Origin of the sequence: Paraburkholderia aspalathi, assembly GCF_900116445.1 — a bacterium.
GTDB classification, from domain to species: Bacteria; Pseudomonadota; Gammaproteobacteria; order Burkholderiales; family Burkholderiaceae; genus Paraburkholderia; species Paraburkholderia aspalathi.
The window spans coordinates 1-113,204 of the sequence record NZ_FPBH01000025.1 but is presented as its reverse complement, the minus strand read 5'-3'; the positions used below and the strand labels follow the sequence as shown (position 1 = coordinate 113,204).

The 113,204-nt window shown below is 62.2% G+C and carries 110 protein-coding genes (1 of these 110 running past the window's edge); 56 read left to right on the top strand and 54 right to left on the bottom strand.

Going from position 1 to position 113,204, the window contains the following annotated elements:
* The 10 genes from BM438_RS31365 to hypB all read left to right on the top strand — a co-directional run.
* Positions 1-141 carry the end of a hypothetical protein gene (locus BM438_RS31365; RefSeq protein WP_093642859.1) on the top strand. Its footprint begins 1,308 nt before the window's first position, so 141 of the gene's 1,449 nt are visible here — the last part of the coding sequence; its start codon lies off the left edge, out of view; its stop codon occupies positions 139-141.
* Positions 138-689 carry a hydrogenase maturation protease gene (locus tag BM438_RS31360; RefSeq protein WP_093642856.1) on the top strand — a complete coding sequence of 184 codons (552 nt, stop codon included), beginning with the start codon at positions 138-140 and terminating at the stop codon, positions 687-689. Before BM438_RS31365 ends, BM438_RS31360 begins: the two co-directional genes overlap by 4 nt.
* 73 nt (positions 690-762) lie before the next feature.
* On the top strand, positions 763-864 hold the full coding sequence (locus tag BM438_RS47080; protein ID WP_372341842.1) for a DUF6893 family small protein: 102 nt from the start codon (positions 763-765) through the stop codon (positions 862-864).
* A gap of 24 nt (positions 865-888) precedes the next feature.
* Positions 889-3,300, top strand: coding sequence for a carbamoyltransferase HypF (gene hypF, locus BM438_RS31355; RefSeq protein WP_244179503.1), 2,412 nt, complete (start codon positions 889-891; stop codon positions 3,298-3,300).
* A gap of 90 nt (positions 3,301-3,390) precedes the next feature.
* A complete protein-coding gene (locus BM438_RS31350) occupies positions 3,391-3,708 on the top strand; it encodes a HypC/HybG/HupF family hydrogenase formation chaperone (RefSeq protein ID WP_093642850.1) in 318 nt (105 codons plus the stop codon).
* 30 nt (positions 3,709-3,738) lie between these two features.
* Entirely contained in the window at positions 3,739-4,455 is a 717-nt protein-coding gene (locus BM438_RS31345) for a D-sedoheptulose-7-phosphate isomerase (protein ID WP_093642847.1), read from the top strand.
* Complete coding sequence (gene hypD / locus BM438_RS31340; protein WP_093642844.1) at positions 4,452-5,723, top strand: hydrogenase formation protein HypD; 1,272 nt, start codon at positions 4,452-4,454, stop codon at positions 5,721-5,723. The genes BM438_RS31345 and hypD overlap by 4 nt, the downstream gene beginning before the upstream one ends.
* Positions 5,720-6,811, top strand: a complete 1,092-nt coding sequence (gene hypE, locus BM438_RS31335; protein ID WP_093642840.1) for a hydrogenase expression/formation protein HypE — start codon at positions 5,720-5,722, stop codon at positions 6,809-6,811. The genes hypD and hypE overlap by 4 nt, the downstream gene beginning before the upstream one ends.
* Before the next feature lie 18 nt (positions 6,812-6,829).
* On the top strand, positions 6,830-7,159 hold the full coding sequence (gene hypA, locus BM438_RS31330; RefSeq protein WP_093642837.1) for a hydrogenase maturation nickel metallochaperone HypA: 330 nt from the start codon (positions 6,830-6,832) through the stop codon (positions 7,157-7,159).
* Entirely contained in the window at positions 7,159-8,187 is a 1,029-nt protein-coding gene (gene hypB / locus BM438_RS31325; RefSeq protein ID WP_093642834.1) for a hydrogenase nickel incorporation protein HypB, read from the top strand. Before hypA ends, hypB begins: the two co-directional genes overlap by 1 nt.
* A 1,025-nt stretch (positions 8,188-9,212) precedes the next feature.
* Here hypB and hpaC read toward each other — a convergent pair.
* On the bottom strand, positions 9,213-9,761 hold the full coding sequence (hpaC, locus tag BM438_RS31320) for a 4-hydroxyphenylacetate 3-monooxygenase, reductase component (RefSeq protein ID WP_093642831.1): 549 nt from the start codon (positions 9,759-9,761) through the stop codon (positions 9,213-9,215).
* Between the two features lie 268 nt (positions 9,762-10,029).
* Between hpaC and BM438_RS31315 the strand changes: the two genes are divergently transcribed.
* The gene (locus BM438_RS31315; protein WP_093642828.1) at positions 10,030-10,692 is read left to right on the top strand and encodes a response regulator transcription factor; all 663 of its coding nucleotides are present in this window, start codon (positions 10,030-10,032) and stop codon (positions 10,690-10,692) included.
* Here BM438_RS31315 and BM438_RS31310 read toward each other — a convergent pair.
* The 5 genes from BM438_RS31310 to BM438_RS31290 are packed head-to-tail and all read right to left on the bottom strand — an operon-like array spanning position 10,682 to position 14,715.
* Positions 10,682-11,425 carry an SDR family NAD(P)-dependent oxidoreductase gene (locus tag BM438_RS31310; protein ID WP_093642825.1) on the bottom strand — a complete coding sequence of 248 codons (744 nt, stop codon included), beginning with the start codon at positions 11,423-11,425 and terminating at the stop codon, positions 10,682-10,684. The two genes, BM438_RS31315 and BM438_RS31310, sit on opposite strands and share 11 nt — an antisense overlap.
* A 28-nt stretch (positions 11,426-11,453) precedes the next feature.
* Positions 11,454-12,575 carry an amidase gene (locus tag BM438_RS31305; RefSeq protein WP_093642822.1) on the bottom strand — a complete coding sequence of 374 codons (1,122 nt, stop codon included), beginning with the start codon at positions 12,573-12,575 and terminating at the stop codon, positions 11,454-11,456.
* The gene (locus tag BM438_RS31300; protein WP_093642819.1) at positions 12,572-13,087 is read right to left on the bottom strand and encodes a nuclear transport factor 2 family protein; all 516 of its coding nucleotides are present in this window, start codon (positions 13,085-13,087) and stop codon (positions 12,572-12,574) included. The genes BM438_RS31305 and BM438_RS31300 overlap by 4 nt, the downstream gene beginning before the upstream one ends.
* Before the next feature lie 20 nt (positions 13,088-13,107).
* Complete coding sequence (locus BM438_RS31295) at positions 13,108-13,485, bottom strand: hypothetical protein (RefSeq protein ID WP_054041509.1); 378 nt, start codon at positions 13,483-13,485, stop codon at positions 13,108-13,110.
* A gap of 48 nt (positions 13,486-13,533) precedes the next feature.
* Positions 13,534-14,715, bottom strand: a complete 1,182-nt coding sequence (locus tag BM438_RS31290; protein WP_093642816.1) for an acyl-CoA dehydrogenase family protein — start codon at positions 14,713-14,715, stop codon at positions 13,534-13,536.
* Positions 14,716-14,967: 252 nt separating this feature from the next.
* On the opposite strand from BM438_RS31290, the gene BM438_RS31285 reads away from it, so the two are divergent.
* Positions 14,968-16,458 carry a PAS domain-containing sensor histidine kinase gene (locus BM438_RS31285; protein ID WP_093642813.1) on the top strand — a complete coding sequence of 497 codons (1,491 nt, stop codon included), beginning with the start codon at positions 14,968-14,970 and terminating at the stop codon, positions 16,456-16,458.
* 7 nt (positions 16,459-16,465) lie between these two features.
* Here the strand turns inward: BM438_RS31285 and BM438_RS31280 are convergent, their stop codons facing one another.
* Genes BM438_RS31280 through BM438_RS31265 form a run of 4 tightly spaced genes read right to left on the bottom strand, consistent with a single transcriptional unit; the run spans position 16,466 to position 20,034 of the window.
* Positions 16,466-17,782: an MFS transporter gene (locus tag BM438_RS31280; protein WP_093642810.1), complete on the bottom strand. Its 1,317-nt coding sequence runs from the start codon at positions 17,780-17,782 to the stop codon at positions 16,466-16,468.
* Between the two features lie 38 nt (positions 17,783-17,820).
* On the bottom strand, positions 17,821-18,213 hold the full coding sequence (locus tag BM438_RS31275) for a tautomerase family protein (protein WP_093642807.1): 393 nt from the start codon (positions 18,211-18,213) through the stop codon (positions 17,821-17,823).
* A gap of 40 nt (positions 18,214-18,253) precedes the next feature.
* A complete protein-coding gene (locus BM438_RS31270) occupies positions 18,254-18,754 on the bottom strand; it encodes an aromatic-ring-hydroxylating dioxygenase subunit beta (protein ID WP_093642804.1) in 501 nt (166 codons plus the stop codon).
* Entirely contained in the window at positions 18,751-20,034 is a 1,284-nt protein-coding gene (locus tag BM438_RS31265; RefSeq protein ID WP_093642801.1) for an aromatic ring-hydroxylating oxygenase subunit alpha, read from the bottom strand. Before BM438_RS31265 ends, BM438_RS31270 begins: the two co-directional genes overlap by 4 nt.
* A gap of 104 nt (positions 20,035-20,138) precedes the next feature.
* Here BM438_RS31265 and BM438_RS31260 point away from each other — a divergent pair, with 104 nt between their 5' ends.
* Complete coding sequence (locus BM438_RS31260; RefSeq protein WP_093642798.1) at positions 20,139-21,059, top strand: LysR family transcriptional regulator; 921 nt, start codon at positions 20,139-20,141, stop codon at positions 21,057-21,059.
* Positions 21,060-21,086: 27 nt separating this feature from the next.
* Here the strand turns inward: BM438_RS31260 and BM438_RS31255 are convergent, their stop codons facing one another.
* Both BM438_RS31255 and BM438_RS31250 read right to left on the bottom strand, forming a co-directional pair.
* Positions 21,087-22,577 carry an MmgE/PrpD family protein gene (locus BM438_RS31255; protein ID WP_093642795.1) on the bottom strand — a complete coding sequence of 497 codons (1,491 nt, stop codon included), beginning with the start codon at positions 22,575-22,577 and terminating at the stop codon, positions 21,087-21,089.
* A gap of 97 nt (positions 22,578-22,674) precedes the next feature.
* Positions 22,675-24,159: an MmgE/PrpD family protein gene (locus tag BM438_RS31250; protein WP_208620729.1), complete on the bottom strand. Its 1,485-nt coding sequence runs from the start codon at positions 24,157-24,159 to the stop codon at positions 22,675-22,677.
* A 226-nt stretch (positions 24,160-24,385) separates the two neighbouring features.
* On the opposite strand from BM438_RS31250, the gene BM438_RS31245 reads away from it, so the two are divergent.
* On the top strand, positions 24,386-25,093 hold the full coding sequence (locus tag BM438_RS31245; protein WP_093642792.1) for a GntR family transcriptional regulator: 708 nt from the start codon (positions 24,386-24,388) through the stop codon (positions 25,091-25,093).
* Between the two features lie 32 nt (positions 25,094-25,125).
* Here the strand turns inward: BM438_RS31245 and BM438_RS31240 are convergent, their stop codons facing one another.
* Complete coding sequence (locus tag BM438_RS31240) at positions 25,126-26,043, bottom strand: AraC family transcriptional regulator (protein ID WP_093642789.1); 918 nt, start codon at positions 26,041-26,043, stop codon at positions 25,126-25,128.
* A 203-nt stretch (positions 26,044-26,246) separates the two neighbouring features.
* Between BM438_RS31240 and BM438_RS31235 the strand changes: the two genes are divergently transcribed.
* The gene (locus BM438_RS31235; RefSeq protein ID WP_093642992.1) at positions 26,247-27,089 is read left to right on the top strand and encodes an SDR family oxidoreductase; all 843 of its coding nucleotides are present in this window, start codon (positions 26,247-26,249) and stop codon (positions 27,087-27,089) included.
* Positions 27,090-27,517: 428 nt separating this feature from the next.
* Positions 27,518-28,210, top strand: coding sequence for a CBS domain-containing protein (locus BM438_RS31230; RefSeq protein WP_093642786.1), 693 nt, complete (start codon positions 27,518-27,520; stop codon positions 28,208-28,210).
* A gap of 54 nt (positions 28,211-28,264) precedes the next feature.
* Here BM438_RS31230 and BM438_RS31225 read toward each other — a convergent pair whose 3' ends face one another.
* Entirely contained in the window at positions 28,265-29,152 is an 888-nt protein-coding gene (locus BM438_RS31225) for a LysR family transcriptional regulator (protein ID WP_093642783.1), read from the bottom strand.
* Positions 29,153-29,254: 102 nt separating this feature from the next.
* On the opposite strand from BM438_RS31225, the gene catB2 reads away from it, so the two are divergent.
* The 3 genes from catB2 (at position 29,255) to catC (ending at position 31,804) form a co-directional block, all read left to right on the top strand.
* Positions 29,255-30,412, top strand: a complete 1,158-nt coding sequence (gene catB2, locus BM438_RS31220) for a muconate cycloisomerase CatB2 (RefSeq protein WP_093642779.1) — start codon at positions 29,255-29,257, stop codon at positions 30,410-30,412.
* Between the two features lie 47 nt (positions 30,413-30,459).
* On the top strand, positions 30,460-31,368 hold the full coding sequence (gene catA, locus BM438_RS31215) for a catechol 1,2-dioxygenase (protein WP_093642776.1): 909 nt from the start codon (positions 30,460-30,462) through the stop codon (positions 31,366-31,368).
* A gap of 145 nt (positions 31,369-31,513) precedes the next feature.
* Complete coding sequence (catC, locus tag BM438_RS31210; protein ID WP_093642773.1) at positions 31,514-31,804, top strand: muconolactone Delta-isomerase; 291 nt, start codon at positions 31,514-31,516, stop codon at positions 31,802-31,804.
* A 54-nt stretch (positions 31,805-31,858) separates the two neighbouring features.
* On the opposite strand, the gene BM438_RS31205 is transcribed toward catC, so the two are convergent.
* Positions 31,859-32,836 (bottom strand): PDR/VanB family oxidoreductase, encoded by a 978-nt coding sequence (locus tag BM438_RS31205; RefSeq protein ID WP_093642990.1) that lies wholly within the window; start codon positions 32,834-32,836, stop codon positions 31,859-31,861.
* A gap of 168 nt (positions 32,837-33,004) precedes the next feature.
* Positions 33,005-33,895 (bottom strand): LysR family transcriptional regulator, encoded by an 891-nt coding sequence (locus BM438_RS31200; protein WP_093642769.1) that lies wholly within the window; start codon positions 33,893-33,895, stop codon positions 33,005-33,007.
* A gap of 173 nt (positions 33,896-34,068) precedes the next feature.
* Between BM438_RS31200 and BM438_RS31195 the strand changes: the two genes are divergently transcribed.
* Positions 34,069-34,818 carry a sulfite exporter TauE/SafE family protein gene (locus tag BM438_RS31195; RefSeq protein ID WP_093642765.1) on the top strand — a complete coding sequence of 250 codons (750 nt, stop codon included), beginning with the start codon at positions 34,069-34,071 and terminating at the stop codon, positions 34,816-34,818.
* A 153-nt stretch (positions 34,819-34,971) separates the two neighbouring features.
* On the opposite strand, the gene BM438_RS31190 is transcribed toward BM438_RS31195, so the two are convergent.
* Positions 34,972-35,931, bottom strand: a complete 960-nt coding sequence (locus BM438_RS31190; RefSeq protein WP_093642987.1) for a LysR family transcriptional regulator — start codon at positions 35,929-35,931, stop codon at positions 34,972-34,974.
* Between the two features lie 139 nt (positions 35,932-36,070).
* On the opposite strand from BM438_RS31190, the gene BM438_RS31185 reads away from it, so the two are divergent.
* The 3 genes from BM438_RS31185 to BM438_RS31175 all read left to right on the top strand — a co-directional run bounded on the left by BM438_RS31185 (position 36,071) and on the right by BM438_RS31175 (position 39,494).
* The gene (locus BM438_RS31185) at positions 36,071-37,381 is read left to right on the top strand and encodes an MFS transporter (protein WP_093642762.1); all 1,311 of its coding nucleotides are present in this window, start codon (positions 36,071-36,073) and stop codon (positions 37,379-37,381) included.
* Between the two features lie 79 nt (positions 37,382-37,460).
* Positions 37,461-38,483: a histone deacetylase family protein gene (locus BM438_RS31180; RefSeq protein WP_093642760.1), complete on the top strand. Its 1,023-nt coding sequence runs from the start codon at positions 37,461-37,463 to the stop codon at positions 38,481-38,483.
* 264 nt (positions 38,484-38,747) lie between these two features.
* Positions 38,748-39,494, top strand: coding sequence for a glucose 1-dehydrogenase (locus tag BM438_RS31175; protein WP_093642757.1), 747 nt, complete (start codon positions 38,748-38,750; stop codon positions 39,492-39,494).
* Positions 39,495-39,619: 125 nt separating this feature from the next.
* Here BM438_RS31175 and BM438_RS31170 read toward each other — a convergent pair whose 3' ends face one another.
* Entirely contained in the window at positions 39,620-40,501 is an 882-nt protein-coding gene (locus tag BM438_RS31170) for a LysR substrate-binding domain-containing protein (RefSeq protein WP_093642754.1), read from the bottom strand.
* 118 nt (positions 40,502-40,619) lie between these two features.
* Between BM438_RS31170 and BM438_RS31165 the strand changes: the two genes are divergently transcribed.
* Positions 40,620-41,849 (top strand): 2-aminoethylphosphonate--pyruvate transaminase, encoded by a 1,230-nt coding sequence (locus BM438_RS31165; RefSeq protein WP_093642752.1) that lies wholly within the window; start codon positions 40,620-40,622, stop codon positions 41,847-41,849.
* Between the two features lie 62 nt (positions 41,850-41,911).
* Positions 41,912-42,715 (top strand): phosphonoacetaldehyde hydrolase, encoded by an 804-nt coding sequence (phnX, locus tag BM438_RS31160; protein WP_093642749.1) that lies wholly within the window; start codon positions 41,912-41,914, stop codon positions 42,713-42,715.
* A 49-nt stretch (positions 42,716-42,764) separates the two neighbouring features.
* Here phnX and BM438_RS31155 read toward each other — a convergent pair whose 3' ends face one another.
* The 3 genes from BM438_RS31155 to BM438_RS31145 form a co-directional block, all read right to left on the bottom strand.
* Positions 42,765-43,073, bottom strand: coding sequence for a hypothetical protein (locus tag BM438_RS31155; protein ID WP_143131795.1), 309 nt, complete (start codon positions 43,071-43,073; stop codon positions 42,765-42,767).
* 150 nt (positions 43,074-43,223) lie between these two features.
* Positions 43,224-43,556, bottom strand: a complete 333-nt coding sequence (locus tag BM438_RS31150) for a type II toxin-antitoxin system HicB family antitoxin (protein ID WP_200622173.1) — start codon at positions 43,554-43,556, stop codon at positions 43,224-43,226.
* Positions 43,553-43,807, bottom strand: a complete 255-nt coding sequence (locus BM438_RS31145; protein WP_093642740.1) for a type II toxin-antitoxin system HicA family toxin — start codon at positions 43,805-43,807, stop codon at positions 43,553-43,555. The genes BM438_RS31150 and BM438_RS31145 overlap by 4 nt, the downstream gene beginning before the upstream one ends.
* A gap of 258 nt (positions 43,808-44,065) precedes the next feature.
* Between BM438_RS31145 and BM438_RS31140 the strand changes: the two genes are divergently transcribed.
* Both BM438_RS31140 and BM438_RS31135 read left to right on the top strand, forming a co-directional pair.
* On the top strand, positions 44,066-44,863 hold the full coding sequence (locus BM438_RS31140) for a phosphodiesterase (RefSeq protein ID WP_093642737.1): 798 nt from the start codon (positions 44,066-44,068) through the stop codon (positions 44,861-44,863).
* 182 nt (positions 44,864-45,045) lie between these two features.
* The gene (locus tag BM438_RS31135) at positions 45,046-46,077 is read left to right on the top strand and encodes a diguanylate cyclase (RefSeq protein ID WP_244179502.1); all 1,032 of its coding nucleotides are present in this window, start codon (positions 45,046-45,048) and stop codon (positions 46,075-46,077) included.
* On the opposite strand, the gene BM438_RS31130 is transcribed toward BM438_RS31135, so the two are convergent.
* The 4 genes from BM438_RS31130 to BM438_RS31115 all read right to left on the bottom strand — a co-directional run bounded on the left by BM438_RS31130 (position 46,074) and on the right by BM438_RS31115 (position 52,606).
* On the bottom strand, positions 46,074-48,980 hold the full coding sequence (locus BM438_RS31130; RefSeq protein ID WP_093642731.1) for an Hsp70 family protein: 2,907 nt from the start codon (positions 48,978-48,980) through the stop codon (positions 46,074-46,076). The genes BM438_RS31135 and BM438_RS31130 overlap by 4 nt on opposite strands.
* Positions 48,977-50,827 carry an Hsp70 family protein gene (locus BM438_RS31125; RefSeq protein WP_093642727.1) on the bottom strand — a complete coding sequence of 617 codons (1,851 nt, stop codon included), beginning with the start codon at positions 50,825-50,827 and terminating at the stop codon, positions 48,977-48,979. Before BM438_RS31125 ends, BM438_RS31130 begins: the two co-directional genes overlap by 4 nt.
* Complete coding sequence (locus tag BM438_RS31120) at positions 50,824-51,411, bottom strand: DUF2760 domain-containing protein (RefSeq protein WP_093642724.1); 588 nt, start codon at positions 51,409-51,411, stop codon at positions 50,824-50,826. Before BM438_RS31120 ends, BM438_RS31125 begins: the two co-directional genes overlap by 4 nt.
* A 298-nt stretch (positions 51,412-51,709) precedes the next feature.
* The gene (locus BM438_RS31115) at positions 51,710-52,606 is read right to left on the bottom strand and encodes a LysR family transcriptional regulator (RefSeq protein WP_093642722.1); all 897 of its coding nucleotides are present in this window, start codon (positions 52,604-52,606) and stop codon (positions 51,710-51,712) included.
* Positions 52,607-52,738: 132 nt separating this feature from the next.
* On the opposite strand from BM438_RS31115, the gene BM438_RS31110 reads away from it, so the two are divergent.
* Both BM438_RS31110 and BM438_RS31105 read left to right on the top strand, forming a co-directional pair.
* Positions 52,739-53,398 carry an NADPH-dependent F420 reductase gene (locus tag BM438_RS31110; RefSeq protein WP_093642719.1) on the top strand — a complete coding sequence of 220 codons (660 nt, stop codon included), beginning with the start codon at positions 52,739-52,741 and terminating at the stop codon, positions 53,396-53,398.
* 283 nt (positions 53,399-53,681) lie between these two features.
* Entirely contained in the window at positions 53,682-54,269 is a 588-nt protein-coding gene (locus BM438_RS31105) for an ATP phosphoribosyltransferase regulatory subunit (RefSeq protein ID WP_093642984.1), read from the top strand.
* Positions 54,270-54,353: 84 nt separating this feature from the next.
* Here the strand turns inward: BM438_RS31105 and BM438_RS31100 are convergent, their stop codons facing one another.
* Genes BM438_RS31100 through BM438_RS45030 form a run of 3 tightly spaced genes read right to left on the bottom strand, consistent with a single transcriptional unit; the run spans position 54,354 to position 56,063 of the window.
* The gene (locus BM438_RS31100; RefSeq protein ID WP_093642717.1) at positions 54,354-54,959 is read right to left on the bottom strand and encodes an isochorismatase family protein; all 606 of its coding nucleotides are present in this window, start codon (positions 54,957-54,959) and stop codon (positions 54,354-54,356) included.
* 53 nt (positions 54,960-55,012) lie between these two features.
* On the bottom strand, positions 55,013-55,840 hold the full coding sequence (locus tag BM438_RS31095) for a pirin family protein (protein ID WP_093642714.1): 828 nt from the start codon (positions 55,838-55,840) through the stop codon (positions 55,013-55,015).
* A 10-nt stretch (positions 55,841-55,850) separates the two neighbouring features.
* Positions 55,851-56,063, bottom strand: a complete 213-nt coding sequence (locus BM438_RS45030; protein ID WP_143131794.1) for a hypothetical protein — start codon at positions 56,061-56,063, stop codon at positions 55,851-55,853.
* Here BM438_RS45030 and BM438_RS31085 point away from each other — a divergent pair.
* Positions 56,044-56,922, top strand: a complete 879-nt coding sequence (locus BM438_RS31085; protein WP_093642709.1) for a LysR family transcriptional regulator — start codon at positions 56,044-56,046, stop codon at positions 56,920-56,922. The two genes, BM438_RS45030 and BM438_RS31085, sit on opposite strands and share 20 nt — an antisense overlap.
* Before the next feature lie 40 nt (positions 56,923-56,962).
* On the opposite strand, the gene BM438_RS31080 is transcribed toward BM438_RS31085, so the two are convergent.
* From BM438_RS31080 to BM438_RS31065, 4 genes are read right to left on the bottom strand one after another with little or no spacing between them, the layout of a single operon-like run.
* Complete coding sequence (locus BM438_RS31080) at positions 56,963-58,255, bottom strand: NAD(P)/FAD-dependent oxidoreductase (protein WP_093642706.1); 1,293 nt, start codon at positions 58,253-58,255, stop codon at positions 56,963-56,965.
* The gene (locus BM438_RS31075; protein WP_093642703.1) at positions 58,252-59,001 is read right to left on the bottom strand and encodes an amino acid ABC transporter ATP-binding protein; all 750 of its coding nucleotides are present in this window, start codon (positions 58,999-59,001) and stop codon (positions 58,252-58,254) included. The genes BM438_RS31080 and BM438_RS31075 overlap by 4 nt, the downstream gene beginning before the upstream one ends.
* On the bottom strand, positions 58,998-59,654 hold the full coding sequence (locus tag BM438_RS31070) for an amino acid ABC transporter permease (protein WP_093642700.1): 657 nt from the start codon (positions 59,652-59,654) through the stop codon (positions 58,998-59,000). Before BM438_RS31070 ends, BM438_RS31075 begins: the two co-directional genes overlap by 4 nt.
* Positions 59,655-59,683: 29 nt before the next feature.
* Positions 59,684-60,448, bottom strand: a complete 765-nt coding sequence (locus BM438_RS31065; RefSeq protein ID WP_054041519.1) for a substrate-binding periplasmic protein — start codon at positions 60,446-60,448, stop codon at positions 59,684-59,686.
* A 153-nt stretch (positions 60,449-60,601) separates the two neighbouring features.
* On the opposite strand from BM438_RS31065, the gene BM438_RS31060 reads away from it, so the two are divergent.
* Entirely contained in the window at positions 60,602-61,423 is an 822-nt protein-coding gene (locus tag BM438_RS31060) for an IclR family transcriptional regulator (RefSeq protein ID WP_093642697.1), read from the top strand.
* A 1,216-nt stretch (positions 61,424-62,639) separates the two neighbouring features.
* On the opposite strand, the gene BM438_RS31050 is transcribed toward BM438_RS31060, so the two are convergent.
* From BM438_RS31050 to BM438_RS31035, 4 genes are all read right to left on the bottom strand, one after another.
* Positions 62,640-63,365: an aspartate/glutamate racemase family protein gene (locus BM438_RS31050; protein ID WP_093642981.1), complete on the bottom strand. Its 726-nt coding sequence runs from the start codon at positions 63,363-63,365 to the stop codon at positions 62,640-62,642.
* Between the two features lie 8 nt (positions 63,366-63,373).
* Positions 63,374-64,591: an S-methyl thiohydantoin desulfurase domain-containing protein gene (locus BM438_RS31045; protein WP_093642691.1), complete on the bottom strand. Its 1,218-nt coding sequence runs from the start codon at positions 64,589-64,591 to the stop codon at positions 63,374-63,376.
* Entirely contained in the window at positions 64,581-66,899 is a 2,319-nt protein-coding gene (locus BM438_RS31040) for a sigma-54 interaction domain-containing protein (RefSeq protein WP_093642688.1), read from the bottom strand. The genes BM438_RS31045 and BM438_RS31040 overlap by 11 nt, the downstream gene beginning before the upstream one ends.
* Positions 66,900-67,287: 388 nt before the next feature.
* Entirely contained in the window at positions 67,288-67,980 is a 693-nt protein-coding gene (locus BM438_RS31035) for an NnrU family protein (RefSeq protein ID WP_093642685.1), read from the bottom strand.
* A gap of 172 nt (positions 67,981-68,152) precedes the next feature.
* Between BM438_RS31035 and BM438_RS31030 the strand changes: the two genes are divergently transcribed.
* A complete protein-coding gene (locus tag BM438_RS31030) occupies positions 68,153-68,527 on the top strand; it encodes a VOC family protein (RefSeq protein ID WP_093642683.1) in 375 nt (124 codons plus the stop codon).
* A 79-nt stretch (positions 68,528-68,606) separates the two neighbouring features.
* Here the strand turns inward: BM438_RS31030 and BM438_RS31025 are convergent, their stop codons facing one another.
* The 3 genes from BM438_RS31025 to BM438_RS31015 all read right to left on the bottom strand — a co-directional run bounded on the left by BM438_RS31025 (position 68,607) and on the right by BM438_RS31015 (position 71,101).
* Positions 68,607-69,377 (bottom strand): SDR family oxidoreductase, encoded by a 771-nt coding sequence (locus tag BM438_RS31025; RefSeq protein ID WP_093642680.1) that lies wholly within the window; start codon positions 69,375-69,377, stop codon positions 68,607-68,609.
* Between the two features lie 90 nt (positions 69,378-69,467).
* Positions 69,468-70,322 (bottom strand): alpha/beta fold hydrolase, encoded by an 855-nt coding sequence (locus tag BM438_RS31020; RefSeq protein ID WP_093642677.1) that lies wholly within the window; start codon positions 70,320-70,322, stop codon positions 69,468-69,470.
* 83 nt (positions 70,323-70,405) lie between these two features.
* Entirely contained in the window at positions 70,406-71,101 is a 696-nt protein-coding gene (locus BM438_RS31015) for an alpha/beta hydrolase (RefSeq protein ID WP_093642673.1), read from the bottom strand.
* Positions 71,102-71,278: 177 nt separating this feature from the next.
* On the opposite strand from BM438_RS31015, the gene BM438_RS31010 reads away from it, so the two are divergent.
* The 3 genes from BM438_RS31010 (at position 71,279) to BM438_RS46745 (ending at position 75,074) form a co-directional block, all read left to right on the top strand.
* Complete coding sequence (locus BM438_RS31010; RefSeq protein ID WP_093642670.1) at positions 71,279-71,911, top strand: CGNR zinc finger domain-containing protein; 633 nt, start codon at positions 71,279-71,281, stop codon at positions 71,909-71,911.
* 675 nt (positions 71,912-72,586) lie between these two features.
* Positions 72,587-73,561, top strand: coding sequence for a response regulator (locus BM438_RS31005; protein WP_093642667.1), 975 nt, complete (start codon positions 72,587-72,589; stop codon positions 73,559-73,561).
* A 73-nt stretch (positions 73,562-73,634) separates the two neighbouring features.
* Positions 73,635-75,074, top strand: a complete 1,440-nt coding sequence (locus BM438_RS46745; RefSeq protein WP_093642664.1) for a sensor histidine kinase — start codon at positions 73,635-73,637, stop codon at positions 75,072-75,074.
* An 80-nt stretch (positions 75,075-75,154) separates the two neighbouring features.
* Here the strand turns inward: BM438_RS46745 and BM438_RS30995 are convergent, their stop codons facing one another.
* Positions 75,155-75,652, bottom strand: coding sequence for an acyl-CoA thioesterase (locus BM438_RS30995; protein WP_054041457.1), 498 nt, complete (start codon positions 75,650-75,652; stop codon positions 75,155-75,157).
* 158 nt (positions 75,653-75,810) lie between these two features.
* Positions 75,811-76,698, bottom strand: coding sequence for a LysR substrate-binding domain-containing protein (locus tag BM438_RS30990; RefSeq protein ID WP_093642661.1), 888 nt, complete (start codon positions 76,696-76,698; stop codon positions 75,811-75,813).
* A 320-nt stretch (positions 76,699-77,018) separates the two neighbouring features.
* Between BM438_RS30990 and BM438_RS30985 the strand changes: the two genes are divergently transcribed.
* From BM438_RS30985 to BM438_RS30970, 4 genes are all read left to right on the top strand, one after another.
* Positions 77,019-77,906, top strand: a complete 888-nt coding sequence (locus tag BM438_RS30985) for a polysaccharide deacetylase family protein (RefSeq protein ID WP_093642658.1) — start codon at positions 77,019-77,021, stop codon at positions 77,904-77,906.
* Complete coding sequence (locus BM438_RS30980; RefSeq protein WP_093642655.1) at positions 77,903-78,817, top strand: polysaccharide deacetylase family protein; 915 nt, start codon at positions 77,903-77,905, stop codon at positions 78,815-78,817. Before BM438_RS30985 ends, BM438_RS30980 begins: the two co-directional genes overlap by 4 nt.
* A complete protein-coding gene (locus BM438_RS30975) occupies positions 78,814-80,208 on the top strand; it encodes an MmgE/PrpD family protein (RefSeq protein WP_093642652.1) in 1,395 nt (464 codons plus the stop codon). Before BM438_RS30980 ends, BM438_RS30975 begins: the two co-directional genes overlap by 4 nt.
* A 70-nt stretch (positions 80,209-80,278) precedes the next feature.
* Entirely contained in the window at positions 80,279-81,133 is an 855-nt protein-coding gene (locus BM438_RS30970; protein ID WP_244179501.1) for an ABC transporter substrate-binding protein, read from the top strand.
* A gap of 10 nt (positions 81,134-81,143) precedes the next feature.
* Here BM438_RS30970 and BM438_RS30965 read toward each other — a convergent pair whose 3' ends face one another.
* A complete protein-coding gene (locus tag BM438_RS30965; protein WP_093642647.1) occupies positions 81,144-82,022 on the bottom strand; it encodes a LysR substrate-binding domain-containing protein in 879 nt (292 codons plus the stop codon).
* Between the two features lie 112 nt (positions 82,023-82,134).
* On the opposite strand from BM438_RS30965, the gene argH reads away from it, so the two are divergent.
* Genes argH through BM438_RS30945 form a run of 4 tightly spaced genes read left to right on the top strand, consistent with a single transcriptional unit; the run spans position 82,135 to position 86,167 of the window.
* A complete protein-coding gene (gene argH, locus BM438_RS30960) occupies positions 82,135-83,568 on the top strand; it encodes an argininosuccinate lyase (protein ID WP_208620727.1) in 1,434 nt (477 codons plus the stop codon).
* A gap of 47 nt (positions 83,569-83,615) precedes the next feature.
* Positions 83,616-84,470 carry an amino acid ABC transporter permease gene (locus tag BM438_RS30955; protein WP_093642972.1) on the top strand — a complete coding sequence of 285 codons (855 nt, stop codon included), beginning with the start codon at positions 83,616-83,618 and terminating at the stop codon, positions 84,468-84,470.
* Positions 84,471-84,502: 32 nt separating this feature from the next.
* Positions 84,503-85,267 carry an amino acid ABC transporter ATP-binding protein gene (locus tag BM438_RS30950; protein WP_093642644.1) on the top strand — a complete coding sequence of 255 codons (765 nt, stop codon included), beginning with the start codon at positions 84,503-84,505 and terminating at the stop codon, positions 85,265-85,267.
* Between the two features lie 60 nt (positions 85,268-85,327).
* Positions 85,328-86,167, top strand: a complete 840-nt coding sequence (locus BM438_RS30945) for an ABC transporter substrate-binding protein (protein WP_093642641.1) — start codon at positions 85,328-85,330, stop codon at positions 86,165-86,167.
* Positions 86,168-86,293: 126 nt separating this feature from the next.
* Here BM438_RS30945 and BM438_RS30940 read toward each other — a convergent pair whose 3' ends face one another.
* Positions 86,294-87,214, bottom strand: coding sequence for a LysR family transcriptional regulator (locus BM438_RS30940; protein WP_093642639.1), 921 nt, complete (start codon positions 87,212-87,214; stop codon positions 86,294-86,296).
* Positions 87,215-87,343: 129 nt separating this feature from the next.
* Here BM438_RS30940 and BM438_RS30935 point away from each other — a divergent pair, with 129 nt between their 5' ends.
* From BM438_RS30935 to BM438_RS30920, 4 genes are all read left to right on the top strand, one after another.
* Entirely contained in the window at positions 87,344-88,093 is a 750-nt protein-coding gene (locus BM438_RS30935; RefSeq protein ID WP_093642637.1) for an SDR family NAD(P)-dependent oxidoreductase, read from the top strand.
* A 54-nt stretch (positions 88,094-88,147) separates the two neighbouring features.
* Positions 88,148-88,687, top strand: a complete 540-nt coding sequence (locus BM438_RS30930) for a carboxymuconolactone decarboxylase family protein (protein WP_093642634.1) — start codon at positions 88,148-88,150, stop codon at positions 88,685-88,687.
* A 181-nt stretch (positions 88,688-88,868) separates the two neighbouring features.
* Positions 88,869-89,204 carry a YbjQ family protein gene (locus BM438_RS30925; RefSeq protein WP_093642632.1) on the top strand — a complete coding sequence of 112 codons (336 nt, stop codon included), beginning with the start codon at positions 88,869-88,871 and terminating at the stop codon, positions 89,202-89,204.
* Positions 89,205-89,396: 192 nt separating this feature from the next.
* On the top strand, positions 89,397-90,248 hold the full coding sequence (locus tag BM438_RS30920; protein WP_341865795.1) for a hypothetical protein: 852 nt from the start codon (positions 89,397-89,399) through the stop codon (positions 90,246-90,248).
* On the opposite strand, the gene BM438_RS30915 is transcribed toward BM438_RS30920, so the two are convergent.
* A complete protein-coding gene (locus BM438_RS30915; RefSeq protein WP_093642628.1) occupies positions 90,245-91,159 on the bottom strand; it encodes a LysR substrate-binding domain-containing protein in 915 nt (304 codons plus the stop codon). The genes BM438_RS30920 and BM438_RS30915 overlap by 4 nt on opposite strands.
* A gap of 139 nt (positions 91,160-91,298) precedes the next feature.
* Here BM438_RS30915 and BM438_RS30910 point away from each other — a divergent pair, with 139 nt between their 5' ends.
* The 4 genes from BM438_RS30910 to BM438_RS30895 all read left to right on the top strand — a co-directional run bounded on the left by BM438_RS30910 (position 91,299) and on the right by BM438_RS30895 (position 95,715).
* Positions 91,299-92,621 carry an NAD(P)/FAD-dependent oxidoreductase gene (locus BM438_RS30910; protein WP_093642625.1) on the top strand — a complete coding sequence of 441 codons (1,323 nt, stop codon included), beginning with the start codon at positions 91,299-91,301 and terminating at the stop codon, positions 92,619-92,621.
* Positions 92,622-92,661: 40 nt separating this feature from the next.
* Entirely contained in the window at positions 92,662-93,480 is an 819-nt protein-coding gene (locus BM438_RS30905) for an ABC transporter substrate-binding protein (RefSeq protein ID WP_093642622.1), read from the top strand.
* A gap of 64 nt (positions 93,481-93,544) precedes the next feature.
* Positions 93,545-94,351, top strand: coding sequence for an amino acid ABC transporter permease (locus tag BM438_RS30900; RefSeq protein WP_093642619.1), 807 nt, complete (start codon positions 93,545-93,547; stop codon positions 94,349-94,351).
* A gap of 26 nt (positions 94,352-94,377) precedes the next feature.
* Positions 94,378-95,715 carry an NAD(P)/FAD-dependent oxidoreductase gene (locus tag BM438_RS30895; protein ID WP_093642616.1) on the top strand — a complete coding sequence of 446 codons (1,338 nt, stop codon included), beginning with the start codon at positions 94,378-94,380 and terminating at the stop codon, positions 95,713-95,715.
* A 49-nt stretch (positions 95,716-95,764) separates the two neighbouring features.
* On the opposite strand, the gene BM438_RS30890 is transcribed toward BM438_RS30895, so the two are convergent.
* A complete protein-coding gene (locus BM438_RS30890; protein ID WP_093642613.1) occupies positions 95,765-96,538 on the bottom strand; it encodes a transporter substrate-binding domain-containing protein in 774 nt (257 codons plus the stop codon).
* A 44-nt stretch (positions 96,539-96,582) separates the two neighbouring features.
* Complete coding sequence (locus BM438_RS30885; RefSeq protein WP_054042915.1) at positions 96,583-97,356, bottom strand: sulfite exporter TauE/SafE family protein; 774 nt, start codon at positions 97,354-97,356, stop codon at positions 96,583-96,585.
* Between the two features lie 360 nt (positions 97,357-97,716).
* Between BM438_RS30885 and BM438_RS30880 the strand changes: the two genes are divergently transcribed.
* Together BM438_RS30880 and BM438_RS30875 are read left to right on the top strand one after the other, a co-directional pair.
* Positions 97,717-98,775, top strand: coding sequence for an ABC transporter substrate-binding protein (locus BM438_RS30880; RefSeq protein WP_093642607.1), 1,059 nt, complete (start codon positions 97,717-97,719; stop codon positions 98,773-98,775).
* 83 nt (positions 98,776-98,858) lie between these two features.
* Positions 98,859-100,556, top strand: coding sequence for a GMC family oxidoreductase (locus tag BM438_RS30875; protein ID WP_093642605.1), 1,698 nt, complete (start codon positions 98,859-98,861; stop codon positions 100,554-100,556).
* A gap of 60 nt (positions 100,557-100,616) precedes the next feature.
* Here the strand turns inward: BM438_RS30875 and BM438_RS30870 are convergent, their stop codons facing one another.
* From BM438_RS30870 to BM438_RS30845, 6 genes are all read right to left on the bottom strand, one after another.
* Positions 100,617-102,044, bottom strand: a complete 1,428-nt coding sequence (locus BM438_RS30870) for an aldehyde dehydrogenase family protein (protein ID WP_093642602.1) — start codon at positions 102,042-102,044, stop codon at positions 100,617-100,619.
* Between the two features lie 22 nt (positions 102,045-102,066).
* Complete coding sequence (locus BM438_RS30865; protein ID WP_093642599.1) at positions 102,067-102,861, bottom strand: ABC transporter permease; 795 nt, start codon at positions 102,859-102,861, stop codon at positions 102,067-102,069.
* Entirely contained in the window at positions 102,858-103,724 is an 867-nt protein-coding gene (locus tag BM438_RS30860) for an ABC transporter permease (protein ID WP_244179500.1), read from the bottom strand. Before BM438_RS30860 ends, BM438_RS30865 begins: the two co-directional genes overlap by 4 nt.
* Positions 103,725-103,762: 38 nt before the next feature.
* Positions 103,763-105,100 carry an NAD(P)/FAD-dependent oxidoreductase gene (locus BM438_RS30855; RefSeq protein WP_093642593.1) on the bottom strand — a complete coding sequence of 446 codons (1,338 nt, stop codon included), beginning with the start codon at positions 105,098-105,100 and terminating at the stop codon, positions 103,763-103,765.
* Between the two features lie 4 nt (positions 105,101-105,104).
* Positions 105,105-105,818, bottom strand: a complete 714-nt coding sequence (locus BM438_RS30850; RefSeq protein ID WP_054042905.1) for an HAD-IA family hydrolase — start codon at positions 105,816-105,818, stop codon at positions 105,105-105,107.
* A gap of 78 nt (positions 105,819-105,896) precedes the next feature.
* Positions 105,897-106,973, bottom strand: coding sequence for an ABC transporter ATP-binding protein (locus BM438_RS30845; RefSeq protein ID WP_093642590.1), 1,077 nt, complete (start codon positions 106,971-106,973; stop codon positions 105,897-105,899).
* 101 nt (positions 106,974-107,074) lie between these two features.
* Between BM438_RS30845 and BM438_RS30840 the strand changes: the two genes are divergently transcribed.
* A complete protein-coding gene (locus BM438_RS30840; protein ID WP_093642585.1) occupies positions 107,075-108,088 on the top strand; it encodes a LysR family transcriptional regulator in 1,014 nt (337 codons plus the stop codon).
* A gap of 72 nt (positions 108,089-108,160) precedes the next feature.
* Here BM438_RS30840 and BM438_RS30835 read toward each other — a convergent pair whose 3' ends face one another.
* On the bottom strand, positions 108,161-109,435 hold the full coding sequence (locus BM438_RS30835; protein ID WP_093642582.1) for an MFS transporter: 1,275 nt from the start codon (positions 109,433-109,435) through the stop codon (positions 108,161-108,163).
* A 61-nt stretch (positions 109,436-109,496) separates the two neighbouring features.
* Positions 109,497-110,687, bottom strand: coding sequence for a M20 aminoacylase family protein (locus tag BM438_RS30830; protein ID WP_093642579.1), 1,191 nt, complete (start codon positions 110,685-110,687; stop codon positions 109,497-109,499).
* A gap of 113 nt (positions 110,688-110,800) precedes the next feature.
* On the opposite strand from BM438_RS30830, the gene BM438_RS30825 reads away from it, so the two are divergent.
* Entirely contained in the window at positions 110,801-111,751 is a 951-nt protein-coding gene (locus BM438_RS30825) for a LysR family transcriptional regulator (protein WP_093642576.1), read from the top strand.
* Positions 111,752-111,981: 230 nt separating this feature from the next.
* The gene (locus BM438_RS30820; RefSeq protein WP_093642573.1) at positions 111,982-112,857 is read left to right on the top strand and encodes a VOC family protein; all 876 of its coding nucleotides are present in this window, start codon (positions 111,982-111,984) and stop codon (positions 112,855-112,857) included.
* The last annotated feature ends 347 nt before the right edge of the window (positions 112,858-113,204 follow it).

Below are 113,204 nucleotides of genomic sequence, written 5' to 3'. Positions count from 1 at the left end.
AAAGACTTCGGCCTGCAGCGCATGCCCGGCCATCGCTTCTTCTTCGGCCCGGACGAGATCGAGCCCCTGGTCAGTGGCGCCGGCCCGTCCCGGCCATTCGGCTCGTTCAGTCAACCGAGTCGTAAAGGAGGGCACGCATGAGCGCGATTCTGGTGGCGGGCATCGGCAATGTGTTTCTCGGCGACGATGGTTTCGGCGTCGAAGTGGTGCGCCGTCTGCGGGAGAAACTGGCGGCCGGGGAATTGCCGGCGTTCGCTGACGGCGTGAGCGTGGCGGACTTCGGCATTCGCGGCATCGATCTCTGCTATGCGCTGCTCGACGGCGTGGACAGCGCGATTCTGATCGACACGACACAGCGCGGCTGCGCGCCGGGCACGCTGTATGTGATCGAGCCGTCCGTGGAAAATGCCGCCGGCGATGAGCCGGGCGATCCGTATGCGGCGCCGATTCTGATGTCGCCGCACGAAATGGATCCGGCCAAAGTGCTGCAAACGGTGCGGATGCTGGGCGGTGGCTGCGAGGACATTGTCGTGCTCGGTTGCGAGCCGCAAGACTTCGGGTTCGAGCATGGCGAGGAAGGAAGAATGGGGTTGAGCGGCACGGTGGCGGCGGTCGTCGAGCAGGCGGTCGAACTGGCTGTGACGCTTGTGATGGCAAGGATGGAACGGTTGCCCGCGCGAGCCGCCTGAGCGCTCGGGCTGCGGGCGGCTAAGCGGTGGGCCGTCACGGATACGGTGTGAAATAACTGAAGTGGGAGGCGTCATGAAAGGCTTTCTGAAGTACCTCTTGTTGCCGGCGTTGGTGCTGGGCGTGATGGCGAATATGAAGGACATCAAGCGCTATATCCGTATCCGCAACATGTAGGCGACAACAGTCAGGGAGGTGGCCATGAGCACGCATTCACAGCCTGCAGGACAGTCTTCACCTCCACTCCCGATGGTTCACGGACCGGTCGGTGAGGAAATCCGTGTGCGCGGACTGGTGCAAGGCGTCGGCTTTCGCCCGACCGTATGGCGGCTCGCGCATGCGTGCGGTGTGGTCGGCGACGTGCGCAACGATAGCGACGGCGTGCTGATCCATGCGTGGGGCGATGCGTGGATGCTGCAGCGTTTCATCGAAAGCCTGAGCGTGGAGTGTCCGCCGCTCGCACGCATCGACGCCATCGAGCGGCATCAACTGAGTGAAGCGGCCGAGGCCAGCGATTTCCGTATCCTGGCGAGCGAGACCGGCCATGTGCAGACCGGGATCACGCCTGACGCAGTGATCTGCGCGGACTGTGCCGCCGAGATCGCCGACCCGGCGAATCGCCGTCACCGTTATCCGTTTACGAACTGCACGCATTGCGGACCACGTCTTTCGATCGTCCAGGCCATTCCCTACGATCGCGCCAACACAACCATGGCTGCTTTCGACCTCTGTGATGCGTGCCGCGCCGAGTACGAGAATCCCGCCGACCGACGCTTTCACGCGCAACCGGTTGCGTGTCCTGTGTGCGGCCCGCGTGTCTGGCTGGAAACCCGGCACGGCGCACGGGCTGATGGCGACGATCCCTGTCGTGCGGCAAGCCTGCTGTTGCGGCATGGTTCGATTGTCGCGATTAAAGGCCTAGGCGGCTTTCAGCTTGCCTGCGACGCCTGCGATGAAGCCGCGGTCGCCCGTTTGCGTCAATTGAAACGGCGCGAGCGCAAACCGTTTGCACTGATGGCGCGCGACCTGCAGGCCGTACGCCGCTATTGCAAACCCGACGAGACAGAGCTCGCGCTGCTGCAGAGCGCGGCCGGACCCATCGTCATCCTGCGTGCCGACGGAGCGGAATGCGTCGCATCTGGCGTCGCGCCGGGCGTGGGTACGCTCGGTTTCATGCTGCCGTCCACGCCGTTGCATCGGTTGCTGATGGAGTCGATCGACACGGCACTCGTGGTGACAAGCGGCAACACGAGCGACGAACCGCCGTGCATCGACAACGTGGATGCCCGAGCGCGTCTCGGCCGTATCGCCGATGTTTTCCTGATGCACGATCGCGATATCGCACGCCGGGTCGACGATTCGGTGGCCCGCGTGGTGCAGGGCGAACCGCGTGTGCTGCGTCGCGCGCGTGGCTATGCGCCCGCTCCGTTGCGGTTGCCGGCGGGCTTCGCCGAAACGCCGGCGGTGCTGGCAATGGGCGGCGAACTCAAGAACACCTTCTGCCTTGCGGGCAATGCGCAGGCAATCGTCTCGCACCATCTCGGCGATCTGGAAGACGCGCTGACCTATGCGGACTATCGTCGCTCGGTGGCGCAGTATCTGCGCCTGTTCGAACATGAACCGCAGGCGGTGGCGCTCGACTTTCATCCCGAGTACCTGTCGCGCAAGATCGGCTATGACCTCGCACAAACATGGCAGGTCCCGGCGGTCGAAGTGCAGCACCATCACGCGCATCTCGCCGCGTGCATGGCGGAAAACGGCGTGGCGCTCGATGCGCTGCCGATGCTCGGCGTCGCGCTCGACGGTCTCGGTTATGGCGACGACGGCACGCTGTGGGGCGGAGAGTTCATGCTGGCGGATTATCGCGGCTTCACGCGTCTCGGCAGATTCAAACCGGTTGCGATGCCCGGCGGCACACGTGCCGTAGACGAACCGTGGCGCAACGCTTACGCGCATCTGCTGGCGGCTTTCGATTGGCGCGGCTTCACGCGGCAATACGCGGGACTCGACATACAGCAGTTCCTCAGCAGCCGTCCGCGCGACGCGCTCGATACGATGATCGCGAAACGCGTCAATAGTCCGCTGGCAAGCTCTGTGGGGCGTCTGTTCGACGCCGTGGCGGCGACACTCGGCGTGTGCCGGGAGCGCGTGCTTTACGAAGGGCAGGCGGCTATCGAGCTTGAGGCGCTGGTCGATCTGCACGCGCTGCGAAACGATGGCGACGCCCATGCGTACCCGTTTGAAATCATCAGCACCATGCCGGACGGCCTGCGTTGCATCGAACCGCAGCCGATGTGGGAGACCTTGCTAGACGACCTGTTGCGCGGCACATCCGTGCCAGTCGTCGCGGCACGATTTCACAAGGGGTTGGCCATTGCGATCGTCCGAATGGTCGAATGTCTGGCCGACCTGCTGACAGGCCCGGTCGATGCGCGCAGTGTGGCGCTGTCCGGCGGTGTTTTCCAGAATCGCATCCTGTTCGAACAGGTAGCCGGGCGGCTCAGTGCAGCCGGTTTTCGGGTGCTGACGCACCGGCAGGTGCCGGCTAACGACGGTGGGTTGTCGCTGGGGCAGGCGGTCGTGGCGGCGGCCAAGGGGCGCGAAGGGTTCTGATCGTGGCGCTGAGGCGGCGGTGTAGCGGTAGTAACGCGGAAGTAGCAGTGCAGAAGTAGCGGCGCACAAGCGGGTTAAAGGGAGAACACCATGTGTTTGGGCATCCCGGGACAGATCGTCGAAGTGACCGACGCGGCGAACGATCTCGCGCTCGTCAATGTCGGCGGTGTGCGGCGCGTGATCAACATTGCCTTCGTGATCGGTGAGGGACGGACGGCGAACTCGTGCGTCGGCGAATGGGTGCTGGTGCACGTGGGCTTCGCGATGAGCCGGCTCGACGAGCAGGAAGCGGCGCGCACGCTCGCGTTATTGCACGAACTGGGCGTCGCGCAGGGCGAGATGGACGACATGGCCAAGGTGGGCGAACTGCAGGACGAACTGCGCGAAGAATTGCGCAGCGCGCCTTAAGCGTCCGATCGGAAGCCAACGGAGACCGCCATGCCCGAACATGAATCCCTGCAGGCGTTGTATCCGTTCCTGCACGGCGCACGCCAGGACGCGGACAAGCTCGACGCGGCGTTGCTCGAGTCAGTGCGTCTGAAGGCGCAGGACAGCGTCGACACCAAACAACGCTTCTTCGACGAAAACGGCCCGGCAGTAGTGCGGATCGCTCGCGCGATTGCGGAGATGTACCGCCGCGACGGCAGGCTCTTCACCATGGGCAACGGCGGTTCGAGCTGCGACGCCTCGCATATTGCCGTCGAATTTCTGCATCCGGTGACCACGGGTCGCCCGGCACTCACCGCCATCAACCTCGTAGCTGACACGGCCATGATGACCGCTGTCGGCAACGATGTCGGTTTCAGCCATATTTTCGTGCGGCAACTGGTGGCGCAAGGCCGGCGTGGCGACGCGCTGATCGGCGTGTCGACCAGCGGAAATTCCGAAAACCTGCTGACCGCCTTTGCGAAAGCGAAGGAGATGGGCCTGCTGACCATCGGTCTGTCAGGCCACGACGGCGGACGCATGGCTGCCAGTGCGGCGGTCGATCACTGTCTCGTGGTGAAAAGCGACAGTATTCATCGCGTGCAGGAGACTCACGTCGCGATTTATCACATTCTGTGGGACCTCGTGCATACGCTGCTCGCCGACGACCGCGGCGGCCTCGCCGGTTCGGCTGGACTGGCCAGCTCGGCGGAGGGAGGTGCGCCATGAAATATGTCGATGAGTTTCGCGACCCACACAAGGCGAAAACGCTGGAGAAGGAGATCCGCGCGCTGGTGTCCCGCATTGAGCGCGCCAAACAACGGCCGCTGCAGATCATGGAAGTGTGTGGCGGCCATACCCATACGATTTTCCGCTACGGTATTCAGCAAATGCTGCCCGATGCGGTGGAGTTCGTGCATGGTCCCGGTTGCCCGGTGTGTGTGCTGCCGATGGGCCGCGTCGACGATTGCGTTGCGTTGGCCGAGCGCCCGGAAGTGATCTTTACGACCTTCGGCGATGCGATGCGTGTGCCGGGTTCGAAGAAGAGCCTGCTGAAAGCGAAAGCCGACGGCGCGGACGTGCGGATGGTCTATTCGCCGCTCGACGCTTTGAAGATCGCGCAACAAAACCCGGACCGGGAGGTGATTTTCTTCGGCCTGGGCTTCGAGACGACCATGCCCAGCACCGCGATGACGGTCCTGCAGGCTCACGCGCAAAAGGTCCACAATTTCTCGCTGTTCTGCAATCACATCACGATCATTCCGACCATCAAGGCGATTCTCGATTCGCCCGACTTGCATCTCGATGGCTTTCTTGGCCCGGGGCACGTCAGCATGGTGATCGGCACACGGCCCTATGATTTCATCGCGCGGCACTATCGCAAGCCGATCACGGTGGCGGGATTCGAACCGCTCGATATATTGCAATCGATGTGGATGGTGTTGCGGCAGATCGAAGCAGGGCGCTGCGAGGTGGAGAACCAGTATGGCCGGATCGTGACCGAGGGCGGCAATGCGCAGGCTTTGTCGGCGGTGATGCGCGTGTTCGAGACGCGCGAGTTCTTCGAATGGCGTGGACTGGGTTCGATCGATCACTCGGGCGTCAGGGTTCGTGAGACGTTTGCCCGTTTCGACGCGGAGCGCAAGTTCGACGTGCCGAACCTGAAGATCGCCGATCCGAAAGCATGTCAATGCGGCGAGGTGTTGAAGGGTGTCATCAAACCGCATCAATGCAAGGTGTTCGGCACCGCCTGCACACCGGAGTCGCCGCTCGGCTCGTTGATGGTGTCGAGCGAAGGTGCCTGCGCGGCTTACTACAACTATGGACGTATCGATACATCGCGGATCGATGAGCGGCGCGTTGCTCGGCAAAGCGCGAAATCAACCGATGCGACAGCCCAGGCGTGCCTTGGCGCAAGCGGCTTGGCCGTTGTGCCTGACACGCCTGCGCTGATTGACGATACGATCGCTACGGCGGCCACGCGAGGCCATTCATGAACGACCGCGTGCCCGACCCTCTTCAGCCCACGGCGCCTCGCCGCGTCGCGCACATACGCGACGCCTCCGTCAATCTCGCACATGGCGGCGGTGGCCGCGCGATGCGGGATCTGATCGAAGACGTATTCGTCTCGACCTTCGACAATCCCACGCTCGCGGCGCTGGAAGATCAGGCCGTCTTCACACTCGCCGATCTTGCTACGCATGGAGACCGTCTCGCGTTTACGACCGATAGCTACGTAGTCGATCCGCTGTTCTTTCCAGGTGGCGACATCGGTACGCTGGCTGTATCGGGAACGGTCAACGATCTTGCCGTATGCGGAGCGACACCGTTATATCTCTCGTGCGCGGTGGTGATCGAAGAAGGTCTTGCCGTCGATATCTTGCGGCGTGTTGCCGCGAGCATGCAGCGAGTCGCGCTCGAAGCGGGCGTCGCGATCGTGACAGGTGACACGAAGGTGGTCGAACGCGGTTGCGCGGACAAGCTCTTTATCAACACCGCCGGCATCGGCGTGGTGCGCCACGACGTGTCGATTTCAGCCCGCAACGCGCGCCCCGGCGACGTCGTGATCGTCAACGGTTATCTCGGCGATCATGGCGCGGCGATTCTGGTCGCACGTCAGCAGCTTGCCCTGGAAGCCGATGTGGAAAGCGATTGTTGTCCCCTCAACAGCCTGATCGCCGCGATGCTTGATGCGTGCCCGCAGATTCATTGTTTGCGCGATGCGACGCGTGGCGGCGTCGCGACGGTGTTGAACGAGTTCGCACAGAGTTCGAACGTGACGATACGGCTGCGCGAAGCGGACCTGCCGTTGCGGGAGGAGGTCAAAGGCGCGTGCGAGATTCTCGGCCTCGATCCGCTGTATCTGGCTAACGAAGGCAAGCTGGTGGCCCTCGTGCCCGCCGATGCAGCCGGGCGGGTGCTTGCTGCCATGCGCGCGCATCCGGCGGGGCGTGAGGCAGCGGCAATCGGTGCGGTGGAGGTCGGAGAGACGGGCGCGGGTGGTCTTGTCGTCATGCAGACCGCGTTCGGTGGACAACGCATCGTCGACATGCTGGTGGGCGAGCAACTGCCGCGCATCTGCTGACCGCTGGAGGAGCGCGCCATGCATGAGTTGAGCATTGCCAACAGCGTCGTCGAGATTTGTGCGGAACAGGCCAACGGCGCGCGCGTGCGAAGGGTGACGCTGGAGATCGGGCGATTGTCGGCGGTGATGCCGGACGCGATCCGGTTTTGCTTCGACGTCTGCGCGAAAGATACAGCGGTGGAGGGCGCGACCCTGGAAATCATCGAGATGCCTGGGCAGGCACGTTGCCTCGCGTGCGGCGAGACGCTCGACGTCGATGTGCCGTTTGGGCAGTGCGAATGCGGGAGCGACAATCTCGAACTGATTTCGGGGCAGCAGCTGAAGATCCGGCAGATGGAGGTGGTGTGATGTGTACGACATGCGGGTGCTCGAATACGCAGGGCGCGGCGGTGACCGATCTGGATGCGGAGGAGGCGGCGCAGGCGAAGGTAGACGCGCAATCGCAATCGCAAGCTACGCGAGAAGTCGCTGCAGCCGGCACGCGTGAACCGTCGTATCGACGAGTGACTGACAATGAGCAGGGGCATGCACACCTGCATCCGCAGAGCCATTCGCACGTGCGCGGCCAGCCACATTCACACGACTCGCAGTATCCGCACCATCACGAGCATGAGCATTCGCACGACGGTGTCCACGCGCATTCCCATCCCCATGAGCATTCACATGACGGCGACCACTCGCACGTTCACACCCATATGCATGATCACCCGCACAACCACGGGAGCGAGCACGTCACGTCAATCACCTTGGAGCAGGACATTCTGGCGAAGAATCAATTGCTGGCCGAACGCAATCGCGGCTGGCTGGCGGGGCGATCGATTCTCGCGCTGAATCTGATGAGTTCACCGGGCGCGGGCAAGACTACCTTGCTAGAGCGCACGATCCGCGATCTTGGCGAGACGTTGCCGCTCACGGTGATTGAAGGCGACCAGGCGACGCTTAACGACGCCGAGCGCATTCGCGCCACGGGGGCACGTGTGGTTCAGATCAATACCGGCACGGGGTGTCATCTGGATGCGGAGATGGCGTCGCGGGCGCTGACGCAGCTCGATCCGCCGATGCATTCGGTTGTGATGATCGAGAATGTCGGCAACCTGGTGTGTCCCGCGTTGTTCGATCTTGGCGAGGGGGCCAAGGTGTTGATTCTTTCCGTCACGGAGGGTGAGGATAAGCCGATCAAGTATCCGCATATGTTTCGGGCTTGTTCGTTGTTGTTGTTGAACAAGATCGATCTGTTGCCGTATTTGCGGTTTGATGTCGAGAAGTGTATTGGCTATGCCCGGAAGGTCAATCCTGGGATTGAGATTCTGCAGGTGTCGGCGCAGAGCGGCGAAGGGATGGAGACTTGGTATGCGTGGCTTCGGGCGATGCGGTAGGGGTTTTTGTGCCTGCTCGGCGCTTTTGTCAGTGTTCTTGGGGCTTTGGCCTTTCCTTGTTTTGTTAGTGGTCTATTAGCGTTGCCCCTGTGCGGGGCGGCACCTACTTCTCTTTGCCGGCTGCAAAGAGAAGTAGGCAAGAGAAAGCAGCTCAAACCGCTAATGCTAAGTGGGCACCGTGGTCTGCTGCGGGTAGTGGTGCATCTGGAATCTGGGTTCGTGCCCCTGCATACGCCAGTGACAAGGGCGTCATACTTCCGGCGGCGCTGCGCGCGCCGAAGAGCAGTTCATAAAACCACCCGCTACGTTTTAACGTCTACGCCTCGCCACCGGGCCGTGGCTCGCCCTTGCACCGCCGCAACTGTGACCGTGATTGAGGGGCACCGACGTCGGGGGTTCTCGGGCGAATGCAGGAGCGCGTCGCCGAGGCGAAGCCGACGGCTCCCTGCAGACTTGAACCGAAGCCTGTGGTTTCCCATGCAGACCCGTCCGCGACGCACGCAGTGCGGAGTGGGAGCTGATGAGCCCCTTGTCACTAACGCGGAATGTGCGAGAACACGGATTCCAGATGCACCACTACCCATGGCAGACCACGGGCCCCACTTAGAATTAGCGGTTTAAGCTGCTTTCTCTTGCCTACTTCTCTTTGCAGCCGGCAAAGAGAAGTAGGTGCCGCCCCGCACAGGGGCAACACTAATAGACCACTAACAATGCAAGGAAAGGCACCAAAGCCAGATCAAGGAAAGGCCAAAGCCCTAAGAACACTGACAATGAGCGCCACGCAGGCAAAAGAGGAATTCAGAACTTGTGCCGCAGGACCACCCGTGCTGCCAAAGAACAAAGTATTCGGATTGGCGACATCGAGACAACCCACACCCAGCGCCAACGGCCCATTCCCTTAATCTGAGCGACTGTTTCGTTGAAGCCGTCGCGGCGGCGCCGCAGTTTCAGTTCGATACCGATAGCGCGGGCGTAATTTAAGCAGGCCACGCGCCGCGGCTGGTTTCAATCGTTCCCGTCGCACCTCAATGCGACGCCGAGCGCTTGATGCGGTGGAAATTGCGATCGAAATAGATCAAGCCATCGCCATCCGTGCGCACGCTGATGCAGGTGGTTTTGACAAACATGACCGAGTGCGAACCCACTTCCTTCAGATCGACGATCTCGCCCTGCAGACTCGCGAGTGCGTCGCGCAAAACCGGCACGCCGTGCGTGCCGTCGTCCCAGATCGGCCAGCCAAAGCGTTCCTCCATCGGCACCTGCGTCATGCCGGCGAAGTGACGCGCGAGCAGTTCATGCTCGCCAGGCAGTACGTTGATGCAGACATGCCGGTTGCGTTCGAAGGTGGCGTGCATCGCGCTCGAGCGGTTCAGGCAAACGAGCAGCGTGGGCGGCGTATCGGTCACCGAGCACACGGCGCTCGCGGTGACGCCGCAGCGTCCATGCGGACCAGCAGTCGTGATGACGTTCACGGCCGCGGACAGATGCGCCATGGCCTGACGGAATTGCTGCCTGGCTGCCAGGTCAGGATCGGCGGCGGGAGTCGTTTGCGTTACTTGCGAGGTCGGTGTCATGTTCTGGGTTCCTGGGGCGCGGTAGGGATCTGGATTCAAGCGTAATCAATCCACGCGCGGAAAAAAATCAGCGCGAGCGGTGCGCGTAGAGGCCTCTTTCCCAGTCCGTCTAAAGGTTTCCCCAATGCCTGTCTGCATGGTGCAGCGTATGAGCGATTTTTATCGCCGCCACAGGGTAATTATCGCTTTGCAGCGCTTTTTCCACTGGTTATCATGAACCCGCAAGACGCTGCGAATCGCACCCATCCCGAACCGTTCCACAGACGCCATGTCCCAGCAGCCTCAGTCCGCTCCGTCCCTCGCACCGATCGTCTATATCGTCGACGACGACAACGGCATGCGTACCTCGCTCGCATGGCTGCTCGAGTCGGTCGGCGTGAAGTCGGCAGGCTTTGCTAACGCTAGTGAATTTCTGAGCGCGTTTGATCCGAACGTGCCCGCGTGCCTCGTGCTCGATGTGCGCATGCCGGAGCAAAGCGGCTTCGACGTGCAAGCGGAGTTGAACCGTCGAGGTGCGACGCTGCCGATCATTTTCGTCAGCGGTCATGGCGACATTCCGATGTCGGTGCGGGCTTTGCAGAATGGCGCAATTGACTTCGTCGAGAAGCCGTATAACTCGCAGCAGATGCTCGATCGCGTGCAGCGTGCGTTGAAACTCGCGTCGCAACGTCATGCTGCCGATCAGAAGCAGCGCGAGTTACGCAAGCGCCTGGCGTCGCTCACGGCACGCGAGAAAGAAGTGCTGCGGGGCGTGATCGACGGTAAGGGCAGCAAGCGTATCGCCTCCGATCTGTCCATCAGTGTGAAGACCGTCGACGTGCATCGCGCAAGCATCAAAGACAAACTTGGCGCGGCGTCTATCGCGATGCTGGTGCGTGACGTCATGGCGGTGTGGGATCAGGAGGCGGCCGCGTCGGGCACTAACGCATGAACAGGCCGCCGTTCACATCCCAGCATGCGCCGTTTGCAAAGTAAGCGTTCTCAGCAGCCAGCATGACCGCGACGTCGGCGACATAGTCCGCTGAGCCCAGACGTCCCGCCGGAATGTTGGCGATCACCGCCTTCAGTTTGTCGGCCGCGACGCTCTCGTGCACGATCGGCAGATCCATCGGCCCAGGCGAAATCGCATTGACGGTCACGCCCGCTGCGCCGAGGTCACGTGCGAACACCTTGGTCAATGTAATGACACCGCCTTTTGCTGCCGCATAGTGCGCGCCGGTGGCCGATCCGCCGTTTTGTCCCGCCAGCGAGGCGATATTGACGATGCGGCCTGCGCCGACGTCGGCGAAATGCTGGCCGAACACCTGACAGCCGAACAGCACGCTGCGCAGGTTTACGTTGATCACCTGATCGAACTGCTCGGCGGTGATCTCCATCACGGATACGACTTTGGATGCGCCCGCGTTGTTGATCAACGCGTCGATGCGGCCCCAGCGTTGCAGGATCGCATCGCGTGCGGATTCGAATGCGCTCTTCGAGGTGACGTCGAGATTCAGTGCTAAGGCGCTCGAGCCGTCCGCGCTCAGATCGCGGGCGAGGGCCTGTGCGGCATCGAACGCAATGTCGCCGATGGCGACCGCATAACCCGCTGCATGAAAGCGTGTGGCAATCGCGGCGCCAAGACCACGCGCGGCGCCGGTGACGAGTACGACTCTTTTCTGCATTGCTTTTTACTCCGTGAGAGGTGCGGCTTCAAATCGCGGCTTCAAATCGCGCCGCAATCGCGCACACCTGTTCATCCGCCCCCTTGCGTCCGATGATCTGCAAGCCTGCCTTAAGCGGAGAGCCATCGATAGGCAAGGGCAAGCTCAGTGCCGGATGGCCGCTCAGATTGAACGGTCGGATCAACGACGACATGGCGATGACCGGAGTGCCGCCGCGTGCCTCGTCGAGCGTGATCGGCAGCGCGGGAAGTGTGGGCAGAATCAACACATCGACGCTTTCGAGCGCGTGATCGACAGCGGCTGTGAATTGTCGACGCACCGACTCTGCCGCCTCGCATTGCGCCGCGGTTGTATTCGCAGCGGCGCGCAGCCGTGCGTCGAGATCGGCGCCGAGCTTGCCACTTGCCACGAGATGGCCGAACGCATGAAAAGTTTCTACGTTGATAATCGCGAGGCCCGCTGCGAAGGCGGCGGCAAGCCCTGCAAGTTCCAGCGTGCGAGCGGTGCAATCGGCCTGGTCCGCGGCGCGCGTGACGGCTTTAAGGATTTCCGGCGCTGCGTCGACCTGCACGATACCGACGTTCCACGCGCCGCTTCCTGAAACTTGGGCCGCCTGCGTGTCGAAGTCGGCGGTGATCGCCTGCATCGCGGCGACGATCATCTGCATCTCGCGCGCGAACGGCCCGACGCAATCGAGCGTCGATTCACGCGGTGCGACGCCGCGCCGCGAGACGCGTCCAAAAGTCGGCTTCAAACCGATTACGCCGCAACACGCGGCGGGGCCGCGAATCGAACCACCGGTGTCCGTGCCAAGCGCGGCATCCGCAAGCTTCAAACCAACGGCCGCCGCCGATCCACTCGACGAGCCGCCAGGAATGCGCGAGGCGTCCTGGGGATTTTGCGGTGTGCCGGTGTAATCGTTGATACCCGTCATGCCGAACGCGAGCTCGTGCATATTCGCCTTGCCGACGATGTGCCAGCCGGCATCGAGCAAGCGCTCCACGACTTCCGCGTGCTGCTGCGCGGGCGGTGCGTCGGCCAATGCGCGGCTCGCCGCCGTGGTCGCATAGCCGGCGATATCGATCGTGTCCTTGATGGCGATGCTGGGGCCTGTGCCGCCTAACGACAAAGTCTGGATAAACTCATTCATGGGTTCGGTTTCCTTGCGTTGACTTGCCAGGGCGCATCGAAAAGGCGTTCGGTGCGAAAGTGCGTGATGAGCCAATCGTGGCCATTGTCGGCGGGTACGAAATCCACGTCGAGGCGCGCCGAGATCAACTCAGCTTGCGCGTCGACATAGCCGGACGCTTGCAGCATGATCCAACGGCCCTTCGCGCTTGCGCCTTGAACCTCGATAGTTTCCGACGTGAGGAAATGCACATTGACCGAGAAATGCGGTGACGGCGGTAAGTAGCGAGTGAGCATCGCGAGAATTTCCGCGTGACCGGTGAGGTGGCCGAACTTGCTCGCGTACTGCGGGCCGATGCCTTCCCAGATCGCGTCGGCAGCGAAGAGGGCCGCGAGCGTCTCGCCCTCGAGCGCACCCGAGGGCACGTCGCAGAGCGCCATATAGCGCGCCATCGTGCGGCGCACGGCGGATTCGGCTTCGAGCGCGGCAAGCCGTTCGGTCAACCTGACAAGCGTATCCGGGTTCTCGTTCATCGCATCATGCTCCCGCGCGTTCAAGCCGCGTTGGCGTGTTGCGGCGGCACTTGCAGCGCGCGGCCAACGCGTGCTTCGATCTTGCCGTAGCGCCACAGGTTGTATTCGCCGACCGGCGTGGTGCGGTACAGATTGCACACCGCCACGGCGGTATCGAAGTCGCGCACGTCGGCCATGATGTAGAAGGTCCACGGCGAGTTGTCGGCATTGCCGACAGTCAGGCGGTCGTCGTCCATGATGCCGAGCACGCTAACGCCGTCCATCGATTCGACGGCAGCCAGCATCTTGCCGTAAGCCTGCCAGACTTCGCCGATTTTCTCGCGCGGCAAGTCGAAGAAATTCTGCGTCACGCCGCAGCAGAACAGAACGCGCAAGGGCAGGTTCGGGTTATCGGACATTGTGTGGTTCTCCATGAAATCGTTTGAACAGCAAAATCAGAAAATGGCTTACAGGTAGCCCGGAATCGGCGGCACGCCGACGAACACCGCACCGGCGCCGTCGAAGTTGCCCTCGCCGAGGAACGCATGCTGGGTGACCACCATTGCGTCGCGCACCAGGCGCTGCAGCGGATGCGAGCGATAGATCGCCATCGTGCCACCGAGCCGGTAGGCGCGCTGCACGACGTCGGCGCCTTCGCGGGCGATCTGCGTCGCGGCGAGCCGCAGCAGGCTGGTCTGCTCGGGTGTAACGGGGTTGCCGGCGAGGATCGATTGCCAGACGTCGTCAGTGGTGTCGTAGAAGAATGCGCGGGCCGAACGCAATTGGGCTTCGGCTTTCGCCAGTTCGATCCGGTAGTACGCGCGGTCGGCGAGTTGTGGCGCGCCGGTTGTCGTCTTGCGGCCGCCGGCCATCTGGTTGGCAACATCGAGCGCTGCACGTGCGAGGCCGAGATTGACTACGGCCAGCACCTGCGCGGCGTAGGCGATGGTCGGATAGCGATACAGCGGTTCGTCCACGCACGGTTCGCCGCCGCGCACGAAGGTCCAGTCGTCAGTGACGAACTGATCGGTGACGCGCAGGTCGTGACTGCCGGTGCCTTGCATGCCGACCACATCCCAGTTCTCGACGATCTCGACCTGATGCGGACGGAACACGGCGGTGCGCGGTTTGCCGGGCACGCCAGCGCTTGGGCCGGCCGCGCCAATCCCCACGCCAAGCCAATCCGCGCCCTTGCAGCCGCTCGCGAATTTCCACGTACCGTTCACACGCCAGCCGCCGTCGGCGGGCTGAGCGGCTTGTACCGGGAAGAGACCGCCTGCGAACACCTGATCGGGACCGTCGGCGTAGATCTGCGCCTGAGTGGCCAGCGGCAAGGCCGCGAGATACACGTTCGCCGAGCCGAAGCTCGCGACCCAGGCGGCTGAGCCGTCCGCTACCGCGATACGTTCGATCATGTCAAGAAACGCGGTAGGCGCGAGCGCATCGCCGCCAAAACGCTTAGGCGTTGCCGCGCGATACACACCCGCGCGTTTGAGTTTGGCGATGACATCGCGCGGCACATGCGAGAGGCGATCGAACTCTTCGCGCCGTGCGGCGATTTCGACGATGACGTCGGCGAGCGGCAAGCGCGCTGCATCGCGGCTGGCTTCTGCGACGGCGGCAACAGTGTCGATGGCGGTGTCTGACATGGCGGGGGCATCTCCTTGATTCGTTATCGGCTGGAACACGAGGCACGTTTCGGTCACGGGCAAAGACGCCGACGACGGCGCGTGCAGGGTGAAGCCAGTCTAGAAATGCAAAAAGAACGCTTCAATTGGGACGCAAGACGTGTTTTTAGGTACGGCGCCGGGGGTATCTAAAGAAATCTTCAGACGCGAATCATGCCGACTGGTGTTATGTTCCTCCACGTACGCGATCGAACTTTTGTGCAGCCTCGCCCGATGAATTTCCCCGCCGAAGAAGATTTCCACCGCCTGCTCGACGCGCTGACGCTGTGCGTGCTGCTGCACGACGCCGAAACGAAGGCGATCGTGTGGGCCAATCGGGCAGCTTGCGAGGCGCTCGGTTTCACGCTTGAGGAAATGCTGCCGCTCAAGGCGAAAGACATGACCCGGCCGGTACCGAAGTATCGGCGCGAGATCGGCGTCGGGGCCATGGACCGTGCGATCACGGAAGGTCCGCAGGTCTACGAGTGGTGTTACCGTTCGCGCACGGGCGCCGACATGCTGTCCGAAGCCATTGCAACCTACGTGCCTTTGCAGGAGCGTGCGGTGGTGATGGTGCAGTTTCGCGACATCAGCGTCGAGGACACGCTCAAGCAAACGCTGCGGCGCTATGAGTCGCGGCTGCGCGAGTTCATGCAGGATCTGGGTGAGGGCGTGGCCGTACTGACGCCCGCGGGCGAAGTGGAGTTCGTCAGCGAATCCGGACGGCGTGTGCTGGGTCTGGAAGAGGGCGCGCCGATGGGCGACGTGCTCGACTATTGCAGCGAGCCGGATCGCGACCGGCTGCTCGAACAGCTCGCCACCGCACCGCGCATCCAGCCTTCGCCACCGCAGCGTTATCGCATCGCGCGCCGCGACGGCACGCCGGGCTGGTTGCGCATCACCTGCCGACGAATCGAGATCGAAGACGACCTCAACGGCCGCCTCCTGCACTTTCGCGACATCACGGACGAAGTGGCTATCGAAGAGGCGCGCCGTAACGAGGCACGGCTGCTGGAATACGCGGGGCGCTACAACGCGATGGGCGAAATGGCGACCGCCATCGCGCACGAGTTGAGTCAGCCGCTCGCCGCGGTGCGCAATTTCATCGAGGGCGCGATTCTGCGGCTCGGCCAACCCGGTCCCATCGACGATGCATTGTGGGGCCTGCGCAGCGCTGATCGCCAGGCCGAGCACGCGGCGGTGATCATCAAGAGCGTGCGCGATTACATTGTCAAGCGGGAGCCGAGCGAGACCCAGGCGGACTTGCGAGACGTCGTCGCGGACGTCGCATACTTCATCGAATTGCGCGCGGGAGACGCAGGCGTTGCGGTCACGATCGAGCAGGCACCGGAAGTCTTGCCGGTGTATTGCGAGCGCGTGCTGATTGGCCAGGTGGTGCTGAATCTGGCCTTCAACGCGATCGAGGCGCTGACTGAATGCCTGAATGCCGCTGCGCGGCGCGGTGAATTGCGCCTCGTCACCAGCCTGCGCGGAAAATACGCGCTCGTACAGGTCATCGACAACGGCCCGGGCGTGCCTGCTGAAGCGCACGGCCGCCTGTTCGACGGGTTTTCTTCGTCGAAGGCGGGCGGCAACGGCATCGGTTTGTCGCTGTGCAAAAACATCGTCACGCGGCATGGCGGCGAAATCTGGGCCAAACCGGCGCGGCAGGGCGGGCTTCAATGCAGCTTCACGCTGCCGATTGTGGCCGCTCCCGCCGGCTGATCGCATTTCAGTCATGCGCCGTGTTGATGTTCTTCGGAATGGTCACGAGTGTGATCGCGGTGATGAGGCCGAAGCCGATCAGCATCAACGCGACTGGCCAGGGCGCATGGAACTTCGAATACAGCGCGATAGCGACGAGAGGTGCGAGTCCGCCGGAAAACACCGAGGCAATTTCATGGCCTAGCGCCATGCCCGAATAGCGGACCTCGGTGGGAAAGAGTTCACCCATCAGCGCGGGCTGTGTACCGATCATCGCGGCGTGGCAGAAGGGCAAACCTAATGCGAGCGAGAGGAACACCAGCAACGGTTCATGCGTATCGATCAGCCAGAACGCGGGAAACGCGATCACGACGAGGCCGAGCGCGCCGATCATATACACCGGCCGCCGGCCGATCACATCCGATAGCCGCCCCCACAGCACGATCGTGGCGAGTTCGAGCAACATCGCGAGCATCACGCCGCCGAGCATCACCGAGACCGGCACACCGATCGTCTTGCCGTACACCAGCACGAACGAAAGGAAGATATACGTGCCGCCGTTTTCGGCGATACGCAGCCCCATGGCCTGCAATACCTGCTTCGGGTGATTGCGCAGCACGGTCAGCACCGGCATGTGCTTCGGTTTGGCCGCGGTAAAGTCGCGGCTCTCGGGCAGGCTTCGGCGAATATAGACACCTACGCCGAAGATCAGCACGCTAGCGAGAAACGGCAGGCGCCAGCCCCACGACATGAAGCTCTCTACTGGCAGCCGCTGCACCAGATAGAACGCGGCCGCCGACAGCACGAAGCCTCCCGCCACGCCCAACTGACTGAACGATGCGTAGTAGCCACGGCGATTCGCCGGTGCGCTCTCGCTGATGAGCAGCACGCCACCGCCCCATTCGCCGCCGGATGCGATGCCTTGCACGACCCGCAAACAGATGAGCGCGATAGGCGCGAGGAAACCGATCTGCGAGAACGTCGGCAACAGGCCAATGCCGAAGGTCGCGACGCCCATCATCATCAGCGTCACGACGAGCGCGCGTTTGCGGCCATGCCGGTCGCCGATGTGCCCGAACACGATGCCGCCTAGCGGCCGCGCCAGGAAGCCGATCGCGAAGCCCGCAAACGCGGCGAGGGTGCCCATCAGCGGGTCGCCGTGCAGCGGGAAGAACAACGGCCCGAAGATCAGGGCCGCGGCCGTGCCGTACAGAAAAAAGTCATACCACTCGAGCGCGTTGCCGATCACGGAGGCGACGATTATCCGCCGCAGTGTCCGCGAGGTCGCAGGCGCCGCTGGCGTGGCGGCTGATACGGCCGAGGGAGAAAGCGTGTCGTTTGGCATCGTCGTGCTCGCTGGTTCGCTTGTGGGGGGAAGGGACGCTAGCGCCCGAGTGACTTCGCGGTCTGGCCGCCGATACCGAAGTCGGTATTCGGAATGTCTTTGATCATCACGCGGGTGGCGTCGAGCGGCGAGTCGAGCACAGCAGCACTCGTTTCACTGAGCATGGCGATCAGCGCGGTCTTTTGCGCGGGCGTGCGGCCCGCAATCAGGATCGCGACGATCACGAGCAGCGATGCGCGGCTGCCTGCACGATCCGCTGCGCTCGAGCCGCCGATGCCGAAATCGTGCGGCGGCAATTCACTCAGCAGAACTCGCACCGATTCGACGGGTGCGCCGATCGCGTCGACAGTGGCCTGAGTGAGGCCTGCAATCAGTTGCGCTTTACGCGCTTCTGCGTGACCGGCCGGTAGATAAACCTCTAATGTGGGCATTGTTTTGCTTCGCTTGCGTTTTCAGGGATCACGGCAGGGCTCAAAGCAGGAACCCGATCGCGCTGAGCGCCTCGGTCGAATCGATCAGGCGGATCACCTTCTGCACGATGCGCGGCTCGCCGCTCGCGAAACTGATGCGATGCGTGAGATCCGCCGCGAACAGAGTCGACTTGCCGCGTTTGTACGCGACGATGACCTGCGCCGAGCTCACCTCGACTTCGTCGCTCGTATCGCTCGACAGCGTAAAACGCGAGACCGTGCGCACTGTGCGGGCGGCGTCGCTCGCCGAGGCCGAATAGCCGGACGTCATGCGTTGCACGCGCTTTTCGCGCATGTCCTGATCGTCGTACGCGTAGTTCAGCGTGGCGGCGAAGTCGATGGTGTCGTGATCGATCGGCACCACGTAGAAGCCTGCCGGGTCCCACAGCGAAAGCCACGCGTGATAGTCCTTGCGGTCCAGCAGTTCGGCTTCGCGCCAGATGAGTTCGATCGCTCCGGCAAAGGTCTTCTGCGAGAACAGCGTGTTCCTGTCATCCATCATGCTTGCTCCATCATCGTGCGCCATTGCGCGTACGCTTCGCGCATCCCGGTTTCGTCGGTAGCGTGTGCGGTCTTTTCGCCGTTCGGCGCGGTGCTCTCGCGATTCAGGCCGCGGTTCACGAGGATCGGCAGATCGGGGCCGGCATGCGAGCCGCGCTGCACGCGTTCCCATGCTTCGGCGTCGTCGGGGCTGCCGAAACCGAACGGACCCTGGAAGTGTTCGTGAATGCGCAGACGCACGCGGTTTGCTTCGTCGGGACCGCCGTCCATGGCCAGTGCGACGTGACGGATTTCCGTCTCGTTTGCGGAGATGGGCCGCAGCACGCGGAAAAACGCCATCGAGAGTGCAAGGTTCGGAAACAGATTCAGGTTGAAACCGACGCCCATCAGCGAGCGCACGATGCGGCGCACTTCGTCGGGCGTATGCTTTTCGCCAAGCGTGGCGGCGAGTTCCTGGAAGCGTTCAGGAATCGGTGCGCCGTCGTCCTTGTCGAGATCGACGAGTTCCGGCACCAGCACGGCGAGGCTATGGCCGTTGCCGAGTGAGCGGCAGAAGGCTTCGTCGCTTGTCATGAAGCTCGTGATCGCCGCGGCGGTTTCGTCGTCGATCGATTTCATCCACGACTTGTGGACGACCGGGAAGTGATACAGGTCGGTGGTGTTTTCGAGCTGGATCTTCCAGTTACCGTTAAAGCGGAAGCGATGTTCGCCGTTGGCTTTGATAGGATAGCCCGCGCCTTGCTTCATGAAGAGGTCGATCCACGGCTTGGCGCCGCCGAGGAAATCTTCGAGCGGCTCGATCTCCTGATTGAAACTCGCGAAGATCAGACCTTGATAGATGCCCACGCGCAAGCTGGCGAGCGGCAACTCGGTCTTGTCGATCACGCCTTCATAACCGTCGCCGTAGGGCAGTGCGCGCAATGCGCCGTCGAGGCCATAGGTCCAGCTGTGATAGGGGCACGTGAAGCCTTTCGCATTGCCCTTGTGCTGTTCGCAGACCGTCGCGCCGCGATGGCGGCAGCGGTTCTGCAGCACGTTGACGGCGCCGCTCTTGTCGCGCACCACGATCACCGGCTGACGGCCGATCGTGGTGGTGCGGAAGTCGCCCGGATTCGGCAGTTCGCTTTCGTGCGCGACCCAGATCCACGTCTTGTAGAAAATGCGCTCGAGTTCGGTTTCGAAGACCGCCGGGTCGTAGTACAGCGAGGGGGCGACGCGGTCGGACTGCGCGCGCTGATACAAGGCGCTCGCGTCGACGGTCTGATATGAGGAATCGCTCATCGTGGTGTAGGTGGGGTGGTCGATGGAGCAAAGTCTCGCTGAGCGACTGATATGCGTCAAATTGATCTAAAATAAAATATAAAATCAATCTCATGGATATCTTGATGAATTCGCTAGACCACGTCGACCTCAATCTGCTGCGCGTTTTCCAGGCGATCGTCGAGGAGCGCAGCCTCACGCGGGCCGGTCAGCGGCTTGCACTTTCACAGCCGGCGATCAGTTACTCGCTGGGGCGTTTGCGAACCCTGTTCGACGATCCGCTGTTTATTCGCACGCGAGCCGGCATGCAGCCCACGCCGATCGCGCTCGAACTGTCGGGCATCGTCGCGCGGGCGCTGGATACGGTGCGTGAAGCACTGCGCTATGCGGAGCACTTCGATCCCGCGGTGAGCACGCGCACGTTCCGCTTATCGCTGTCCGATGCGGGCGAGTTGGCGTACTTGCCGCCGATTTGCGAGGCGTTGCATCGGCAGGCGCCGCGCGTGAAGTTGCGCATCGAGCCGCTACCGGTGGAAGAAATCGAAGATGCGTTGCGCGCCAGCCGGCTCGATTTTGCAATCGGCAATCTGCCGACCTTGACCGCGCGCACACGTCATCAGGCGCTGTTCGAAGAGACTTACGTTTGCATGACACGCAAACGGCGCGGCCTGCCACGCACGAAAGAACTGGCCATGAAGACGTTTCTGGACGCGTCGCACGTGCAGATCACGTCGGTCGAGCACAGCCACTATGCACTCGACGACGCGTTTCGTGCGCAAGGTGTGGGCCGGCATATTGCGTTGGAGCTACCGCATTTCGTGGCCTTGCCGAGCGTGCTGGCGGTGACCGATCTGTTCGCGACGCTGCCGCGGCGTCTCGCGCAGATTTTCAATCGTGATGGCGGGTTTCAGCTTTACGAGTTGCCGGTTACGTTGCCGATGGCGGCCGTCACGATGCATTGGCACGAGCATTTCGATCAGGACGAGGGCAACGTGTGGTTGCGCAATCTGATGGGCGATATCGTGCGGCGGTTTGATGAGCGGTGAAACGGAGCGCTTTTGCTGCTTTTTCAGTTACTGCGGTAGCGCGGACAGGGCGATTTCGCCGGCGCTGTTCAGCTGCTCGACTTGCCAGCACGTGTCGATCAGCTTGCGTGTTCGATCCGGCGAAAGAATGCCTTCGGTCAGATCCGAGAATTTCTTCTCGAGTTGCTGATCGGTCATCGGCACTTCGGTGCTGCCGATCGCGTGCTGGATGAATTTATGCAGCTTGCGTCCGTCCTTTAGCGTGATGGTCATGTCGACCTGCTCCGGTTTGACCGCCGGGTCGATGATGGTATTTACCTTCTCTCGCAGTGCCACCGTCATCGGGTCACGTACTTTCGCGTCGCTGAACTGCTTTTCACCCGCTGCTCCGTCGATCACGGCGATCGCCACTGCGTGATAGATGCTGAACTTGCCCTCGAGGCCGATCTGCGGGGTCTTCTTGCCGGTTAGTTCGATGACGAGAGGATTCACGCGCAAATCGATACGGTCGATCTGCTCAGCTTTCAGATGGTATTGATTGCGAAGCTGGATTGCTGCGTCGATCGCCGGGTGGATCACGATGCCGCACGCAAAAGGCTTGTAAGTGTTTAACGTCGACTCGTAATGGGAGCCCAAGCCCTCGGTGATTTCGCGGTAGTCCTGTTTGGTGCTGATGGTGTTCGCCCATCCCCGTTTCGCTTCGATCATGCCGTCCGAACTGGTGTAATCCTTGCCTGCCAGCAGCGCGGCGAAAATACCATCGGCGGCCGCGCGCCCTGGGTTGAAGCTCTTGTTCATCGAGCCGAAAGATTCCCGCAGCCCGACCGGCTGCGACGCGGCGAGGCCTAGTGCCCAGATCATTTGTTGAACGCTCAAGCCCATGAGTTTGCCGGTCGCGGCCGCCGCACCGAATACACCGCACGTGCCCGTGATATGCCAGCCGACATCGTAGTGGTTCGGATATACGGCATTGCCGATGCGCAATTCCGTTTCCACGCCGAGCACGAGCGCATTCAGAAAGTCTTTGCCCGACACCGGGCGATACTGTGAGTACGCCAGAATGGCGGATACGACTGGACCGGCCGGATGAATAATCGTCTTCAGATGGGTATCGTCGTAATCGAAAATGTGACTGCTGACGCCGTTGATAAATGCCGCGTTCATGATGTCGAAGCGCTCGGTACGGCCAAGCAGGTTTGCCTGCGGCGGCCCGGAAAACGGTGTGAGCGCCGCCACCGCGCGATCCACGGTTTCGTCATGCGAACCACCGACAGCGACTCCGACCCAGTTCATCAATGTCCGCACGCCTTCCTTGCGGACCTGCGCGGGCAAGTCCTGATAACCAGTCTTGACGATAAACTCCGCGAGGATGCGCGTGACTTTCGGCGGGCGTGCGGCGTCGCCGTTGGTGGGCACAGGCACGGAGGTCGCACTGGCTGCGTCTGGCGCTTGAGCGAATACCGCCTTGCTGGCGGCCGCCGATGCCAGGGCGCCCACAGCACCTGTTTTCAGAAAATGACGCCGGTCGATCGTAGACATGAAAATTGTCTCCTTCAGGTTCGATATTCGATAGCCTGGAGGGCAGTTTTCACCTTCAAGGCTTGCTGGATGCTGGATGAGCTCGCGCACGGACACGTCATGTCGTGATCAACGGCCTGAGTTCGCGAATGTCCTTAAGCGTCTCCAGGTGGTTAATCCTCTCGATCAGCCTGGCGGTTTTCGCCGCGCCGAGTACGGGCGCCATCAGATCGCGCGCTTTCGCGTTGACGGCCTCGGTGGACAGCGGGTTCTCCTTCGTGCCGGGCGGAAAGCGCGTGAAGTGGTCTACGGTGCGGCCATCCGTGAGCGTGACTTCTACTTTGGCGCCGCGCGGCGCGGCGGGGTCCATCAACGACTGGTCGGGTTGCACGGTGACTTTCGCGCGCTGCGCGACGATCACCGGATCGTGCATCAACGCGACATCGTGACTGTCGCGAAACGACACCGCGCCTTTGACCAGTGCGAGCGCCACCAGGTGCTGACAGTTGACGTCGGGCATCGCACTGTCGCCGACGATGCCTTCCGCGTCCGACGGAATCCGCACGACGATGCTGCGCACGTTATCCGGCGTCAGGCCGTACTGCTTGCGCAGGCTCAGCAACGCGTCGAGGGGCGACTGGATCGGATAACCGACCGAGTAAGTCTTGATGGCCGTTTCGGTCACGTAGAAGCGGGTGCCGAGTCCGTCGAGCATGGCTTGCGGGCTCGGCTTCGTCGATAGCGCGATGAACAGGTTGTGCGTGCCATCAAGCACATCGTAGACGCCGGTCATACCCGACCGAACCATGCCGACTGCCGTCACGCCGTTGCGCGCACCCATGCCGGCAAAATCGAAGGCCTTTTCGATGTGGTCCTTGTCCTTGACCCAGCTCCAGAGTCCCGACACCTGTTGCGCCGAGTAGGAAAGTGCATAGCGCATCTGGGTTTCGTCGAGCCTCGCCATCGATGCCGCTGCACCGAGCGAGCCGAACGTCGAAGCGGTGCCCTCGGCACTCCGATGCGAACCTCTCACGAGATCGGGCCCGAGTGCCATCAACAGCCGACAGGCGAGATCGTATCCGAGTGCGACAGCCTGGATCATTGCCTCGCCGCTTTGTGCCTGATGTTCGCCGACCGCGAGTGCCGCCGGCACCACTGAACTGCCGGGATGCGCCTTTGTCACCGGCTCGAAGTCATCGGTTTCGTCGGAGTGTGCGCACATGGCGTTGGCCAGCGCTGCGTTGACGGTCGTCGTGCGAAACGACGATCCAATCACCGATGCCTGCGGTTCGCCGCCCAATTCGTGCACGTAGTTCGACGCCATCATGCCGGGCCGCATCCGCGCGCCGGAAACCATTGCGCCGAACGTATCGAGGATGCGCTGCTTGCAGGCGACCATCGCCGCCTCGGGCAGCGGCGTATCGCGCGCCGACACCATGTAACGCGCGAGCTGGCCGGTGATATCGGCGCCTTTCGCGCCCTCATTGCCGTCCTCGTTTGCCGCGCTGGCGACGCGCAGCGGCATGATCGATAGCGCCGCCAGCGCGCCCGCCGATCGCAGCAGCCGGCGACGTGCCGATATGAAGTCTCCGTCCATGAACATGGCGTCTCCGGGGCTTTTTATGGCATTGTGTCGAGACCTTAGTGTCGACACTTTTGGTGGTCTAGTCAAATATTACGCTGGATTTTGGCGAAACGTACGCCAACTGTGCTCACTTTGGTGGAAATGAGAAAGGCCTGCCGTCCTTGAGGCAGGGGGGCGAGTCGGCACCGTTTGGTAGAGTTGGTTTGGTGGCACGGGAGCCATACCGATCGAATGAGGAATTGCGATGAGCCAGAATGTCGACAGAAGCAAGATCGAAGGGGACACCGAATCGCCGCCGGTCACGGAGATCGTCGACTGGGTGGCGCGCGGAATCATCGAGGGGCGATTGTTGCCCGGCGACGATCTGAACTCTGTTGATCTGGCAAAACGGTTCAACGTCAGTCGCACACCGGTGCGCGAGGCGCTGTTCGTGTTGAGCCGCGAAGGACTGGTCGACTGGTCGCCGCGCCACCGCCCGCGCGTGTCGGCAGTCAAGCTGAAGGACGTGCGCGAGATCTATCAATTGCGTGCGATTCTTTACGCACAGGTGTCGGCCGCGATTGTCGAACACGCGGCCGACGCCGACATCCAATCGCTCTGGGACGCTCATCGCCGTCTCGCCGAAGTTGCCGCGCGAGGCGATGTCGACGGCTATTTCTGGGCGAACGTCGCGTTTCGCGACGAGGAACTCCGTGTGTGCGGTAACGGCATTTTCAAGGAAGTACTGGACTCGATGCGCATGCGCACCAACCGGTTGCGTCGTTTGAGTACGTCGTTGCCGGGACGTTTGCAGCGCTCATGCGCCGATCATCAGCGACTTTGCGAGGCGTATTCGGAGCGCGATGGGGTGCTTGCAGCAGCGCTGAACCGGTCGATCGTGTTGAGCGCGCTCCAGGCAATCGAGCAGGCATGGGATCACGTGCCTGAAAGCGGCAATATCGCGACTCCGTAGACCGTATTAAAGCTGTCGCCGTTACGTGCGCATCACGACAGCCGCAGCCGCCTCACGTCCTGCTGGGGAGGCGCGCCGAACAGACGGCTGTACTCGCGGCTGAACTGCGAGGCGCTTTCGTAGCCGACCTGGATCGCGGCACTACCCGCGTCGATGCCAAGGTTGAGCATCAACTGCCGCGCCTCTTGCAGGCGCAACTGCTTCTGATATTGCAGAGGACTTGTTCCGGTGATGTTGCGGAAATGCTGACGGAACGTTGACGGACTCATGTGCGCGTGCGCGGCCAGGTCATCCACCCGGAGTCCCTTCGAGAAATTCTGCTTGAGCCATCTCACGGCCCTGGCAATCTGTTGGCTCGGCGATCCGTTGGCCGCAAGGTGCTGCAACTGCGGACTGTGGGGGCCAGCGAGAAGCCGCACGATGATTTCCTGCTGAAAGAGCGGCGCCAATTGCGGAGCCAATGCCGGTTGGTCCAGCAATTCGATCAGCCGGATCAGGACGCCGATCAGGGCATCGTCAAGGGTTTCGATCGTGATGGGCGTGAAGGCAGGTGTTCGAGGCGGAGCCGGCAACTGCATCTCCGCAGCTGTCTTCACGATGTCACGGCTGTCCAGTGTCAGCATCAGGCCCAGCATCGGTTCCTCAATACTCGCGCGCGTGACGTGCGAGATCACAGGCAGGTCGATGCTTGCCAGCATCGATTGGCCGGGGCCGTAGTTCACCACCTCTTTTCCTACCAACGCCTGCTTATGGCCCTGGGCAACGACGCCCAGCCCGAGGCTAAAGATGCAGTGCAACGGCTCGGTTGGCCCTTTCCGGCGATGAAGGGAAAGGGCTGGTATGGCTGTGGTGTAGTCGCCGTCAGACTGGGCAAAGCGGGCGATGGCTCGCGCGAGGCCGTGCGTGCGTGTGGCAGTCGTACTCATTGGCTCGGAAACCCGGTATTTCATGCGCAATCTCTAATGCCAGGACGGCGGAAACACTTTACTCCGGTAGAAGACCATTCACGTTGCTTTAAGCACGCTTCGTCAGTTTGGGCAAGAAGTTCGGCGCTTTCGGCAACCTCCCCGGTGCCAATCGCGCGACACTGAAGCCAGTTAATTCATATCCGATGCTCGAATTTTGGGGCATCAAGAACAGAGAGGACCCACGTATGAATAGCAAGAAAGTGTGGCTGATTACCGGCGCTGGCCGCGGCATGGGCGTGGATATCGCCAAGGCAGCATTGGCGGCCGGCCACGATGTTGTGGCGACCGGCCGCGATCCTGAAAAGGTCAGGAACGCCATCGGCGATCACGATAATCTTCTGGTCGTCCAGTTGGACGTGACCAGCTCCGCGGATGCCGAGGCCGCCGTCGAAACCACCGTCCAGAGCTTTGGTCGCATTGACGTGCTGGTCAACAACGCGGGCAACTTCTATGGGGGCTTCTTCGAGGAGCTTAGCCCCGCCCAGGTGCGTAGCCAGCTCGAAACGCTTCTGTTCGGCCCGATGAATGTTGCCCGGGCTGTATTGCCGGTAATGCGCAAGCAGCGCTCGGGCCTGTTAGTCACAATCTCATCGACGGCTGGCATTACTGCTGGTGTGTTTTGCAGTGCATATGCCGCTGCAAAGTTTGGCGTCGAAGGATGGATGGAGTCGCTTGCCCAGGAAATTGCTCCCTTTGGCATTCGCACCATGCTGGTAGAACCAGGTTTTTTCCGAACAGACCTTCTCAGCGCAGACTCAACGACCTACGCCGAACTATCCATTGATGACTATGCGTCCCGCACTCAGGAGACCGTGACTGCGTGGAAAGGTATGAACGGCAAGCAGGGTGGCGATCCGGCCAAACTTGCCGCCGCGCTAGTGGAGTTGACGGCACAGGAAGAGCCGCCCGCTCGCTTCGCCGCCGGCGCGGATGCAGTTGAGGCTTTTGAATCCAAAGCGAACACCTTGCTCGCTCAGGCGAATGCCCACCGCGAGTTGTCTTCGTCGCTTTCATACGCCCCAGAATAAAGACGGGCGCCGCCGGACAAGTGGCGACGCCCGCAAGTCGACTTAATAGGGCACTCCAAGAAGCAACGGCTGGGTTTTCTACGGACCCGCAGTCAGAATTCGCCTCGCTTTTGTCGGATATTTCTCTAGATGCGGCCTATGATCATTGTCGCGACTGTGTTGCCTCGATCGAGTCACCGACGATATTGCCTTTCATTCCCGAATAGACGGCCGTGTTGGTGGCCTTCCGTCTTTTTATCCATCAGAACCGCGAGAGTCCGAACAGCGTGCAGTCATCGCCGCATGCGCGACACTGGCGCGAGCGGCCGTTTGTTAAGCACTGGATTCAGGCGCCTCAGCACCGCGCGGCCCGCCGCCGGTGCGTCTGCCGAAATCGTGCGACGAGTGCAACAGATGGGGACCCGTCGCGACACGCTGAGGGAGCGACCATGCGCGCACTCGACATCATGACGCCGTCCGTCGTCACAGCCACACCGGACATGACAATCCACGACGCGGCACGACTGTTCGTCGATAATCGTATCAGCGGCATGCCGGTCGTCGACGCGAACGGACAGGTCGTCGGCATCGTTAGCCAGGGCGATCTGCTGCATCGCGTGGAGACTGGCACCTGCCACGGAAAGCGCTCGTGGTGGCTCGAACTGCTGTCGTCTTCGCCCCGCGGGGAGGCTGCGAGGTATGTGAAGGAGCACGGACATGTCGTCGGCGACGTGATGTGCGACCGGGTGATTTCGATTCCCGAGGACATGCCGTTCCAGCAGATCGCGGACCTCATGGAGCGCCGGCATCTCAAACGCGTGCCGGTACTGAAGGACGGCAAGCTGGTCGGAATCGTGAGCCGCTCGAACCTGATTCGCGCACTCGCGAGCGTCGCACCGGCCGTGGACTCGGCTTCGCACGACGATGTGAGCCTGCGCGAGGCAATAGTCATGGAAATGCACGGGCAGCGCTGGGGGTTGCCGAAACAAGGCGTGCTCGTCACGGACGGCGTCGCGCATCTGTGGGGCGTGATCGAGTCCGAGGAGGAAAAGCGCGCGATCCGAATCGCGGCCGAGGGCGTGCCCGGCGTCAAGCGCGTAGAGAGTCACCTAGTGTTTCCGAGCGTGATGCCGTCGCTATAGCGCAGCGCCGATCAAGAGGCGCTTGGAGCCCGCTTCAAGCGTCCTTCCGCGCCTTCAACCCCGCTTGAACAACTCCCGCGCCAGCGAACAGAGCAGCGTGGTCGTCGGCGACTCGTCCTGCAAGCGTCGGCTCATGATGATCGGCGACGAGATATTGGCCGCCGGAACCGGCCGGTACACCACGCCATGCGCGCGCAAACCTTCGACGCTTTCCGGCACGAGACACACGCCAACCTGCGCCGCAACCAGCCCCAGCGCGGTTTGCAACTCCCTCACTTCATGAACCGCTTTCGGCTCCAACGCATGGTCGTGCATTGCCGATAGCTGCTGGTCCGCATAGCTCGGCCGCGGTGTGCTCGGATAAACGATCAGCGTTTCCTCAGCAAGCGCGGCAAGCGTCAGCGCCTTCTTCTGCCGCGCGAGCGGGTGATTTTGCGGCAACGCGGCAATCATCCGTTCTTCGACGAGCACTTCACGCGCCAGTTGCGCATCGTCGAAACGCAAGCGGCCGAAACCCACGTCGATACGGCCGCCTTTGAGGGCGCCGAGTTGCTCGATCGTGAACATTTCGATCAGCGACAACTCGATATGCGGCGCCGCTTCGCGAAACGCGCGGATCACCGCGGGCAACGCGCCATAGAGCGTGGACGGCACGAAGCCGATCACGATGCGCTCGGCCAGTTGCGCGAGGCGCCGCGTGAGCGGGGCGAGTTCGTCGGCATCGTCGACCAGACGCTTGGCCTGCGCATAGAAAATGCGGCCCGCTTCGGTCAGCCGCAGCGGCCGCGAGCCGCGCTCGAATAGCGCGAGGCCGACGCTTTCCTCGATCTGCTGGATCTGGCGGCTAAGCGGCGGCTGCGTCATATGCAGGCGATTGGCAGCCCGCGTGATGTTCATTTCTTCGGCGACCGCGATGAAATAGCGGAGTTGGCGAAGTTCCATGCATACCCCTAAGGTATGGAAGTAGTCGGAATCGGTGTTGGACTGCTTCGCGGGTTGTTTCTACTATGGGGCTCTCATGAAAGCAGTTCAGGAGAGCACCGAATGATAGCAACACCCGTGAAGATCGAGAGCGTGGAGACGATTCTCGTCGACGTACCGACGATTCGTCCGCACCGGCTTTCGGTTGCAACGATGAATTGCCAGACGCTAGTGCTGGTGCGCATCCGCTGCGCCGACGGCGTGGTCGGCGTGGGCGAGGGCACGACCATCGGCGGTCTCGCATACGGCGAGGAAAGCCCGGAAAGTATCAAGGTCAACATCGATACGTACTTCGCGCCGCTGCTCAAAGGTATGGACGCAACTCGTCCGGGCGCAGCGATGGCGAAGCTGCGCGCGCTGTTTCAGGGCAACCGTTTTGCGAAATCCGCAGTTGAAACCGCTTTATTCGACGCCCAGGCGCAGCGTCTCGGCGTGCCCCTGTCGGAGCTGTTCGGCGGCCGTGTACGCGATTCGGTGGACGTGGCGTGGACCCTCGCAAGCGGCGACACCACCCGCGATATCGACGAAGCCGAGCGCGTTTTCGAAACGAAGCGGCATCGTGTGTTCAAGCTGAAAATCGGTTCGCGCGTGCTTGCTGATGACGTCGCGCACGTCGTGGCAATTCAGAAAGCACTGGAAGGCCGGGGCGAAGTGCGTGTCGACGTGAACCAGGCATGGACCGAATCCGAAGCGATCTGGGCCGGCAAGCGCTTCGCCGATGCCGGCGTTGCGCTGATCGAGCAGCCGATTGCCGCGGAGAACCGTGCGGGCCTCAAACGCCTGACGGATCTCGCTCAGGTGCCGATCATGGCGGACGAAGCGCTGCACGGCCCGGCGGACGCATTCGCCATCGCCAGTGCGCGTGCGGCTGACGTCTTCGCCGTCAAGATCGCGCAATCGGGTGGTCTGACTGGCGCCGCACAGGTGGCGGCGATTGCGCTCGCCGCGAATATCGACCTGTACGGCGGGACGATGCTCGAAGGCGCGGTGGGCACGATCGCCTCGGCACAACTCTTCAGCACCTTCGCCGAACTGAAGTGGGGCACTGAACTCTTCGGGCCGCTGCTGCTGACCGAAGAGATTCTCACCGAGCCGCTGCGCTACGAAAACTTTGCGTTGCATCTTCCACAAGGACCCGGTCTCGGCATCACGCTCGACTGGGACAAGATCGACCGCCTCCGGCGCGATACGCGCAAAGGCGCAAGCGTTACCACGAACTGACGGTTCATCCGCTAACCGCCGAGAACATTAAACGAAGGAGATACCCCATGAACAAGCAAGCTATCGACGCACTGCTGCAGAAATTCAACGACAGCGCCACCAGCGAAGGCAATCCGCGCACAAAGCAGATCGTCCAACGCATCATTCAGGATCTGTTCTATACGATCGAAGACCTCGACGTGCAGCCGGCCGAGTTCTGGACCGCGCTGAATTATCTCGGCGACGCAGGCAAGAGCGGCGAGCTCGGTCTGCTGGCCGCGGGCCTCGGCTTCGAGCATTTTCTCGATCTGCGAATGGACGAAGCAGAAGCCAAGGCCGGTATTGAAGGCGGCACGCCGCGCACTATCGAAGGACCGCTGTATGTGGCGGGCGCACCGGTGTCCGACGGGCATGCACGGCTCGATGACGGCACCGATCCCGGCCAGACGCTGGTGATGCGCGGCCGCGTATTTGCTGAAGATGGCAAGCCGCTCGCCAACGCGCTGGTTGAAGTGTGGCACGCGAATCATCTCGGCAACTACTCGTACTTCGACAAGTCGCAGCCGGCGTTCAATCTGCGCCGCTCGATTCGTACGGATGCCGAAGGCAAATATAGCTTCCGCAGTGTGGTGCCGGTCGGTTACTCGGTGCCGCCGCAAGGGGAGACGCAGTTGTTGCTCGATCAGCTGGGCCGTCATGGGCATCGTCCGGCGCATATCCACTTCTTCGTGTCGGCGCCGGGCTGCCGCAAGCTGACCACGCAGATCAACATCGACGGCGATCCGTATCTGTGGGACGACTTTGCGTTCGCCACGCGCGACGGCCTCGTGCCTGCGGTCAAGCAGGCCGAGGGCGCGGAAGGCAAGCCTTACGGCGTGGAAGGGCAGTTTGCGCTGATCGACTTCGACTTCACGCTGTTCAAGGAGCGCGACAACCTGCCGGGTGCCGAAATCGACCGGCTGCGCGCCGAAGCCTGAGGCTGCAACTGCGGCTGTGGCGCTCTAACGCGCCGATGACTGAAAACGCATACACGTACCGCACGAATCTATTGACCCTGGCTGCGCGGCGGAGTATTCCGCGTAGTCGGGGTTTTTCATTACCGATCAGAGAAGGAGAGCCAGCATGCTGTTTCACGTTGAGATGACCGTCAACCTGCCGCTCGATATGGACGCCGAGCGCGCCGCGCGCTTGAAAGCCGATGAGAAAGCCATGTCGCAGAAGCTGCAGGAAGAGGGCGTATGGCGGCACTTGTGGCGCATCGCCGGGCGCTACGCCAACGTCAGCGTGTTCGATGTGGAAAGCCCCGCGCATCTGCATGACGTGCTGAGCCAGTTACCGTTGTTCCCGTACATGCATATCGAAGTGCGCGCACTGTGCCGGCATGCATCGTCGATTCGCGACGACGACCGGTAAGGGCGGAAGGAAGAAGGTGCTGCGAATGCAGCACCTGGCCTGCATTAAAGTGTATTAAAGATCGAGCACCAGCAGCGGTGACGTGGCGCGCGAGACGCAGCAGCAGATCACTTTGCCGCTTGCCCTTTCAGCTTTACTCAGGCAATGGTCGCGATGCTCGGGCGTGCCGCTCACCACATCGACCATGCAGGTCCCGCATACGCCTTCGCCGCATGAGGTATCGACTTCGATACCGATCGACGCGAGCGCCGCGACGATCGTCGTATTTTTATCGACGTGGACGGTAGCGCCGCTGCTGGCGATCTGCACATCGAATGCATCGAGCGCGTTCGCTTCGCTGCTAGCCGTCGAAACAGGCTCGGCGGCGAAGCGTTCAAGGTGAATCGCCCCCGAAGCCACGCGCGTTTCACCGACCGCCACCACGCGCTCCATGAAGGGGCCCGGGCCGCAGGTATAAATGTGCGAACCTTCGCCCGCGCTTGCCACGCAGTCGGCCAGCACCGCATCGAGCTGTTCTGGTTCGACGCCGAAGTGAGGCCGTACGAAATCACTGAACGGTGCGCGTGAGAGTAATGGCAAGAACGCCGCATGCTCCGCGCTGCGCGCGAAATAATGCAACACGAAGCGCTCGTTCTGCTTGAGCAGGCGATAGGCCATGCTCAACAGCGGCGTGACGCCAATGCCTGCCGCAATCAGAATGTGCTCGCTCGCGCCGGACGCAAGCTGGAACAGATTGCGCGGCGCACCGATCGTCAATTCGCAACCGACCGTCACGTCGTCATGCAGCGAGCGCGAACCGCCGCGCGACGCGTCTTCACGTTTGACGGCAAACAGGTGCGCTTCACGATGATCGGGGTCGCCACACAGGGAATATTGCCGCGTGATGCCTGAGGGCACGGTGACGTCGATATGGGCGCCGGGTTCGTAGCGGTCGAACGGTTGTCCGTCCAGACGCGAGACACTGAACGAGCGCACGCCGTGCGCTTCGTCACGCACGCTGTCGACGCGTACGCTGAAGGTGGTTCTTTCCATGATCTTGCTGGCCAAAGGACAGAGAGGGGCAGAGCGGACGCCGCATGCAATGCGCAGCGCCCGGTTGTGCGTCAAGGATAAGAAGCCGCCGACAATCAGGCAAATCGATTAAAAATCGGTTATGAAATAAGTCGAATTGATAATATGGTGCGCAGCCATGCGCCCTCGTCATCCTTCGACACCGGCCAGATGCCGGACCAGCGCCTTTTCCGGCCGTTTCAGCGCGTTCAGGTCGCGCATGCAGATCAGCAACTGACGCGTGGCCCAACTGTCCGTCAGTTCGATCGTGCGAATGCCCGGCGTGCCGCGATAGCGTTTCGCGGCGGTGGCCGGCACGATGGCGATGCCCGCGCCCTGTTCGACCATGCAGCAGATGCTGTCGAAGGTTCGCATATGCGCCCGGACGTTGAGCGGCTGTCCGGATAGCAGGGCGCGTTCGCCGAGGTACGCGTGCAACGCGCTGCTCGTGCTCAAGCCGATAAATTCACGGTCGGCCACTTCCGCAAGCGTCACGCGGCGACGCGCGCCCAGCGGGTCGCCGCGGCTGGTAACCAGCACAAGTTTGTCGACGGCGAAGGGCACCGTTTGCAACGCGCCGTGTTCGACGGCATCGGAGATGACGCCGATCTCCGCCGCGCCGGTCAGCACCGCTTTCACGGTTTCGCTGCTTTGCCGTTCCTTCAGATCGATCTGCACGTTGGGGTGATCGCGCAAAAAGAGCCCAACCGGGGCAGGCAAAAACTCGGTGATCGCGGCGGTATTGGTCCACAAGCGGATAAACGCTTTGCTCCCGGTCTGATGTTCGCCGAGCTCGCCTTGCATCCGGTCGATCTGGCTGAGCACGAGTCGCGCATGATGCGCGAGCGTATCGCCCGTCGCCGTGGACTCCACGCCGCGCCGGCCGCGCTCCAGCAAGGGCACGCCCAATGCGTCTTCCATGCCGCGCAAACGCGCGCTGGCCGACGGCAGCGACATGTTCGCGCGCGCCGCGCCGTGCGTGATGCTGCCGGTGTCGAGAATGTTCAGGAAAAGGCGGAGATCGATCAGGTCGAAGCGCATGGGGTCGAATTTTAGTTGGTGTCGTAACCGTGACTGGCGTTGCGGTTGCAGATGCAGATGCAGATGCAGTTTTAGCCTTAGTTATAGCCTAAGTCACAGTACGTATCTTACGCATTGTGGACGGCGCTGCGGCAATCGAAAATCGCGGACATGACATCCAGAACCTCATCCCCATGACCTCTTCTTTTGCGCTGCATGCGAGCGTGATTGCCGCGACCTTCGTGCTCGCTGGCTTCGTCAAGGGCGTGACCGGCATGGGCCTGCCGACCGTCGCCATGGGCGTGCTCGGCACGCTGATGCTGCCGGCGCAGGCGGCAGCGATGCTGTTGCTGCCGTCGTTCGTCACGAACGTCTGGCAGTTGTTCGCGGGGCCCAGCGTGCGGGAATTGCTCAGACGTTTGTGGCCGATGATGGTGGGCATCGTCGCGGGCACGCTCGCGGCTGCATCGTTCATTGCCGGCGGCGGTGGCGAATCGGCCGTGGCCGGCTTGGGCGCCGCGTTGACGCTCTATGCCGCGGCCGGGCTGATGGCGTGGCGCTTCTCGGTGCCGGCACGCCACGAGCGCTGGCTGTCGCCGGCGGTCGGCGTGGTCACCGGCGCGATCACCGGAGGGACCGGCGTGTTCGTTGTGCCGGCGGTGCCTTATCTTCAGGGCTTAACGTTAAAAAAAGAGGATCTGGTCCAGGCGCTCGGCCTGTCGTTCACCGTTTCCACCATCGCGCTCGCGATCGGACTGACAAGGGAGCATGCATTTGCGGTCGACGACCTCGGCACGTCGCTTTGCGCCGTAGCACCTGCCTTGCTCGGCATGTGGATCGGCCAGCGGGTGCGCGGCCACATTAGTCCGGCGACCTTCCGCCGCTGGTTTTTCATTTGTCTGCTCGGCTTGGGTATTCAGTTACTGGCGCGCGTATTCGTTTGATCAGGAAGTGGGAAGCGTGAAGCAGGAGGGCTGGATTGTGTGGTCGACTATTCTGGATACGTTAGGCGCGTTAGCTGTACTGGCAAGTGTGGCGGTGCAGATCGCGTTTATCCGCAAATGCGGAAATCGGTGAACCATCAGACTTATCTTCGGTTAGCGCGGCGCAAGCCGCTCAGGTAGCGCGTAGCGTTGCATCGTGCGTTCCATGCCATCGAGAAACGCCTGCTCCGCGGCGTTCATCTTGCGTGCGCGCAGCCACAGCAGATCGATATCGACGTCGACCAGACCCTCTTCGGGTGGCAGACGCCACAAGCGTTGCTGTGCGAGATCGTCGCGCACGATGTGCTCGGGCAGACAGCCGATGCCATAGCCCGCGAAGATCAGCCGCCGCACTTCATCGAGGCTCGGCGAGGCCGCCACGATGCGCCCGGTAAAGCCGCGCTGATCGCGAAACACGGTGAGCGGCGACAAGCTGTCGCCAATCTGGTCGCTGGTGAACGATACGAAGTTTTCCGCCAGCAATTGATCGACCGACAATGCATGCCGCCCGAACAGCCGATGATGCCGCCCGCAGAAAAGCGCATACCGTTGCCGCAGAAAGCAACGCTGTTCGAGTTTGTCGACGGGCGTGCGGCACAAGCCGAGCCCGGCCGTGGCCGTTTTTTGCAGCAACGACGAGATGATGTCCGACGAGCGCATCACTTCGATCTGCAAGTCCACGCGCGGATAGCTCTTGTGGAATTCCGCGAGGAATTCGTCGTAGACGCCGGAGTCGATCCGGCTCACCGAGAGAAGCCGGATCGACCCGGTGATGTCGTCGCTGCGGTCGTCGAGTTCAGTTTCCAGCCGCGACATGTGGCCGTAAATATCACTGGCGATGCGGTACACCTCCTCGCCGGCGCGAGTCGGTTCGAAGTGCGGGCCGCGACGCTGGATCAGATTGCGTCCGAGCGTGTCTTCGAGCCGTTTAAGCGCTTGGCTAACCGCCGGCTGCGTCAGGTGCAAACGGGCCGCGGCACGGCTGACGCTGCGCTCCTGCATGATCACGAGGAAGGTGCGCAACAGGTTCCAGTCGAGCCGGTCATTCAAAAAACGCGTGACGTCCGCGCGCAACTGAGTCATGGAATCACCTTCGACATTAGCCAGATTTATAGCCGGGATAATAAACCGAAATTTGACTAATATTTTATGGCTGGCGATAAAACACCTCACAAGATGGCCTGATATCAGGCATCGCGACAGAGGAGCCGCCATGAACGCTTCACCCCAAGCCACCCGTCAGCCCGTGCGAGCGGCCAGCGCCGCTTTCATCGGCACGATGATCGAGTGGTATGACTTCTACATCTACGCCACGGCCGCCGCGCTGGTGTTCGGCGAGTTGTACTTCCCCTCGCATGATCCGTTTGTCAGCACGATGGCGTCGTTCGCGACCTTCGCGGTCGGCTTCTTTGCACGGCCGCTGGGTGGCGTGATCTTCGGTCATCTGGGCGATCGTATCGGCCGCAAGAAGGCGCTGATGACCACGCTGATGATGATGGGTGTCGCCACCGTGTGCGTCGGCTTGCTGCCGGCTTATACGAAAGTGGGCGTGCTCGCGCCTGTGCTGCTGGTGTTGCTGCGCGTGGTGCAAGGCGTGGCGGTGGGTGGCGAGTGGGGCGGCGCCGTGCTGATGGCTGGCGAACATGCGCCGAAAGGGCGGCGTACGTTCTTTGCTTCGTTCGCGCAACTGGGCAGCCCGGCCGGGCTGATTCTCTCGCTGATCGCATTTCGCGCGGTCACGTCGATGCCGCACGACGATTTCATCGCGTATGGCTGGCGTCTGCCGTTTCTGGCAAGCGCGGTGCTGCTCGTGGTCGGTATTTTCATTCGCCTCGGTGTCAACGAGTCGCCGGAATTCCAGCGCGAGAAAGAAGCGAAGCGTACGGTCGAGTTGCCGATTGCCGAAGTGTTCCGTTCTTCCGGCGCGCTGGTTGCACTGTGCATCGGCGCGAACACGATCGGCATTGCGGGTGTGTACTTCACCAACACTTTCATGATTTCGTACACCACGCAAAACATCGGCGTGTCGAAATCGCTAATTCTCGATTGCCTGTTCGCGGTCGCAATCATTCAGTTTCTGTCGCAACCGCTCGCCGCGTGGCTCGCTGAAAAGATCGGTGGTGCGCGCTTCCTCAAGCTGGCCGCGTTCGCCGCGATGCTCTCGCCGTATCCGATGTTCACGCTCGTGCAGAGCGGCAGCCGGCTGTCGATGATTGTCGGCATCGCGCTTGCCGTGGTGTGCATGGCGAGTTTCTATTCGGTGATCGCGGGCTTTGTCAGCGGCGTGTTTCCGGTGCGGGTGCGTTATTCGGCGATTTCGCTGTCGTACCAGGTGTGCGGTGCGATTGCAGGTGGTTTGACGCCGCTGGCGGGGACATGGCTCGCGCACAAATTCACCGGGCAATGGTGGCCGCTTGCCGTGTTTTACACGTGCCTCGCGGGCATCTCGTTGTCGTGCATCGTCGCACTGGATGCGCTGAAACACCGTCGTGCCGACGCACCCGAAGCACTGCCGGCACGCTGAATCAAATGAAATCAAAGACGTTGCCGGCGCGTGCGATGATGGCCGCACCGGCCTACGCCTGAAGCAAAGGAACTGGACTATGCAGACGTTTTTTCATCCGGCGCAGTTGAAGCATCATCCGCGCAGCTATCTGTCGCGTGGCCAGATGCGCACGCCGCAGGAAGTGCCCGAACGTGCGTTGCGCCTCGTCGAAGCCGTGAAGAAGCTCGGTTTCGACGTGCAGGAGCCGACGGATTTCGGGGCCGCACCGCTCGCCGCGGTGCATGGCATGAACTATCTGCGCTTCCTCGAAGAAGCGCATCGCGAATGGAAAAAGATTCCCGCGGAGTGGGGCGACGAAGTGATGTCGAACGTGTATATCCGCGAGAACAATCCGTTGCGCGGCGTGCTGGCGCAAGCGGCTCGCTATCTCGCCGACGGCAGTTGTCCGGTCGGCGCGGATACCTACGAATCCGCTTACTGGTCGGCACAGAGCGCGCTGGCCGGCGCGCACGCGATTCTCGACGGTGCGGGTGAAGCGTACGCGTTATGCCGCCCGCCGGGTCATCACGCGCGTGCCGAAGCGGCAGGCGGTTTCTGCTATCTGAACAATGCAGCAGTTGCAGCGCAGGCGCTGCGGCAGAAGTACGGGCGTGTGGCGATTCTCGATACTGACATGCACCATGGCCAGGGCATTCAGGAGATTTTCTACGGTCGTGACGACGTGTTGTACGTGTCGATCCACGGCGATCCGACGAATTTCTATCCCGTGGTAGCCGGTTTCGAAGACGAACGCGGCGCGGAGAAAGGCGAGGGTTATAACGTCAATCTGCCGATGCCGCATGGTTCGTCGGAAGCCGTGTTCTTCGAGCAACTCGACGCGGCGCTGCGTGTTCTCGCGCGCTTTCAACCGGATGTGCTGGTCGTTGCACTGGGCTTCGACATCTACAAGGACGACCCGCAATCGATGGTGGCGGTGACGACCGAAGGCTTCGGCCAACTCGGCGGCCAAATCGGTGCGCTGAAACTGCCCACGTTGATCGTGCAGGAAGGCGGGTATCACATCGAAACGCTCGATGTGAACGCGCAGTCGTTCTTCGGCGGGTTTGCGTCGAAGCGATGAAGTCAGGCGGGTGTCGCGCCGGCGTCAGCGTCGGTGCCCGCCGTGCCCTTGTCTAACCTTGCCCCACGCGTTCCGCCCCCCACGTCTTTCCGATTGTTCGGCTCATCCGACGTATCTATTCGTTTCCAGCCGCTTTATCCATGCGGCCAGTGTGCCTACATTGTGTCCAGTGACAGCGCCACTGCATGTCTCGCTTCATCGGCGTCAGCGCGCGAATCTTCGCGGCAGCGACGCCGGCGCGAACTCCATCCAAAGGAAACGATCATGAGCAAACTCACAGGTAAGGTTGCGGTTGTAACGGGCGCATCGAAAGGCATCGGCGCCGGGATTGCCAAGGCACTCGCTGCGCAAGGCGCGTCGGTGGTGGTGAACTATGCGTCCAGTAAGGCCGGCGCGGACGATGTGGTTGCCGCAATCACCGCGGCGGGCGGCAAGGCAGTGGCCGTTGGCGGCGATGTGTCCAAGGCCGCGGACGCGAAAGGCATCGTCGATTCGGCAGTCGAAACCTATGGCCGCCTCGACATTCTCGTCAACAATTCCGGCGTGTATGAGATGGCGCCGATCGAAGACATCACCGAAGCGCACTTCCATAAGCACTTCGACGTGAACGTGCTGGGTCTGCTCCTGGTCACGCAAGCGGCGGTGAAGCATCTGGGCGAAGGCGGCAGCATTGTGAACGTCAGCTCGGTTGTCAGCCGCATCACGCCGCCGGGCAGCTCGGTCTATACCGCCACCAAGGGCGCGGTGGACGCCATCACCGGCGTGCTCGCACGTGAACTCGGCCCGCGCAAGATTCGCGTCAACTCCGTGAATCCCGGCATGGTGGAAACTGAAGGCACGCATACCGCCGGCTTCATCGGCTCGGACTTCGAGACCTGGGCGCTCAGCACAACACCGCTTGGCCGTATCGGTCAGCCTGACGATATCGCCGACGTCACCGTGTTCCTTGCGTCCGATGACTCGCGCTGGATGACTGGCGAAAGCCTGATTGCTAGCGGCGGTATGCGGTAACAGGTTTGGCTGGCGCGTTGTGATGGGTTCGTGTGGCAATGTCATGCATTGCCACGATACGCGCCCGCTGCGCCAGGACTGGATGAAAACACCGCCGGGCAATCGTTGCCCGGCGGCTTATTGTTTTATTGAGCCGTCACAGTAGCGGCGCTTGTCAGCTCCACCGCGAACAACGCATCCAGCAGATTCGACCCCGGCCTTTCAGCAAGCCGCGTGAGCGATTCGATCATCTGCACCTGGCAATCCTGAAGCGGAATCATCCTGATCCGCCGCGATTCCTTGAATTCGGCGCGCGCGATCACGCCTACCCCCATGCCTTGCGCGACCGCTTCCTCCAGCGCTTCACGTCCGTCCACATACATCACCGGTTCGACCTGCAACGACTCGCGCACCAGTTCGATTTCCAGCAACTGCTGTGTAACCGATTGCCGCTCGCGAAAAATCATCGGCTGCTGCACCAGTTCCGCGTAACTCAGCTTGCGTTTCTTTGCTACCGGATAGCTCGCCGGCACCATGACCACCAGCGGATCGCGCCGCAGCACGCGCGACTCGAGCCGGCTATGCACCTGTGGAGCGGCGGTAATGGCGGCGTCGACCGCGCTCGACAGCACGCGCTGCATGCAATCTGCGGCATTGGCGATCGAGAGCGTTACGACGATGCCCGGATGAAGCTTGCGAAACGCGCCGATCAGCGCGACGGCCAGATCGGGCGCGTCCGCCGCCAGCGAGAGCGAGCCGGACTCGAGCCCACCTGCCGATTCGAGCAGTTGCCGCGCGTCGCGCTCGCAACTGAGCATCTGCCGCGTCACGGTGAAAAGACGCAGACCGAGTTCAGTGGTTTCGACGCCGCGCGGGCCGCGCTCGAACAATTTGACACCGAAATCCTGCTCGAGCCGCTTCACGTGATCCGACACCGCCGGCTGCGTGAGCGACAGCGCCTGCGCCGCTTTGGAAAATCCGCCGTGTTCCGCGACCGCATGAAAGGCCCGCAATTGCGCGTATTGCACGTCTGCCTCGCCGAGAGATAAGTTTTTGCGATACCTGCATCGATTATATCGATTTTACCGATGGACAGCCTTTCTGTACTGTGCCATGACCGCAACAGCGATATCGGAGATTCCGACCATGGAAAGCGTCATCGACAGCGCCCCGACAGTGCCAGCACTGCCTTCAACCGTGATGTGCGCCGCGCCGGCCCAGGGCGAGCCGTATCTGTTGACGCCGGGACCGCTGACCACGGCGTTCTCGACCAAGGAAGCCATGCTGCGCGACTGGGGTTCGTGGGACGGCGACTTCCGCGCCATGACCGCCCAGTTACGCCGCAGCCTGCTGGAGATCGCCGGCGACACCGCCGGCGAGTACGACTGCGTACCGCTTCAGGGCAGCGGCAGCTATTGCGTCGAAGCCATGCTCGGCAGCCTGATTCCACGCGACGGTCACGCCCTGGTGCTGGCCAACGGCGCCTACGGCAAGCGCATCGCAACCACCCTCGGTTATCTCGGGCGTGCCTGCACGATGCTCGACAAGGGCGACTACCTGCCGCCGCGCGGCGCCGAAGTCGAAAGCATGCTGGACGCCGATCCGCGCATCACGCACGTGGTCGCGGTGCATTGTGAAACGAGCTCCGGGATTCTCAACCCGATCGAAGAAATCGCCGCCGCTACCGCCAAGAAAGGCCGCAAGCTGCTGATCGACTCGATGAGCGCATTCGGCGCGGTGCCGCTCGATGTGCGTCAGATTCCGTGCGAGGCGTTTGTCTCCTCGGCGAATAAATGTATCGAGGGCGTGCCCGGCTTCGGGTTTGTGATCGCTCGCAAGAGTGCGTTGCAGGAGGCCAAGGGCCGCAGCCATTCGCTCTCGCTCGACGTGTACGACCAGTGGGACGCGATGAACCGCACGGGCCAATGGCGCTTCACGCCACCGACGCATACCGTGGCCGCGTTTATCGAAGCATTGCGTCTGCACAAGCTCGAAGGCGGCCAGCCCGGCCGTCTCGCACGTTACGCGAACAATCGCGACGTGCTGGTTGCGGGCATGCAGGAACTCGGCTTCGAGCCGCTGCTGAACGCGCGTTGGCGCTCGCCGATCATCGTGACGTTTTTTGCGCCGGCGCATCCGTCGTTCAAGTTCGAACACTTCTATGAATTGATGAAGAAGCAGGGTTTCATCATCTATCCGGGCAAGCTGACGGTGGTGGATAGCTTCCGCATCGGCTGCATCGGCCAGGTGGATGAGCGTGTGATGCACCGCGTGGTGCGAGCCTGCGCGCAGTCGCTGCAAGCGATGGGGGTCGCGCATGCCGCACCGCCGGCGGCCGCGCTCGAAGAGCGCAAGACCCTGGCCGAAGCGGCTTGAGTACGGAATACAAATGCGCGGCACGTCGCGCGAGCCTTACAACTTCCAGAGAATCGAAGTAAATGAAACACGTAAAAGCAGTGATTTTCGACTGGGCCGGCACGGTGGTCGATTATGGTTCGTTGGCCCCGATGGGCGCGTTTGTCGAGACGTTCGAGCAGTTCGGCGTGTCGATCACGATCGACGAAGCACGCGGCCCGATGGGCATGGCCAAGCGCCCGCATATCGCGGCGCTGATGGCGTTGCCGCGTGTGTCGCAGGCATGGGCCGACAAGTACGGCCACAAGCCGGGCGAAGCGGACATCGACGCCGTGTACGACGTCTTCGTGCCGAAGAACATCGCGGTGGCCGCGAGCTACAGTTCGGTGATTCCGGGCGTGGCGGAAGTGGCGAGCGCGCTGCGCAGCGACGACATCAGGATCGGTACGACCACCGGCTATACGCGCGAAATCATGGCCGAGATCGTGCCGGGCGCGGCGGCTCAGGGTTTTTCGCCGGACAGTATCGTGTGTACGGGTGACACGCCGGAAGGGCGTCCGTCGCCGTACATGATCTACAAGACGTTGCCGGAACTCGGCGTGTGGCGCGCGAAGGATGCGATCAAGGTCGACGACACCGAAGTCGGCATCGAGGAAGGGATCAACGGCGGCACGTGGGCGGTGGGTGTTGCCGTGAGCGGCAATGCTTTCGGCATGGCCGAGGATGATGTCAAGGCGCTGGCGCCGGATGAATTTGCATGGCGGCGCAAGGTGGCGATTCAGAAGTTGCAGGCCGCTGGTGCGCATTATGTGATCGATAGCGTGGCGGATCTGATGCCTGTGGTGCGTGAGATTGATGCGCGGTTGGCGCGAGGTGAGCGGCCTTAAAAAGCGACAAACCCGGCAAGAGCCGGGTTTGTTGTATCTGGAGCAGGTGTTAGTCGGTACGAAGGCCGCCGCGCTGTCTGATTTGCTTCTGCGTCATGGGCCTCCCTGCGATCGTATAGTCGTGATCGAGAGAAATGGTGATCTTGCCGTACCTGTGGTCGACGCTGAGCATGACCTGCTGCCCGGGGCGGAAGCCGATGCGTTCGAGCAACGCGTCAGTGACGAGCATCCACGGAAAGGCGACGCGCCTCGCCTGCTGCTGCAGGCTGTCTGTGGCAGGTGCCCGTTCAAGTGTTGCAGAAATATTCGTTGGTGGTTCGGTGCGGGTGCGGCGTGGTTTAAGATTGATGTTAGCCATGGTCAACTCCCTTTTTGAGTTGGTTGTGGTCAGCGGGCCGTGAGTGTTGGTAGCACTCATGGCCCGCGCTTCGTTTACCTTCTGCGTTTGCCTCTCGGTTCGGTACATGCACCTTGTTGCTTCACGTCAGGCACGGTCGCGGCGCGGACGTTATGTCATGACTTCGTGTTCGATAGCCCGCTCGATGAGCTGGTTGAGACTGATCCCTTCGGCCGCAGCAGTTTCGACCGCGCGCGCATGAAGCTCGGGGTTGATGCGTGCATTGAAGCGGCCGGAGAAGTGGCGAAACGGATCGATGCCGTTCTCCTTGCAAACCTCAAGAAAAGCCGCCAGGGACCTGGAGCCCTCGGCCTTGAGAGTGGGGATATCGCTGGCGTAGAAGTCAGCACCGCCGTTCAGGCCGAGGAATTCGCCGCGCAGCATATCAGTGTCGGGGTCATACGTGACGACTGCGCGATGGTTGTCGATGGTAAGGATGTTCATGGTTTGACTCCGTTCGATTCGAGCCATTTGCGGATGCTGGCGACCGCGCCCTTGTCGGTGGTGGGGCGCGGGTGCGGGCGGTGATAGACCTGCACTTGGCCGAACAGCACAACAGCGATTCTGGAGCCCTCGCGCTCGGTGATCTTTGCGCCGAGCTCGAGGAAGAGCGCTTCGATGTCGGACCATCGCACATTGGCCGAAACGGGGCGTGCGAAGATCAGTTCAAGGGTTCGGGAATGGGCTCGCTTCATGAGGGAAAATGGTACCACAAATTGGTACTGTGGTGTGGCTATCTGAACCAGTTGGCCTCAGCGTTTGTGAACAGAGCATACAGATCAAACGCCTCGAAGGATTTACGACGATGGCCGGGGTCTACGCTGCTGTGTGAGAGCAGGGCAGGTGGTTAGCACGCACAGAAGATTTATTTTGTCTGCGTCCCTGCCGAAGATATGCTCGATTCGTTCTAATAGAACAATCCCCCATTCACACCGTTCGTGGAGCGCCATCCGATGACCTGCATCGCGCAGATTTCCGACATCCACGTCCGGCCGAAGGGTTCGTTGTATCAGGACCTGGTTGACTCGAACGCCATGCTCGCGCAGGCGATTACCGCGCTGAACGAGGTGAGACCGGCGCCTGATCTAGTCATCATTACGGGCGATCTTGTCGACGAAGGCAGGCCCGCTGAATACGCGATGGTGCGCGAACTGCTCGGCGCGCTGACGCTTCCTTACATCGTAATGCCCGGTAATCACGACAACCGTGATCATCTGCGCGAAGCGTTCGCGGATCATCCATGGCTGCCTCGCAGCGGTCCGCTGCATTTCACACGCGACGTCGGCACGGTGCGCTTGATCGCGCTGGATACCTCTGTGCCTGACAAGCATCACGGCGAACTGAACCGCGACGATCTGGCGTGGCTCGATGCGCAACTGGACGCTTGCCAGGACCGCACGGCCGTGATCGCCATGCATCATCCACCATTCATTACCGGCATACCGTATCTCGATCTTTATGGACTGCGCGATGCGGAACCGTTCGCCGCCTTGATCGCTTCGCACCCGCACGTCGATCGTGTGATCGCGGGACATGTGCATCGGTCGATGCAGACGAGGCTCGGCCCTGTGCCGGTGCTGACCTGTCCGAGCACGACGACGCAGATTGCTTTGCGTGTGGAGGCCGATGCGCAACCGGCGTCGTATCTCGAGCCGCCTGCTTTCATGCTGCATCGCTGGGTGCAGGGCAAGCCGGCCGTTTCGCATCTGAGCTATATCGGCCGGTTCGAGGGGCCGTTGCCGTTTGCGTGAAAGCGTAGCGCGGGCCGTCTGTTGGTCGTGGTCGTCAAGGAGGGTCGCTTCGGCCGCGGCGCAGAGGATCGGGATTAAGCGAGGACGGGTTGCAATCGTCTGTGGAATGAACCCGTTGCCCGCCGCTCAAGTTTCGAATTCAGATGCCGTTGACACGAGCTAGTCACTTCCGGGAACCAGCCGTGCATCTCGCTTACAGTAACGACCGTCTGTCCAGCAGGATGTTGGTTGATCCGTCCGCCGCTGGCGAACCCGAGGTGGAATCGTCGGTCATCGAATGGCTGTTGCACGACGATCAGGTGATGCGCGAATGCTTCACGCACGCGGCGGAAATTCTGAAGAGCGTGACCGGCGCGGCGATCACCGCGATCACGCTGCTCGACGAGGAGCATCAGCACTACCGGGCCGAAGTCGGCATGGCGATGCCGCTCGTGACCCGCGCGCGCTCGCTGGCCGACTACGCGGTGCGCGACGCGGACCTGTTCGTCATCGAGGATGCCCACGACGACACCCGTTTCGGCGAATGCATGCTGGTGCAGCGCCATCCCTTCGTGCGCTTTTACGCGGCGATTGCACTGCGCGCGCCGAACGGTGAGATCGTCGGCGCGCTGTGCGCGATGGACCCGGCGCCCGGCCGCCTCGATGCGTCGCAACGTGGCGTGTTTTACCACCTGCGCGCGATGATCGAAAATGATCTGAAAATGCGCACGGCCACCGCGATCGATCCGCTCACCCAGTTGTACAACCGCCGCTTCCTGCTGGAAAGCATCGCGCGCAAATGGAAAGACGCACGCGAGGGCGACGTGATGGGCTCGGTGGTGGTCGACGTCGACTGGTTCAAGCAGTACAACGACACCTACGGCCACCAGGCGGGCGACCATTGTTTGCGCAAGGTGGCTTCGGTGATGCAGGCGGCGGCCGACGGTGAGCGCATCATCGCCGGGCGCATGGGGGGCGAGGAGTTCGGCCTGCTGGTGCTGCGAGCAGAGCCGGTGACGCTTGAACGCACGCTCGAAGCGCTACGGCAGGGTGTCGAAGATCTGGCGATCGAACATCGCGCCTCGCCGCTCGGCATGGTGACGGTGAGCGTCGGCGCCTCGCTGACGCGTATGACCGAGGGATCGCGGCTGGCGCATCGCGAGGGTTTCGCGAGCGCGGACCGGGCGCTGTACCGCTCGAAACACGAAGGCAGGAATCTGGTGACGATGGCCTAGGGTAGGCCGCGTCGCAACAGCGCTGCCGTTATCAGCTTCAACCCCGCAGGCAGCGATTCGCCGAACACACGGCCTTCGTCGGCGTCATCGAGTTCCACGGTCTCGCCGACCATCGTGATCCACGCGCGCGGCGCATTGGCTGCTTCGAGTTTGCGCACCACGGCCTGGCGCGCGTCTTCCGGCAGGTCGCGCGAGCGGTCACCGGTCATGCGGGCAATCTGCACGGCGGCGAACGCTGCGGGGTCGACCTTCTTCCAGTCGAGCGCGAGGATCGTGTTCAGCCAAAGCGCCGCGACGTCCGGCGGCACGACGCTATGCGCGCTGCCATAGAACGGCCGCCGCGCACCGATGCGGCCGACCGCCCACCAGCTCTGATGATTTTCCGCGGGCTTCTTCAAGCGCGTGAGCACGGACTCGCCGAGCTCGATCTTGCGTTCGACCGGAATACGTTCAAGCGATGCGCTCAGCCGGACCATGTCGGTGAAGCCGGTTTTCGACACGTCGAAGGGCAACTTGTGACGCGATTGCGCGGCCGTTTGCAGATAGGCCATCGCGTCGAGCACGCGCAGTTGCGCGCTTTCATCGAGGCCTCCCGCAGCGCGGCGCCATAGCGTCCACCATTCCGACCAGACCTGGCTTTCGTTGACGTACTGGATGCCGTCGTCGAAGAGCGACCAGAGTTGCTCCACGCGCCATTCGTCGAGCGGATAGCCGAAGCCAGGCCGCACGCAATAGCCAGCAAGATTCAGCCACGAGCGTTCGTGATCCGCCGAGCGCCGCCGACGGCGCGCGCGTTCCCACAGCGCGCCGAAGAGTTCACGCAGCAGCGCGCTGTTCCAAGCTTCGCGAGGCCCGAGCAGCTGTTCGAGTTGCGAGCGCAGGCGTTTGATTTCTTTCGGGTCGATTTTTTGCGCGCGCGTGCCGAAGCAGCGGTCGATATGGTCGATCGCCTGGTCGAGCGCGGGGTGTCGGGCTTGCGATGCACCCGCCGCCAGGTTCACCTGAGCATCTTCGCGGCGCAACTGGAATTCGAGCAGCCAGCGCTGCGCCGGATTGTCGAGCTCGATGCAGTGCACTTCTAGCGTGCCGATTTCGGTCAGCGACGTTGCGATCTGTACGGCGGTTTCGCCGCGCGTCGTGCTCGCGCCGCGCGGTTGCACGATCGTCGCAATAGGTGGCAGCCGAACGAAATCGCCTTGTGCAAGGTCGGCAAGTTCGCCTAGTTGATAGACGGTATCCGCGCTTGAAGAGGCCAGGTGAAAGCGCACAGGGTGGCCGAGGCGCAACGCGAACGTACGGTCTTCGATCCGGATCTCGTGACCTTCTTCGGTACCGCGCGGAAGCAGGCAGATGCCGCGTTGCGTCGGTTCGGCGTCGCGTGCGCCGTCACTCGTTTCGTCCAGCACGAGGAAATAACTGCGCGCCGAGCCGCCACCGATTTTCGGCGCCTGGCCCGCGCGGGCGAGGGCATAAGCGACCGCGCCGCGCGCCACGGCGACGTCGGGATTGTCGTTGTGCAGAACGTTGAGCGCTTCGCCGCGCCACGTGCCCAAAGTGCTGGACAGGCGTTGCGCCAGCGCTTCAGCGCGGAATACGCCGCCGTTCAGTAACAGCGTGTCGGGCACCGGCAAAGGCTCGTCCTGAGCTTCACCCGCATCGGAAGGAAGCGCGGAGGAATCAGTAGCCGAACCCAGCGCCTTACGCGACTGCGCCGCGAAGCGGTTGAGAAACGCCGCGATATGACGCGTGACCGCGGCATCGGTGGCATAGGGCAGGCCGAACTCGACGATCGCACCGCGCGGCCTGCCGGGCCGTTCGTTCGATGCCACCGCCGGAAAGAAGCCGTCGACGATGATCTGCTCGACTTCCTCGCGCGTGACCTGCGCCGTGCGTGCGCCGCCGATCAACTTCGAGCCCGCGCCGAGCAGCGTGATCGAAGCCGACTCCGGCGCGTCTGGACCGAGCAGTTGTTCCTTCGCGCCGCGGCAACGCTCGACCAGTTGTGAGAGGCTCGCCGCCGACAGACGCGTGCGCTCGTTGCCCGCTTGAGGCAAACGTGCCTCGACGCGATGCGCGAGTGCGAGATCCATGTTGTCGCCGCCGAGCATCAGATGGTTGCCCACGCCGATACGCGTGAGCTCCGGCTCGCCGTCACGCATGCGGACTTCGATCAGCGTGAGGTCGGTCGTGCCGCCGCCCACGTCGCAGATCAGCACGAGTCGCGTGTCCGACAGTTCGGTCGCAAGGCTGTCGCGATGATGAAACAGCCAGTCGTAGAACGCGGCCTGCGGTTCTTCGAGCAGCCTTAATGTGGGCAGACCTGCCATGCGCGCTGCTTCCACCGTCAGCGCTCGCGCGCCTTCGTCGAAAGAAGCGGGCACCGTCAGCACGACGTCTTGCGCTTCGAGCGGCGCGTCGGGAAAGCGTTGATTCCAGGCGGCCCGCACGTGCGCCAGATAGCTCGCGCTGGCTTCGACCGGCGAGACTTTGCGGACATCGTCCGCGGCGCCCCACGGCAGGATCGGTGCGACCCGGTCCACCGACGCGTGCGACAGCCAGCTTTTCGCACTCGCCACCAACCGTCCCGGCACCTGGCCGCCGAGCGCACGCGCGAGCCTGCCGATTACTACGGGTGGATCCTGCTGACTTTCGCCAGCACGATCGACCGCGTTGTCAGGTGCGCGCCACGGCAACTGCAAATCGCCCGCACTCAGCTCGCCCGGCGCCGCGTGATACCTCACTGAAGGCAGCAACGGCCGCGCGGCGACTTCGCCGAGACTCACCAGTTGATCGATCTCGAAGACGCGAATTTCCTGCGAGCCCACCGCGGCATACGCCAGCACCGTGTTGCTGGTGCCGAGATCGATGCCGACGCTGTAGCGCTTCTGCTTCACTTCAGTCATGCATTGGCGTTGCCGCGCACGTCGAACTCGACCTTCCAACGTTCGTCGGTGCCGCGCGGCACGGCTTCGAGTTCGAGCGTGCCGGCTTCCGTCACGCGCGCATGCAGTTTCACTGGCACGACTTCACCAGCGGTGCGGCCGGCGGACGGCAGCGTTGCCTGGATTTCCTCCAGTTCCTGCAACTCCTCGGGACCCCAGAAGTCGAGCAGCGTGCCGACCTGATCCTGGCGACGCACCGACGATCCGAAGAAGCGGAAGTGCACCGGCTCGCCGACGACCAGCCCGAATTCCTGCGCCGGCAATTCGGCGTCCGTGCCTTCCTCCATGCCGAACGGCGCGACGCACAGCGCCTGCACCGGCGGCTCGAGACCGGGGACGGCGGGCATCGCCGATTCGATCGCGATGTAGTACGCGCGTGCGGTGCCGCCGCGGATACGCACGCCCTGGCCGCGCCGCACGTAGCCGTAATAAGCCGCGCCGCGCGCGACGGCGAGATCGAGATCCGCGCCTTCGAGCAGGCGTGCTTGCGGCGCACCTTCGGCACCGAGCCAGCCGTTGAGCGTGCCCATGATCCGCTCGACCAGCAGCGGCGACTTGAACACACCGCCGTTGAAGAGCACGGCAGTAGGGTGCAGGAAAGTCGCGCCTTCCGTCGTGGCGATATCGCGCAAGCCTTCGAGTTCGGCCAGCGCGCCCACCTGACGGCCAAGGAAGGCCGCCAGATGCCGCGTGATGCCCGCGTCCTGCGCATACGGCAGGCCGAGTTGCGTCAGACCGGCACGCGCGCGGCTCACTGGACGCGCCGCGCTATCCACCTGCGGGAAGAAGCCTTCGAGGATCGTCTGGGTCAACTCCGCACGCGTGAGTTCGGTGCGGATCGAACCGCCGATCAGCTTCGAGCCACGGCTCGGCACGACGAGCGGCACGGTATCGGTCGACGGGTCGCTGAGCAGCGTTTCCTTCGCCGAGCGGCAGGCATAGGTGAGGGCGCGCAGTTGCCACGCGTCGGCCTGAGTACCCTGCGCCGCAAGTTTGCGCGCGACCACGTGGGCAAGCGCCAGGTCCATGTTGTCGCCGCCGAGCAGAATGTGTTCGCCGACCGCGACGCGATGCAGTTCGAGATTGCCTTCACGCTCGATCACGGCGATCAGCGAGAGGTCAGTCGTGCCGCCGCCCACGTCGACCACGAGAATGATGTCGCCGACTTTGACCTGTTTGCGCCACTGGCCGCCGCTCTTCTGAATCCAGCTATACAGCGCGGCTTGCGGCTCTTCGAGCAAGGTCATGCGTCCGTAGCCGGCGGCTTCGGCGGCTTCGGCGGTCAACTCGCGCGCAGCCGGATCGAACGACGCAGGGATCGTCACCGTGATGTCCTGCTGGCTGAACGGCGCGTCCGGATGCGCGTGGTCCCACGCTTCGCGCAGGTGCGTCAGGTAGCGCACCGAGCTTTCGAGCGGCGACACGCGCGCGACTTCGGGCGGTGCGTCGTTCGGCAGAATCGCCGCGCGACGATCGACGCCCGGATGGCACAACCAGCTCTTGGCGCTCGACACGAGCCGGATCGGCGTGGCCGCGCCGCGGCTGCGGGCGAACTCGCCGACCGCGAATTCGCGCTGGCCGGTCCACGGCAGGTACAGATCGCCCGAGGCGAGTTCGTCCGGATGCGGCAGGTAGAGGAACGAGGGCAGCAGATCGAGATTGTCGATCGCGCCGGGTCCGGTAAGTTGTGCGACCGGCAGCACGCCTTGAGTGGTCTTTTCACCATCGCTGGCCGTGGTGTCCACGTAGGACAGCGCGCAGTGCGTGGTGCCCAGATCGATACCGATTGAGAAGCGTGCGTCGCTCATAGCTCCACCTCGGCGGGTGCGATCACCTTGGCGTTGTGGCTGTCGGTCAGCTTCGGCAGGCGCACTTCGTCGACACGCCAGCCGCGGTGGCTGATGCTGCCGTTGAACGGCGCCTTGCCGACCACGTTGCCGGTCAGGCGAATCGAGGTGGCGTCGAAACCTTCGGCCAGCGTCACGCGACTGCCTTCGGCTTCGTCGCGCACCGGACGGATCGTGAAATGCTCGCGCAGCGTCGTGCGGCAGCCGTCGTGCACGAGGCGGGCGGCGGCGCCGATGTCGGCGTCGCTATAGGCCTTGATGTCTTCTTCGACGAAATCGATGAAGCGCGCGTCGCGTTGCAGCAGACCGAGCAGTTGGAGTGCGGCGTCCGGGCTTGCTTCTTTCAGCGTGGGGGCCGGTTGCGGGGCGGGGGCCGGTGCCGCGGCGGGAGCGGGCGTGGGTGCGGGTGCTGCGCTCGCCGCAGCGGCGCCGCTGTTACGCAGACGCAGCACGCCGGCGGCGAATTCACCATCGCCGAGGATGCTGAAAAATGTACTGACGGCAAGTGAAATCCTGCCGAGGAAAGACGGGTTCGAATCGGTCATGAATGCTCCTGAGGGGCTCTGTTAAAGGACGAGCTGTCCTGGCTGCGCCGCACCCGACGAGCCCGACGTGCCTGATTGGCGTGCTGGGCGGCCGTCGTCATGCGTCATGGCGAGGGTCGGCGGCAAGCCTGCCGCCGAGGTCTGATTCATCCGGATTCGCGGCGCGTTTTGCGCGCGCAAAACCAGTATTTTGCCTTGTCGCGCGCCCGACGCGGGCAAAGGCGGGAATTCTAGCGGCTAATGGGTGGAGATTGGCGGGCGGTGGAGGCGCTCTTCCGGATGTGCACGGCGGCCCGTTTCACGCGGCGTGCGGCCCGAATTCGGCCACCACCTGATCGATAAACGCGCGCAGTTTCGGGGTGGCGCGGCTGGCCGGAAACACCAGATGCATGGGGCGTGCGGGCGCTTCGTAGCCGTTCAGCAAACGTACCAGCCTGCCCGCGGCAAGTTCGTCCTTCACCGCCACTTCGGGCGCGAGGATTACTCCGCCCCCATTAAGGGCCGCGGCCAGCAGCGCTTTCACGTCGTTGGCCTGAAAGCGGCCCGAGATCGGCACCACATGTTCGCCCTCGGCATCAGTGAAACGCCATGCGGTGTCAACCGGCAGGCTTGTATAGACGAAGCTCAGGCACTCGTGCTGCGCCAGCGCTTGCGGCGTCTGCGGCTCGCCGCGCTCGGCCACGTAACCGGGCGACGCGCAGGCAACCAGCCGGTACGGCATCAACTGCCGCGCGATCAACGACGAATCCGACAGCGAGCCGAGACGGATCGCGGCTTCATAGCCTTCGTCGATCAGATCGACGAAGCGGTCGGTCAGCGCCAACTCGACCCGTACCTCGGGATTGGCCTTCAGGTAACGCGTGATCATCGGCGCGAGACAGCAGACGCCGAAAGTCACCGGCGCCGTGATGCGCAAACGCCCGCGCGGCGAGGCAGACAGCTCCTGCGCGACGGATTCAGCCGCGTCGGCATCCGCCAGCAGCGCCTTGCAGCGTTCGTAGAAAATCTGGCCGATCTCCGTGAGGCTCTGGCGGCGCGTGGTCCGGTTGAGCAAACGCGCGCCGACGCGTTCCTCCAGCGTGCTGACATGCTTGCCGGCCATCTGCGCGGAGATGCCGAAGGCGAGCGCGGCCGCGGCGAACGAGCCGCTGTCGGCCGTTTTCACGAACACGGCCATGCTGGTCAAACGATCCATGATTCACCACTACTGGTTTCGACAGCCATCAAACTATGCCAGTTTATCCGGTTGAAGTTTTGAATCATAGTGCTTCTCACCGCTGGGCGGGCGCTCAGCCGGGCGATCTGCGGATAAACAGGAGTGTGAAACATGAAGATAGGCATTCTCGGCGCCGGTTTTCTCGGCCGCGCGATGGCGATCGTCGCGAAGAACCATGGTCATGAAGTGATGATCAGCAATTCCCGTGATCCGCGGACCTTGATCAGTACGGCCGCAGTGCTTGGCTGCGCGCTCGGTACGGCTGAAGAGGCGGCGAAGTTCGGCGATGTGGTGGTGGTAACCGTGCCCTTCAGCAACATTGGCGCGCTGCCGGTTGCGGCACTCGACGGCAAGATTGTGATCGACACGTGCAACTACTATCCCGACCGCGACGGCCACATCGAGGCGCTCGACAGTCGCTCGACGACCACCAGTCAGATGCTGGCCGCCGCGTTACCGGGTGCGAAAGTGGTCAAGGCCTTCAACGCGATTCTGGCGAGGGACCTCGAAACGGACGGCAAGCCTGCCGATGCGTCGAATCGCCGGGCTTTGCCGTTCGCCAGCAATGACGAGCAGGCCAAACACGTTGTGCGCGAGCTTCTCGATCAGTTCGGCTTCGATCCAGTCGATGCCGGCGCGCTCACCGACAGTTGGCGTTTCGAGCGTGCGAAGCCGGTCTATTGCATTCCACTGGATCGCGCGGGCATCGTCGAAGGATTGGCGGCGGCGCAGCGGGACGTCGAGTTGCCGCATGGATCGTGGCGGCATTGAGTAGCGCGTGGCGATGTGTTCCCAAAATTAAATCGATATGCGACTATGCCCTCCATGGAATCCCGTAACGTACTGTTCAACTTTCATCACCATCACGGTCGCATGCTGTTGCGCCGTGGTTCGTTACGTCCATAGCAGGGAATCGGGACTTCACTGATCCCGTTCATGCACCAACGACCAAGGCGCCCAAGGGCGCCTTTTTTTATTTCTACGCACAAGAGACCAGATATGACCATGATCCGTGGAACCCGTTTTATCGTCGGAACCGAAGCCGCACAGATTCGTGCACTCGAAAATCGCTTCCGGAGCTACCTTCATTGAAGCCGGGGCAGAGGAGGCGATCGTTCCCGCGCTGTGGGGACAAGACACCTTTATCCAGAAAGCCGGTGGCAGTGAGGTCATCGGACAGATGTGGGCTTTCCCGGACAAGAAAGGCAGACCGTGCTGTCTGATCCCGGAAGCGACAGCGCTTTTTCAGGAGCGCTGCACGGAATTACTGGGGCGGCAGACGGAGCGCATGCTGTTCTATGTCGCGCGGTGCTATCGGTATGAGCGGCCTCAGGCAGGCCGATACCGCGAATTCTCGCAACTCGGCTTCGAATATCTTTGCCCGGATCCTCAACGGGCCAGCCTGCGCAGCCAGGAGATCGTGGCGGGTTTTCTGGATTCGTTCGGACTGCGCTACGAAATCGACAGTTCGGCTCGACGCGGTCTTAGCTATTACCTGAACGGCATGGGCTTCGAGATGCGCTGCACCGAACTCGGCGCGCAACAGCAGATCGTCGGCGGTGGGGCGTATCGGGAAGGCGCGGGTTTCGGCATCGGCGCAGAACGGTTGCTGCTTGCGATGGTGGCTCAAGGGCTAGCGTAGAAGGCCGTGTAGAGATTGATCAACACGAGCCGATCTGTCGACTGAAGCGCCATGCGCTTCAGTCGACAGGATGTGGCTGCGGATTTAAGCGATGCCGGCGCCAAGAGCCGGGAACACATCGGTGAACAGCAACGTGATCAGCTGTTGTCCCGCAGGGGTGGACCAGTCCTGCGCGATTTCCGCCATGAGCGTGTTGGTGGCGGTGAGCACCACGCCCGCATCGTGCATCCGTTGACGCGAAAACTCTTCAGAAAGATCGCTAGGCGATCCCGAAGCATCCATCACTGCCTGCACGCCAAAGCCTTCGAGCGCAGCATCAATTGCCGGGAAGATCAGGCAAACGTCGGTGGTCACGCCGGCCATGATCAGGTTCTTGCGTCCCGTAGCGAGCACCGCTTCGCGGAAGTCGGGATAGGCCCATGCGTTGACGACGCCGGGGCGCTTGATTCGCGCCGCGTGCGCTTCGGGCAGAATCGCGGCGATTTCCGGAAGAATCGGCCCTTGGGCATGGTCTTCCTGACTGGACGTGATCACGACCGGCAGATTGAGAATCTTCGCCATCTTGGCCAGCGCAATCGACTGTTTCGCAGCGAGTTCGCGGTCGATGTTCTTGATCAGTTGCATCGTGCCGACCTGATGGTCGATCAGCAGCAAGGCGGTGTTGTCGGCAGTGAATCGTTCAACCTTCATGAAGTAACTCCTAAGTAGTGATGGGGCGTATGCCCCGGGTTCGTGGAGGCCTGTTACAGCCTTCCCATCTCGCCACGGTGGTAAGCGGCGGTTGCCGCGATCAGGCTCTCCTCGCTCGCAAAAGCCATAGGTCCGTTTGAAAGCACAGGCTGGTGCAGCGGTTCGCCGATGAACACGGCGACCCTGGCGCCGCCAGCAATGGCTGCTAGCTTGTGCGTCGTCGTGTCGGGCGCGGACGGCAGGATCGGAGCACCGAGGTCGTCGAGGTCAAAGCCTTCGCCATCGAGCTCCGCGCGGCCGTGGATCGGCATGAAGAAGGCGCGCTCGCTCGCGGCCACCGGCAGCGCCAGCTCAGCGCCGGCCTTCAGCGTGATGTCCAGCAAGGTGACCTGCGTCGGCGGTGTCAGCGGGGAGCGCATGCCGTCAAAACTGCCCAATGGAACGCGGACGCGAACACCGGGGCGCTCCACCACCGGCACGTCCTCAGGGGCGAGGCTCAGCGCGAACGGCGCCGCATCCTGCTTTGCCTGCGGGAGATTGACGAAGATTTGCAGCAGGTGAGTGGTACTCCCCCGCACTGCGGGATTTTCTTCATGGACCACACCCCGTCCTGCAGCAGTCCAATGCAGGCCGCCCGGTTCGATCAGCGTGCTGTTACCGAGCGAATCGCGGTTGGCAATGCCTGTCTCCGAGTCGAGGAACAGGTAAGTCACCGCGGAGAAACCGGCGTGCGGATGCGGCGGGAAGGTGGGCGCACTCATCCAGGCGTGGTCGATACCCATGAAGGGATCGAGTTGCGAGGGATCGGAACCATGCAGGCGGTACGCGCGGAAATGGCTTCCCCGATTGGCGCGCTGCATGCGGGCGATGGCGGTTGACATGGCCCGGTCCTCAGACGTTACCGGCCGCACTCGGCGCGAAGTGATCGACGCTTGCACCGAACAGGGCGACGTGGGTGAAAAGCTGACGCATCTTGTGCTCCTCAGTGGTGACGTGTTCATCAGATGTGGTCATCATCCGGAAAACCGTAGGTGGGATAAAGATGGCAAAATGGAAATCATTGAGCCATTTTTGGAGCAGTGAGGTGGAGTTTCTGAACGACATGGCGCTGTTCGTCGAGGTGGTCAAGGCGAAGAGCTTTCGCCGCGCGGCCGAGGCAATCGGGGTGCCCAACTCGACGCTGTCGCGCCGGATCAGTGCACTGGAGAAGGCAATCGGATTGCGCCTTCTGCATCGGACTACGCGCAAGATCGAGCCGACCGAAGCCGGTCAGCTCTACTTCGAACGCGCGAGGCGCATCGTGGAAGAGGCGCGGCTTGCGCACGAGCAGCTCGGTGAGATGCTGGCGCAGCCAGTTGGCGTGTTACACGCGTCGTTGCCGGTCGATTTCGCGAATATTTTTCTCGCGCCTTTGCTCGCGGAATTCGCCCGGCGCTATCCGGGCATCAGCTTCGAGTTTGACCTCACGCCGCGTCGCGTCGACCTGGTCACCGAACCCGTCGATGTCGCGATTCGCATGGGCGAGCCGCCGAGCTCGAATCTGATCGCGCGACAGCTCGCTCGTTTGCCGCGGTATCTCTATGCATCGCCGCGCTATGTCGAACTTTATGGTGAGCCAGGTGAGCCGGCCGATCTCTTGCGGCACGAGTGCTTGCGTCTCAAGCCGGCGGAAGTCGCCGGATGGAGTCTTCATCGGGGAAAGGAAACGGTCGAGATTGCAGTAGGCGGCCGGTTTTTGCTTAACAGCGTCGGCATGATCCGGCGACTGGCGACGCTCGATCTCGGCATTGCCGTGCTGCCTGAAGAAATCGCGGCCGATGATGTCGCTGCCGGGCTGTTGCATCGGGTGATGCCAGAGTGGCAAGCGCCGTCTGTTCCCGTCTACGCCATCACCGAGACGCGGTTGCTGCCCGCGAAGACACAACGTTTCATCGAGTTCTTGCGCGAACATCTGGGGGCGTGAATAGGCCGGAGCATGACCGGCCACATTCCCAACGTTCGATCTAACTCATCGCATCGAGCAATCCATACCACGCAACCCCAGCGCTGATATAAAAGCGCTGAAGCGCGTGCAGCGGGATCCGCCGGATCGATGTCGGCGGCAACGGCAGTCCACGCGTCGCGCCTGCCAGATGCGCAGCGAGGTGCTTGCCGAGCGTCGTGGCCATCGCGATCCCGCGGCCGTTGTAGCCTAGCGCGATTGTCAGTCCCGCTGCGGGCAGATGAACATGCGGCAGGAAATCCCGCGTGATGGCGATGCGTCCGGCCCAGCGATACTCGTACTCGACGTCCAACAGTTGCGGGTACAACAATCTGGCGGCGCGTTCGAGGTGCGCCCAGTCCGCCGCACCGCGTGGTTCGCGAAAAGGTCCGCGGCCGCCAATCAACAGGCGGCCTTCGCTGTCGCGCCGGAAGTACAGCAGCAAGCGCCGCGAATCCGACGCCACTTCACGCCCGGGCAGTATGCTTTCGCTGATCTTCGCGGCGAGCGGCTTCGTCGCCACGATGAAGCTGTTCGCCGCGATCACCGACTGCGCGATCCCCGGCCACAGCGAATCGCTGTATCCATTGGTTGCAAGCAGGACCTGACGCGCGTCGATAGCCGGTCCGTGAGCCGTGTGAATGCGCCATCCATCGGCGCGCTGTTCGAGACGGCTCGCGACCGTCGTGCCGTGAATCGCCACGCCACGCGCGAGGGCCGCGCGCGCCAGTCCCCGCGCGTAGCTGAGCGGTTGCACGCTGCCCGCGCGGCGGTCCACCCAGCCCCCGACAAACGCCTCCGTGCCGAGCCGCTGCGCAATCTGCGCGCGATCAAGTAACTCGACGCGCGCGCCACGCGATTCCCACTGGCGCGCCCGCGCATGCAGCGTATCGAGCAGTCTGGTCGAATGCGTGGGCTGAATCCAGCCGGCGCGTGTCGCATCGCATGCGATGCTGTGGCGCTCGATCAGATCGAACACCGTGTCGGCTGCGCCGCCCGCCATCCTGACGAGCGCGTCGCCATCCTCCGGGCCAAACCGGCGCAAGAGTTCGTCGGGGTCGTACTTGAGACCCGGGATCACCTGTCCGCCATTGCGTCCCGATGCGCCCCAGCCCGGCTCGTTCGCATCGATCACGCAGACGTCCACACCGAGTTCGCTCAAATGCAGCGCCGTGGATAAGCCCGTGTAACCCGCGCCCACAATCGCCACCTGAACACGCTTCGGTGCATCGAGCGGCGGCGTGCGCACCGCGGCCTCAGCGGTGGCAGCCCAGAGCGAGGGCGGCAACGGCTGGCCTGCTTCTACTGACTTCATTGAGCGATTCCATTCGACGTGGGCGTGAGCATGCGGCGCAGAAAATCGCGCGTGCGCGGATGAGTCGGCCGCTCGAGCAGATCGGCTGCCGCGCCTTCCTCGCAAATGGTGCCGTCGTACAGAAAGCACACGCGATCGGCTACTTCGCGTGCGAAGCCCATCTCGTGCGTGACGACGATCATCGTCATGCCGTCGTTCGCGAGTTGCCGCATCACGCCGAGCACTTCGCCGACGAGTTCCGGATCGAGCGCGGAAGTCGGTTCGTCGAACAGAATGGCTTTCGGCTCCATCGCCAGAGCACGCGCAATGGCGACGCGCTGTTGCTGGCCGCCCGAAAGCTCCGCTGGATACGCGTCCATCCGGTGCGCGAGGCCAACCTTGTCGAGCAAATGCCGCGCTTTCTTGCGCGCCGCATCGCCGGCTTCCTTTTTCACATAGTGCGGCCCTTCGCAGACGTTCTCCAGCGCCGTGCGATGCGGAAACAGATTGAAGCGCTGAAACACCATGCCGACCTGCGTGCGCAACTCATGGATGTGCTTCGACCTGGCGTCGACGCGCGCGCCTTCGACAGTGATCGTGCCCGCGTCGTAGGTTTCGAGACCGTTGATGCAGCGCAGGAGCGTCGACTTGCCCGAGCCCGACGGCCCGATCAGACAGACGACCTGGCCGGCTTCGACGTTGAGGCTGACGCCCTTGAGCACCTCCTGATCGTGGAAGCGCTTGTGAATGGATTGAACTTCGATCATCGCTTTCCCTTCTGACCGAGACGGCGCTCGAGGCGCCGCAAGCCGTAGACGAGCGGCAGGCTGAGCGCGAGATAGAGCAGCGCGACGAGCGTGAATACCGTCATGTTCTGGAATGTCGACGACGCAATCAGCTGGCCGGCCCGCGTCATTTCCGCGACGGTGATGGTCGACGCCAGCGACGAGTCCTTCAGCATCATCACGAGCGTGTTGCCATACGGCGGCAGGGCGATTCGAAACGCTTGCGGCAGGATCACGCGGCGCATGATCAGCGGGCTACGCATGCCGATGGATTGCGCGGCTTCGATCTGGCCGTGGTCGATTGCCTGAATGCCGGCGCGAAAGTTTTCCGCCTGATACGCCGAGTAGGCAACGCCTAGCCCGATGAAACCCGCCTGGAACGCGCTCAACTGCACGCCGAGATCGGGCAGCACAAAGTAGATGTAGAACAGCTGCACGATGATCGGCAGGCCGCGAATCACGTTGATGAACGTGGCCGCCGCGTTCGAGAGCACCTTGTTCGACGACACGCGCATGAGCGCCAGCACGAGCCCGAGGAGCGTACTGAGAACGAACGCGCAGAAGGTGATCTCGACAGTGACGACCGCGCCTTTCAGCAGGATCGGCAGGAAGTCGAGCGCATTCTGGATGAACATGACGTGATCTCCTCAGGCAGCGAGCCGCGTCATTCCACCTGCCACTTCTTGATGATCTGCGTGAGCGTGCCGTCTGCCTTGATCTTGCGGATACCGGCGTTCAGCTTCTCCAGCGTTGCGTTATCGCCCTTGCGCACCACGAAGCACAGTTGGCCCTTCACGCTCGGCTGATAACCGTCGACGAGCCGCAACTGCGGGTTCGGGTTCTTCTGCAACTGGTACGCGATGATCGGATGGTCGCCGAAGCCTGCCTTGATGCGGCCGAGCGCGACGTCGCGCATGATGTCCGCGACCGAGTCGTACGTGCGCACTTCCTTGAAGATGCCTTTCTTGTTCAGCGCGTCGACGAAGGCGGTGCCCACTTGCGCGCCGACCACTTCGCCCTTGAGATCGTCCATCGACGTGTACTTGCCCTTGTCGTCGGCGCGCACGATCAGACCTTCGCCATACGAATAGACCGTGTCGGAGAAGTCGACGACCTGCTCGCGGGCCGGCGTCTTCAGCATGGCGGCGGAGATCACGTCGATCTTCTTCGTGGTGAGCGACGGGATCAGCGCGGAGAAGGTGGTCTGTTCCACCTTCACGTCGAAACCGGCGGCCTTGCCGGTTGCGGTGATCGCATCGACCAGCAGACCCTGGATCGAGTTGCTTTTCACGTCGAGGAAGGTGAACGGCACGCCGGTGGCCGTCGCGCCGACCGTGTACTCAGGCTCGGCGGCCGCCATGGCCGGCGTTGCTGCGAGGACCAACAGCGCGACGGCTGCGCCGGCGATGCGCTTGACTAACTGGATCATGAGATTCTCCACGACGGTGACGGACTACGATTGAGGAATCGGTGGCTGGTTTGACTTCATCATATTCGAGTCAAAAATATCGATTAACATTATTTGCGTATCGATATTCGATATGCTAACGTCAATGCATCACGATCACCATTGGGTATTTCCATGAGCGGCAAAGGGGTGGAGCAGGCAAGCGAGAGCGAAGCGCCGGGCGAAGTGCCGGACGCGCTCTTCAATCAATCGCTGGAAAAAGGCATCGCAGTGCTGCGCGCATTCAGCGCGCAACGCCGGACCATGAGCCTGCCGGAAGTGGCCGAGGCGACTTCGATCACGAAGAGTTCAGCGCAACGGATGATCTACACGCTGGAGAAGCTCGGTTACGTGCGCAAACATCCCCGCACGAAGCGCTATCAGCTGACCCCGCGTGTCGTGCAGATTGGGTTCAACTACCTCGCGGCGGATACGCTCATCGATGTGGCCAATCCGTTCCTTTCCGAGCTCACGAACGTGACGGGCGAGACGACCAGCCTGACCGAGCCGGACGGCGCGGAGATGCTGTACGTCGCGCGTTTTGTCTGCATGAAGTTCGTGCCGATTCACATGCCGATAGGCAGCCGCATTCCGATGTACTGCACGGCATCAGGCCGCGCCTATCTGAGCGCGCTGCCGGACGACGAAGTGCGCACGCTGCTCGAGGCGAACGACCGTGTCGCGCATACGCAGTACACGGTGACGGACATCGGCGAGATCGAAGCGCTGCTCGGGGAAGCGCGCCGCAGGGGTTATACGTCGAACCGTGAGGAACTGTTCATCGGCGACATGACGATTGCGGCGCCCGTGCTGGATGGTGAAAGACGACCCGTGGCGTCGGTGCATGTGGTCGCGCCGACCAGTCGCTGGACGCTAGCTGATGCCGAGCAGCGCCTCGCACCCGCGGTGATCGATTGCGCGCGTGGCATCAGCAATTCGATCAGGACGCTGGGTTGACCTATCCGTGCAGTTCGCCGACAAGGCGGGAAAGGCGCGCAATGCGATGGCGGTACATCGGCGCCTGCGGGGAGTTTTTCAGATGTTCGACGCGGTCGCGCCAGTAGGTCGGCGGAAAAGGTTTTTGCGGCGCGCATGCCACTACGCGTTCAAGATGAACGAGTTCGCTTTCGAAAAGATGGTGGTGCATTGTTCGATTTCCCCGTGGATGGCCAGTCTGGTCCGTTCGCGACGCCGCTAACTATCTGACACCGCTCAGGGCTTCTAAAGCAGATTCTCGTCCGCGCGGTGGACTGCGCGGTAATGCAATGCAACGCAACGCAAAAAGACCGCTTACCTGGCTATCCGGAAAAACCTGTGGGGTGGCCGGGTGCGTGAGTGCCGCAACGTGCTTCACGCAGGATCGGTCGATGTGCCGCGATTGACGCGGACAAATTAAAAGGGCGGGCCGCCGCTGCTTGTCCCCGCAAAGGGAGGCAACGACGGCCGAACCTCGGAGCGGCCCGCCTGATGCATAGCCAGGCGGATTCCACCATGTCGGTTTTACGCATTGCAACGATCTTCTCTACGGAAGTATTCGGTTGCCGCGTGCCGACACACAACAGTTACAGCTACAACAACAGCACAGCCCTCTCTCAAACTGCCGCCAGCGACTTGGTATCGTTGGCGTTGATCGCGCGTCAAACATGGTTCGGATCACTAACCACAGGATCGTGACGATTCACGGCGATCCCTCGATCAGCAACGTCGGCGATCCGCAAACAAACAGGACGTCGCCAGACGTCGGTGCGTCGAACACATTGCAGCGCGCGATCTTTTTTGGTCCCTCAGGCTCCCCGGCTTGTCTGGCAGGTTTATTGCACGTTCTGGGTACTACTGCAGCCTTGGTGGTCGTTTTTATCGGTCGGTGGCGGCCATCAACCGTATATAAGCAATCAATGTGCCATGCTGCGAAGCCGCATGGCAGCGGGAATGTCGAAACGTTTCAGTCGCGGCATTGGACAGTCTCGTCCATGCGCACGCCCGGAAGTGGACGATTTCGTCCAATCGGCAAATCGTGGCGCATTGAAGGACTAATTCGTCCGTATGACGACGAACCCGGCGAGTCGGCAGGAAGGCGTGTGGGGAAGAGGCTGATTGAGGCGAGAACATCCGGCGCCGCGCGGCAATCGCGCGCCGCGCCGGATGGACAGACAGGCAGGGAAGGCAGTGCTGCTTACGACTGGAGGCTGACCTTGCTATAGGTCAACCGGCTGGGGCGCACCTGCATACGCACCAATGACACGAGGAAGCTGAACCCGGCCTGATTCGGATCGATCACCGGCACATAGGCGCCCAGTTCCTTGGTGAGCAACTGGGAGACGCGGCTCGCGACATCCACGAAACCGGTGCACCCGAGCAGAATGGACTGCGCGCCGTCCTTCTTGATCGCCTTCAGCGCCGCTTCGAAGGTGCGAATGACCACCACATCGACGTCGTCGAGTTGCGCGACGGGGCAGTTGATCGCACGGATCGACGCGAACGAGTCCTGGATGCCATAGGTCTGCGGATGACCGCGCTGCATAGCGAGCGTGCTTTGCAGGATCGTGACGATCGAGAAGCGCTGGCTGAGCGCGAGCGCCGTAAAGGCCGTAGCGGGAAAGCCGCCGATGATCGGAATGTCGATCACCTCGCGCGCGGCTTCAACGCCGCACATATCGAAGTCGGTCAGCCAGATCCCGTCAAAACCGTCGTTTGCGATTGCTTGCGCAAGTTCGACCACCGGCATGCCGTTCTGCAGCCAGTTCGTGCGGTTCTCGATATCGGGGTGCCCCTGCGTGATGTTGCGGATCTCGACCTGGACGTCCGGCGGCACGACCGGTGCGATTGCCTTCAGGATGCGCTCGTTGTATTGCGACGTGGCGACGGGCACGAGCACACAGATGCGCAGAGTGGGATTCAAAGGCGTGTTCAAGACAGGTTTCCCCTGATCGTGGAGGGGAGCGATTCCAGCGGCACATACGGCCCGAGATAGCAGAGCGAGTTCAGCAACTGCATGAAGCTGTCGAGAATCAGACCGGGCTTGCGCAGTTCGGCTTCGGCACGCCAGGCAATCAGCGTGACGGGGCGCTTGCCGATTGCCGGGTTCAGCGAACCGTCATCCTGCACGAGGTCGCCGTTGCTGTAGATCGACTGGCCTTCGCCGCCGACGAAATAGGCGACGCTGTCCGGCGACAGCACGATCGGCTGCGGACTCGCGCTGTCCCACGCGAGCAGCGACTCGTTCTGGTACATCACCGTGTAGGTATGCTGGCCGGCCTGAATGCGAATCTTGCCGACGTCGAAGCCGCCGCTCGTGTCGACTTCGGCCGAGACCAGCTCGCCCGGCTCCGAGATAGCCCGCGCGGCGAGCCCGCAACGCTCATTGAGATAGCCGATCATCTGCTGGGCGCTGCCGATCTGCCCGGCCTGCACCGCGCGCCCGAGGTCCAGCGCGCGTTTTAGCGTGCCGCGGATGGGTGTCGCGCGGCCGATATCGGCCGGCTTCATGACCCACATCGCGAGGCCGCCGAACTGGCCGAACTCGGGATCGGCGACGACCGGACGCATCATCTGTTCGACGATCGCCGACACGTCGCGTTGATGGGTCGGACCACCTTGGTTGCTGCCGCGCGGCGTCACGTCGAGTTCGACGCACAGGCCGCCCTGGCTCACAAGGAACGCCGGGCGCGGATCGATTTCGGCGGCCGCGAAGGTGAGCATCGGCAGCGAGGGAACGGCGCGGCCGGCTCCGTCAGCGTCGATGACCGCAAGGCCGAGCTTCGCCGCCACGAGCGCCGCCACCGTGAAGCCCAGCGCGCCGCTTTCCGGCGGCATCACATAGGCGAGTCTGGTGGATTGCGATTCGAGCCGGGCCTGGACATTCTGCACAGCCGTCACCGGCCCGAGCGGGTAGATGGCTGAATTGATCGCTTCGGGCGCACCGAGATAGGCGACCATGACCGCCGCGCCTTCGGTGGCTTCTTCGACGGACACAACCTTGATCGTGTCGGTCGAGTAGTAATCGCCGGGGACAAAATGCGCAGCCAGGTGCCGCGCGGATTCGATTGTGCCGCCGCCACCGCTGCCAAAGAACGCGGCCCCTAGCAGCAGCGGTTCCAGGTCTTCCTTGCGTAACTCATAGGCCATTTGTTATTCCTTTCGTATAGACGTCGATAGAAACTTCGCGCTGGAGTTCGGCGAGCAAACTCATGGCGCTGGTGACACGCGTGGTCGAATCAGTCGTCAGCGAACGCAAACCGCGCTCGAGGATGTCGATTGCTTCGGCGATGCGTCCGGTGGCACGCAGCAGATCGGCGAGATAACGCGCGGCGTCCACGCGCGCCGGCACCGAACCAAACGCAAGCGCGGTGGACAACGCGGTACGCAGACCCAGTTCCGCCGCGTTCACCTCGCCGAGTGCCCACTGCGCGCGCGCCCGGGTAACCAGCAACTCGCCCAGGTAGACACGTTCCTGACGGGCGAGAGTCTCATCGATCGCGGTGGCGAGCATCGCCTCGCAGGTTTTCGCGCGGCCGGCGCGCAGCAGCAGCTCGCCGTGCTGCCAGGCCATGAAGGAATAGAACAGCGCACCGCCGTTGCAAACGACGTGGTTATCGTAGCCGTCGAGCATGACAGTTTCCGCTTCATCGGAATGGCCGAGCGCACTGAGGTGGCAGGCGCGAAGGACCTGCCCGACGCCCCGGTAGAACGCGAAGCCGTTCGCGATCGAGACCGACTCGAGTTCGCTCGCGAGATGCCCCAGCCGGTCCATGTCTTCGAACAGGCAGGCGAGCCAGGAGGCGCCCTGCAGGTTGACGGCATGAGCGAACGCGTGCGCGCCTGGCTCCGAGGCGCGCAGGATCAACATTTCCATGGCGCGCCGCGCCTGTCCGAAGGCGCCGATCTGGTAGGCCGCGAGTCCTTCGAAAGTCAACGCGAGACTGGCGAGATCGATCCCTTGCGAGCCGGTACGGGTGTCGTCGCGCGCCACGCCAAGCAGGTTGCCGCGCGCGAGACAGGCGAGGGCTTCTTCGCTGTCGCCGAGCCAGAAGAGGGTGTTTGTCATCGCGACGTGAGCTTCGTCGAGCGACACCCGGTCGCCGCCGTTCTGCGCGCGCTCCAGCATGTTCTGCGCGGTTGCGCGCGCTTGCTTGAGTTGCAGCGTCGTCAGCTGCGTGGTCCAGACGCCGAACTGGATCGCGGCGATTTCGGCGGGGGTACAGACGCCTTCGCCGACGGCCAGCGCGGCGGCGTAGCAAGCGGTGGCCTCCGCGTACAGCCAGCCGTGCACGCTACGCAGGCTCATGCCGAGCAAGCGGTAGGCGTCGAACTGAAGACGGCGCGCGGCCTCCTGTTCGTGCGGTGTTTGCAGCAGGTCGAGGCAGCGGCGCAACGGCGGAATGGCTTCGGCGAACTTCGATTCCTCGATCAGCGCGCTCGCATGTTCGAGACACTTGCGCGCTTCACGGTGATGTTCCTCGCGCGACTTCAGACGCCGCTCGATTGTCTTGCGGCCTACGCCCAACAGGGTGGCTGCCGCACTCTTGTTGCGCCCGGTCCGCTCGAGCGCGCGGTCGATCAAAAGGTCTTCGGCTGCCGCGAGTTTGTCGCGTCCTTCGAGTTGCAGCAGCATGTCGGCGAGGCTGCCGCGCGACACCGGTCCGCCGGTTTCGTTGGCGAGAAACGGCTCGAGCGAGTCGACGTCGATGTTCGTGTTTTCGGCGAGCACGCTCAACTGGCTGATCAGGTTGCGCAATTGCCGGATGTGGCCCGGCCATGCGTGCTGGGCAAGCCGGCGAACGGCGGCCGGCGAAAATTCCAGACGACGTGCGTGCTGCGACGCGAAGTGGGTGACAAGCGCGGGGATGTCCTCGACGCGCTGTTCGAGTCCGGGCACGGCAAGCACGAAGACCGCGAGCCGGTAGAAAAGGTCCTCGCGGAAGAGCCCTTCGCGTGCGAGTTCGCGCAGGTCGCGGTGAGTTGAGGCAACCACGCGTCCTGCGAAGTGCAGACTGGTTGACGAACCAATCGGACGGAAAGTTCGCGTTTCAAGTACGCGCAGCAGTTTGGGTTGCAGCGCGAGCGGCAGTTCGCCGATTTCATCGAGCAGCAGCGTGCCCTTGCCGACCTGCTGGAAAAGTCCCTGGCGGTTTTCGCCCGCGCCGGTGAAGGCGCCTTTAACGTGGCCGAACAATTCGGCTTCGACGAGGTTCTCCGGAATCGCGCCGCAGTTGACGTCGACGAAGGGTTGATCCTGACGCAGGCTGTGTGCGTGCACACGGCGAGCGACCAGTTCCTTGCCTGAACCAGTCGGCCCAAAAATGAGCAAGGGATGATCGGTGGGGGCAACCCGATCGATCATGCGGACCAGTTGGCGAAACGCTGGCGCGCCGCCTACGAAGGCGCCGGAATCAGCCTTGTCGTGAGCGAACGGAACGTCAGGGGTGTAACTCATTACAAAATACGCTCCACTTGATCCGCGTGTTGCGCAACGCGGAAATTACCGTCGAAAAGACGGGGCGGACGGTCATGCAAATCGGTCTGGCGTCTGGCCAGTTTGTCCAATTGCGTGGTCGAATCCGTCCACCGTAATAAAGAGACAGAGTATGACGGCTTGTTGCCGATGTTGTCTTTTCGAAAATAACCCTCGCAACAACGCGATTGCGGATTGCATTGCAGTGTGCTGCGAGGGTGGGCAAGCGGATGGGTACTCTGCGGCGGCAGTGGCCGTAGAAAGGAAAGTATCAGTGGGGAATGTAAATATCAGCGGGGAATGAAACGTGTCCCGGATGCCGTGCCGGGCTCATCGAATAAAAGGTGAGTGTGAAGATTGGGGGCTGCGTTTACAGCCAGCGCCAGATACCCGCGGCCCATCCGGTGAGCGGCATATGAGCCCAAGTCGCGACGAGCCACACAACGAAACCGCCCAACAATGCATGCAAGCCGAAGCCGCCCAGCCGCGCCCGGCCAGCGGCGATCGCCGCGAACGGCAGGTAGCTCGTCTTCGACTCCCACTCAGGCCAGAGATCGGGCTGAAGCTGCTCTTTCTTCCGGTCCTGCAAGGCGGCGCCGACGAGCGCGAGAATCACAATAGCCGCTGCAACGATGTTGCTCTTGGCTACTGGGAACACAGCGATGTGACACAGCCCCCACAGTACGAACGACCACATCATCGGGTGGCGAGTCACTGCGTACACGCCGAGCGCCGCTGCCGGGAATGCAGCGGGCCCGCCGCCGGTGGGCAGCGCCGGGTTGCGAATCAGAGAGCCCATCAGGAGGATCGATGCTATCAGCATGATCACGGTTGCAACCGCCCAGACCCCGTCTCCTGCCTGCCATAGTGGTGCCGTCAAAGGCGCCTTCAGGTAGGCGGCAATCAACCAGCCGAGCGTCGCGAACGCCACCAGCGAATAGACGCCCAGGAACCCCGTTTCGCCAATCGCGCTGACCAGCCGCCTGCGCAGCGGATGGGATAAAACAAAGTGACTCCCCACGAAGGCGACTGCCGCCGCCGCAACTGCGCTGGTGCTTCCCATTGGTCCGGCTCCTCACGTTATATCGCTGGCTGACCGTACTGCGCGTGTTCGATTTCCAGTACCGAAGATTACTCCTTTGCGCTTTCCCTTCTTGTGGCTGCATGTGGCAACATCGCGGAGATCTCTAAATCACGTCCGGCCTTACGCAGGCCCACACACTTCAGGAGAGCCCATGTTCGACCACGTCAAATTCGGAGTCAGCGACTATGCAGCGAGCAAAGCGTTCTTCCTCAAGGCACTCGAACCGATCGGCGTAGCGGTTGTCGGGGAGGGGACGCCGACGTATGGCGTCGAGCTTAGCCCGCCGGGCAAGGCTTCATTGTGCCTGTACCAGACCGACGAGAAGCCTGCGCATCTTCATCTGGCATTCACGGCCGACAATCGCCAGCAAGTCGAAGCTTTCTATCGCGCGGCGCTGGAAGCGGGTGCCAAAGACAATGGTGCGCCGGGTCTGCGCCCGCATTACCACGCGAACTACTATGCAGCTTTTGTGATTGGTCCGGACGGGCACAACATCGAACTGGTTTGCCACAAACCCGAAGCTTAGTCCTTCTATCTAGCGGACTCGCGAGGCCCGGCGCGCGTCCGCTTCGGGCCTCGCGGCGAACGGTCAGGTTGACGGCTGTTCAGATCGACTTGACCTCGCCGCCATCCATCCTCAGCGTCGAGCCCGTCATCCAGTGCGCCCCGGGCGACACGATGAACGCCATCAACTCGGCGATCTCTTCGGGTGTGCCGTAGCGCGCGATTCCCGCTTCGACCGGAAAGCGCGCCGTCGCTTCTTCGACCGTCATGTTGTGGAGCGGCGCCCAACGCTCCAGGTAGGATTGCCGCCGACCGGTCATTACCGGGCCCGGCAGCACGCTGTTGACCTGCACGCCGTCTGCAATCCCACGGTCCGAAAAAGCCTTCGCCAGCGCCACAATCGCCGCGTTGATCGTGCCCACGGCGGCGTAGGGTGCTTTGGGAAACAGCGCCGAGTTACCCGACATCAGCACAACCGACCCTGAGGTTTTCTTCAACGACGGCCATGCCGCGATCGTCAAGCGCCGCGCGCCGTGCAGCTTCAGCGCGAAACCGCGGTCCCATTGATCGTCGCTCATCTCGAAGACATCGATCTGCGGTACCGCGCCCGCGATGTTGAGTAATGCGTCGATCCGGCCGAACGCCGACAGCGTCTGATCGACCACCTTCTGTGCGGCTTCCGGATCTGACAGATCGAGGTCGATTGGAAGCGCTTTTGCGCCTGCCTTTCTGACTTCGTCAGCGGTCTGGGCGAGGTTCTCACGATTGCGCGCAACCACCACCACCGACGCAAAGTCTCGCGCCAACCTGATGGCGGTTGAACGGCCGATACCCTGGCTCGCACCTGTAACGATTGCTACCTTGTTCGACATTTCCTTTCTCCTTCATTCCTGAACTGAACTGGATCCGATGAGTCGCTAAACCAGCGATTCAATGGACAACCACCACGCCGCGTTCGCCTGTCAGCGAATCAGAAATCCGGCAATAGCCGCTGCGATCTCCGCCGCATGCGTTTCCAGCGCGAAGTGGCCGGTGTCGAAAAAGCGCACCTCGGCATTCGGGATGTCGCGCTTGAACGCCTTGGCGCCAGGCGGCAGGAAAAACGGATCGTTTTGCCCCCACACAGCGAGCAACGGGGATTGGTGACTGCGGAAATACTCCTGGAATGCGGGATACAACGCGACATTGTTCCGGTAGTCGCCGAACAGATCGAGCTGGATCTCGTGCGCGCCCGGGCGGCTCAGATAGAACTCGTCAAGCAAGTAGCCGTCCGGCGATACGGAAGCCTTGTTCTGAACGCCATGCGTGTACTGCCACATGGTCGCGTCGTGCGTCAGCATCGCGCGAAGCGCCTCGCGATTGGCTTGTGACGGATCCTGCCAGTAAGCGCGAATCGGATTCCAGCCTTCGCTCAGGCCTTCTTCATACGCGTTACCGTTCTGCGAGATGATCGCCGCGATCCGCTCGGGATGCCTGAGTGCAAGCCGGAAGCCGGTCGGCGCGCCGTAGTCGAATACGTACATGGCAAAGCGGTCGAAACCGATCTGCTCGGTGAAGCGTTCGATCACGGTGGCGATGTTGTCGAACGTGTACGTGAAGGCATCGCGGCTCGGCATGTCCGACTGGCCGAAACCAGGCAGATCGGGCGCGACGATATGGAAGTACTCAGCCAGTAACGGGATCAGGTCCCGAAACATGTGGCTCGAGCTCGGAAAACCGTGGAGGAGGAGCAGTTTCGGCGCGGTCGGACGACCCGCTTCGCGATAGAACACCTTGATGTGGTCGACGTCAGCGTAACGATAGGAAATGGCGGACATGAGTTGACTTCCGGTTGGGTAGACGTACGTTCGAAATGGCAGGCGCGAACAACGCCTGTCGGTATGACAGGTTTGAGTAATCCCTAGCGCGCCGAGACGTCTTGAACCGCTTCGACGATCACGTCGGTGACGATGTCGGAGGCTGTGACGATGGGCGTGTGATCGACCTGGTGTGAATGCACGCGTGCCTTCATGCGCTGTGCCATGAAATGTTGCGTGTCGGGACTGATCATCCGGTCCTGCTCCGCGGTCAGGAACCAGCTCGGCCGCTCGGTCCAGAGCGGGCGCCCGACCGGCTCGCCAATGCACGACACTGAAATGGGACGTTGAACCGCACCGAGCACCGTCAATTCCTGCGCCGTGGCGTTCTGCGCGAACGCCGCTGCGAATGCCTCTTCGGGCAGCCAGATCAGGCCATGCTGATCCGGTGACAGTTTGGGCGCCAGCGGATGCGCTTCGCCACGGTAGAACACATCGCCCACCGTTTCGCCTTCGGCAGGCGCAAGCGCGGCGACATACACCAGCGCCTTGACGTTGTCGGCGCGCGTCGATCCGATTATTGCGCCGGCGTACGCATGCCCGGCAAGAACAACCGGACCTTCAATGCGCTCCAGCGTTCTGTTGAGGGCGGCCACGTCGTCATGCAACGAGGTCAGCGGCAATGGCGCCGCTACTGCGCTGATGCCGCGTGCCTTCAGGCGTTCGACGACTTTGCTCCAGCTTGATCCATCTGCCCACGCGCCGTGCACAAGCACCACGCTCACATTGCCAGTAGACATTTCTCGCTCCTTTGAAGGAATGGGGTGCTGCTTGTAATGCACGTTCATCGCGTCGAGTTGCGCGCTTCGTAACCTGTAAAACGCGTATTTACAGGTTACAAACTGGATGTGTAACTTGTCAAGTGCATTTTTAGTGGTTACACTGCATCCATCGTCACTTCATATTCGTCATGAGAAATGGACTACCGTCAGATGCCCGCGATCCTCGTGGCCGATGCGCCCGGTCTGGATTTCTTGAACTCGATCGCGACGCCGGTGGATGATCCAGTCGACTGGATCGGCGATGGAGAAGATCTACTCGCCTGGCTGGAGCAGACCGGATTTGTGCCGCGCGCGGCGCTCGCGGAAATACGAACCCGCTCGACGCCGGCCGAACTCGACGACGTTGCGGCACGTGCGCGCGAATTGCGCGAGTGGTTCAGGGGATTTGTGCGAAAGAGGAAAGGGCGGCCGCTTGCTGCCAAAGATTTACGCGAGCTCGAACCCTTGAATCGACTGCTCGAGCGCGATCAGCAGCATGGCGAAATCGTGCCGAACACATCGGGCGGCGCGACGAGCTTTGAACTTCGGGCGAAGCGGCGCTGGCAGTCGGCGGAGTCGTTACTGATGCCCATCGCCGAGGCGTTGGCGAAGCTGGTTTGTGAAGAGGACTTCACGTACGTGAAAGCGTGCGAAGGCCCTAAATGCACGTTGCTGTTTGCGGATCACACACGTGGCCACGCGCGGCGGTGGTGCAGCATGGCGATCTGCGGCAACCGCGCGAAGGTCGCGGCGCACCGCAAGCGGCTCAAGGAGCAGGAGAACGGCTAGCTTTCGCGGCCAAAGCCGCATCACACAGCAACGCACGTCGGGTCAATGTCTGAGTCGACGCCGCCTCGGCCGATTCGGGTCGCGTATGAACCTTTTGATGGAACACCGCTTCGTTCTCCGCGCAAGTCAAATGAATCCGCCGGCTGCGCGCAGTCACCATGCCGGCGGCGCGACAGTCGGTGAATCAGGCGGGAGATCGGGGTGACGGCTACATAGGCTCGCTCTCGTACCCGCAAACAGGCAATGCAGCGAAGCGTAGCAGGGAAGGTTGCCGCCAGTTGGTTTCCGGAAGAACGAATTACTCGCGTATGTGCAGTGGCCCACACTTCTCCGTGGCTTGCCGGGCGGCACGATGCTTGCTGAAATAGTCGCGGGTGTTTTGCTTTGCGCGAAGTCGGCGCTCGATGCAAGCGAAGGAAACTGACGCAGCATCGTGGTCAATTCCGGACTCAGACAACGCCAGTTCCGGGCTTGATTGCGGCAGAATAATCAGCTCGACCCGATTAAGATTAATTATTCCATTCGCATACTCTGACGGAAAGGCCGCGCAAGTTTGCACTGTTCATGCAAAGACCCCGGTACTATATGGTTCAGCGGGAATTGGCCCGGGAGCCAGCGTGAGAGAAGCCGGCGTGCAAGCCGGTGTGAAACGCGCCGCATATTCCACGTATAAACATGAACAATTTTATTCGACCCCCTGTTTCCTATCCGGCATCCGTCGTTTTCGTGGACGACAGCGACAGCTACCTCGATGCATTGCGCCGATTCTTTCCGGATGTTTCAACCAATCTGTTTTTCACTCGGCCCCAAACTGCACTTGCTTTCATCCGCAAGCATGCTCGCGAGCATTCGCTGGTGTTTGCGCCGGCCTCGGCCGGTTTGAGCGAGGTCGGTCTGGAACGGTTCGTCGAAACCTCGGCCGAGCGTGACGTCCTGGCCCGGAACGCCCGATTTTCGGAGGTGGCCGCGGTGGTGGTCGATTACGACATGCCCGGACTCAGCGGCGTCGAATTCCTTTCGTCCATATCCAATTTGCGTTGTGCGAAGGTGCTCCTGACCGGCGTTGCGGATGAGACCGTCGCGGTAAAAGCCTTCAATGCCGGCATTGTCGATCTGTATCTGAGAAAGACGGACGCGGATTCGGCTAACCGACTGGTTCATTTTTTGAAAGATGCCAGAAACCGGCATTGTTCGGAGGCAGGCTGGTTGGGGCTGGGCGAAAACGGCCTGACCTATTGCGATCCGCGAACGAGCAAGGCCATCGACGCGGTGGTTGCCGCCGAAAACATCGTCGAGTATTACTGGCGTCCGGAGCAGAATGCCATCCTGATGTTCGACCGGGCGGGCAACCCGAGTGTTTTCCTTGCCTGGGCTGAGAACGACTGGATCGCCCAGGCGGAAATTGTGGCGGATGAGAGCGGGCCGGCGGATCTGTTGCGGCGGATGGCGGTACGCGAGTCGATGCCGATTTTCTGGCCGTACCTGGCCTATCGTCCCGGTACGAACTACAAAACGGTCACGCCGCAATCCATCCCGGGTTGGGACGACGCTTTCTATTGCTGGAGCCGAATCGATTCTGCCGACGTGGGTCTGAGCACGCAGACATTTTCGCAATGGCGCAGCGGCCGGATGCAGCAGACCCACTCATGAAGGATCGGCCCCTTCGCATAGTCCGCTATGAACCTGCCGGAATAGACCGACGTTTTCCGCCCCATTGAGCCACATGTACGCCATTCCGACCGCCTTTGTCTCTGCGCTGTTCGTGGTGTTCGGACTCTATGTACTCATCACACAAGGCGTGACGCGGCTGTCCGCGCCATTCCTTCTGATGTGCGCGGCGACATTTGCATGGCAGGGCACATGGACCTTGCTGTTCCAGACGGAAGATCCCCACATTGCGAGCGTGCTGGTCCGGGTCGGTTATCTCTTCATTCTCTTTCTGCCCACCACGTTCTATCACTTCGTCACCGAGGTGGCGGCGAGGCGCCGCGAGCGGCCCATCTTGCTCGCGTCTTACGGCATGTGTGTTGTCCTCGCCGTGCTGCTGCCCGGCAACGAAGTAGTCTCCGGCTACCGGCACTTTTTCTTTGGCTACTATCCGAGCGCCGGGACGCTGCATCCTTTGCACGTCTTGCAGACCGTGTTGCTCGCCGCCCGCAGCGGACAGCTTCTGCTCGCCGCGCGCAAGCAGGCCGGCAGTGAAGCGCGCCGGCGTCTCGATCTCTGCTTTGCAACCCTCTGCCTATACTCGTTCGCGGCAGTCGACTATGCGGTCAACTACGGTTACCCGTTCTATCCGCCGGGTGTGCTGTTCATTGCGCTCAGCCTGGGCCTTCTCGCGATCACGATCGTTCGTTATCACCTGATTCACCCCTATGCGATCGCAGCGACAATCGCGCACGAAATCGCGACGCCGCTCGCGACGATCGCCATGCACGCCGACGAAATCGCCAGCGTATGGGCGCATGTGTTCAAAGGTTACAAGCTGGCGGTCACGCATGGGCTGTACGACGATCAGGAGGGGCATTCCGGGCAGTCCGAGCGCATCAGCCACCTCGCCACGGCGATCAGAAGGGAGGTGTCGGGCACCAGCGCGATGGTCGAGATGGCGCTCGCATCGTTCACCCTGGATCGCCTGGACCGCACTCGCTTCAGTCCTCATTCCATGCAGCAATGTGTGACGTCGGCGCTGGAACGCTATCCGTTCCGTAGCGACGAACGCGTACGCGTCACCGTGGCGCCGATCGACCCGGCGCTATGCTTTTCGGGTTCGGACACGCTGGCGGTTTTTGTGCTGTTCAATCTGCTGAAAAACGCGTTGCACGCGATTCATGTGAGCGGCGAGGGCGAGATCGCAATCAGCGCGGTTCAGGAAAACGGCTTCTGCGTACTGCGATTCCGCGACACGGGGCCGGGCATCGCGCCCGACGTGCTGCCGCATATCTTCGACGCCTTCTTCTCGACCAAGCGGCATGGAAGCGGCGCGGGAATGGGGCTCGCCTTCTGCCGCCGCGCGGCGGAATTGCTGGGCGGCACGATCGAATGCATGTCGACGCGCGGTTCACACACCACCTTCACCGTGCGCTTACCGGTACCGGGGTCGCCAGCGGACCGTGCACTGAGTAAAGCGCCGGCGCGCTCCTTGCGCCGGCGTCCGCAGTGAAGATTAAGGGTGGAATTAGCGGTGAAACTTAAAGATCAAACTCAGCGGAAAAACTGAACGGCGAAAGTCCGCCGCTGAGATCAGGCGGCCAGTGCCGTCATCGGCAGCTCATATTCCTTGACCCGTTCGACGATTCCTTCCGGAAAGCGCCTGATCTTCCGGTCCCGCCCGGCGTACAGGATCTGCTGGTAACCCTGTGAAACCTGGCGCCCATCCACGCAGAAGCGAAACAGCAGGTAGGCGGAGCATTGCTTGACCTGCACCGTGTTCAGATAGCAATCCACGTGCTGGAAGGGGAAGGTCTCGTGGACGTACTCCTGGTGCGCGCGTTTGGTCACGAACATGCCGTCCGATCCCAGCAGGTCATTGTGGATGCACTCATGAAACCACCGCTCGCGGCAAACACCTTGCCACTCGAAGTAGCGTGAGAAGTACGTATTCATGAACGCGTTCGAGTCCTTTAGATAAATATCGAACGTGTGGTGGAAGGTTTTGAGCGAGCCCGTGGCGATCGGGTCTTCCGAAAGAAGGGCGGATCCTCGGTTGAGGGCGGTAGGGATATTGTCACGCATCAACATACGATTTTCCTTTCGCAGGAACGGCTGCTTGCGGCAACCACGCATGCCTCCCTGTACGGCAGGCACATCCCATTCTGTTGGGGATGTGGGTCGTGTGGCTATTGGCTGACAAACATGTGACGAAGAAAACTGACAAATGCCCTTGCAATCGGCGCGGACTACGCTGCAACACGCGTTTGCAACCACCGAAGAAGTGGCTTCAATTTCTCGCGATATTCATTACGCGGCGGATGCACCAGATAATATCCAGCCCCCGTCTCCACCACGCGCTTGAACGGCGTCACCAGCGAGCCGCTGGTGAGATTCTCTCCGACCAGATTCAGATCCCCCAGCGCTACACCCAAGCCGCGTGCCGCGGCGCTGAATGCGAGATCCAGCGTGTCGAACACCTGCTCCCGATACGTATGCGCGGCAAGGTTGCCTTCCTGCTGCAACCACAGGATCCAGCCGCGCCGGCCGAAGCTGGAATGCAGCAACGTGTGGTGTTTCAGATCTTCGGGTTCCACGAGCGGCGGTGTGCCGTTAGCGATCTGCGGCGAGCAGACCGGCGTCAATCTCTCGCGCATCAGACAGGTGGCTTCCAATCCTTCCCAATTGCCGGTTCCGAACAGGATCGCCGCGTCGAGTGTGCCTTCGCCGAAATTGGTCGGCAGGAACCATGCGGTGTCGATATTCAACTGCGTACCGGGCACTTCAGCGTAAAAGTCGGTGAGGCGCGGCAGTAACCAGCGCGCCGCCAGCGTGGGCGTGACACGCAGGGTAATGGTCTGGCCGCCTGAGTTGGTGATGTGCATCGAGCGGCGCGCGGTTGCCAGCAACTCTTCGACGATCGGCACCAAGCGTTGGCACTCCGCGGTCTGCACGACCATGCGGGTGTGCCTGACGAACAGCGCGCAACCGAAATACTCCTCAATCTGCTGGATATGCCGGCTCACCGCGCTCTGGCTGAGAAACAGCTGCTGCGATGCAGCCGTGAAGTTGCCGCAACGGGCGACCACCAGCAGGGTTTGCAGCACGTTGAAGGGAGGATAGCGTTCGATCTTCATTTATGCACAACTCGCATGGTAACCATGAGATTTTACCGTTTGTGGCCGGAAAATTGGCGTTCTTAAATCCCTTCAACAAGTCCGGATTTCCATGCCCGAAGCAGCCCCGCAGTGAGTGCCGGGGTGCCGCCACTGAGCATCGGGTTTGCTTTACCCAGCGGGCAGAAACACCAGATCGACGCCGTGTCGAACAATGCGTTTAAGGGATTTTTAGTTTGGTCCGATCTACCGTCACGTTGCCCCTGCAACAGGGCATGCGAGCGTCGCAAAGCCATGCACACAGTGCAAGTGCGTCTGAGGAGTCGGGCAACGGTTCTCAAATGGAATATGTGGAGCGCCAGCTGGTTCAGACTGCACCGCGCTGGCCGGAAGGACACCATTCCTGCGTCGCGCTCGCGTTCGATCTGGATGGCCCGACCGGCGACGCGATGCTCAACGGTTCGATCTGGACCAACCCTTCGTATTTCACCCTGGGCAGTTATGGCCCGTGGCGCGCGCTTGGCCGTCTGCTCGATATGCTCAACGAGCGGCGCGTGCCGGCAACCTTCTTCGTGCCGGCCTGGGTGGTCGAAAACTGGCCGGATCAATGTGCGGCGATCATCGCGGGCGGCCATGAGATCGCTTACCACGGCTACCGGCACGAGGCTTTCTGGACTCTGGATCGCGACGGCCAGCGCGAAGTCATGGAACGCTCCGCGGAAGTCTTCGCCAAGTATCTCGGCATGCAGCCGGTTGGTTTTCGCACGCCATCGGGCGACTGGGGTCCGGACACGATTCGCGTGCTGATGGAAGCCGGCGTGCGCTATTCGAGTTCGATGCGGGGCGACGATCGTCCTTATCTGCTGCACGCCGAGGGCATCGCCGAGCCGATGGTCGAAATTCCGGGCCGCTGGGAGCTCGACGATTATGCGTCGCTGGCCTATCACCGCAACCCGGATTTTCCGGCGAGCCTCGACCGCATTGCCAGCTATGACACGACGCTCGACAACTGGCGTCGCGAATTCGACGGCTCACATCGTGACGGACTTTGCCTGACCACGCTGTTTCATCCGAAGGTGTCCGGCAAACCCGGCCGGATTGCGTTGTTGGAAAGACTGATCGATCACATGCACGCACAAGGCGACGTATGGTTCGCCACGTGCCGCGACGTCGCGCAATGGTGGCTCGATAACAATGCCTCGGGACACGCGCAGGAGTTCAGCGCATGAATGCACTTCACTGGCCGCACAACGCGCGCTGCGCGGTGGTCGTCACGGTCGACTTCAACGACGAACACGGCATCCTGACTCAGGAGCCGCGTATCGCCGGCCGCGAAAAATCGCTTTCGGTCTGGCGCTATGGCGCGAAACGAGGCGTGGATCGCGTGCTCGACGCCTTCGATGAGTTCGATGTCCGCTCGAGCTGGTTCCTGCCCGGACGCGTTGCCCAAACCCACACGGACTTGCTGCGCCGTATCGACGCGCAGCAACACGAAATCGGCACGAGTGGATTTCGTTGCGAGAACTTCGACACACTCACGTTCGATGAGCAACGACAGGCGTTCCTGGCAGGTCAGCAAGCGCTCGTCGACACACTCGGTCGGCGCGTGCAGGGTTTTCGTTCTTTCTACGGCAATTGGGCGCCGGGCTTCGCGGACTTTCTTCGCAGCGAAGGGGTCACGTGGTCGTCTTCATGGCGCGGCGACGATCTGCCGTATTTTCATTTGCCGGACGCAAACGCAGGGACTGTGGTGGCTGCGGACACGCCCCCGCTGGTCGAACTGCCGCTTCACTATGAACTCGAAGACGAACCGTACTTCGTCTACAACCTGTCGCCAGCAGTACCGGTCGGACAGCCACGGATTCCCTCGTATCGGGAAGTGCTGGTGAACTGGAAGCAGGATTTCGCGGCGTTCCGCCGCTTCGGTCTGTGCTTCGTGCTGAGGCTGCATCCGGAGCTCATCGGTACAGCGGGACGTATCGACGTGTTGCGCGAGTTGCTAGCGGAGATGCGTTCGCATGATGACGTGTGGTTCGCGACGGGCGCGGAAGTAGCGGCCTGGTGGCGGCAGAACGTCGATGGCAACGAGCCCGGTCATCCGGTCGAGGTTTTTGCACGGCATCGCGAGGCTGCACGATGAGCGCGCGTGATCTGTCGCTGTCGGAGCAACTGGCGGCATTCGTCGCCGGCGTACCCGACGACGCGCTGCCTGCTGCCGTCGTCCATAAGGCCAAGCGGCACATCCTCGACACACTCGGCGCGTCGCTCGCCGGTGCCGCGGCCGTGGAGTCGCGCAGCGCGCGGGCGGTCATGTCCGGCGACGGGCCAGGCGTCGCGCAGGTCTGGGGCACGCGGCAGTCGCTCGGCCCGCGCAGCGCGGCCTTCGTCAACGGTATCGCCGCGCACGCATTGGAACTCGACGACTCGGGCGGCTGCGATCATTCCGGCGCGGTCGTGCTGCCTGCCGCATTCGCGGCACTTGCGTGCTCACCGCGACCAGTCTCGGGGCGTGAATTTCTCGCTGCAGTCGTGCTCGGCTATGACGTCGGCAGGCGAGTACTCGAAGCGTGCGGCGGATATTCGCCGCACAACGCACGCGGCTGGCATTCGACGATGACCTGCGGCGTGTTCGGCGCGGCGGCGGCAAGCGCGCGCCTCCTCGGACTCGACGCCGTGCAAACCGGCGCGGCGTTCGGCCATGCGGGCAGCTTCAGCGGCGGCCTATGGGGCTTCATTCACGACGCGTCGCAAACGAAACGTATGCATACCGGCCGCGCGGCTGAAGGTGGATTGCTGGCGGCATTGCTGGCGAGGGAAAACGTCAGCGGCCCGACGCAGGTGTTCGCGGACGTATGGGGCGGCTTCTTCAACGCGTTCGCTCCCGACACGCAGAAGCCCGAAGCCTTGCTGCACGAACTGGGCGACACGTGGAAGATCATGCGTTGCTCGATCAAGCCGCACGCGTCGTGCCGCAGCACGCATGCAGCAGTCGATGCCACGCTCGATCTGCTGCGTGACATCAGATTCGATCCGAACAGGCTCTCGAACGTGCACGTCCGATTGAGCGCATTCGTCGAAGGCATGTGCGGTGGCCGCGATTTGCGCAACCTGGCCTCATCGCAGATGAGTTTGCCGTATGCGGTTGCTTCGGTGCTGGTCTATGGCCATGCGAGGATTGGCGCTTATCTAGAGGCTGCGCGAACCGATCTGCGGGTGGCCGCGATGATGGAGCGCATCACGCTCGAAGTCGATCTGACGATGTCCGATCTGGACGAGCCCATCGTCACGCTCACGATCGCCGATGAGATGCCGCGCTCGCGGCAGGTGCTCACGCCGCTCGGCGATCCGCGCAATCCATTGTCGGATGCAGACTTGCTGTCGAAGTACCACGCCCTGGCCACGATGGCGCTCGAAGACGCATCGGCGAACGCGCTTGCCGACGCCGTACTCGATCTGGACAATCTCGCCGACGCGCGAACGCTTCTATCGTGGCTTGGCGGCGATGCCGATGCCAAACCCGCGCTGCGATAGCACGACAGGCCGCGACGGAAGCTCAATCGTTTTGATGACAAGCGTTCAATTCTTTAAAGGTATGTCCTCCATGTCCAAGCCGAACCCGCTGCGCGCTGCGTCCCGTTTGATGGCAGTCTGCCTGTCGACCTTTCTCTTCGGCGCTGCAGCCCATGCGCAAGCGTTGCCTGATTCGATCGCCAAGGCCAAGGTCATCAAGGTCGCGGTCAACTCGATCTACCCGCCGATGGAATACAAAGACCCGGAGAGCGGCGAATTGACCGGTTTCGATATCGACCTCGGCAATGCGATTGCAAAGCAACTCGGCGTCAAGCTGGACTGGCAGGAGTCAGCGTTTGAACAATTGCTGCCCTCGCTCGCTACCGGGCGTGTGGACATGGTGTTGAGCGGATTGAGCGATGTGCCGGGGCGCCGTGATACAGCGGACTTTCTCGACTATCTGAATTCAGGCGCGCAGTTCTACATCCTGACGGGCGCGCATGGCGGCGAGATCCGGCAGTCGGCGGATCTGTGCGGGAAGTCGGTCGGCACGAGCCGCAGCACGTCGTTCCCGGCGGACACCGCAGCATGGAGTACGAAGAACTGCGTCGGCAAGACGCCGATCACGGTAGTGGGTACGGAAGACACGTCATCCGCGCGTATGCAGTTGAAGCAGGGGCGAATCGTGGCAGGCGTGCAGGGCAGCGAAACCCTGCCGTACGCAATGAAGCTCGAACCGAACACCTACAGGCCCATTGGTGAACCGTTCGCGGCTTCGCCTGAAGGTATTGCCTTTGCGAAATCCAACCCGAAGCTGCGCGATGCGGTGCGGGCCGCGCTCGACAAGCTGGTCGCGAACGGCACATACAGTGCGATCGTGGCGAAGTGGGGCCTGCAATCGAGCGCGGTTCAGCAGGTGACGATGAACGGCGCGAAGGACCATTGAAGCAGATGGGTCACTCGACGTATTCGCTCAGCCACGTGGCGAATGCGGACACGAGCGGCGTATCGGACAACTCCTGCCGGGACACGAGGTAATACGCGTGTCTCGACGGCACGGTGATGTTGAACGGCCGAATTAGCGTGCCGTCCATCAGGTCGTCCCGCACCGAGAAACTGTCGCCGAGCGCCACACCCTGACCGTGAATGGCCGCTTCGATACCGATATGCGCATTGCCGATTTCCAGAATCCTGATGCCCTCGAGTTTGTCGGCCGATGCATGCGCAAGCCACCGCATCCACGACCCCGAGTGCTCGCAAAACAGCGCTTTGCCCGCGAGGTCCTCGGTCTTGCGGATCGCATTGGGACCGTTCATCAAAGCGGGACTGACCACTGGAAACAGCGCGGGATGCGTAATCAGCGTGACGTGACGATCGCGCCAGCGGCCTTCTCCGTAGCGCACGCATACGTCGACATCGGGCGAATACACCTCGCGGTCGTCGTTGGAGGGGATCACTTTCAGATTGACCGCCGGGTACTGGTCGAGAAACTCGCCGATGTGCCGGGCCATCCAGCGCGACGTGAACAGCAGCGGTGTGGATACGACGAGATCGCCGGCCATCTCGGGCGAGTCCAGTTTGACCACGGCGTTGGCGATCATGTCGAACGCGTTTTTGACGGGCTGCAGCAAGGCTTCGCCTTCGCGCGTCAGCTTCACGCGCGCCTTTGATCTGACGAACAGCGTAACGCCCAGTGATTCTTCGAGAATGCGGATCTGATGGCTGACCGCGCTGGCGGTCACGTGCAACTCCTGCGCGGCGCCGGCCACGCTCGAGCGCCGTGCCGCGGCTTCGAACGCACGGAGGGGATTGAGCGGTGGCAGACGGTTTCGCATGTGGCGGGAAGAGATGCTGAGAAAAATTTCATTTGAACGGAATTTAATTCTCGCTACAAGAAGAAAAACTGGATACGTACAGTGGAGTCAACTTAACTGAGGGCTGGCAGCGATGAATATTTCTGAACCGATCGAGCGTTTGTGGGGTGGGCGTTTCAAGTCGAGGCCGTCGGCGGCGCTCAAGGCGTTGTCGCGTTCGGACCCGAGCTTCTTCCGGCTCGCGCCTTACGATCTGGCCGGTTCTCGCGCTCATGCACAGGAGTTGCGCCGCGCGCAGATCCTGACCGAGGATGAACTGCAGCAACTGCTGGCCGAAATGGACAAGCTGCAAGCGCAGTACCTCGCAGGCGAGATCGGACCGTCGCAGGATGACGAGGACGTGCACACGTTCCTCGAACGCGAATTGACGCAGCGTTTGGGCGCCACCGGCGGCAAGCTGCGCGCGGGCCGTTCGCGCAACGACCAGGCGGCCAACGACCTGCGCCTGTTCCTGCGCGACAAGGCACGCACGCTGACGCACGCGGTGATCGATTTGCAGAACGCACTGATCGAACAGGCCGATGCGCACACCCGCAGCGTGACGGCGGGCTTTACCCATCTGCAGCCGGCGCAGCCGGTCGTGTTCGCGCATCATTTGCTGGCGCACGCGCAGTCGATTTACCGCGACGTCGATCGTCTGGTGGACTGGGACCGGCGCAGCGCGCGCTCGCCGCTGGGCGCGGCAGCGTTGGCGGGCTCGGCGATCTGCCTCAGCCCGGAGTTGTCAGCCGCTGAGCTCGGTTATGACGCGCCGTGTGAGAACTCGATCGACGCCGTCGCTTCACGCGATCACGTAGCGGAGTTCGTGTTCATTGCGAGCATGCTGTCGGTGAATCTGTCGCGGCTGTCGGAAGAAGTGATCCTGTGGACGACGCGCCAGTTCGGCTGGGTCGTGCTGGACGATGGCTACGCGACGGGCAGCTCGATCATGCCGCAGAAGAAGAACTCGGATATCGCGGAGCTTACGCGCGGCAAGGCGGGGCGATTGATCGGCAATCTTGGCGGCCTGCTGGCGACGCTGAAGTCGCTGCCGCTCGCGTACAACCGCGATCTGGCGGAAGACAAGATCGCCGCGTTCGACAGCATCGACACGTTGGAGTTGGTATTGCCGGCAATGGCTGGCATGATCCGCACGATGCAGGTGAACGTGGACGAGATGCGCCGCCAGGCGCCGCTGGGTTTCACGCTCGCCACGGAGGTGGCCGACTGGCTCGCGCTGCGCGGTATTCCGTTCAGTGAGGCACACGAGATCACGGGCGCGCTGGTGCGGGCGTGTGAAGAGCAGGGCATCGAGCTGGGTGAAGTATCCGTGGCGACGTTGGCGCAGGTGGATGCGCGGCTGGAAGCGTCGGTGCTGGAGCACGTGACGCTCGAAGCGGCGGTGGCCGCGCGCAGCGGCTACGGCGGCACGGCGCCGGCTCGCGTGGAAGAGCAGATCACCCGGCTGCGTGCGGCGATCGACCGGCAGGCCGCGTGGGCAGCGGACTACAGGGGGCCATCATGGTAAGCGTTTCCAACGATCGGGCGGCACTGCCCGCGGAGGCTCAGAAGCAGATGACAGAGATGAGTGAAGACGTCACCGACATTTCGCATCTGGTCCATGTGCGGCGCCGCTACTGGGGCCGTTATGTGGCCTCTGCGGCGATCATCGCGTTGATTGGGTACGTGGTGTTAGCGTTCGCGCATGGGCAGATCGAATGGCGTTACGTCGCGCGCTTCCTGACGGCGCGTTCGATCCTGAACGGCCTCGTCAACACGATCGTGATGACGGTGCTGGCGATGGTGCTGGGCGTGGTGCTCGGCGTGATCACCGCGATCATGCGGCTGTCGCCCAATCCGGTTTTGCAAGCGGTCGCGCAAGGCTATGTGTGGCTGTTTCGCGGCACGCCGGTGATCTTGCAACTGCTGCTGTGGTTCAACCTCGCGCTGGTGTTTCCGTCAATGGGGATTCCGGGCCTGTTCGAATTTCGCACGGTGGACGTCATGACGCCGTTCCTCGCGGCGTTGCTGGGTCTGGGGATCAACCAGGGGGCGTACACGTCGGAAGTGGTGCGCGCGGGCCTGTTGTCGGTGGATACGGGCCAGTATGAAGCGGCCAAGTCGATCGGCATGCCGCGGCTGCAGGCGCTGCGCCGGATAATTCTGCCGCAGGCGATGCGGGTGATTGTGCCGCCGATTGGCAACGAGCTGGTGGGGATGGTGAAGCTGACCTCGCTCGCGAGCGTGATCCAGTATGCGGAGATGCTGCACAACGCCGAGAACATCTACTACGCGAATGCACGGGTGATCGAGCTGTTGATGGTGGCGGGGGTCTGGTACCTGGTGGTGGTGACGGTGCTGTCGTTCGCGCAGTCGCGGGTGGAGCGGCACTACGCCCGCGGGGCGGGACGTGCATCGGGCCGGCAATGAAGACGCCGGCGACGACAGGACAAGGAGCCGAAATGAATTCAATCGTTCGCGCGGTCGACGTGCGCAAATCATATGGCGAGTTCAAGGCCTTGCAGGGCATCACGCTGGATGTGGCCAAAGGCGAGGTGCTGTGCGTGATCGGGCCGTCGGGCTCGGGCAAAAGCACGTTCCTGCGCTGCATCAACCAGTTGGAGAAGATCAACGAAGGGGCGCTGTGGGTGAACGGCGAACTGGCGGGCTACCGGCGCGTGGGCAACCGGCTGCACGAACTGTCGGAGCGGCAGGTGGCGCGTCAGCGCCTTGCGACCGGCATGGTGTTCCAGAAATTCCACCTGTTCCCACACAAAACGGTACTGGAGAACGTGACCGAAGGTCCGGTGCAGGTGCTGAAACGGCGTCGCGCGGAAGCGGAAGAAGAGGCGCGTTCGTTGTTGAAGCGCGTAGGGCTCGCTCATAAGTGCGATGCGTTTCCGGTGGAACTGTCCGGCGGACAGCAGCAACGGGTGGCGATTGCACGTGCACTGGCAATGCATCCGCAACTGATGCTGTTCGACGAGCCGACCTCGGCGTTGGATCCCGAACTCGTCGGCGAAGTGCTGGCGGTGATGCGGGACCTCGCGCGAAGCGGCATGACGATGATCGTGGTGACGCATGAACTGGGCTTTGCACGCGAGGTAGCCAACCGCGTGGTCTTCATGGATCAGGGGCAGGTGGTGGAAACCGGCACGCCTGATCAGGTGCTCGGGCAGCCAAAACATAAACGTACGCAGGATTTCATCTCGGCCGTGCTGTCCTGATCACAACCGCGGGTTCCAACTGGGACCCGCTTTTCAGATTCTTCTAACAAGCGAGTTTCTATGAACGCGTCCCTTCGTTTGCGTGAATGGTTCACCCTGGTTGTTGGCGTCGTGGCGCTGCATGCGCCGCTGCTTCATGCACAAACCGCTCCGTCAATTGGCAAGAGCACGCTCGTCGCGGCGATCGTGCCGAACTATCCGCCGTTCGAATACAAGGACCCCGCTACCGACAAGCTGATGGGTTTTGACGTCGATCTCGGCGAAGCCCTCGCCGCGAAGCTCGGCGTCAAGCTCGAATGGCAGGAAACCAACTTCGACCAGATGATGAGCGCGCTGACGACGAAGCGCGTCGACGTGATCCTGTCAGGCATGACCGATCTGCCCGAGCGCCGCGGGGCGGTGAACTTCCTCGACTACATCACGACCGGTCCGCAGTTCTACACGGTGAAGGCGCGTGCGGGAGAGTTCGCGACGATGGATGCGTTGTGCGGAAAGACTGTCGGAACGAGCCGCCGGACATCGTTCGTGAACGATACGACGAAGTGGAGCAACGAGCATTGCGTGAAGGCAGGTAAGCCGCCCATCAAGGTAATCGGTACGGATGGCTCGTCGGACGCGCGCATGCAGTTGCGCCAGAACCGGATCGATGTGGCAGTTCAGGGCGGTGAGACTTTGCCGTACCAGAACTCGATTGAGCAGAACGCGTACGCGCCGATCGGTCAGCCATTCCTGTCGCAGTACACTGCGATCGGCATGTCGAAGGACAACGCGGCGCTCAATACGGCGCTGACCAATGCGTTCAATCAATTGATCGCTGACGGCACCTACCAGAAGATCCTGGCGAAGTGGGGCTTGCAGCAACACGCTGTGCCGAAGGCGCTTGTTAACGCTGGGACTTGATACGGTCGGGCGCTAGCCTCGCCCAGGCTGTCATCAGGCTCGACAGATGGTTGGCCCACGCCGCTGGCTTCCCGAGCCAGCGGCCCATGGTAGTGGGCTTGAGCGCTTCGAAGCCGCCGTGCGTTTTCAGCTCCGAGCCATCGCCTTGCCGACATGCTCCGCAAACGCTTTCACCTTCGCCGAATGCCGGCGCTCCAGTGGGCTCACCAGATGGATCGGGATGGGGATCGTGTCCCAGTCCGGCAACATCCGCTGCACTTCGCCACTGGCTAGCTCGTCGTCGAACAGCCATGTCGGCGAATAGCCGATCCCCATACCCGCGAGCACCGAGGCCCGCATGACCTCGCTGCTGTTGGTTTGCAGATTGCCTTCGACCCGCACGATGCGCGTGGTTCCCACCGGATCCGTCGCGCCGGGCCCCGCCGTAAAACGCCACGCGTTGCGCATCGCCAGTTCGGTGTAGACGATGCAGTTGTGCTCGACCAGGTCGTCGGGAACGCGTGGCGCTTTCGTTCCTTTGGGCAGTGAGCGCACATAGCTGCGATGCGCCATCAGCATCCGCTGTGCCGTTCCCACGCGACGCGCGATCAGACTGCTGTCCGGCAGATCGCCGAGTCGCACCGCGACGTCGATCCCCTGTTCCACAAGGTCGACAAAACCATCGCTCAGGCGCAGGTCGATCTTCACGCCCCGATGCTCTGCCAGAAACGACTGAACCAATGGCATGAGCTTGAGGCGCCCGAAGCCGACTGACGCCGCGATTCGCAGCCAACCCGTCAGTTGCTGCTCGCCGCGCCGCAGCGCGCCTTCGGCCTCCGCGATCTCCGCGACGAGGCGCCGCGCCTGCTCGAAATAGTGTTCACCTTCTTCCGTTAGCGCGAGCGAACGCGTGGTTCGCGTCAGCAGCCGTGCGCCCAGTTCCCGCTCGAGTGCAGCGACCTGTTTGCTCACTGCGCTTTGCGTCGTGTCGGCCTCGTGCGCGACCGCGGAAAAGCTGCCGGCCTCCACCACGCGCACGAACGTCTTCATTGCCTGCAGCTTATCCATTTTGCTCAATATATTCCTATGCGGAATCAGTCATATGAGCATACACCATCTATATCCCCAATCTGGAATCAGTCAAAGTGCAGTCATCGCAAACGCGATTCGATGCAACCCAATCCAAGGAGTACGGACATGAACTCACCCGTCGTTCTTATCACTGGCGCGCTGACCGGTATCGGCCGCGCTACCGCTCTTGCTTTTGCTCGCGAAGGAAACCGCGTGGTCGTCAGCGGTCGTCGCGAAGAGGCAGGTCAGGCGCTTGCCGCCGAATTGCGCGCGCTCGGTGCTGAAGCTGAATTCCTGCGCGCCGATGTGCGCTTCGAAGCCGAAGTGCGCAGCGTAGTCGAGCAAACCGTGGCGCGTTTCGGGCGCCTCGACGTGGCGGTCAACAACGCAGGCACGGAAGGTCAACTGGCGCCGATCGTCGAGCAGACAGCAACCAACTACGAAGACACGTTCTCGGTCAACGTGCTCGGCACGCTGCTGTCGCTCAAGCACGAAATGCGCGTGATGCTGGAGCAGGGCGCGGGTTCGATCATCAACCTCTCCTCGATCGCGGGCCAGGTGGGCATTGCGGGCGCGTCGGTTTACGCAGCCAGCAAGCATGCGGTCGAAGGTCTCACGAAGAGCGCGGCACTCGAAGGCGCTGCCGCAGGCGTGCGCGTCAACGCCGTGGCGCCGGGGCCTGTCGCCACCGAAATGCTCGACCGTTTTGCCGGCGGCAGCGAGGAGGGCAAGGCCGGTTTCCTCGCGACGATACCGGCGCGACGCGCCGCGACTCCGGACGAGATTGCCCAGACCATCGTATTCCTTGCGAGCGACAAGGCGCGCTACCTCACAGGACAGAACATTGCAGTCGACGGCGCCTATACCGCGCAATAACGCACAGGTTTTTCCACCCAGCTTCATTCATCTTTTTTACTCAGGAGTATCACCATGACCACCATCAACGTCCCGACACGCGACGAAGTTTCCCCGGCTAACCAGGCTATCTTCGACAAGCTCAAGAGCAGTCTCGGCACAGTGCCCAACCTGTACGCGACGCTGGCCCATTCGGAGCATGCGCTCGGCAGCTACCTCGCGTTCCAGAACGCGAAGAGCAGCATCACCGGCAAGGCGCGAGAAATCGTGAACCTCGTCGTGAGCCAGGTCAACGGCTGTGAGTACTGTCTGGCCGCCCACACGATGATCGGCAAGATGAACGGCTTCACCGACGAACAGATTCTCGAAATCCGCAGTGGCAAGGCAAGTTTCGACGCGAAGTTCGACGCGCTCGCGCGCCTGGTGAAGAACATCACGGTCAACCGCGGGCACGCCGATCAGGCGCTTGTGGATGCGTTCTTCGCTGCGGGCTGGACCAAGGCCAATCTGGTCGACACGATCGTCGTGATCGGCGACAAAACCGTCACTAACTACCTGCACTCCACGACTCATGTGCCGGTGGATTTCCCTGCTGCGCCGCAACTTACTGCATGATGGTTGCAGCCGGGCAACGCACGGTGTTCATGAGATGCCCGCATTGCCCGGCTGACTGGAGCGTTACCTGTATCTATCCAGTCAGCGATCCCGGCATGTCAGCCAGGTGCCTGACTACAATGAAGAGCCTTGAAAGCAATCCCGATGAACTGCAAGCGATCAATTAAGCACGGAGAAGACGATGATAGAACGACACATGGTGACGACAGCGTTTGACCTTCCGGGCCACAGGATAGAGCGCTCATTCGGCGTCACTCGCGGGATCATCGTTCGGTCCCGGTCCATCGTTGGCGCACTTGGCGCATCGCTGCAGACAATTTTCGGAGGCAACATCACGCTTTACACGTCGCTGTGTGAGCGAGCGCGGCAGGATGCATACGACCGCATGATTGCCCAGGCCGCGGACCTGGGCGCAAACGGCATCATCGGTATGCGGTACGACGCAACCGAGATAGCGAGGGGCATTACGGAGGTGCTGTGTTACGGGACGGCGGTCCGCGCGACGTTGCTGGCTTGAAGAGCCTGTGCCGATCAGCGCTGAGAACATGACCACATGGTCATGTAATGCTTTGCGAGTGAAATGGGTTTGTATGCCTGCATGAATCGTGGCACGATGGTTTTTTGACCGGGCGTGATTCTGGGCGATCCGCGCCAGTAGTGGCGAATCGCACATGTGTCGAATATAACTATGCATCGCAGGCGTTTTGTATTGGCTGCACTGAGTGCGGCAGGCGTGACGCTCCGTGCGCATGCAGCATCCGTAGACCCATTCGCTATCGTATACCCGCACTACCGCCCCGAAGATTGGGCACGTGCGATCTTCCCCCTGGCGGTGCTCGACCTCGCAATGAAAGCGGCCGGCGCCGATTACGTGGCGCGGCAGGCTGACGTCCTGATGGAACGGGGGCGTGCGCTGGCAGAACTGGCGGGCGGGAGCAACGCCATCAATCTGCTCTGGACGAGTACGGACGCCGAGGCGGAACGCGGCTTGAACGTGGTACGGATTCCTATCAATCGCGGGCTGATCGGCCACCGGATTTTTGTCATACGAAAAGATCGTCAGGCTGATTTCGACAGGGTGAGGAACCTGGACGATCTGAAGGCATTGACGGGCGGTCAGGGGCTTGGCTGGATCGATACAAAGATCATGAGAGCAGCCGGTCTGAACATAGAGACGGTTCCCTATGAGACGGTGTTCGACATGGTCCAGGGTGGCCGGCTGGACTATTTTCCGCGCGGTGCTATTGAAGCTTTCGCGGAACTGGACGAGCCGCGGCACAGAGATCGGGATCTGGTTGTCGAGAAGCACCTGCTTCTGAAATACCGGTCGGACTTTATTTTCTACGTCTCCACGAAGCACGCAAGCCTCGCCCAGACCATTAACAGGGGGCTGGAGAAGGCCTATCTCGACGGATCGTTCATGCGGCTGTTCAACTCGCATCCCTACATTCAGGACGGGCTGCTGCGTTCCAACCTCGCGAGCCGCAAGGTCTTCGTTCTCGACAATCCGTATCTTTCCGAAGAAGATCGCCGGATCCCGGGCAAGTACTGGATGAGCTAATGTCGTGCGGGCTTGGAGGCGTGCTTTGCTTCAAGCATCATCGTGTCGCCGGCCATCTTAAGAAAACTATCAACGATTGGATTGGTGTACTGCAGCTGCGGACATACGGTGAACCCCCGAAACATGACGTCCGGTGAAAACGGCCGAAACTGGATCTTCGTGGGATTGGCATCGATAGTCGCGAGCGGATTCACGATGCCGATTCCCAGCCCGCGCGACACCATCGCGCAAATCGTCGCGCCGTATGGCGTTTCGATAGTCGGCACCTGATTGACTTCCGCCTGACGCAACACGCGATCCAGCGACGACCGCGTGTCGTCCGCATACGAAGCCAGAATCAACCTTTCGTTACGCAGATCGCGTGCATGGATACGTTTGCGCGCGGTCAGCGGATGCCCGGCCGGTAGCGCACACACGCCGGGTAGCCGGTATAACTCGGCGCTCGTCACACCGAACGCCTCGGGCGTAGTCGTAGCAAAGCCGATATCGCAATAGGCCGACGACGCCCAACGCTGGATCGTGCCTTCACTGCGCATTTCCAGCGATATCGCGATGCGTGGATAGACGGCGAGAAAACGCTCGATCACCATCGGGATGAACGACAACGCCAGCACCGGCGCCGCGACAAGCCTTAGACGGCCACTGCCGAACTGGCGGATTTCACGCGCGGAATGCGCCAGTTTCTCGATACCCACAAAACTCCGGTCCACTTCGCGATAAAACGCGCTCCCCGCATCCGTGGCCTGAATCCGTCCGCCGTTGCGCGTGAACAGCGCCAATCCCGTCGAAGCTTCCAGTTCCGCAATCAACCGGCTGACGCTTGGCTGCGACGTGCCAAGCTCCTCGGCGGCGGCGGTCATCGAGCCGCGCAACATGACCAGCCTGAACGCATCGATCTGCCGCTGATTCATCGTTTTGCCTCGTCTGCCTTCGTTAATCCGGCTCCCAGCTTGCCATATCAAATTTGAATGGCGGACGTTTTTGGTCGTATTTGACCGGATGGTCGACGAAATCCTAGACTGGCTTGCATCTTCTTACCGGCCATAGACGATGCGCTCCGATGCCCTGCTGCTTCACGACGATTTTCGCGTGGCCCCGTACTGGTGGGACGCCGCGCCGCCCGAAACGGCCCGTGACGCGTTGCCGTCCGGCGTCGACGTGGTGATCGTCGGCAGCGGCTATTGCGGCTTGTCGGCGGCTGTGGAAGCGGCGCGCCTCGGCGCCAGCGTCGCCGTGCTCGACGCTGCGGAGATCGGGGCGGGCGGCAGCACGCGCAGCGGCGGCATGGTGTCGAGCGGACAGAAACTCGCGCTGACCAATGCGATTCGTGGCGTATCGGCAGAGCGGCTGGGACGGCTGATGCGCGAGTCGATGGCGAGCTTCGATTACCTGAAGCGCCTTGTCGCCGAGGAGTCGCTCGACGCCGATCTGCAGATCACGGGGCGTTTCTTCGGCGCATTCACGCCGCGCCACTTTGATCGTTTGCGGCGCCAGGGCGATCTGTTGCGCGACAAGACCGGCGTGACGGTGCACGTCGTGCCGCGCGCGGAGCAGCACACGGTGATCGGCTCCGATTACTACTACGGCGGGATTCTCGTCGATGAATACGGCGGTTTGCATACGGCGAAATATCATCGCGCGCTGCGCGATCTCGCGCGGCGTTGCGGTGCGACTTTGCATTCACATGCGGGCGTGGAACGAATCGAACGCAATGGCGCGGGTTTTCGGGTTCACGCAACGCGAGGCAAAATCGACACGAAGCATGTGCTGGTCGCGACCAACGGCTACACCGGACGGCTGCTGCCGTTCTTCGCGCGGCGAGTGCTGCCGGTCGCGAGTTACCAGATCGCGACGGAGCCGCTGCCGCCCGGGCTGATGGCCGTGCTGAATCCGGGGCGGCGCATGATCAGCGATTCGAAGCGCAATCTGTTCTACACGAGGCCATCGCCCGATGGCACGCGAATGCTGTTCGGCTCGCGCCCTGCTATCCGCGAGGTGAGCGAGCGTGAAGCGGCGAGGATGCTGCACGCGAAGATGATCGAGTTGTGGCCCGCACTGCGCGACGTGCGCATCACGCACGCGTGGAAGGGCTACGTCGCGATGACGGGCGACAAGCTCGCGCATATCGGTGAACAGGACGGCATTCACTACGCGCTCGGCTGCAACGGCAACGGTGTCGCGCTGATGAGCTATCTGGGCTCGCGAGTCGCGAGATCCATGCTCGGACTCGATGCACAGGCGGGCGCGTTCGGTGAGGGCACGTTTCCGGTCAGCCCGGCCGGCATGGCGAGCCGCCTGAGCGTGCCGGTCGGCACGGCGCTCTACGCGTTCGACGATTTCTGGAGCGGCCGCGCGCGCGCCGCGCTTTCTTGACAGACTTCCCATCGCAGGTCCTTTCGACGGAGCAAACATCATGCGTTTTCGCCATCTTCTCAGCCTCTTTGCGGTTGTCGTGCCTTTATCGCTCGCGTTGCACGGCAACGCCCGTGCCGACGACATCGGCACGCTGACGCCCGGCAAGCTGGTCGCCGGCGTGGATGCGAACAACAAGCCGTATTCGTATATCGACAACGGCAAGATGACGGGCTTCGACGTCGAACTGCTGCGCGCCGTCGCGGCGAAGCTCGGTCTGAGCGCCGAGTTCCGCGCGCAGGATTTCAGCGGACTGCTGCCGAGCGTCGCGAACCAGCAGATCGATCTGGCCGCCGGGTCGATTTCGATCACGAAGGAACGCCTGAAGATGGTCGATTTCTCAGAGGGCTATCTGACGGGTCTTCTGAGCGTAGCAACCTTGCCCGACAGCACGATCACGAGCGATCCGTCATCGGTGAAGGGCAAACGGATCGGCGTCGTGCAGGGCACCATTGAGGACACGTATTCGGACAGCTACCTGCCGGGTGCGCAGATCGTGCGCTTTCCGAACCTGAACGCGGGATTCCTCGCGATGCGCTCGAAATACATCGATGGCTACTTCGTGGATAAAACGCTCGTGGAGGGCTTGCAGGGCAAGTATCCGCAAATGGACATCGCGGACAAGCTCGACATCTCCGCCGTCAACCTGCCTGCCGGTTTCCCGGTGCACAAGGGCAACGCCAAGCTCGAGGCGGCGCTGAACAAGTGCATCGGCGAACTGGTCGCGGACGGCACCTGGCTTAAGCTGTACCTGCAGTTCCACCCGGGTTATTCGAAGCCCGCGAGCCTGCCGCCGTACGCGATGAAGACCGATAACTGATTGAGTTCGGCCGACTGCGGACCGGCGGCTGAACCCGCCGCCGACGCTCAACAGGGAGCGCACCATGAATGCTTTCTTGCAGAACTTTCTCGACTGGCCGTTGCTGATCTCGTCGATACCGTCGTTGCTGTGCACGGGCCTCGTCAACACGCTGGTGCTATCGGTGTTTTCGACCGTGTTGGGGATCGTCGCGGGCATGATGCTCGCGTTGATGACGGTGTCGCATACGCGCTGGTTGATGCTGCCCGCACAGGTGTTCATCGACGTGTTTCGCGGGCTGCCGGCCGCGCTCGTGATCCTGCTGGTCGGCCAGGGACTCGCGCCCGTGGGGCTCGCGATCTTCGGACCCAATCCGTATCCGCTTGCGATCGTGGCACTTGGGCTGATCTCGTCCGCGTATATCGCGGAGATTTTTCGTTCCGGCATTCAAAGCGTGGGACGCGGACAACTGTCCGCGTGTCAGGCGCTCGGCATGACATACTGGAGCAGCATGCGCCACGTGATCGTGCCGCAAGGCGTGCGGCGTATCTTGCCGGCGCTTGCGAACCAGTTCATTTCGATCGTCAAGGATTCGAGTCTGGTCTATTTTCTCGGCCTGCTGACTTCGCAACGCGATCTGTTTACGATCGGCCAGAACACGTCGGTGAATACCGCGAACCTGTCGCCGCTGGTGGCCGCGGGTGCGGTGTATCTGCTTGTGACCGTGCCGCTCACGCACGCGATCAATCACATCGACCGCTGGACCAACCGTCATGCGAATCCGGCGCGCGGCAATTCCAGCACACGATTGTCACGCCGGCAGCGCAAGGTGCAGGCTTCGGCCAGTTCGACTGTGCCGGTCAGGGCCGGCATCGCCGATCAACATAACTAGTCTTCACAGGCAGGACACCAGCCACAATGGGACCCAAAGTAGAAACGGTCGCTGACGACACCACCTTGCCCGCGCAAGTCGATGTCGTCGTCATCGGCGGCGGCATTATCGGCGTGAGCACGGCCCTTTATCTGAGCGAGAAAGGATTGCAGGTCGCGCTATGTGAGAAAGGCCATATTGCGGGCGAGCAATCGAGTCGCAACTGGGGGTGGGTGCGCGTCACGCATCGCGACATGCGCGAGTTCACGTTGAGCATCGAAAGCCTGAAGCTGTGGCGGAAAATGGATGCGACGCTCGGCATCGACACCGGCTTCAACCAATGCGGCATCCTCTACATGACCGACGAAGACGCCGTGATGGACAGTCATCACGTATGGCTCGACAAGGCGCGCCACGTAGCGGGCGATACATTCGACACGCGCGTGGTGGACGGGCGTGCCGTTGCTGAACTGTTGCCCGGCGCGACGAAAGCGTTCAAAGGCGGACTCTACACATCCGGCGACGGTCGCGCCGAACCGCAAAAGGCGGCACCGGCAATCGCCAATGCGTTGCGCAAACGCGGCGTCAAGATTCTGACGCCATGCGCCGCCCGTGGCATCGAAACAAGCGCAGGGCGCGTCAGTGCGGTCGTCACCGAGCACGGCGCGATTCGTTGCAACAGCGTCGTGGTCGCGGGTGGCGCGTGGTCGCGGTTGTTCTGCGGCAATCTGGATGTCGACGTACCGCAACTGCTGGTAAAAGCCTCCGTGCTTCGCACCGAGCCGCTCGACGGTGGCCCGACCTGTAGCGCGAGTAACAAGAAATTCGCGTTTCGCAAGCGCGCCGACGGCGGCTATACGGTCGCTTTTGGCTTCCGCACCTACAGCGATCTCACGCCCGATTCCTTTCGTCTGTTCTTCAAATATGTCGAAGCGTTGAAGAGCCAGCTGGGCGCTTTGCGCATCGGCATCGGTGCTCGTTTCTTCGATGAATTGCGCCGTCCGCGTCATTGGGCGCTTGACCGTCCCACAGCGTTCGAAGCGGTCCGCACGCTCGATCCCGAACCGATCACCCGTTACACCGACGCAGGTTTGCGCGAGTTCATCAAGGTCTTCCCGCATCTGGCGCACGCGCGAATCGCGCAGCGCTGGGCGGGCTACATGGATGTGACGCCGGACGCGATTCCAGTGATCTCCGGTGTCGATACCGTGCCGGGCCTCTTTATCGGCACCGGCTTTTCGGGGCATGGATTCGGCATCGGCCCGGCGGCCGGAAAGCTGATGGCGGATCTGGTGACGAACGACACACCGCTTGTCGACCCGCATGCGTTCCGCCTCAACCGGTTCAGCGACGGAACCAAGATTGTGATCGACGCGGGCTTCTAAGGTGGTTTTCCTACGCTTTCTACGGAGCTATCCGTGCAAAGAGTGGCGATTATTTGCCGAGCCACTTCGCGCTCATTTGCGCATACTCGCCATTCGCCTGCCTCAGATGCAGCCACTGGTCGACAAAGTGTTTGAACACGTCGTCGCCGTTCGGCAGCAGGTAGCCCATCTCGGCATATTGCAGCGGCTTGTCGGGATTGACGGCACATAACTCGGGATGCGCCTTGCTCTGCACGATTGCCTCCGCAGCTTCGGTAACGAAGACGTCCGCGTGTCCCTTGATGATCTCATCGAAGATCGTGAGGTTGTCCGAGTGCATGGTCAATTGGGCGTGACTCAGTTTCGTCCTGGCGAACTTTTCGTTGCTGCCGCCCGGATTCGCGATCACGCGGACGGACGGTTGGTCGATCGCTTCGATGGACTGATATTTGGCGACGTTTTCGCAGCGTGTAAGCGGCGTTTTGCCGTTGACCATATACGGCGTGCTGAAGTAGGCCTGTTTCTGCCGCTCAAGCGAAACTGAAATGCCGCCTGCCGCGATGTCGCATTTACCTGCGACGAAATCCGGCAATAGGTTCGCCCAGGTGGTCTTGACGAATTGCGGTTTCGCGTTGAGAGCCGTGGCGAGCGATCCCATCAGATCAACGTCAAGTCCTTCGAATTCACCCGGTGCGCGCTGGAAGCTGAACGGCTTGTAATCGCCCGGCGTGCACACCCGCAGAATGCCGCTCTGCGTGACACGCGCGAGCGTAGACGGCGGCGGCGTCTGTGCAAATGCAAAAGACTGCGCGAGCAGCAAGGTCAACGCGACAACGAATTTCATAGTCCAACTCCGTCAAGAATCAATTGAAAAGATCAGAAGGATTATCACAGCCAGAATTTCCAGAAAAAATATCCGGTCATCACAAAGCTGAAGATCAGAATCAACACACGCAGCAGGTTTGCGTCGATGCGCTGGGCAACACGCGCGCCCCACAGGCCGCCGATCAGCGAACCGGCCATCATCAGCGCGGCCGAAGCCCACGCGACCTGCCCGCCCACCGCGAGCGCTGCGATCGACGCACCCGCCGCCACCGCGCCCAGTAGGTTCTTGAAACCGTTCAGCAGTTGCGTCTCGCGCATACCCGACATGCTCAGGCCTGCCATGACGATGATCCCGCTGCCTGCATTGAAGTAGCCGACCATCAGGCTCGCGAAGAATTGGATCGTCGTATGAAGCCGCGTGGCTTTCCCGCCAGAGGCCGCCGCCACATCCGTGGACCGGCGCGCCGCTGCCACCACGCGCGGCGCCAGCAGGAACATCAGCGTAGCCAGCAACATCAGGAGGGGAATGGCACGCGTGAACGTTGCGGCCGGTGTCATGAGGAGGAGTGCGCCGCCCGTTACGCCACCGGCGAGACTTGCTGCCGCATAGCGCAGTAGCCGGCGGGAGTCGCCGGAGAGGCGATGCCGATAACCATAGGCGGCTGTTATCAGGCCGGGCCACGCGGCAACGGCGCTGGTCGCATTCGCAACCGTCGGCGGTACGTTAAAGAACAGCAGTGCCGGCAGCGTGATGAAACTGCCGCCGCCCGCGATCGCGTTGATCACACCGCCGCACAGACTGGCGACGAAGAGAAAGGGATATTCGTAGGGATGCACGTCGGACCTCGCAAGAAGGCCCTCAGTGTCAGGGTTATCCCGAGGCAGAATTTATTCTTATCAGAGCGCTTCCGCCGCATCAAAAAAAGGAAATCTTTTGGATCATCAGCATCACGAGAGTTTTTTACTTTTGACGAACGCCCAGTCGTCCAAGCCGTGGTGGCAGACAGTCGGGATGCTCTATCAAAGACAGTGTTCAGCATGTCTTGCCTGTGCGTGGCGCGACTTGCTTGCCATAACGTGATGTCATGGGCACCACAACAATTGCGGCGTTGTCGCCATTAAATAGACTCACTATATTGGGCTCAATGCGCATTACATCTACGATCTCTTTCGCTTAACCCTTTCGAGGACAAAGTCGTGATCAAGAAGCCCATGTTGCGCCCGCTTGCGGCGGTTCTGATTCTTGGTGTCGCGGGTCTGGTGCCTGCGTGTCTCACGCCTGCTTTTGCTGCGGGGAAGATTACCTTTGTTTCTCAAGGCGGCACGTATCAGGAAGCGCAGACCAAGGCGATCCTCGATCCTGCGGCGAAACTGCTGAACATTACCGTCAACCAGGACAGCATCCCGGACGCGTGGCCGCAGATCAAGGCGCAGGCCGCAACCGGCAAGCCGATCTGGGACGTGGTCGATACGCCGACGTCCAACTGCCTGCGCGGCGGCCACGAAGGCCTGCTGGAGAAGCTGGATTTCTCGAAGATTCCGAACGGGGCCGCGATGCCCGAGAAATATCGCACGCCGTATTCAGTCGCCTATGAGTTCTATTCGACGGTCATCGGCTACAACAAGAAGTCGTTGAAGAAAGTGCCGCAGAGCTGGGCCGATTTCTGGAATGTGAAGGGATTCCCAGGTACGCGTGCGTTGCGCAACGATCCGCAGACGGTGCTCGAAGCCGCGCTTCTGGCAGACGGCGTGCCGCGCGACAAGCTTTATCCGCTGGACGTCGATCGTGCGTTTAAAAAGCTTCAACAGATCAAGCCGGACGTGACCGTCTGGTGGACCTCGGGCGGGCAGTCGGCACAATTGCTGCACGACGGCGAAGTCGACATGACGATGATCTGGAACGGCCGCGCAAGCGCCGTGCGTAAAGACAACCCCGATATCGACTTCACGTTCAACGACGGCATTCTGCAGAACACCCAGTTATGCGTGCTGAAGAACGCGCCGAACCTGGCCGACGCGATCAAATTCGTCAACGCCGCTGTCTCGCCCGAATTGCAGGCGAATCTGCCGCTGTATATCGACTATGGCCCGGGCAATCCGGCGGCCTTCAAGACCGGCAAGATCGACGCGAAACGCGCGAGCGAGCTGCCGAGCTCGCCGGACAACGCGGCGAAGCAGGCGCTCATGTCGGAGGAGTGGTGGGCCTCGGACGCCGGCATTCAGGCGAAGGCGCGCTGGCTCAAGTTTATGCAGTAAGGCGCAGGCTGACGTCGACGCGCGGGCTCACAGGCTCCCGCGCACGTTTTGCTCAGGTTTCAACGCCCGCGTATTCATCGAACGTGATCGACTATCTGATTCTCGGTGGCGGTTCGGCGGGCTGCGTGCTCGCCGCGCGCCTGTCCGAAGACGCCGGCAAGACCGTCTGCCTCGTCGAGGCCGGCCGCAATATCTCGCAGACGGACATGCCGGCTGCCGTGCGCAGCCGGTATCCTGGTCGCGCCTATCTCGACACGGCGAACATCTGGCAGCGCCTGAAGGCGCGCATGAGCATGTCGGCAACGACACGACGCTACGAACAGGCGCGCCTGCTCGGCGGTGGTTCGGCAATCAATGCGTTGATGGCGAATCGCGGCGCGCCCGCCGATTACGACGAATGGCACGCGCTTGGCGCGCACGGGTGGAACTGGAACGCCTGCCTGCCGTACTTCCGCAAACTCGAATCCGATTGCGACTTCGACGGCGAACTGCACGGCAAGAGCGGCCCGGTTCGCATTCAGCGCACGAACTGGGCACGCATTTCGCCCTTCGTGCGCGCGGTGCTCGCCACGCTCGCAGCGCGCGGCCACGTGCGGCGTGACGATCAGAACGGCGGGTGGGAGGACGGTACGTTCATCGGATCGATCGCGGTGAGCGAGGCCGGCGAGCGGATCCCGACGTCGGTCTGTTATCTCGACGATACCGTGCGTGCCCGTCCGAACCTCCAGATTCGCACCGGAATGCTCGTCGAGCGCGTGCTGTTCGATGGCACGCGCGCAGTCGGTGCGCGCATCGTCGGCAGCGAGGGTAGGGATGGCAGGAATGACGCGGGCGAAGAATTGCGCGCCGCGCATGTCATCGTCTGCGCCGGCGCGATCCACAGCCCTGCGCTGCTGATGCGAAGCGGCATCGGCCCGGCCGCTGAGCTCGCCGCGCTCGGTATCGAAGTGCGCGCGGACCGGGCCGGCGTCGGTGGCAATCTGATGGAGCATCCGTCGATCGCTGTTTCCGCGGTTTTGCCGCGGGCCGCCCGCACGCCGTTTCCCGACGAGCATCACGAGCAGGCCATCGTGCGCTTTTCGTCAGGCATGCACGGTACCGTGCCCGGCGACATGCACGGTGCGATCCTGTCGCGTTCGGGCTGGCATTCGGTGGGCCACCGGCTCGGTACGATCTTTTTCTGGGTGAACAAGTCCTACTCGCGCGGCCGGGTGACGCTCACTTCAGCGAGTCCGCATAGCGAGCCCGCAGTCGATTTCAACATGCTGTCCGATGCTCGCGATCTCGAACGTCTGAAGGGCGCGCTGCGCTTCGGTGCTGAAACGCTGGCCGATCCGATGATGGCGAAGCATCGCGCAACGCTTCTGCCTTCGAGCTATTCGCCGCGTGTCGCGAGTGTGGCCGTGCCGGGTGCGTGGAATGCGTTGCAACGCGGCACGCTGAGCGCGCTATTGGATATCGCGGGTCCGTTTCGCGCGTGGCTGGTGCGACGCGTGGTCACTCAGGGCGTGACGCTGAACGACCTGCTCGCGGACGACCGTGCCTTGACGCAATTCGTCACGCGCTCGGTTGGCTGCACCTGGCATCCGTCGGGAACCTGCCGGATTGGCGCCGTCGACGATCCGCTCGCTGTGTGCGATGCGCGTGGCGCCGTGTATGGCGTGAACGGGCTTTATGTGTGTGATGCGTCGCTGATGCCGTCAATACCGTGCGCCAACACGAATATCCCGACCATCATGATCGCGGAGCGCATCGCGGATATGCTGCGTGGCCGCGCCTAGGGACTTGCTGGGTCGAGAAAGGGAAGGCGGCCCGTCGACCGCCGCGACGCTCAGTTGCCCTCAGCCCCCATACCCCACGATGCCTTTCACCTCAAGAAATGCCTCGAGCCCCCACTCGGCGTATTCGCGCCCATTGCCTGACTGCTTGTAGCCGCCGAAAGGCGAGCCGGCATCCCACGACGGGTAGTTCAGGTACACGCTGCCCGCCCGCAACCTGAACGCTACCCGCCTCGCGCGCTCGTGATCGGCGCATTGCACATAGGCCGCGAGGCCGAAGGGATTGTCGTTCGCAATCGCGATCGCATCATCTTCGTCGCGATACGGCATGATCGCGAGCACGGGCCCGAAGATCTCTTCGCGCGCGATCGTCATAGACGGACGCACGTTCGCGAACACAGTCGGTTGCACGTAATAGCCGCGTTCGAGACCGTGCGGACGGCCGAGGCCACCGGCCACGACTTGCGCGCCCTCGTCGATGCCGGCTGCGATCAAACGTTCCACGCGCTCAAATTGCACGCTGCTGACAACCGGCCCCATCGTCGTGCGCTCGTGGTCTGCGGGGCCGACGCGATGTGCTTCCGCCGCCCGCCGGGCAATCGCCACCGCCTCGTCATGGCGCGCCTCCGGCACCAGCATGCGCGTCGGTGCATTGCACGACTGGCCGCTGTTGTTGAAGCACGAGTTGACGCCCGCCGTCACGGCGGCTTCAAAGTCGACGTCGTCCAGCAGAATGTTGGCCGACTTGCCACCCAGCTCCTGATGTACGCGCTTGACGGTCGGCGCCGCGAGCTTCGCGATCTCGATGCCCGCGCGCGTCGAGCCGGTGAACGACACCATGTCGACATCGGGATGCGCTGCAAGCGCCGCACCAACGGTCGGTCCATCGCCGTTCACGAGATTGAAAACACCGGGCGGCACGCCCGCGGCGTCAAGAATCTCCGCGAACAGCAGGGCGTTAAGCGGCGTGACTTCGCTGGGTTTCAACACCATCGTGCAGCCGGCCGCAATCGCGGGCGCAGCCTTGCAGACGATCTGATTGATCGGCCAGTTCCACGGCGTGATGAGCGCGACGACACCCACCGGTTCGTGATTAACGAGCGCGGTGCCTTTATTGCGTTGCCACGCGAACGTTTCGCACGTGCGGATCAATTCGTCTAGATGCCGCCGTCCGATCCCTGCTTGCCATGCGTGCGCCATCGCGCGCGGGGCGCCCAGTTCGCGCGAGATCGTGTCGCCCATCTCGTCGTGACGTTCAAGAAAAACCTCGAGAATGCGGCGGATCAGCGCGAGGCGCTCGGCGGGTGTGGTCTGCGAGAACAACGTGAACGCGCGTTTTGCCGCAGCGACAGCGCGATCGATATCGGCGGGTGTGCCCATTGCCACTTCGGCGAACGCTTCTTCGGTGCAGGGATCGATGACCGGCAGGCGTGCCGTGCCCGACGGCTCGACCCACGCGCCGTCGATATAGAACTTCAGTGCATTGATCATGTGATAGGTGTGTAGGTGGAGTTCAGGCGCGCGCCGCGCCGGAGCGCCGGCTCACCACGACGATCATCACGAGGCACAGCGTCAGCGCCGTGAGCATCGTACTGATCGCGGCAATGGTCGGATCGATCTCGTCACGCAGCGTGACGAACATGCGGCGCGTCAGCGTCTGGTTCGAGCCGCCCGACACGAACAGGGCGACCACCGTTTCGTCGAGGGCCTGTATGAACACGAACACGGCGCCAGAAATAACGCTTGCCTTGATCTGCGGCAGCGTCACCGCCATGAAGCTGCGAAAGCGATTCATGCCGAGGCTGCGGGCGACCATTTCCTGGGTGCGGTCGAAGGTGCGAAGGTCAGCGCCGACCGAGATCAGCACATACGGCAGCCCGAGCATCGTATCCGCGAGAATCAGCCCGCCGAGCGTATTCACGTAGCCGGCCTGCGAGTAGACGAAAAACACGCCCACCGCGACGATGATGATCGGCACCATCAACGGCAGCATCAGCAGCGTGCGCAGATAGCGCATGATCCAATGTGTGCCGTTCTGGATCGCGTAGGCAGCGCACACGCCGAGTGGTGTGGCGAGCAGTGCGGCGCAGACCGAGGCGGTCAGCGTAGTGCGCGCGGCGTCGATCCACGCGGGGTTGTCGAAGAAGGAGTGATACCAGCGCAGCGAATAGGCGGGCGGGGGGAAGGTCATGAAGCGCGTGTCGGAGAACGACAGCGGCACGACGATCAACACCGGCACCATGAGGAACAGGAGGATCAGCACGACCGCCGCACCGAGGACGATCCGTCCGAACGAGAGCTTTGTCATTTCGCGCCCAGGGTCTTTTCGAGTGGCACCACACGGCTCGCGGCGTAGAAAATCGCGAACACGCAGATCAGCAGCACGACGCTCACCGCGCTCGCCGCGCCCCAGCTGTTGTAGATCTCGACGTTGCGGCTCACCACCATCGACACCATGATCGACTTGCCGCCGCCCATCAACTCAGGCGTGATGTAGAAGCCGAGGCACAGCACGAACACGAGGGTGACGCCGGCGAACACACCGCTCATTGAAAGCGGCAGGAACACGCGCATGAACACATGCAGCGGCGAGCCGCCCAGACTCGCGCCCGCCTGCGAGAGATTCGGCGGAATCTTCTGCATGGCCGAATAGAGCGGCAGCACCATGAACGGCAACAGGATATGAACCATCGCGATGATCGTGCCAAACTGGTTGTAGGCGAGTTGCACAGGCCGGTCGATCAGGCCCGAGGCGATCAAGGCCTTGTTGACGAGGCCCGTGCGCTGCAGCAACACGAGCCACGCGTAAGTGCGCACGAGCACGCTCGTCCAGAACGGCAGGATGACCATGCCGAGCACAAGCGCACTCAGCTTCGGCGACACCGAGGCCGCGAAGTACGCCACCGGATAGCCGAGCACCAGCGTGATGACGGTCACGATGATGCTCAGTTTGAACGTAAGCAGGAAGGTTTCGAGGTAAGCGCCTGAGAACATGCGCCGATAGTTCTCGAGCGTGAAGCCGTCGTGATAGATGGACTGCCACGACAACCAGGCGAGCGGCACGACAAGCAGCACGACGATCACGAGGAGCGCCGGCGCCATCAGAAGAAGCATCGTGCGATCTTCGCGCCGCTGGTAGCGCACGGCAGGATCGGACTCGGTGGCCTGCATCAATGAGTGTCCTTGGAGCATCCGTTTGGCGGTCGTCATCATGCACCTACGGCGTCGAGAAACTGATACCACGCGGCGACGAGCCTCACACCCGGCGCGCGCAGCGAATGAAAAGGCACGGGCCGCAGACCCGGCGCGCCGAGCAACGAAAGCTCGGGCGTCTCGCCGAGGGCGAGCGCGGCGGCATGCTGTCCGAGCAGGCTGGCCATTGCGACGCCTGCTCCGTTATACCCCAGACAGAAGGTGGTGGCATCGTCGCTGCGCCCGACATGCGGCAGCGAATTGAACGTCATGCCGACATAGCCCGACCAGCGATACGCCACGGGTACATCCGCGAGATCGGGAAAGAGCCCGACCATCGCTCGCTGCAGTCCATCGAAGCCGGTCGTCTGGCCTTCCTTGCCGAACGCGTCACGGCCGCCGAACAGCATGCGGCCGTCGACCTTGCGGAACCACTTCATCATGCGGCGCGTTTCCGTGTAACTGCGGCGTTCGACCATCAGGCGCGCGTCGAGATCGGCGGGCAGGCGCTCGGTGGCGATCATTGCGCTGCGGAACGGCACGAGTTCGCGTTGATACGGCGAGGTGGCCGGCGTGAGATCCGAATAGGCATTGGTCGCGACGATCACCTGCTTCGCACGCACCGTACCGCCTGGCGTGCGCAACGTCACGTGCGTATCGCCGGGCGCGCGATGCATCTGCAGTACCGGTGTCGATTCGTAAATCGGCACGCCGCGCAGCGTCATGCCGCGCGCGAGTCCGCGCAAGTATTCGAGCGGCAGGATCGTGCCGGCATCCTTGCTCAGCACGCCGCCAACAAAACCCTTCGACCCCGTCTCGCGCTCGACTTCGGCGCGCAACTGCACGCTCATCGATGTATCACCGAGCGTCGCGCGTACCCAGTCGGCTTCGGCGCAGATCGCCGCGAGCGCGCGCTCGGTGTGCGCGCAGCGCAGGCTGCCCGTGTGCTCGAAGCGGGCCTGCGTGAGCCCGAACTCGTCGACCAGCGATTCGACCACCCGCACGCCTTCATGCGCGAGCCGGTGCATACGCTTCGCGGTATCGAGGCCATGCAACTGGTCGATCGTGGGAAACGACAGCCTGAATTTCGACGACACGACGCCGCCATTGCGCCCACTCGCGGCCCAGCCGACCACGTTCGCGTCGAGGACGGCGCAACCGACGCCGCGTTTTTGCAGCGCATAGGCTGCGGCGAGGCCCGAGTAGCCCGCGCCGATCACCGCGACTTCGACGTCGAGATCGCGCGCGAGCGGCGCGCCGGTGCTGACCGCCGCGCCCCCATCGGGCGATGCCGCAGCAAGCGCTTGCCAGAGCGAGTCGGGCAGGGGCGAGGGGCGTGCCTTCGGCGCGAGCATCGGCTCAGGCGGCGAGGCGCGCTTCGGCTTCGACGGCGTCCGCGAGCTCGGCGAGCGTCGGGAACGTGAAGGTCGGCGTCGTGACGGCCTCGGGCACCGGCGTGGCGCCGAAGCCCTTCTTGCCCTGACGGCGCTCGATCCAGCAGGTCGCATAGCCGAGTTCCGTGGCGACGCCGATGTCGTGGTACTGGCTTTGCGCGGTGTGCAGGATCTCGCCGAACTTGTAGCCGAATGCCGCCTGACGGCCGCGGTTGTATGCGAAGAATTGCGGGTCAGGTTTGGCAACGCCGGTTTCGTCACAGCAGACCGTGTCGTCGAACGGGTCGCCAAGCGTGTGTGCGTAGGCCGACAGTGCGACGCGGTCCGCATTGGTCATGGCAACCAAGCGGAAGTGTTTCCGCAGACGCTTGAGCGCGGCGACCGAATCGGCGAAGGCGGGCCATTCGAGCACGTCGCGCTGGAACGCGGCGGCCGATTGCGCGTCGTCGGGCAGACCGAGTTCCTTCGCCAGCGACAGGTAGACGTTGGCCATTTCATGGCTCGAGCGGCCCGGATGGGTCGCACGGCCGCGCATGTACGGCTCGAAGATCTGGTCGTCGGTCAGGTCCTTCGCTGCCGGGCCGCCGAGGCGCCGCACGGAGGCGAGCACGCCGCGCTCGAAGTCGATGAGTGTGCCGACGACGTCGAACGTCAGGACCTTGAAATCGGTGAGCTTCATGAAATCATCCTTTTGCAATTTGCTGTGAAAACGGGAGAGGGAGTGCCCCAAGCGCGGGCGGCTAAAAAATGAGAGGAGTCAGGCGGGCACGACGATCGTGTCCTGTGGATCGAGAACGACGCTCATGGGCGCGCCCGGTTCCGGGATGCGCCGGCGCGCGTCGTAGCCGCCGGGCTGCCTGAGGCTGATGGCAGTGCCGTCGGCGAGCGTGGCGAACACGCGCAGGCTTTCGCCTTGGTACAGCACTTCGGTAACGTGGCACGACAGACGATTCACGCCGTCGCGCCGCTCGCCGCCGTCGATCACGAGTTTTTCGGTTTGCACCGCGAGCAGCAGCTTGTCGCCGCGCGGCAGCGGGTGCGCCGTGCGCAGAACCGTATCGCCGAGGCGCACGGCATCGTCGCCGGCGCGCGTCACGGCGAGCAACGTCGCCTCACCGATGAAGCTCGCCACGAACGCGTCACACGGACGGTCGTAGAGCCGCTCAGGCGTGTCGATCTGCACGAGCCGGCCGTTCTTCAGCACGGCCACACGGTCGCTCATGGTGAGCGCCTCGCGCTGATCGTGCGTCACATAGACGATCGTCGCGCCGAGCTTGCGATGCAGCCGCCGCAGCTCGATCTGCATGGTTTCGCGCAGTTGCTTGTCGAGCGCGGAGAGCGGCTCGTCCATCAGGATCAGTTGGGGCTCGAAGACCATCGCGCGGGCGAGCGCCACGCGCTGGCGCTGGCCGCCGGACAGTTGACCGATACCGCGGTTTTCGTAGCCCGAGAGTTCGACCATGGCGAGCGCATCGGCGACCTTCTTCGCCCACGTTGCTTTGGGCTGACGGCGCGCGCGCAGCGGAAACGCGACGTTCTCGCCGACGCTCATGTGCGGAAAGAGCGCGTAGTTCTGGAAGACGATGCCGATGTCCCGTTTATGCGGCGGCGCAAATGTAATGTCGCGCTCACCGACCCAGACCGCACCCGAACTCGGCTGCACGAAGCCGCCGAGAATGCCGAGCAGGGTGGTCTTGCCTGACCCCGAAGGACCGAGCAGCGAGACGAATTCGCCCGGGGCGATGTCGAGCGACACGTCGTCGAGGGCCACGACCGGGCCATAACGTTTCGCTGCCGATCGGATCGAAACACCTGTTTTCGCTCGTGCGTCCATTGCGTCCTGTCTCGCTGTAGAGGCCTGCGTTAGGGAAAATATAGGCCGCGTCATTATTGACGGCAATTCCCAAATTGTTGGATAAGGCATAACATCAGGTCATGCCTAACCTTCGCAAAAAACTGCCGAGCGCCAATGCGCTGTTCGTGTTCGAAGCTGCCGCGCGCTGCGGCAACTTCACGCGCGCGGCGCAGGAGTTATATGTGAGTCAGCCCGCGGTGAGCCGCATGCTGGCGCGCATGGAAGACCATCTCGGCGTGCGCCTTTTCGAGCGCGTGCGGGGTGGGATCGAGCTGACCGAGAACGGCAAGATCCTCTACCGGAAGATCTCGGAAGGCTTCAATGGCATAGAAGGCGCGATACGGGAGATCGAGGCGCGTGCGACGGGCGTCGAGTCCGTCACGCTCTCGGTGTCCACCGCGTTTACTACGCACTGGCTGATGCCGCGCATGAGCCGGCTGAACCAGGCGTTTCCGAATGTCGATTTGCGGTTTCAGCTGATCTCGGGGCGTATCGGTGGGCCGCTCGTCGATGTCGATCTCGGCATGCGCTTTTTACGCGAGGACGAGATCGGCGAGAACAGCGTGCTGGTGATGCCGGAGACGCTACTGCCGGTATGCAACCGGCGCTATCACGAGACAGCCGCGACGCAGACGGGCCGTGAGCACGGCGACACGGTAATCGTGATGGACGACGGCGAGCGCGGCTGGCATGAGCGCTTCGCCACGTTCGCGGCACACGGGCGGCACGTGGCGAGCATGCTGAGCTTCAACGACTACGCGATCGTTGTGCAGGCGGCGCTGTTGGGGCAGGGCGTCGCGCTTGGCTGGCTCAATGTGGTGTCGCATTGGCTTCTCGAGGGCGCGCTGCTGCCGGCGGAGGAGGAGTTGATCGTAACGAACCGGCGCTGCTGTCTGGTGTGGCCGGAGAATCGGCCGTTGCGGCCGGTTGCAGCGGATGTGCGGGACTGGATCATCGAGGAGACGCGTGCCGATGTGCGGGCTGTCGACCGCAATTATCCGAAGCTGGGACTGCGGCGTTTGCTGGCAGAGGCGGGGCTCGTGATCGGGCCGGGCCAGGATGATGGGCGAAGGGTTAAGGCAGCCACGCCTTGATTGCGCGGCAGGAGGTCCGCCCCTCGTTGTTCCAGCCGGCCCTGATTTCCAGGCCCGCACTCCCCGACACAATCAGGCCAGATCGCGTCCGCCGGTTTCTTCGAGCATCGTCACGGCGCAGAGCGAAATGATGACGCACGCAATCATGTACCAGGCCGGCGCCATCGTATTGCCCGTCACCTTGATAAGCCACGCGACGACGAGCTGCGCCGTGCCGCCGAACACCGACACCGCCACGGCATACGCGCTTGCCAGATAGCCTGCGCGCACATGTTTCGGGAAGTTTTCCGGCATGAGCGCATACGCGGGCGCCGAACCCATCGTGTAGAAGAACATCAGAAGGACGATCAGGCCGGTGACGACCGGCAGCGTCGGAAACTGGTTCATCAGCCAGAACGCGGGATATAGCAGCGCGATCAGCACTACGCGTCCCAGCACGGTCAGCGGCTTTCTACGGCCCATGCGGTCCGACAGCGCGCCCCAGATCGGGCACATGAGCAGCGAGACACAGGCGGCGCCAATCGAGACCAGCATCGACAGCTTGGGCGGCATCTTCAGATACTGAATCGAGTAGGTGGGGATGTAGTACATCAGCACGTAGGTCGCGACTGTCATGCCCATGATCGCGAAGACCGTCAAAAACCATTTGCGCACGAGGGCCGGTTCGAAGCGCGAGTGCTCCGTTTTGACGGGCTCATCGTCCACGATATGCCGGCGCAGATACACGCCCACGGGCATGATCAGCGTGCCGGCCAGAAACGGAACGCGCCATCCCCAATCGAGCAGCTGCGGACCGGTCAAATGATAGGTGAGCAACGCAGCCATACCCGAGCCGAGCAGGGCGGCCGCGCCCTGGCTCGCCAGCTGCCAGCTTGCGCGAAAGCCACGCCCTTTTGCAGAACCTGTTTCCAGCAGGGTCGCGGTGGCCGCGCCAAACTCGCCGCCCTGCGCAAAACCCTGCACGAGGCGCGCCACCACGATCAACGCGGGCGCGGCAATGCCGATCGTCTCGTAGGTCGGCGCAAGACCGATCGCCGCAGAGCCGACTGCCATCAGGAAGATCGTCAGCGTGAGCGCGGCCCGGCGCCCGCGCTTGTCCGCGTAATGGCCGAGCACGAAGCCGCCGACGGGCCTCGCCACGAAGCCGATTGCGAACGCCGACAATGCCAGCAATGTCGACACGACGGGATCCTGCGACGGAAAGAACAGCTTTGCGATGGTCAGCGCGAAAAAGCTGTAGACCGTGAAATCGAAGAACTCGAGCAGATTGCCGACGACGGCCGCCACGACAATGCGGGTCTGCGAAACCGCAATCGTGCCGGACGACGTAAGAGGCTGGGTTGACATGGTTTAGGTCCTCACCGTAGGTGTATTTATGATGGATCCGTCTGCGCTTTCTGATGGGCGCTTAGACTTTCGACGCAAGAAACCGCTCGACCAGCCGCGTCCAGAATGCGGCGCCGACGGTCAGGTTGTCGTCGTTGAAGTCGTACTTCGCGTTGTGCAGCATGGGCGTGTCCTTGCCATTACCCACGCGCAGGAAGCAGCCCGGCTTCTCTTGCAGGTAAAAGGCGAAGTCCTCGCTGCCCGCGATCGGACCAAAGCCGTCGACCACGCGTTCGTCGCCCACCAGTTCGCGCGCGACCTGTAGCGCGAATTCAGTCTCCTGCGTGCTGTTGACGAGCACCGGGTAACCCGGCACATAGTCGATCTCGACGCTGGCGCCGTGCGCTTGCACATGCGCGTTGGCGAGCGCGCGGATGCGTGCTTCGAGCAGCTTGCGCACCTCGGGATCGAACGAGCGCACGCTCAACTGAAGACGCGCCGTTTCGGGGATCACATTGGGCGCGTGTCCCGCATTGAACGCACCGATCGTGACCACGGCGGGCTGCATCGGATCGATGTTGCGCGACACGACGGTTTGCAGCGCCGTCACGAGTCCTGCGCCGATCACGAGCGGATCGGTGGCGAGATGGGGGCGGGCAGCGTGACCGCCGCGGCCGTGGATCGTGATGTCGACGGTATCGCATGCGGCCATGAACGGACCGCTGCGGAACATGAACGTGCCCGCCGGTGCGCCGGGATGGTTGTGCAGGCCGAAAATGGCCTCGCAGGGGAAGCGCTCGAACAGTCCGTCAGCGATCATGCGTTGCGCGCCGCTATCCGAGCCGACTTCCTCAGCGGGCTGGAAGACGAGATGGACGGTTCCGTCAAAGCGGCGCGTGCGCGCCAGATGCCGCGCTGCACCAAGAACCATCGTCGTGTGACCGTCGTGACCGCATGCGTGCATCTTGCCCGGGTGAACGCTGGAATAGGGCAGGCCCGTGGCCTCGGTGATGGGCAGGGCGTCCATATCGGCGCGTACCGCAACGGCCCGCGACCCCGTTCCCGACTTCAGCGATGCGACCATGCCCGTTCCGCCCAGACCGCGCGTGACTTCGTAACCCCAACTTTCGAGCGCTTCGGCGACAAGATCCGATGTCTGGAACTCCTGGTAAGCCAGTTCAGGATGCTGGTGCAAACGGTGGCGGATGCCGCGCAATTCATCGTTCAGATCGCTGGTTTCATCGAGCGTGCAAAAGTGCTGGGTATTGGGCATTTGGATTGACGTGCATATAGAAAGCGAGGCGTCAGTATTTCGCTGCAAAAACGTGCGATCAATGACGTCTTTCGGTCGATAATGTTGACTTGAATGTCAACAGTCGAGAAAGCATGTCAACCGACACCGATATCCCTCAAACAGGCGCCCTCAATCCGCGCAGCCTGCGCTATCTGCATAAAATCGCCGTGCATGGTGGCGTGCGGGCGGCGGCGGACGCGCTCGGCATCAATGCGTCGGTGATCAGCCGGCAGGTGACGCAGCTGGAGCGCGCGCACGGCGTGGCGCTGCTCGAGCGGCAGGGCCGGCGCGTGACGCTCACGGAAATCGGCCTGAGTCTCGTCGATCACTTTCGTGAAAGCCGGCGCCGCGACGCGGAGATGCTGGTGCAACTGGAGGACTATCGGGGGCTGCGGCGTGGACGGATCGGCATTGGGTGCGGCGAGGGGTTTGTCGGCAATCTGATGGCGATCGTACTCGAGCGGTTTAGCGCGCAGTTTCCGGATATCGTCGTCGATCTGCATACGGGCGCGACGTCCGAAATCATCGCGATGGTTCGCAACGACGAGGTCGATCTTGGCCTATGCGCGGGCGGGGCGAGGGACCCGGCGATACGCTCGCGCACATTTCGCGCCGCGCCGTTCTGCGCGTTCGTGAGCCCGCGGCATCCGTTGGCGGGACTGCAGCGTATCCGCTTCGAGCAGCTTGCCGATGCCCGCCTGATTTTCATGCCGCCGCGTTTCGGCGTTCAACAGTATGTCGACTCGATCATTCGCGCGGAGCGGCTCAGCCTGACGCCGGCTTACCGGTGCGATATGTTTGCCGCGGCGCAGGCGATTGCGGCAGCGGGGCTTGGGGTCGCCTTCATGTCGACTGATGCCGCGCGGCAATATCTCGACGCTGGCAAGCTTGTTGCGCTTGAGATCGATCATCCGATTGCACGCGACTTCAGCAGCCAGGTGATACGCCGGGTTGGCCGGCGTTTGTCGCCGGCGGCGGAGTTTTTGTGGAAGCAGTTGGTGGGGGCGATGCAGAGGGGGTGGGCGGCGGCTGGGAAAGACTAATGCTATGCACACACGTGTTATGGCTTCTCCACCCGAATTTTGCTTCAAGATATCCATCTGACTCGTTTATCAGCGGATTCGCGTTTATCGGTGCGGTTGCGTTGCTCAGTGCGGAGTCTTACATTTTCGTACTGAGTAACGTCAAACTTAGCGATGGGTCGCGCAGGCCATCCAGATGCTTTCCCAATCCTTGCGTCGCTTCACTTGTAAAAACCTTCGAAGGCGATCAGATGCAACCTTCCGACTACGCACATGAAGACATAGGCAATCTGGTGCTGCTCGAGCATATCAACCTCACGATACCGGACCAGAGTCTCGCGACTGCGTTCTATGTCAGCGGACTTGGACTCACGCGAGATCCTTATCTGATGACCGGCCCGAACAATATGTGGATCAACATCGGTCGTTCACAGATTCACTTGCCGCACGGCGACGCGCAGCGACTGCGCGGACACGTGGCACTGATCGTGGGCAAGCGCGAATCGCTGGTCGCACGGCTGCGCGCAGTTCGGCCCGTACTCGATCGAACCGCGTTCGGATGGACCGAGCGGGCCGACCGCGTCGAGATCACCTGTCCTTGGGGAAACCGGTACGACTGCCTTGATCCGAATGCGGATCAGGCGAACGCTCCATGGTCGCGCATCGATCTCGGCATTGCTTATGTGCAACTTGATGTGCCGCTTGGCTGCGCGGGGTCGATTGCCGCTTTTTACCGCGAGGTATTCAATGCGTTCGTCGAGGTCCGCGACCACAACGGTTCGCAGCAGACGGCAATTGCGGTCGGGACGCATCAGCAGCTTATCTATTCAGAAACGCCCGCTGCCAACCTGGAATACGATGGACATCATATCCAGATCTATGTCGCAAACTTCTCCGAGCCCTACGCACGACTCGCTGCGCGCGGGCTGGTTTATGACGAGGAGCCTCATCAATATCGCTTCGCCGACGTCATCGATCCCGTGAGCGGCGCGCATTGCTTCAAGCTCGAGCATGAGGTACGTAGTCTGCGTCATCCGCTCTATGCGCGACCTCTGGTGAATCGAAATCCGGATCAAAGTAACAGGAACTACCGCATGGGTGGCGACGCGCGCAGAGGCGTGTTCTAGTCGGCGCGACCAGCTTCGTCGGTGCGACTAGCAAAACGTCGCGCGGCCAATGCATTAATGACAAGCGACGCATCGAGACGATCAACGTGGATGAACGAGCGTGACGTCGACCCCAAGTGGTTTAATTGGTTCTGATCCAAATAGGCTCAGCGAATCAGGTGCAGCGTTCGACCGAACAATCTGGTGATCGGTGATGAGCAAACGGAAAGGCGTGGACGAGAGTGTTCTCAGCCGTTTATAATTTTACATAATATAAATTATCAACAATTAAGTTGTAGAGGCTAAGTTGTAATGTCCGCTTTTAGCCAAGTTCAAATGTCCGCTTCGAGGCGGCATAAGCTTACCCG

Coding starts and splice junctions, on each gene's coding strand:
- BM438_RS31125 (WP_093642727.1), bottom strand. CDS start 50,827: ATGAGCGACGCACGCTTCTCAATCGGTATCGATCTGGGCACCACGCAC.
- BM438_RS45030 (WP_143131794.1), bottom strand. CDS start 56,063: ATGTCGTTCAGAAACTCCACCTCACTGCTCCAAAAATGGCTCAATGAT.
- BM438_RS30905 (WP_093642622.1), top strand. CDS start 92,662: ATGCGTTTTCGCCATCTTCTCAGCCTCTTTGCGGTTGTCGTGCCTTTA.
- BM438_RS30940 (WP_093642639.1), bottom strand. CDS start 87,214: ATGGATAAGCTGCAGGCAATGAAGACGTTCGTGCGCGTGGTGGAGGCC.
- BM438_RS30990 (WP_093642661.1), bottom strand. CDS start 76,698: ATGAAGATCGAACGCTATCCTCCCTTCAACGTGCTGCAAACCCTGCTG.
- BM438_RS30825 (WP_093642576.1), top strand. CDS start 110,801: ATGTCAACCGACACCGATATCCCTCAAACAGGCGCCCTCAATCCGCGC.
- BM438_RS31300 (WP_093642819.1), bottom strand. CDS start 13,087: ATGAACGAGAACCCGGATACGCTTGTCAGGTTGACCGAACGGCTTGCC.
- BM438_RS31010 (WP_093642670.1), top strand. CDS start 71,279: ATGGACTACCGTCAGATGCCCGCGATCCTCGTGGCCGATGCGCCCGGT.
- BM438_RS46745 (WP_093642664.1), top strand. CDS start 73,635: ATGTACGCCATTCCGACCGCCTTTGTCTCTGCGCTGTTCGTGGTGTTC.
- BM438_RS31180 (WP_093642760.1), top strand. CDS start 37,461: ATGCAGACGTTTTTTCATCCGGCGCAGTTGAAGCATCATCCGCGCAGC.
- BM438_RS30930 (WP_093642634.1), top strand. CDS start 88,148: ATGACCACCATCAACGTCCCGACACGCGACGAAGTTTCCCCGGCTAAC.
- BM438_RS30870 (WP_093642602.1), bottom strand. CDS start 102,044: ATGATCAATGCACTGAAGTTCTATATCGACGGCGCGTGGGTCGAGCCG.
- BM438_RS31100 (WP_093642717.1), bottom strand. CDS start 54,959: ATGAAGGTTGAACGATTCACTGCCGACAACACCGCCTTGCTGCTGATC.
- BM438_RS31195 (WP_093642765.1), top strand. CDS start 34,069: ATGACCTCTTCTTTTGCGCTGCATGCGAGCGTGATTGCCGCGACCTTC.
- BM438_RS31260 (WP_093642798.1), top strand. CDS start 20,139: ATGAATTCGCTAGACCACGTCGACCTCAATCTGCTGCGCGTTTTCCAG.
- BM438_RS31230 (WP_093642786.1), top strand. CDS start 27,518: ATGCGCGCACTCGACATCATGACGCCGTCCGTCGTCACAGCCACACCG.
- argH (WP_208620727.1), top strand. CDS start 82,135: ATGAATATTTCTGAACCGATCGAGCGTTTGTGGGGTGGGCGTTTCAAG.
- hypF (WP_244179503.1), top strand. CDS start 889: ATGAGCACGCATTCACAGCCTGCAGGACAGTCTTCACCTCCACTCCCG.
- BM438_RS30910 (WP_093642625.1), top strand. CDS start 91,299: ATGCGCTCCGATGCCCTGCTGCTTCACGACGATTTTCGCGTGGCCCCG.
- BM438_RS31245 (WP_093642792.1), top strand. CDS start 24,386: ATGAGCCAGAATGTCGACAGAAGCAAGATCGAAGGGGACACCGAATCG.
- BM438_RS31110 (WP_093642719.1), top strand. CDS start 52,739: ATGAAGATAGGCATTCTCGGCGCCGGTTTTCTCGGCCGCGCGATGGCG.
- hypB (WP_093642834.1), top strand. CDS start 7,159: ATGTGTACGACATGCGGGTGCTCGAATACGCAGGGCGCGGCGGTGACC.
- BM438_RS30925 (WP_093642632.1), top strand. CDS start 88,869: ATGATAGAACGACACATGGTGACGACAGCGTTTGACCTTCCGGGCCAC.
- BM438_RS31145 (WP_093642740.1), bottom strand. CDS start 43,807: ATGAAGCGAGCCCATTCCCGAACCCTTGAACTGATCTTCGCACGCCCC.
- BM438_RS30835 (WP_093642582.1), bottom strand. CDS start 109,435: ATGTCAACCCAGCCTCTTACGTCGTCCGGCACGATTGCGGTTTCGCAG.
- BM438_RS47080 (WP_372341842.1), top strand. CDS start 763: ATGAAAGGCTTTCTGAAGTACCTCTTGTTGCCGGCGTTGGTGCTGGGC.
- BM438_RS31270 (WP_093642804.1), bottom strand. CDS start 18,754: ATGATGGATGACAGGAACACGCTGTTCTCGCAGAAGACCTTTGCCGGA.
- BM438_RS30985 (WP_093642658.1), top strand. CDS start 77,019: ATGGAATATGTGGAGCGCCAGCTGGTTCAGACTGCACCGCGCTGGCCG.
- BM438_RS30970 (WP_244179501.1), top strand. CDS start 80,279: ATGTCCAAGCCGAACCCGCTGCGCGCTGCGTCCCGTTTGATGGCAGTC.
- BM438_RS31120 (WP_093642724.1), bottom strand. CDS start 51,411: ATGACCGATTCGAACCCGTCTTTCCTCGGCAGGATTTCACTTGCCGTC.
- BM438_RS30900 (WP_093642619.1), top strand. CDS start 93,545: ATGAATGCTTTCTTGCAGAACTTTCTCGACTGGCCGTTGCTGATCTCG.
- BM438_RS31065 (WP_054041519.1), bottom strand. CDS start 60,448: ATGATCCAGTTAGTCAAGCGCATCGCCGGCGCAGCCGTCGCGCTGTTG.
- BM438_RS31035 (WP_093642685.1), bottom strand. CDS start 67,980: ATGGGAAGCACCAGCGCAGTTGCGGCGGCGGCAGTCGCCTTCGTGGGG.
- BM438_RS31305 (WP_093642822.1), bottom strand. CDS start 12,575: ATGAATGAGTTTATCCAGACTTTGTCGTTAGGCGGCACAGGCCCCAGC.
- BM438_RS31130 (WP_093642731.1), bottom strand. CDS start 48,980: ATGACTGAAGTGAAGCAGAAGCGCTACAGCGTCGGCATCGATCTCGGC.
- BM438_RS30915 (WP_093642628.1), bottom strand. CDS start 91,159: ATGAATCAGCGGCAGATCGATGCGTTCAGGCTGGTCATGTTGCGCGGC.
- BM438_RS31255 (WP_093642795.1), bottom strand. CDS start 22,577: ATGTCTACGATCGACCGGCGTCATTTTCTGAAAACAGGTGCTGTGGGC.
- BM438_RS30965 (WP_093642647.1), bottom strand. CDS start 82,022: ATGCGAAACCGTCTGCCACCGCTCAATCCCCTCCGTGCGTTCGAAGCC.
- BM438_RS30935 (WP_093642637.1), top strand. CDS start 87,344: ATGAACTCACCCGTCGTTCTTATCACTGGCGCGCTGACCGGTATCGGC.
- hpaC (WP_093642831.1), bottom strand. CDS start 9,761: ATGACACCGACCTCGCAAGTAACGCAAACGACTCCCGCCGCCGATCCT.
- BM438_RS30955 (WP_093642972.1), top strand. CDS start 83,616: ATGACAGAGATGAGTGAAGACGTCACCGACATTTCGCATCTGGTCCAT.
- BM438_RS31115 (WP_093642722.1), bottom strand. CDS start 52,606: ATGGATCGTTTGACCAGCATGGCCGTGTTCGTGAAAACGGCCGACAGC.
- BM438_RS30830 (WP_093642579.1), bottom strand. CDS start 110,687: ATGCCCAATACCCAGCACTTTTGCACGCTCGATGAAACCAGCGATCTG.
- BM438_RS31345 (WP_093642847.1), top strand. CDS start 3,739: ATGCCCGAACATGAATCCCTGCAGGCGTTGTATCCGTTCCTGCACGGC.
- BM438_RS31175 (WP_093642757.1), top strand. CDS start 38,748: ATGAGCAAACTCACAGGTAAGGTTGCGGTTGTAACGGGCGCATCGAAA.
- BM438_RS31030 (WP_093642683.1), top strand. CDS start 68,153: ATGTTCGACCACGTCAAATTCGGAGTCAGCGACTATGCAGCGAGCAAA.
- BM438_RS31150 (WP_200622173.1), bottom strand. CDS start 43,556: ATGAACATCCTTACCATCGACAACCATCGCGCAGTCGTCACGTATGAC.
- BM438_RS30845 (WP_093642590.1), bottom strand. CDS start 106,973: ATGGACGCACGAGCGAAAACAGGTGTTTCGATCCGATCGGCAGCGAAA.
- BM438_RS31025 (WP_093642680.1), bottom strand. CDS start 69,377: ATGTCGAACAAGGTAGCAATCGTTACAGGTGCGAGCCAGGGTATCGGC.
- BM438_RS30975 (WP_093642652.1), top strand. CDS start 78,814: ATGAGCGCGCGTGATCTGTCGCTGTCGGAGCAACTGGCGGCATTCGTC.
- BM438_RS31310 (WP_093642825.1), bottom strand. CDS start 11,425: ATGCAGAAAAGAGTCGTACTCGTCACCGGCGCCGCGCGTGGTCTTGGC.
- hypA (WP_093642837.1), top strand. CDS start 6,830: ATGCATGAGTTGAGCATTGCCAACAGCGTCGTCGAGATTTGTGCGGAA.
- BM438_RS31275 (WP_093642807.1), bottom strand. CDS start 18,213: ATGCCCACATTAGAGGTTTATCTACCGGCCGGTCACGCAGAAGCGCGT.
- BM438_RS30945 (WP_093642641.1), top strand. CDS start 85,328: ATGAACGCGTCCCTTCGTTTGCGTGAATGGTTCACCCTGGTTGTTGGC.
- BM438_RS31250 (WP_208620729.1), bottom strand. CDS start 24,159: ATGTTCATGGACGGAGACTTCATATCGGCACGTCGCCGGCTGCTGCGA.
- BM438_RS30995 (WP_054041457.1), bottom strand. CDS start 75,652: ATGTTGATGCGTGACAATATCCCTACCGCCCTCAACCGAGGATCCGCC.
- catB2 (WP_093642779.1), top strand. CDS start 29,255: ATGATAGCAACACCCGTGAAGATCGAGAGCGTGGAGACGATTCTCGTC.
- BM438_RS31005 (WP_093642667.1), top strand. CDS start 72,587: ATGAACAATTTTATTCGACCCCCTGTTTCCTATCCGGCATCCGTCGTT.
- BM438_RS31045 (WP_093642691.1), bottom strand. CDS start 64,591: ATGGCCTATGAGTTACGCAAGGAAGACCTGGAACCGCTGCTGCTAGGG.
- catA (WP_093642776.1), top strand. CDS start 30,460: ATGAACAAGCAAGCTATCGACGCACTGCTGCAGAAATTCAACGACAGC.
- hypE (WP_093642840.1), top strand. CDS start 5,720: ATGAACGACCGCGTGCCCGACCCTCTTCAGCCCACGGCGCCTCGCCGC.
- BM438_RS31235 (WP_093642992.1), top strand. CDS start 26,247: ATGAATAGCAAGAAAGTGTGGCTGATTACCGGCGCTGGCCGCGGCATG.
- BM438_RS31350 (WP_093642850.1), top strand. CDS start 3,391: ATGTGTTTGGGCATCCCGGGACAGATCGTCGAAGTGACCGACGCGGCG.
- BM438_RS31295 (WP_054041509.1), bottom strand. CDS start 13,485: ATGTCCGATAACCCGAACCTGCCCTTGCGCGTTCTGTTCTGCTGCGGC.
- BM438_RS31205 (WP_093642990.1), bottom strand. CDS start 32,836: ATGGAAAGAACCACCTTCAGCGTACGCGTCGACAGCGTGCGTGACGAA.
- BM438_RS31080 (WP_093642706.1), bottom strand. CDS start 58,255: ATGAAGTCAGTAGAAGCAGGCCAGCCGTTGCCGCCCTCGCTCTGGGCT.
- BM438_RS31285 (WP_093642813.1), top strand. CDS start 14,968: ATGAATTTCCCCGCCGAAGAAGATTTCCACCGCCTGCTCGACGCGCTG.
- BM438_RS31015 (WP_093642673.1), bottom strand. CDS start 71,101: ATGTCTACTGGCAATGTGAGCGTGGTGCTTGTGCACGGCGCGTGGGCA.
- BM438_RS30850 (WP_054042905.1), bottom strand. CDS start 105,818: ATGAAGCTCACCGATTTCAAGGTCCTGACGTTCGACGTCGTCGGCACA.
- BM438_RS31060 (WP_093642697.1), top strand. CDS start 60,602: ATGAGCGGCAAAGGGGTGGAGCAGGCAAGCGAGAGCGAAGCGCCGGGC.
- BM438_RS31265 (WP_093642801.1), bottom strand. CDS start 20,034: ATGAGCGATTCCTCATATCAGACCGTCGACGCGAGCGCCTTGTATCAG.
- catC (WP_093642773.1), top strand. CDS start 31,514: ATGCTGTTTCACGTTGAGATGACCGTCAACCTGCCGCTCGATATGGAC.
- BM438_RS30860 (WP_244179500.1), bottom strand. CDS start 103,724: ATGCAGGCCACCGAGTCCGATCCTGCCGTGCGCTACCAGCGGCGCGAA.
- BM438_RS31225 (WP_093642783.1), bottom strand. CDS start 29,152: ATGGAACTTCGCCAACTCCGCTATTTCATCGCGGTCGCCGAAGAAATG.
- BM438_RS31155 (WP_143131795.1), bottom strand. CDS start 43,073: ATGGCTAACATCAATCTTAAACCACGCCGCACCCGCACCGAACCACCA.
- BM438_RS31315 (WP_093642828.1), top strand. CDS start 10,030: ATGTCCCAGCAGCCTCAGTCCGCTCCGTCCCTCGCACCGATCGTCTAT.
- phnX (WP_093642749.1), top strand. CDS start 41,912: ATGAAACACGTAAAAGCAGTGATTTTCGACTGGGCCGGCACGGTGGTC.
- BM438_RS31185 (WP_093642762.1), top strand. CDS start 36,071: ATGAACGCTTCACCCCAAGCCACCCGTCAGCCCGTGCGAGCGGCCAGC.
- BM438_RS31075 (WP_093642703.1), bottom strand. CDS start 59,001: ATGATCGAAGTTCAATCCATTCACAAGCGCTTCCACGATCAGGAGGTG.
- BM438_RS31165 (WP_093642752.1), top strand. CDS start 40,620: ATGGAAAGCGTCATCGACAGCGCCCCGACAGTGCCAGCACTGCCTTCA.
- BM438_RS30820 (WP_093642573.1), top strand. CDS start 111,982: ATGCAACCTTCCGACTACGCACATGAAGACATAGGCAATCTGGTGCTG.
- BM438_RS31070 (WP_093642700.1), bottom strand. CDS start 59,654: ATGTTCATCCAGAATGCGCTCGACTTCCTGCCGATCCTGCTGAAAGGC.
- BM438_RS31200 (WP_093642769.1), bottom strand. CDS start 33,895: ATGCGCTTCGACCTGATCGATCTCCGCCTTTTCCTGAACATTCTCGAC.
- BM438_RS31360 (WP_093642856.1), top strand. CDS start 138: ATGAGCGCGATTCTGGTGGCGGGCATCGGCAATGTGTTTCTCGGCGAC.
- BM438_RS31040 (WP_093642688.1), bottom strand. CDS start 66,899: ATGAGTTACACCCCTGACGTTCCGTTCGCTCACGACAAGGCTGATTCC.
- BM438_RS30980 (WP_093642655.1), top strand. CDS start 77,903: ATGAATGCACTTCACTGGCCGCACAACGCGCGCTGCGCGGTGGTCGTC.
- BM438_RS31290 (WP_093642816.1), bottom strand. CDS start 14,715: ATGTCAGACACCGCCATCGACACTGTTGCCGCCGTCGCAGAAGCCAGC.
- BM438_RS30895 (WP_093642616.1), top strand. CDS start 94,378: ATGGGACCCAAAGTAGAAACGGTCGCTGACGACACCACCTTGCCCGCG.
- BM438_RS31280 (WP_093642810.1), bottom strand. CDS start 17,782: ATGCCAAACGACACGCTTTCTCCCTCGGCCGTATCAGCCGCCACGCCA.
- hypD (WP_093642844.1), top strand. CDS start 4,452: ATGAAATATGTCGATGAGTTTCGCGACCCACACAAGGCGAAAACGCTG.
- BM438_RS30855 (WP_093642593.1), bottom strand. CDS start 105,100: ATGCTCGCGCCGAAGGCACGCCCCTCGCCCCTGCCCGACTCGCTCTGG.
- BM438_RS31095 (WP_093642714.1), bottom strand. CDS start 55,840: ATGTCAACCGCCATCGCCCGCATGCAGCGCGCCAATCGGGGAAGCCAT.
- BM438_RS31020 (WP_093642677.1), bottom strand. CDS start 70,322: ATGTCCGCCATTTCCTATCGTTACGCTGACGTCGACCACATCAAGGTG.
- BM438_RS30890 (WP_093642613.1), bottom strand. CDS start 96,538: ATGAAATTCGTTGTCGCGTTGACCTTGCTGCTCGCGCAGTCTTTTGCA.
- BM438_RS30840 (WP_093642585.1), top strand. CDS start 107,075: ATGCCTAACCTTCGCAAAAAACTGCCGAGCGCCAATGCGCTGTTCGTG.
- BM438_RS30865 (WP_093642599.1), bottom strand. CDS start 102,861: ATGACAAAGCTCTCGTTCGGACGGATCGTCCTCGGTGCGGCGGTCGTG.
- BM438_RS31140 (WP_093642737.1), top strand. CDS start 44,066: ATGACCTGCATCGCGCAGATTTCCGACATCCACGTCCGGCCGAAGGGT.
- BM438_RS30950 (WP_093642644.1), top strand. CDS start 84,503: ATGAATTCAATCGTTCGCGCGGTCGACGTGCGCAAATCATATGGCGAG.
- BM438_RS31240 (WP_093642789.1), bottom strand. CDS start 26,043: ATGAAATACCGGGTTTCCGAGCCAATGAGTACGACTGCCACACGCACG.